At 64.7% G+C, this 108995-nt stretch carries 127 protein-coding genes and 1 tRNA gene (2 of these 128 cut by a window edge); 38 read left to right on the top strand and 90 right to left on the bottom strand.

Annotated elements, in window-relative coordinates; all coding sequences use genetic code 11:
* Positions 1–183, top strand: the 3' end of a protein-coding gene (locus tag ACFFJ6_RS24725) for an acyltransferase family protein (protein ID WP_378392963.1). The gene continues 924 nt to the left of window position 1, outside the view; 183 of the gene's 1107 nt are visible here — the last part of the coding sequence; the start codon falls outside the window, past its left edge; the stop codon is at positions 181–183.
* A gap of 374 nt (positions 184–557) precedes the next feature.
* Positions 558–1118 carry a PAS domain-containing protein gene (locus tag ACFFJ6_RS24720; protein ID WP_378392961.1) on the top strand — a complete coding sequence of 187 codons (561 nt, stop codon included), beginning with the start codon at positions 558–560 and terminating at the stop codon, positions 1116–1118.
* On the opposite strand, the gene ACFFJ6_RS24715 is transcribed toward ACFFJ6_RS24720, so the two are convergent.
* Together ACFFJ6_RS24715 and ACFFJ6_RS24710 are read right to left on the bottom strand one after the other, a co-directional pair.
* Complete coding sequence (locus tag ACFFJ6_RS24715) at positions 1100–1867, bottom strand: Crp/Fnr family transcriptional regulator (RefSeq protein WP_378392959.1); 768 nt, start codon at positions 1865–1867, stop codon at positions 1100–1102. The two genes, ACFFJ6_RS24720 and ACFFJ6_RS24715, sit on opposite strands and share 19 nt — an antisense overlap.
* A gap of 158 nt (positions 1868–2025) precedes the next feature.
* The gene (locus ACFFJ6_RS24710) at positions 2026–2229 is read right to left on the bottom strand and encodes a hypothetical protein (protein ID WP_378392957.1); all 204 of its coding nucleotides are present in this window, start codon (positions 2227–2229) and stop codon (positions 2026–2028) included.
* A gap of 856 nt (positions 2230–3085) precedes the next feature.
* On the opposite strand from ACFFJ6_RS24710, the gene ACFFJ6_RS24705 reads away from it, so the two are divergent.
* The 5 genes from ACFFJ6_RS24705 to ACFFJ6_RS24685 all read left to right on the top strand — a co-directional run bounded on the left by ACFFJ6_RS24705 (position 3086) and on the right by ACFFJ6_RS24685 (position 7852).
* Positions 3086–5356, top strand: a complete 2271-nt coding sequence (locus tag ACFFJ6_RS24705) for a PAS domain S-box protein (RefSeq protein WP_378392955.1) — start codon at positions 3086–3088, stop codon at positions 5354–5356.
* A gap of 68 nt (positions 5357–5424) precedes the next feature.
* Positions 5425–6036, top strand: coding sequence for a PilZ domain-containing protein (locus ACFFJ6_RS24700; RefSeq protein ID WP_378392953.1), 612 nt, complete (start codon positions 5425–5427; stop codon positions 6034–6036).
* Positions 6037–6367: 331 nt separating this feature from the next.
* A complete protein-coding gene (locus ACFFJ6_RS24695; protein WP_378392950.1) occupies positions 6368–6991 on the top strand; it encodes a transglutaminase-like cysteine peptidase in 624 nt (207 codons plus the stop codon).
* Between the two features lie 145 nt (positions 6992–7136).
* A complete protein-coding gene (locus ACFFJ6_RS24690; RefSeq protein ID WP_378392948.1) occupies positions 7137–7586 on the top strand; it encodes a hypothetical protein in 450 nt (149 codons plus the stop codon).
* A complete protein-coding gene (locus ACFFJ6_RS24685; RefSeq protein ID WP_378392946.1) occupies positions 7583–7852 on the top strand; it encodes a hypothetical protein in 270 nt (89 codons plus the stop codon). The genes ACFFJ6_RS24690 and ACFFJ6_RS24685 overlap by 4 nt, the downstream gene beginning before the upstream one ends.
* Positions 7853–7972: 120 nt before the next feature.
* On the opposite strand, the gene ACFFJ6_RS24680 is transcribed toward ACFFJ6_RS24685, so the two are convergent.
* Positions 7973–8932 (bottom strand): lysylphosphatidylglycerol synthase transmembrane domain-containing protein, encoded by a 960-nt coding sequence (locus ACFFJ6_RS24680; RefSeq protein ID WP_378392944.1) that lies wholly within the window; start codon positions 8930–8932, stop codon positions 7973–7975.
* Between the two features lie 543 nt (positions 8933–9475).
* Between ACFFJ6_RS24680 and ACFFJ6_RS24675 the strand changes: the two genes are divergently transcribed.
* From ACFFJ6_RS24675 to ACFFJ6_RS24665, 3 genes are all read left to right on the top strand, one after another.
* Positions 9476–10945, top strand: a complete 1470-nt coding sequence (locus tag ACFFJ6_RS24675; protein ID WP_378392942.1) for a UbiA family prenyltransferase — start codon at positions 9476–9478, stop codon at positions 10943–10945.
* Positions 10946–11124: 179 nt separating this feature from the next.
* Positions 11125–13113 carry a hypothetical protein gene (locus ACFFJ6_RS24670; protein ID WP_378392940.1) on the top strand — a complete coding sequence of 663 codons (1989 nt, stop codon included), beginning with the start codon at positions 11125–11127 and terminating at the stop codon, positions 13111–13113.
* Positions 13114–13346: 233 nt separating this feature from the next.
* Positions 13347–13823: a hypothetical protein gene (locus tag ACFFJ6_RS24665; RefSeq protein ID WP_378392938.1), complete on the top strand. Its 477-nt coding sequence runs from the start codon at positions 13347–13349 to the stop codon at positions 13821–13823.
* Between the two features lie 572 nt (positions 13824–14395).
* Here ACFFJ6_RS24665 and ACFFJ6_RS24660 read toward each other — a convergent pair.
* The 3 genes from ACFFJ6_RS24660 to ACFFJ6_RS24650 are packed head-to-tail and all read right to left on the bottom strand — an operon-like array spanning position 14396 to position 16417.
* Positions 14396–14740 carry a hypothetical protein gene (locus tag ACFFJ6_RS24660; RefSeq protein WP_378392936.1) on the bottom strand — a complete coding sequence of 115 codons (345 nt, stop codon included), beginning with the start codon at positions 14738–14740 and terminating at the stop codon, positions 14396–14398.
* Between the two features lie 17 nt (positions 14741–14757).
* Positions 14758–15378, bottom strand: coding sequence for a hypothetical protein (locus ACFFJ6_RS24655; RefSeq protein ID WP_378392934.1), 621 nt, complete (start codon positions 15376–15378; stop codon positions 14758–14760).
* Between the two features lies 1 nt (position 15379).
* Entirely contained in the window at positions 15380–16417 is a 1038-nt protein-coding gene (locus ACFFJ6_RS24650) for a glycoside hydrolase family 19 protein (RefSeq protein ID WP_378392932.1), read from the bottom strand.
* A 203-nt stretch (positions 16418–16620) separates the two neighbouring features.
* Between ACFFJ6_RS24650 and ACFFJ6_RS24645 the strand changes: the two genes are divergently transcribed.
* Both ACFFJ6_RS24645 and ACFFJ6_RS24640 read left to right on the top strand, forming a co-directional pair.
* Positions 16621–17073, top strand: a complete 453-nt coding sequence (locus tag ACFFJ6_RS24645; RefSeq protein WP_378392930.1) for a hypothetical protein — start codon at positions 16621–16623, stop codon at positions 17071–17073.
* A 22-nt stretch (positions 17074–17095) separates the two neighbouring features.
* A complete protein-coding gene (locus tag ACFFJ6_RS24640) occupies positions 17096–17386 on the top strand; it encodes a hypothetical protein (RefSeq protein ID WP_378392928.1) in 291 nt (96 codons plus the stop codon).
* Positions 17387–17395: 9 nt separating this feature from the next.
* Here ACFFJ6_RS24640 and ACFFJ6_RS24635 read toward each other — a convergent pair whose 3' ends face one another.
* The 47 genes from ACFFJ6_RS24635 to ACFFJ6_RS24405 all read right to left on the bottom strand — a co-directional run bounded on the left by ACFFJ6_RS24635 (position 17396) and on the right by ACFFJ6_RS24405 (position 49281).
* Positions 17396–17584, bottom strand: a complete 189-nt coding sequence (locus ACFFJ6_RS24635; RefSeq protein WP_378392926.1) for a hypothetical protein — start codon at positions 17582–17584, stop codon at positions 17396–17398.
* A 23-nt stretch (positions 17585–17607) separates the two neighbouring features.
* Entirely contained in the window at positions 17608–18798 is a 1191-nt protein-coding gene (locus ACFFJ6_RS24630) for a hypothetical protein (RefSeq protein ID WP_378392924.1), read from the bottom strand.
* Between the two features lie 12 nt (positions 18799–18810).
* Complete coding sequence (locus tag ACFFJ6_RS24625) at positions 18811–19644, bottom strand: hypothetical protein (protein ID WP_378392922.1); 834 nt, start codon at positions 19642–19644, stop codon at positions 18811–18813.
* 1 nt (position 19645) lies between these two features.
* On the bottom strand, positions 19646–19966 hold the full coding sequence (locus tag ACFFJ6_RS24620) for a hypothetical protein (protein ID WP_378392920.1): 321 nt from the start codon (positions 19964–19966) through the stop codon (positions 19646–19648).
* 17 nt (positions 19967–19983) lie between these two features.
* Positions 19984–20427 (bottom strand): hypothetical protein, encoded by a 444-nt coding sequence (locus tag ACFFJ6_RS24615; RefSeq protein WP_378392918.1) that lies wholly within the window; start codon positions 20425–20427, stop codon positions 19984–19986.
* 14 nt (positions 20428–20441) lie between these two features.
* A complete protein-coding gene (locus ACFFJ6_RS24610) occupies positions 20442–21407 on the bottom strand; it encodes a hypothetical protein (RefSeq protein WP_378392916.1) in 966 nt (321 codons plus the stop codon).
* A gap of 35 nt (positions 21408–21442) precedes the next feature.
* Positions 21443–21817 (bottom strand): hypothetical protein, encoded by a 375-nt coding sequence (locus ACFFJ6_RS24605; RefSeq protein ID WP_378392914.1) that lies wholly within the window; start codon positions 21815–21817, stop codon positions 21443–21445.
* Positions 21814–22236 (bottom strand): hypothetical protein, encoded by a 423-nt coding sequence (locus ACFFJ6_RS24600; RefSeq protein ID WP_378392912.1) that lies wholly within the window; start codon positions 22234–22236, stop codon positions 21814–21816. Before ACFFJ6_RS24600 ends, ACFFJ6_RS24605 begins: the two co-directional genes overlap by 4 nt.
* A 3-nt stretch (positions 22237–22239) precedes the next feature.
* Complete coding sequence (locus ACFFJ6_RS24595; RefSeq protein WP_378392910.1) at positions 22240–22680, bottom strand: hypothetical protein; 441 nt, start codon at positions 22678–22680, stop codon at positions 22240–22242.
* Positions 22677–23102, bottom strand: coding sequence for a hypothetical protein (locus tag ACFFJ6_RS24590; RefSeq protein WP_378392908.1), 426 nt, complete (start codon positions 23100–23102; stop codon positions 22677–22679). The genes ACFFJ6_RS24595 and ACFFJ6_RS24590 overlap by 4 nt, the downstream gene beginning before the upstream one ends.
* Positions 23099–23482, bottom strand: a complete 384-nt coding sequence (locus tag ACFFJ6_RS24585; protein WP_378392906.1) for a hypothetical protein — start codon at positions 23480–23482, stop codon at positions 23099–23101. The genes ACFFJ6_RS24590 and ACFFJ6_RS24585 overlap by 4 nt, the downstream gene beginning before the upstream one ends.
* Positions 23479–26985 (bottom strand): host specificity factor TipJ family phage tail protein, encoded by a 3507-nt coding sequence (locus ACFFJ6_RS24580; RefSeq protein WP_378392904.1) that lies wholly within the window; start codon positions 26983–26985, stop codon positions 23479–23481. Before ACFFJ6_RS24580 ends, ACFFJ6_RS24585 begins: the two co-directional genes overlap by 4 nt.
* A gap of 17 nt (positions 26986–27002) precedes the next feature.
* Positions 27003–27224: a hypothetical protein gene (locus ACFFJ6_RS24575; protein ID WP_378392902.1), complete on the bottom strand. Its 222-nt coding sequence runs from the start codon at positions 27222–27224 to the stop codon at positions 27003–27005.
* Positions 27217–27642, bottom strand: a complete 426-nt coding sequence (locus ACFFJ6_RS24570) for a hypothetical protein (protein ID WP_378392900.1) — start codon at positions 27640–27642, stop codon at positions 27217–27219. Before ACFFJ6_RS24570 ends, ACFFJ6_RS24575 begins: the two co-directional genes overlap by 8 nt.
* Positions 27639–28163, bottom strand: coding sequence for a DUF1833 family protein (locus tag ACFFJ6_RS24565; protein WP_378392898.1), 525 nt, complete (start codon positions 28161–28163; stop codon positions 27639–27641). The genes ACFFJ6_RS24570 and ACFFJ6_RS24565 overlap by 4 nt, the downstream gene beginning before the upstream one ends.
* Positions 28163–28534 (bottom strand): hypothetical protein, encoded by a 372-nt coding sequence (locus tag ACFFJ6_RS24560; RefSeq protein ID WP_378392896.1) that lies wholly within the window; start codon positions 28532–28534, stop codon positions 28163–28165. Before ACFFJ6_RS24560 ends, ACFFJ6_RS24565 begins: the two co-directional genes overlap by 1 nt.
* Before the next feature lie 2 nt (positions 28535–28536).
* A complete protein-coding gene (locus tag ACFFJ6_RS24555; RefSeq protein ID WP_378392894.1) occupies positions 28537–30858 on the bottom strand; it encodes a phage tail tape measure C-terminal domain-containing protein in 2322 nt (773 codons plus the stop codon).
* Between the two features lie 175 nt (positions 30859–31033).
* On the bottom strand, positions 31034–31456 hold the full coding sequence (locus ACFFJ6_RS24550; protein WP_378392892.1) for a gene transfer agent family protein: 423 nt from the start codon (positions 31454–31456) through the stop codon (positions 31034–31036).
* Positions 31456–31989 (bottom strand): HK97-gp10 family putative phage morphogenesis protein, encoded by a 534-nt coding sequence (locus ACFFJ6_RS24545; protein ID WP_378392890.1) that lies wholly within the window; start codon positions 31987–31989, stop codon positions 31456–31458. The genes ACFFJ6_RS24550 and ACFFJ6_RS24545 overlap by 1 nt, the downstream gene beginning before the upstream one ends.
* A 4-nt stretch (positions 31990–31993) precedes the next feature.
* Positions 31994–32425: a phage tail tube protein gene (locus ACFFJ6_RS24540; RefSeq protein ID WP_378392888.1), complete on the bottom strand. Its 432-nt coding sequence runs from the start codon at positions 32423–32425 to the stop codon at positions 31994–31996.
* 67 nt (positions 32426–32492) lie between these two features.
* Positions 32493–32897, bottom strand: coding sequence for a DUF3168 domain-containing protein (locus ACFFJ6_RS24535; RefSeq protein WP_378392886.1), 405 nt, complete (start codon positions 32895–32897; stop codon positions 32493–32495).
* A complete protein-coding gene (locus ACFFJ6_RS24530; RefSeq protein WP_378392884.1) occupies positions 32890–33063 on the bottom strand; it encodes a hypothetical protein in 174 nt (57 codons plus the stop codon). Before ACFFJ6_RS24530 ends, ACFFJ6_RS24535 begins: the two co-directional genes overlap by 8 nt.
* Positions 33060–33437 (bottom strand): head-tail adaptor protein, encoded by a 378-nt coding sequence (locus ACFFJ6_RS24525; RefSeq protein ID WP_378392882.1) that lies wholly within the window; start codon positions 33435–33437, stop codon positions 33060–33062. Before ACFFJ6_RS24525 ends, ACFFJ6_RS24530 begins: the two co-directional genes overlap by 4 nt.
* Positions 33438–33446: 9 nt before the next feature.
* The gene (locus ACFFJ6_RS24520; RefSeq protein ID WP_378392880.1) at positions 33447–34097 is read right to left on the bottom strand and encodes a head-tail connector protein; all 651 of its coding nucleotides are present in this window, start codon (positions 34095–34097) and stop codon (positions 33447–33449) included.
* Positions 34098–34109: 12 nt separating this feature from the next.
* The gene (locus tag ACFFJ6_RS24515) at positions 34110–34472 is read right to left on the bottom strand and encodes a hypothetical protein (protein ID WP_378392878.1); all 363 of its coding nucleotides are present in this window, start codon (positions 34470–34472) and stop codon (positions 34110–34112) included.
* A gap of 54 nt (positions 34473–34526) precedes the next feature.
* On the bottom strand, positions 34527–34775 hold the full coding sequence (locus ACFFJ6_RS24510; protein ID WP_378392876.1) for a hypothetical protein: 249 nt from the start codon (positions 34773–34775) through the stop codon (positions 34527–34529).
* An 89-nt stretch (positions 34776–34864) separates the two neighbouring features.
* Positions 34865–36214 (bottom strand): phage major capsid protein, encoded by a 1350-nt coding sequence (locus ACFFJ6_RS24505; protein WP_378392873.1) that lies wholly within the window; start codon positions 36212–36214, stop codon positions 34865–34867.
* Positions 36215–36225: 11 nt separating this feature from the next.
* Entirely contained in the window at positions 36226–36957 is a 732-nt protein-coding gene (locus ACFFJ6_RS24500) for an HK97 family phage prohead protease (RefSeq protein ID WP_378392871.1), read from the bottom strand.
* Positions 36954–38198, bottom strand: a complete 1245-nt coding sequence (locus ACFFJ6_RS24495) for a phage portal protein (protein ID WP_378392869.1) — start codon at positions 38196–38198, stop codon at positions 36954–36956. Before ACFFJ6_RS24495 ends, ACFFJ6_RS24500 begins: the two co-directional genes overlap by 4 nt.
* Before the next feature lie 4 nt (positions 38199–38202).
* The gene (locus tag ACFFJ6_RS24490; protein ID WP_378392867.1) at positions 38203–39939 is read right to left on the bottom strand and encodes a terminase large subunit domain-containing protein; all 1737 of its coding nucleotides are present in this window, start codon (positions 39937–39939) and stop codon (positions 38203–38205) included.
* Complete coding sequence (locus ACFFJ6_RS24485; protein ID WP_378392865.1) at positions 39926–40345, bottom strand: hypothetical protein; 420 nt, start codon at positions 40343–40345, stop codon at positions 39926–39928. The genes ACFFJ6_RS24490 and ACFFJ6_RS24485 overlap by 14 nt, the downstream gene beginning before the upstream one ends.
* 154 nt (positions 40346–40499) lie before the next feature.
* Positions 40500–40778, bottom strand: a complete 279-nt coding sequence (locus tag ACFFJ6_RS24480; protein WP_378392863.1) for an HNH endonuclease — start codon at positions 40776–40778, stop codon at positions 40500–40502.
* Between the two features lie 391 nt (positions 40779–41169).
* Positions 41170–41793 carry a transcription termination/antitermination protein NusG gene (gene nusG, locus ACFFJ6_RS24475; RefSeq protein ID WP_378392861.1) on the bottom strand — a complete coding sequence of 208 codons (624 nt, stop codon included), beginning with the start codon at positions 41791–41793 and terminating at the stop codon, positions 41170–41172.
* Complete coding sequence (locus ACFFJ6_RS24470; RefSeq protein ID WP_378392859.1) at positions 41793–43106, bottom strand: hypothetical protein; 1314 nt, start codon at positions 43104–43106, stop codon at positions 41793–41795. The genes nusG and ACFFJ6_RS24470 overlap by 1 nt, the downstream gene beginning before the upstream one ends.
* Before the next feature lie 61 nt (positions 43107–43167).
* Entirely contained in the window at positions 43168–43377 is a 210-nt protein-coding gene (locus tag ACFFJ6_RS24465) for a cytochrome C (RefSeq protein ID WP_378392857.1), read from the bottom strand.
* Positions 43374–43775 (bottom strand): LexA family transcriptional regulator, encoded by a 402-nt coding sequence (locus tag ACFFJ6_RS24460; RefSeq protein ID WP_378392855.1) that lies wholly within the window; start codon positions 43773–43775, stop codon positions 43374–43376. Before ACFFJ6_RS24460 ends, ACFFJ6_RS24465 begins: the two co-directional genes overlap by 4 nt.
* Positions 43772–44002, bottom strand: coding sequence for a hypothetical protein (locus tag ACFFJ6_RS24455; RefSeq protein WP_378392853.1), 231 nt, complete (start codon positions 44000–44002; stop codon positions 43772–43774). Before ACFFJ6_RS24455 ends, ACFFJ6_RS24460 begins: the two co-directional genes overlap by 4 nt.
* A complete protein-coding gene (locus ACFFJ6_RS24450; protein WP_378392851.1) occupies positions 43999–44181 on the bottom strand; it encodes a hypothetical protein in 183 nt (60 codons plus the stop codon). Before ACFFJ6_RS24450 ends, ACFFJ6_RS24455 begins: the two co-directional genes overlap by 4 nt.
* Before the next feature lies 1 nt (position 44182).
* Positions 44183–44611 (bottom strand): hypothetical protein, encoded by a 429-nt coding sequence (locus ACFFJ6_RS24445; RefSeq protein ID WP_378392849.1) that lies wholly within the window; start codon positions 44609–44611, stop codon positions 44183–44185.
* Complete coding sequence (locus ACFFJ6_RS24440) at positions 44608–44835, bottom strand: hypothetical protein (RefSeq protein WP_378392847.1); 228 nt, start codon at positions 44833–44835, stop codon at positions 44608–44610. The genes ACFFJ6_RS24445 and ACFFJ6_RS24440 overlap by 4 nt, the downstream gene beginning before the upstream one ends.
* 8 nt (positions 44836–44843) lie before the next feature.
* Positions 44844–45674, bottom strand: a complete 831-nt coding sequence (locus tag ACFFJ6_RS24435; RefSeq protein WP_378392845.1) for a DUF2303 family protein — start codon at positions 45672–45674, stop codon at positions 44844–44846.
* Positions 45675–45710: 36 nt separating this feature from the next.
* Complete coding sequence (locus ACFFJ6_RS24430; protein WP_378392844.1) at positions 45711–46043, bottom strand: YfdP family phage-associated protein; 333 nt, start codon at positions 46041–46043, stop codon at positions 45711–45713.
* A gap of 60 nt (positions 46044–46103) precedes the next feature.
* The gene (locus ACFFJ6_RS24425; RefSeq protein ID WP_378392842.1) at positions 46104–46661 is read right to left on the bottom strand and encodes a phosphohydrolase; all 558 of its coding nucleotides are present in this window, start codon (positions 46659–46661) and stop codon (positions 46104–46106) included.
* On the bottom strand, positions 46658–48445 hold the full coding sequence (locus ACFFJ6_RS24420; protein WP_378392840.1) for a ParB N-terminal domain-containing protein: 1788 nt from the start codon (positions 48443–48445) through the stop codon (positions 46658–46660). Before ACFFJ6_RS24420 ends, ACFFJ6_RS24425 begins: the two co-directional genes overlap by 4 nt.
* Positions 48405–48662, bottom strand: a complete 258-nt coding sequence (locus tag ACFFJ6_RS24415) for a hypothetical protein (protein WP_378392838.1) — start codon at positions 48660–48662, stop codon at positions 48405–48407. The genes ACFFJ6_RS24420 and ACFFJ6_RS24415 overlap by 41 nt, the downstream gene beginning before the upstream one ends.
* On the bottom strand, positions 48662–49030 hold the full coding sequence (locus ACFFJ6_RS24410) for a hypothetical protein (protein WP_378392836.1): 369 nt from the start codon (positions 49028–49030) through the stop codon (positions 48662–48664). Before ACFFJ6_RS24410 ends, ACFFJ6_RS24415 begins: the two co-directional genes overlap by 1 nt.
* The gene (locus ACFFJ6_RS24405; protein WP_378392834.1) at positions 49027–49281 is read right to left on the bottom strand and encodes a helix-turn-helix domain-containing protein; all 255 of its coding nucleotides are present in this window, start codon (positions 49279–49281) and stop codon (positions 49027–49029) included. Before ACFFJ6_RS24405 ends, ACFFJ6_RS24410 begins: the two co-directional genes overlap by 4 nt.
* Here ACFFJ6_RS24405 and ACFFJ6_RS24400 point away from each other — a divergent pair.
* The 8 genes from ACFFJ6_RS24400 to ACFFJ6_RS24365 all read left to right on the top strand — a co-directional run bounded on the left by ACFFJ6_RS24400 (position 49280) and on the right by ACFFJ6_RS24365 (position 54233).
* Positions 49280–49978: a LexA family protein gene (locus ACFFJ6_RS24400; RefSeq protein ID WP_378392832.1), complete on the top strand. Its 699-nt coding sequence runs from the start codon at positions 49280–49282 to the stop codon at positions 49976–49978. The two genes, ACFFJ6_RS24405 and ACFFJ6_RS24400, sit on opposite strands and share 2 nt — an antisense overlap.
* A 114-nt stretch (positions 49979–50092) precedes the next feature.
* Entirely contained in the window at positions 50093–50368 is a 276-nt protein-coding gene (locus ACFFJ6_RS24395) for a hypothetical protein (protein ID WP_378392830.1), read from the top strand.
* A 9-nt stretch (positions 50369–50377) separates the two neighbouring features.
* Entirely contained in the window at positions 50378–50560 is a 183-nt protein-coding gene (locus tag ACFFJ6_RS24390; protein ID WP_378392828.1) for a hypothetical protein, read from the top strand.
* Between the two features lie 14 nt (positions 50561–50574).
* A complete protein-coding gene (locus ACFFJ6_RS24385; RefSeq protein ID WP_378392826.1) occupies positions 50575–50943 on the top strand; it encodes a hypothetical protein in 369 nt (122 codons plus the stop codon).
* Positions 50940–51149 (top strand): hypothetical protein, encoded by a 210-nt coding sequence (locus ACFFJ6_RS24380; RefSeq protein ID WP_378392824.1) that lies wholly within the window; start codon positions 50940–50942, stop codon positions 51147–51149. Before ACFFJ6_RS24385 ends, ACFFJ6_RS24380 begins: the two co-directional genes overlap by 4 nt.
* Before the next feature lie 184 nt (positions 51150–51333).
* Complete coding sequence (locus ACFFJ6_RS24375) at positions 51334–52395, top strand: tyrosine-type recombinase/integrase (RefSeq protein WP_378392822.1); 1062 nt, start codon at positions 51334–51336, stop codon at positions 52393–52395.
* 408 nt (positions 52396–52803) lie between these two features.
* Positions 52804–53667, top strand: a complete 864-nt coding sequence (locus ACFFJ6_RS24370; protein ID WP_378392820.1) for a class I SAM-dependent methyltransferase — start codon at positions 52804–52806, stop codon at positions 53665–53667.
* 17 nt (positions 53668–53684) lie between these two features.
* Positions 53685–54233: a class I SAM-dependent methyltransferase gene (locus ACFFJ6_RS24365; RefSeq protein ID WP_378392818.1), complete on the top strand. Its 549-nt coding sequence runs from the start codon at positions 53685–53687 to the stop codon at positions 54231–54233.
* Positions 54234–54304: 71 nt separating this feature from the next.
* On the opposite strand, the gene ACFFJ6_RS24360 is transcribed toward ACFFJ6_RS24365, so the two are convergent.
* Positions 54305–54859 (bottom strand): FMN-dependent NADH-azoreductase, encoded by a 555-nt coding sequence (locus ACFFJ6_RS24360; RefSeq protein WP_378392816.1) that lies wholly within the window; start codon positions 54857–54859, stop codon positions 54305–54307.
* Here ACFFJ6_RS24360 and ACFFJ6_RS24355 point away from each other — a divergent pair.
* Positions 54858–55109 carry a hypothetical protein gene (locus tag ACFFJ6_RS24355; protein ID WP_378392814.1) on the top strand — a complete coding sequence of 84 codons (252 nt, stop codon included), beginning with the start codon at positions 54858–54860 and terminating at the stop codon, positions 55107–55109. The two genes, ACFFJ6_RS24360 and ACFFJ6_RS24355, sit on opposite strands and share 2 nt — an antisense overlap.
* Before the next feature lie 253 nt (positions 55110–55362).
* On the opposite strand, the gene ACFFJ6_RS24350 is transcribed toward ACFFJ6_RS24355, so the two are convergent.
* A complete protein-coding gene (locus ACFFJ6_RS24350; RefSeq protein ID WP_378392812.1) occupies positions 55363–55893 on the bottom strand; it encodes a MarR family winged helix-turn-helix transcriptional regulator in 531 nt (176 codons plus the stop codon).
* Positions 55894–56423: 530 nt separating this feature from the next.
* On the opposite strand from ACFFJ6_RS24350, the gene ACFFJ6_RS24345 reads away from it, so the two are divergent.
* The gene (locus ACFFJ6_RS24345; protein ID WP_378392810.1) at positions 56424–57914 is read left to right on the top strand and encodes a porin; all 1491 of its coding nucleotides are present in this window, start codon (positions 56424–56426) and stop codon (positions 57912–57914) included.
* A gap of 448 nt (positions 57915–58362) precedes the next feature.
* On the opposite strand, the gene ACFFJ6_RS24340 is transcribed toward ACFFJ6_RS24345, so the two are convergent.
* The gene (locus ACFFJ6_RS24340; protein WP_378392808.1) at positions 58363–58749 is read right to left on the bottom strand and encodes a hypothetical protein; all 387 of its coding nucleotides are present in this window, start codon (positions 58747–58749) and stop codon (positions 58363–58365) included.
* A 183-nt stretch (positions 58750–58932) separates the two neighbouring features.
* On the opposite strand from ACFFJ6_RS24340, the gene ACFFJ6_RS24335 reads away from it, so the two are divergent.
* A complete protein-coding gene (locus ACFFJ6_RS24335; protein ID WP_378392806.1) occupies positions 58933–59154 on the top strand; it encodes a hypothetical protein in 222 nt (73 codons plus the stop codon).
* A gap of 14 nt (positions 59155–59168) precedes the next feature.
* On the top strand, positions 59169–59327 hold the full coding sequence (locus tag ACFFJ6_RS24330) for a hypothetical protein (RefSeq protein WP_378392804.1): 159 nt from the start codon (positions 59169–59171) through the stop codon (positions 59325–59327).
* Positions 59328–59384: 57 nt separating this feature from the next.
* Here ACFFJ6_RS24330 and ACFFJ6_RS24325 read toward each other — a convergent pair whose 3' ends face one another.
* Together ACFFJ6_RS24325 and ACFFJ6_RS24320 are read right to left on the bottom strand one after the other, a co-directional pair.
* Complete coding sequence (locus ACFFJ6_RS24325) at positions 59385–59915, bottom strand: gamma carbonic anhydrase family protein (protein ID WP_378392802.1); 531 nt, start codon at positions 59913–59915, stop codon at positions 59385–59387.
* A gap of 58 nt (positions 59916–59973) precedes the next feature.
* On the bottom strand, positions 59974–60312 hold the full coding sequence (locus tag ACFFJ6_RS24320; RefSeq protein ID WP_378392800.1) for a DUF6949 family protein: 339 nt from the start codon (positions 60310–60312) through the stop codon (positions 59974–59976).
* Between the two features lie 186 nt (positions 60313–60498).
* Between ACFFJ6_RS24320 and ACFFJ6_RS24315 the strand changes: the two genes are divergently transcribed.
* Entirely contained in the window at positions 60499–61206 is a 708-nt protein-coding gene (locus ACFFJ6_RS24315) for a hypothetical protein (RefSeq protein WP_378392798.1), read from the top strand.
* 173 nt (positions 61207–61379) lie between these two features.
* Here the strand turns inward: ACFFJ6_RS24315 and ACFFJ6_RS24310 are convergent, their stop codons facing one another.
* The 4 genes from ACFFJ6_RS24310 to ACFFJ6_RS24295 form a co-directional block, all read right to left on the bottom strand.
* Positions 61380–61595 carry a DUF3126 family protein gene (locus ACFFJ6_RS24310; RefSeq protein WP_054165275.1) on the bottom strand — a complete coding sequence of 72 codons (216 nt, stop codon included), beginning with the start codon at positions 61593–61595 and terminating at the stop codon, positions 61380–61382.
* 171 nt (positions 61596–61766) lie between these two features.
* Positions 61767–62594, bottom strand: coding sequence for a serine O-acetyltransferase (cysE, locus tag ACFFJ6_RS24305; RefSeq protein WP_378392796.1), 828 nt, complete (start codon positions 62592–62594; stop codon positions 61767–61769).
* A 210-nt stretch (positions 62595–62804) separates the two neighbouring features.
* The gene (locus ACFFJ6_RS24300; RefSeq protein WP_378392794.1) at positions 62805–63560 is read right to left on the bottom strand and encodes an alpha/beta fold hydrolase; all 756 of its coding nucleotides are present in this window, start codon (positions 63558–63560) and stop codon (positions 62805–62807) included.
* A 256-nt stretch (positions 63561–63816) separates the two neighbouring features.
* Positions 63817–64965, bottom strand: coding sequence for a hypothetical protein (locus ACFFJ6_RS24295; protein ID WP_378392792.1), 1149 nt, complete (start codon positions 64963–64965; stop codon positions 63817–63819).
* Positions 64966–65171: 206 nt separating this feature from the next.
* Between ACFFJ6_RS24295 and ACFFJ6_RS24290 the strand changes: the two genes are divergently transcribed.
* Both ACFFJ6_RS24290 and ACFFJ6_RS24285 read left to right on the top strand, forming a co-directional pair.
* The gene (locus tag ACFFJ6_RS24290; RefSeq protein WP_054165255.1) at positions 65172–65417 is read left to right on the top strand and encodes a zinc-finger domain-containing protein; all 246 of its coding nucleotides are present in this window, start codon (positions 65172–65174) and stop codon (positions 65415–65417) included.
* A 7-nt stretch (positions 65418–65424) separates the two neighbouring features.
* Positions 65425–66639, top strand: coding sequence for an FAD-dependent monooxygenase (locus ACFFJ6_RS24285; protein ID WP_378392789.1), 1215 nt, complete (start codon positions 65425–65427; stop codon positions 66637–66639).
* Positions 66640–66645: 6 nt separating this feature from the next.
* Here ACFFJ6_RS24285 and ACFFJ6_RS24280 read toward each other — a convergent pair whose 3' ends face one another.
* Entirely contained in the window at positions 66646–67038 is a 393-nt protein-coding gene (locus ACFFJ6_RS24280; protein WP_378392787.1) for a twin-arginine translocation pathway signal, read from the bottom strand.
* A gap of 137 nt (positions 67039–67175) precedes the next feature.
* Here ACFFJ6_RS24280 and ACFFJ6_RS24275 point away from each other — a divergent pair, with 137 nt between their 5' ends.
* Positions 67176–67985: an RMD1 family protein gene (locus ACFFJ6_RS24275; RefSeq protein ID WP_378392785.1), complete on the top strand. Its 810-nt coding sequence runs from the start codon at positions 67176–67178 to the stop codon at positions 67983–67985.
* Between the two features lie 52 nt (positions 67986–68037).
* A complete protein-coding gene (locus ACFFJ6_RS24270) occupies positions 68038–68493 on the top strand; it encodes a GNAT family N-acetyltransferase (protein WP_378392783.1) in 456 nt (151 codons plus the stop codon).
* A gap of 7 nt (positions 68494–68500) precedes the next feature.
* Here the strand turns inward: ACFFJ6_RS24270 and ACFFJ6_RS24265 are convergent.
* Positions 68501–68589 (bottom strand) — tRNA-Leu (locus ACFFJ6_RS24265).
* Positions 68590–68996: 407 nt separating this feature from the next.
* Between ACFFJ6_RS24265 and ACFFJ6_RS24260 the strand changes: the two genes are divergently transcribed.
* From ACFFJ6_RS24260 to ACFFJ6_RS24250, 3 genes are all read left to right on the top strand, one after another.
* On the top strand, positions 68997–70169 hold the full coding sequence (locus ACFFJ6_RS24260; RefSeq protein WP_378392781.1) for a M20 aminoacylase family protein: 1173 nt from the start codon (positions 68997–68999) through the stop codon (positions 70167–70169).
* Positions 70162–71577 carry an amidase gene (locus ACFFJ6_RS24255; RefSeq protein WP_378392779.1) on the top strand — a complete coding sequence of 472 codons (1416 nt, stop codon included), beginning with the start codon at positions 70162–70164 and terminating at the stop codon, positions 71575–71577. Before ACFFJ6_RS24260 ends, ACFFJ6_RS24255 begins: the two co-directional genes overlap by 8 nt.
* 132 nt (positions 71578–71709) lie before the next feature.
* Entirely contained in the window at positions 71710–72612 is a 903-nt protein-coding gene (locus ACFFJ6_RS24250) for a crotonase/enoyl-CoA hydratase family protein (protein WP_378392777.1), read from the top strand.
* A gap of 21 nt (positions 72613–72633) precedes the next feature.
* On the opposite strand, the gene ACFFJ6_RS24245 is transcribed toward ACFFJ6_RS24250, so the two are convergent.
* The 8 genes from ACFFJ6_RS24245 to ACFFJ6_RS24210 form a co-directional block, all read right to left on the bottom strand.
* The gene (locus ACFFJ6_RS24245; RefSeq protein ID WP_378392775.1) at positions 72634–73410 is read right to left on the bottom strand and encodes a cyclase family protein; all 777 of its coding nucleotides are present in this window, start codon (positions 73408–73410) and stop codon (positions 72634–72636) included.
* A gap of 85 nt (positions 73411–73495) precedes the next feature.
* The gene (locus tag ACFFJ6_RS24240) at positions 73496–75217 is read right to left on the bottom strand and encodes an AMP-binding protein (RefSeq protein ID WP_378392773.1); all 1722 of its coding nucleotides are present in this window, start codon (positions 75215–75217) and stop codon (positions 73496–73498) included.
* A 161-nt stretch (positions 75218–75378) separates the two neighbouring features.
* The gene (gene mmsB / locus ACFFJ6_RS24235) at positions 75379–76266 is read right to left on the bottom strand and encodes a 3-hydroxyisobutyrate dehydrogenase (RefSeq protein WP_378392770.1); all 888 of its coding nucleotides are present in this window, start codon (positions 76264–76266) and stop codon (positions 75379–75381) included.
* 36 nt (positions 76267–76302) lie between these two features.
* Positions 76303–77376: an enoyl-CoA hydratase/isomerase family protein gene (locus ACFFJ6_RS24230; protein WP_378392768.1), complete on the bottom strand. Its 1074-nt coding sequence runs from the start codon at positions 77374–77376 to the stop codon at positions 76303–76305.
* Positions 77373–78518 carry an isobutyryl-CoA dehydrogenase gene (locus ACFFJ6_RS24225; protein ID WP_378392766.1) on the bottom strand — a complete coding sequence of 382 codons (1146 nt, stop codon included), beginning with the start codon at positions 78516–78518 and terminating at the stop codon, positions 77373–77375. Before ACFFJ6_RS24225 ends, ACFFJ6_RS24230 begins: the two co-directional genes overlap by 4 nt.
* A gap of 12 nt (positions 78519–78530) precedes the next feature.
* Positions 78531–80027 carry a CoA-acylating methylmalonate-semialdehyde dehydrogenase gene (locus ACFFJ6_RS24220; RefSeq protein ID WP_378392764.1) on the bottom strand — a complete coding sequence of 499 codons (1497 nt, stop codon included), beginning with the start codon at positions 80025–80027 and terminating at the stop codon, positions 78531–78533.
* A gap of 162 nt (positions 80028–80189) precedes the next feature.
* Positions 80190–80888 carry a TetR/AcrR family transcriptional regulator gene (locus ACFFJ6_RS24215; protein ID WP_378392762.1) on the bottom strand — a complete coding sequence of 233 codons (699 nt, stop codon included), beginning with the start codon at positions 80886–80888 and terminating at the stop codon, positions 80190–80192.
* Positions 80889–80992: 104 nt separating this feature from the next.
* A complete protein-coding gene (locus tag ACFFJ6_RS24210; RefSeq protein ID WP_378392760.1) occupies positions 80993–81562 on the bottom strand; it encodes a PaaI family thioesterase in 570 nt (189 codons plus the stop codon).
* Between the two features lie 136 nt (positions 81563–81698).
* Here ACFFJ6_RS24210 and ACFFJ6_RS24205 point away from each other — a divergent pair, with 136 nt between their 5' ends.
* Together ACFFJ6_RS24205 and ACFFJ6_RS24200 are read left to right on the top strand one after the other, a co-directional pair.
* Complete coding sequence (locus ACFFJ6_RS24205) at positions 81699–82469, top strand: enoyl-CoA hydratase (RefSeq protein WP_378392758.1); 771 nt, start codon at positions 81699–81701, stop codon at positions 82467–82469.
* Positions 82470–82583: 114 nt separating this feature from the next.
* Positions 82584–83867, top strand: a complete 1284-nt coding sequence (locus ACFFJ6_RS24200) for an MFS transporter (RefSeq protein WP_378392756.1) — start codon at positions 82584–82586, stop codon at positions 83865–83867.
* Positions 83868–83999: 132 nt separating this feature from the next.
* Here the strand turns inward: ACFFJ6_RS24200 and ACFFJ6_RS24195 are convergent, their stop codons facing one another.
* From ACFFJ6_RS24195 to ACFFJ6_RS24175, 5 genes are all read right to left on the bottom strand, one after another.
* Positions 84000–84959 (bottom strand): IclR family transcriptional regulator, encoded by a 960-nt coding sequence (locus tag ACFFJ6_RS24195; RefSeq protein ID WP_378392754.1) that lies wholly within the window; start codon positions 84957–84959, stop codon positions 84000–84002.
* A gap of 441 nt (positions 84960–85400) precedes the next feature.
* Positions 85401–87506, bottom strand: a complete 2106-nt coding sequence (locus ACFFJ6_RS24190; RefSeq protein WP_378392752.1) for an acetate--CoA ligase family protein — start codon at positions 87504–87506, stop codon at positions 85401–85403.
* The gene (locus tag ACFFJ6_RS24185; RefSeq protein ID WP_378392750.1) at positions 87503–87868 is read right to left on the bottom strand and encodes a Zn-ribbon domain-containing OB-fold protein; all 366 of its coding nucleotides are present in this window, start codon (positions 87866–87868) and stop codon (positions 87503–87505) included. The genes ACFFJ6_RS24190 and ACFFJ6_RS24185 overlap by 4 nt, the downstream gene beginning before the upstream one ends.
* Positions 87865–89001: a thiolase family protein gene (locus ACFFJ6_RS24180; protein ID WP_378392748.1), complete on the bottom strand. Its 1137-nt coding sequence runs from the start codon at positions 88999–89001 to the stop codon at positions 87865–87867. Before ACFFJ6_RS24180 ends, ACFFJ6_RS24185 begins: the two co-directional genes overlap by 4 nt.
* 371 nt (positions 89002–89372) lie before the next feature.
* A complete protein-coding gene (locus tag ACFFJ6_RS24175; RefSeq protein ID WP_378392746.1) occupies positions 89373–90581 on the bottom strand; it encodes a CaiB/BaiF CoA transferase family protein in 1209 nt (402 codons plus the stop codon).
* 229 nt (positions 90582–90810) lie between these two features.
* Between ACFFJ6_RS24175 and ACFFJ6_RS24170 the strand changes: the two genes are divergently transcribed.
* Entirely contained in the window at positions 90811–91701 is an 891-nt protein-coding gene (locus ACFFJ6_RS24170; protein WP_378392744.1) for a hotdog family protein, read from the top strand.
* A gap of 159 nt (positions 91702–91860) precedes the next feature.
* On the opposite strand, the gene ACFFJ6_RS24165 is transcribed toward ACFFJ6_RS24170, so the two are convergent.
* The 7 genes from ACFFJ6_RS24165 to ACFFJ6_RS24135 form a co-directional block, all read right to left on the bottom strand.
* Positions 91861–93387 carry an AMP-binding protein gene (locus tag ACFFJ6_RS24165; RefSeq protein WP_378392742.1) on the bottom strand — a complete coding sequence of 509 codons (1527 nt, stop codon included), beginning with the start codon at positions 93385–93387 and terminating at the stop codon, positions 91861–91863.
* Between the two features lie 21 nt (positions 93388–93408).
* A complete protein-coding gene (locus ACFFJ6_RS24160; RefSeq protein WP_378392740.1) occupies positions 93409–94578 on the bottom strand; it encodes an acetyl-CoA acetyltransferase in 1170 nt (389 codons plus the stop codon).
* A gap of 216 nt (positions 94579–94794) precedes the next feature.
* On the bottom strand, positions 94795–95781 hold the full coding sequence (denD, locus tag ACFFJ6_RS24155) for a D-erythronate dehydrogenase (protein ID WP_378392738.1): 987 nt from the start codon (positions 95779–95781) through the stop codon (positions 94795–94797).
* Between the two features lie 173 nt (positions 95782–95954).
* Positions 95955–96878 (bottom strand): carbohydrate ABC transporter permease, encoded by a 924-nt coding sequence (locus ACFFJ6_RS24150; protein WP_378392736.1) that lies wholly within the window; start codon positions 96876–96878, stop codon positions 95955–95957.
* On the bottom strand, positions 96871–97824 hold the full coding sequence (locus ACFFJ6_RS24145; protein WP_378392734.1) for a carbohydrate ABC transporter permease: 954 nt from the start codon (positions 97822–97824) through the stop codon (positions 96871–96873). The genes ACFFJ6_RS24150 and ACFFJ6_RS24145 overlap by 8 nt, the downstream gene beginning before the upstream one ends.
* Positions 97825–98037: 213 nt before the next feature.
* A complete protein-coding gene (locus ACFFJ6_RS24140) occupies positions 98038–99363 on the bottom strand; it encodes an ABC transporter substrate-binding protein (RefSeq protein ID WP_378392732.1) in 1326 nt (441 codons plus the stop codon).
* 94 nt (positions 99364–99457) lie between these two features.
* Positions 99458–100522, bottom strand: coding sequence for an ABC transporter ATP-binding protein (locus tag ACFFJ6_RS24135; RefSeq protein WP_378392730.1), 1065 nt, complete (start codon positions 100520–100522; stop codon positions 99458–99460).
* Between the two features lie 231 nt (positions 100523–100753).
* Here ACFFJ6_RS24135 and ACFFJ6_RS24130 point away from each other — a divergent pair, with 231 nt between their 5' ends.
* The 3 genes from ACFFJ6_RS24130 to ACFFJ6_RS24120 all read left to right on the top strand — a co-directional run bounded on the left by ACFFJ6_RS24130 (position 100754) and on the right by ACFFJ6_RS24120 (position 104371).
* Positions 100754–102562 (top strand): IlvD/Edd family dehydratase, encoded by a 1809-nt coding sequence (locus tag ACFFJ6_RS24130; protein ID WP_378392728.1) that lies wholly within the window; start codon positions 100754–100756, stop codon positions 102560–102562.
* Between the two features lie 186 nt (positions 102563–102748).
* Entirely contained in the window at positions 102749–103483 is a 735-nt protein-coding gene (locus ACFFJ6_RS24125) for an SDR family oxidoreductase (protein ID WP_378392726.1), read from the top strand.
* A 138-nt stretch (positions 103484–103621) separates the two neighbouring features.
* Complete coding sequence (locus tag ACFFJ6_RS24120; RefSeq protein ID WP_378392724.1) at positions 103622–104371, top strand: SDR family NAD(P)-dependent oxidoreductase; 750 nt, start codon at positions 103622–103624, stop codon at positions 104369–104371.
* 20 nt (positions 104372–104391) lie between these two features.
* Here ACFFJ6_RS24120 and ACFFJ6_RS24115 read toward each other — a convergent pair whose 3' ends face one another.
* The 6 genes from ACFFJ6_RS24115 to ACFFJ6_RS24090 form a co-directional block, all read right to left on the bottom strand.
* Positions 104392–105105 (bottom strand): class I SAM-dependent methyltransferase, encoded by a 714-nt coding sequence (locus ACFFJ6_RS24115; protein ID WP_378392722.1) that lies wholly within the window; start codon positions 105103–105105, stop codon positions 104392–104394.
* 51 nt (positions 105106–105156) lie between these two features.
* The gene (locus ACFFJ6_RS24110; RefSeq protein WP_378392720.1) at positions 105157–105951 is read right to left on the bottom strand and encodes a TonB family protein; all 795 of its coding nucleotides are present in this window, start codon (positions 105949–105951) and stop codon (positions 105157–105159) included.
* Positions 105952–106068: 117 nt separating this feature from the next.
* On the bottom strand, positions 106069–106521 hold the full coding sequence (exbD, locus tag ACFFJ6_RS24105; protein ID WP_378392718.1) for a TonB system transport protein ExbD: 453 nt from the start codon (positions 106519–106521) through the stop codon (positions 106069–106071).
* 3 nt (positions 106522–106524) lie between these two features.
* On the bottom strand, positions 106525–107427 hold the full coding sequence (gene exbB, locus ACFFJ6_RS24100) for a tonB-system energizer ExbB (RefSeq protein ID WP_378392716.1): 903 nt from the start codon (positions 107425–107427) through the stop codon (positions 106525–106527).
* On the bottom strand, positions 107424–108113 hold the full coding sequence (locus ACFFJ6_RS24095) for a Fe2+-dependent dioxygenase (protein ID WP_378392714.1): 690 nt from the start codon (positions 108111–108113) through the stop codon (positions 107424–107426). The genes exbB and ACFFJ6_RS24095 overlap by 4 nt, the downstream gene beginning before the upstream one ends.
* Positions 108114–108137: 24 nt before the next feature.
* Positions 108138–108995, bottom strand: partial view of a TonB-dependent receptor gene (locus ACFFJ6_RS24090; protein WP_378393164.1) — the end only. Its footprint extends 1524 nt past the window's final position; only the last 858 of its 2382 coding nucleotides appear in the window; its start codon lies off the right edge, out of view — the gene reads right to left on this strand; it ends in the stop codon at positions 108138–108140.

The raw sequence follows: 108995 nt of genomic DNA, 5'->3' as shown, positions 1-108995 counted from the left end.
GCTGTCATTCTCGCAGTATCTGCAGTGCAGCCAGCACATGGCGCGATCTATTACGTTCTGGCAATTTCGCTGCTGCTGTCGGTCGCGATCAACGCACTGATCTACGATCCGATCGAAACCCATTTCAAACGTCGAGCGAGACGGGATCGAGACCTGCAAAGCGTGGTCGCAGCTCAGACTTAGAAAATGTCGTCATGACGTGAACTCTCGCTGATCGCAGCAACGCGCGCGATGACCGCGACCGCTGGGGCTCAGGCATTGTCCACGCATGATGAGTTGATCATGTCCTTCGTAAGCGTGCGCCAGCCGGCAAGCCCGACCTCTTCGCTTACACATCTCCTGCCCCCGAAACCTGCGGTCCAAGGGACAGACGGCGAGACGTTAACAAACGTAGTTAACTTAACCTTAACGCGACAAAACAGGGGTTAAGACGGCCTCTTCCGGCTTCCGGCATGGACGCTGCAATGCCCCTCCTGCACAACGATCGTGGGGCCGGCGCTGCGCGGATACGGGACAGACCTGTTCCGCCGCGCGCCCGGCGCGGACCAGGAAGAAGTATGAAGCATCCGTCGAGTCGCACGTTCTTCGCGTATTGGGACAGCCAGCGCGGCACCGCGCCAGCACCCGAGCGCAGCGATATCGAACCGAGCGCGGTCCGCGAACTGCTCGGTGACATCTTCGTGCTGTCCTGCGCTGCCGCGGCGGGTTACCCGTTCCGGGTCGCCGGAACCCGGCTGTGCGCCCTGTTCGGCCGCGACATCAAGGGCGAAAGCCTGCCCGGCCTGTTCGCCGTTGACAGCCGCAGCGAATGCCAGGACATCCTGGCGGTGGTGGCCGAAGAATCTCTGCCGCTCGTCGCCGGGCTGACCAGCAGCCAGCGCGGCGGCACCGTGGCCCATCTCGAATTGCTGCTGCTGCCGTTCGCGCCGCGCCTCCACACCCCGCTCAGCCTGACGGGGTCGCTGGCGCTGGTCGGTCCGCGGATCGGAGGCGAGCTCGGCGAGTTGCGGCTTGCCGCATGGCGAACGCTCGGTCGCCCGTCGCAGCGGCTGCGGCCCCGGATCCTGCGCAAATGGGAAGTCGCGCGCGGCCTGATGGTCTATGAAGGGCTGCGCTGAACCACGCTGAAGTCCGGCACCGTCCGCGACATCGGCACCGCCGACGCCCGCAACGGCATCGGCGCCCGGACCGAGCCGTCGGATAGATGGCATTCGCAGGCACGCCGGCTCAAGGCCTCGACGTCGATGATCGCCAGACGGCCGCGGCTGTAGCGGATCACACCCTTCTGCTGCAAAGCGTGGGCGATCAGCGAAATGGTATTGCGCTTCACCCCGAGCATTTGCGCCATCAGATCCTGGCTCAGCATCATCGCGTCGCTGCCGCTCATCGCACGGGATTGCAGCAGCCGACGGCACAGGCGCTGCTCGGCCGAATGCGCCGCGTTACAGGCCGCGGTCTGCTCCGCCTTGACGGCACGCAGCCACAGGTCGCGGGCGATGGCGCTGCGCAGCGCGGAACTCAATTCAACCAGCGTTCGGAAGTGGCCGGCGTCGATCACTGATGCGCTGCCCGGAAACCGCACGATCGCGGCCGACGGCGACGGGGCCTCGTAGAAGGCGGCCCCACTGCCCGCCACGCTATCGCGGCCGATGACGCCGGCCTCGATGGTTTCGCCGCGGCGCAGCCCTTCCATGGTGGAGACGATGCCGCTGTGGGGAAAGATGACCTGCTTGACCGGCTCGCCGGCTTCGATCAGGACCTGGCCGAAATCCATCTCGATCGAACGCAGATGCGGTCGCAGCAGATCGAAGTCCGAGGACGGCAGTCCCGCCAGCAGATCGTTCGGTGATTGGCGACCTGTCACCATGGAACCCACCCGGCAATTGCCGGATGCGGCGAGATCACGCGCTCCGGCAGAGACGTTTCCGACTGCCGCGCGCTGTCACGTTCAAGCTGCGGCCCCAGCAACTAATCATGCCACGGGCCGAAAAAGTCCACTTCGTACAACTACCCGCAAACGGGCGTTTAGAGCGCTTTTGCCAGTCCCTCGGCGTGTGCGGGGGGCGACAGATGACGCAATGGACTCTGGCGCTGGGAACCGTCAGCGGCGTCCTCTGCCACCATGATGCAGCCGATCAGAGCGGTCAGAACGCGCAGTTCCTCGTCCGCATCGGTCGAGGCGGCGGAGGCGTTGCGCAGACATGCAAGGCTGTTGGTCGAGGTTGCCATCGGAGTTCTCCTAAACGGAGTGTGCAATAACGTACTTCGATTGGGGAGGATTGATCTCGCTCAAGCCTCGGCGAAAGCGCTCCCGCGCGGAACCGCTGTCGGCGCTCGATACGATCGGCGGCGCGGAATGGAACCACCCGTTCGACCGTTGCCAGGGCGCGCCGCAGCAAGCAAATACGTTCGCGTTCTCAAATATTTGCAACGGCTCCTGGAGCGATAGCCGAGGTACCAGGACCGTCGCCGGCAGCGCGTCACCGGGCTGTCGGCCGCGAATGCGGATGGGATGAGCGGCAGCTGATCGCGACATCCCGCCACACCCTACTCCCACCGCCCGCAGCTTGCGGCTCCCGCGAATTGCCGTTGGCCAACGCCATCGCGCGAGGGAGAGCATAACGCTCCGCGCTCGCACCACGCAATGAGATCGTGACAAGCCTTCGACGCCAACGCGCGCGCCCGACCGAAGAGAAAAATATGCTGCGAACGCCGCGCCGACGGCACGGTCCTCTTGCGACATCTTTCAAGCCGGAGCGAACTACAAACTAACTCCCGATATGAGGTGCAATCACGCGGCCTGCATCTGCGGTGGATGGGTTCCGATTATTCCGGGTACCGGGCAGACAAACTAGCGCCCCTGTCGAACAGTTGCCGAGGGATGACGATTCTTGTGTCCAGCGTAATTTCGGTTGGAACACATGACGGGGGGACTAATGATACCGCTGTTGCGACTTCCGGTCTTCGGCCCTGTTTTTTTGGTTGATTACTTAGCTCGTTATTTTGCCCGTTCCTTGGCCCGTTCCTTGGCCCGCGCAGCTCACCGCAGGATTGACGCGTCGGCGCGCATCGGCGACCAGCCATGATGATCGAGAACGCAGACGCCTCGCTGCTGCGGGCGGCGTTTCAGGCCGCGCCGGAGGGCATCCTGCTGGTCGATCCACAGCACCGCATCGTGCTGTTCAACCGCGCCTGCGAAAGGCTGTTCGGCTGGCCGGCGCGTGACGCGCTGGGCGAAGACATCGCAACGCTGATACCGGATTGGCCGCTCCGGCCATCCGAAGCCTCCGCCCCCGCGCTGGCGCGCCGTGAGGACGGAACGGCCCTGACCATCGCGCTCTCGACCGCGATCGTCGCGGTCGGCAACGCAGCCTTCGTCGTCGCCACCGCCCGCGAACTCGACGAAACCGAACTGTTGCGCGCCGAGCGCGAAGGGGCCGCGTCAAATTTCCAGCGGCTGGTCGAAGGCGTCAGCGACTACGCGATCTACATGCTCGACGTCGAGGGCCGCGTGGCGAGCTGGAATCGCGGTGCGCAGCGGATCAAGCAATACACGGCCGCCGAGATTCTCGGCCGGCACTTCCGCACCTTCTATCCGCCGGAGGCCTGCGCCGATCTCGAGCCGGAGCGCAATCTCGCCCTGGCGCGCGACCGCGGCCGGTTCGAAACCACCGGCTGGCGACTGCGCAAGGAGGGCACCCGATTCTGGGCGCATGACGTGATCGAACCGCTCCGCGACGCGGGTGGCACGCTGATCGGCTACGCCAAGGTGACCAGCGACATCACCGAACAACGCCGCGCCGAACAGGTGATCCGCGAAGCCGATGCGCGGATCGCGACGCTGATCGAAACCGTCGTCGACGGCGTGATCCTCACCGACCGCCAGGGCGTGATCAAAACCTTCAACCTCGCCTGCCACCGACTGTTCGGCTATGCGGCCGAAGACGTCATCGGCCGTCACATCTCGATGCTGATGCCGGCTGCGAACGCCGAATTGGTGCAATCGTTCTTCCGCTCCAGCCGAGCCAGCGGCGACGACGACCGGCTCGGCAGCGTGCGCGAGATGACCGGCCTGTGCCGCGACGGCCGCACCTTCCCGATGGATCTGTCGATCGGCGAGACCGTGCAGGAAGGCGAGTCGGTGTTCGTCGCGGTGATCCACGACCTGACCGAGCGCAAGCACACCGAGGAGCAACTGGTCCAGGCGCAGAAGATGGAAATCGTCGGACGGCTTTCCGGCGGCATCGCGCACGACTTCAACAATCTGCTGACGGTGATCGTCGGCAACGCCGAGTTTCTCTCCGACCAACTGAAGGCGCGGCAGGATCTGCGCAGCCTCGCCCGCGACATCGGCGACGCCGGTCAACGCGGCGCCGAACTCACCCAGCGGCTACTCGCCTTCAGCCGGCGCCAGACGTTGAAGCCCGTCGAGATCGATTGCAACGAGCTGCTGGAGTCGATGCACAAGCTGCTGCGGCGGACGATGCGCGAGGATATCGCGATCGACACCGAACTCGACGTCGGCCTGCGTGCCGCCTATGCGGACCGCACCCAGCTCGAATCCGCCATCCTCAATCTCGCACTCAATGCCCAGGACGCCATGGTGGGCGGCGGGCGGCTCAGCATTACCACCGCCAACGTCTTGCTCGACGCATCCTATCAGCTCGTCAACAAGGACGTGCGCCCCGGCAACTACGTGCTGGTCGCGGTGACCGACAACGGCTCGGGCATGCCGAAGGACGTGCTCGATCGCGTGTTCGAGCCGTTCTACACTACCAAGGAGGTCGGCAAGGGGTCGGGGCTCGGCCTCAGTATGGTGTACGGCTTCGTCAAGCAGTCGAACGGCCACGTCTCGATCTACAGCGAGCCCGGGCTCGGCACCACCGTGCGGCTCTATCTGCCCGCCGCCGGGAATGGCCGGATCCAACCCGCGCAGACGTCGGATGCGGTGGAGCATCTGGCGTCGCGCGGCGAAGTGCTGCTGATCGTCGAGGACGATCCGTTCGTGCGGTCCTACGCCGTGATGTGCCTGCGCAGCCTCGGCTACACGGTGATCGCCGCGATCGACGGCGCCGAGGCGCTGCAAATCCTCGACGGCGAGACCCATATCGACATCCTGTTCACCGACGTCGTGATGCCCGGCGGGATCAGTGGCTGGGAGCTTGCCGAAACCGCGATGGCGCGACGCAAGGATCTGCGCGTGCTGCTGACGTCGGGCTATGCGCTCGACACCATCGCGGGCCGCAGCCATGGCCGGGCCGACCTGCCGATCCTCACCAAGCCCTACCGCAAGGCGGAACTCGCGCAACGTCTCCGAGACGTGATGGAGGCGCCGCCGAGCGGGACCGACTGCTAACGAGGCGTTAACCCTGAGCACCCTAGGGTTGCAGGGTATCGAACGCCCGGCCGAGCAGCGGAATTTCCGTGTTGTTGCACAAACAGACCATCCAGCCGGCAACGGCCGAACGCCGACGATTCCAGCGGGTGAAGGTGCACCTCCTGGGCCGATACATGCTGCCCGATCGCCGTGAATTCCCCTGCCAGGTGATCAACATGTCGCCCGGCGGCGTGGCCATGCTGGCGCCCGGCATCGGCAATGTCGGCGACCGGGTCGTCGCCTACCTGGATCATATCGGCCGCGTCGAGGGAAAGATCACCCGTATCATCGACAACGGCTTCGCGATGACGGTCGGCGCCACGCCGCGCAAACGCGACAAGCTGGCCGCGCAGCTCACCTGGCTCGCCAACCGCGACATCCTCAACCTGCCGGAAGACCGCCGCCACGACCGTATCGTGCCGCGCAACCCGATCGCGGTGCTGGTCCTCGAGGACGGCACGCGGATGAGCTGCCGGATCATCGATATGTCGCGCTCCGGCGCGGCGATTGCCGCCGAGCAGCGGCCGCCGATAGGCTCTCAAGTTTTCCTCGGCCTGGTCCAGTCGCGCGTGGTGCGCCACCTCGACGACGGCTTCGCGCTCGAGTTCGTTCACGAGCAGCTCGAAGAAACGCTCGAAGATAGCGTTACCGCGCGGTGAACGCCGGCGGCCTGTCCGGCCGCCCTCCCTATCCTTGAACCACCGTCCCAGAACGCTTTGCGCGTCCGTCGGGCCGCGCCTGCGGACGACCGCAATGGTTAACCGCGCCGGATGGCGAAGCAATTAGCAGTGGCGCTGCAATCACTTGTCGCCTGATCGATCGCATTTGAATCAAATCGAATTGCATCAAATTTTACGCAAATTCGATTCAAGTATAAATCGAAGACGCGCTTAGTTTTACTAGTATTCGCGTCGACTTTACTGATTTGATTTAGCGGCCCTGCAAATCGTTTGTGCAAAACATGGTCCCAACAAGAAAACGGGGGCCACAATGTTTGGTAGCAGGGGATTGCGGACGGGACTACTCATCGCCACCACCTTGGTCGCGATGAGCGCGACGGTGCAGGCGGCCGAGAAGGTTCGCTACGCCAGCATCGGTGATACCACCCGCGCGCCGATCGGCTGGGTCGAGTTCTGCGCCGATAATCCGATCGAATGCCGCGGCGGCCGCACGCAGGCGCGCGACATCGTGCTGACGCAGACCGCGTGGCAGGACCTGCTGAAGGTCAATCGCTGGGTCAACGACAACGTCAAGCCGCTGACCGACATGGACCATTGGGGCGTGGTCGAGAAGTGGTCGCTGCCGACCGACGGTTACGGCGATTGCGAAGACTACGTGCTGCTGAAACGCAAGATGCTGGTCGACGCCGGATGGCCGCGCGAGGCGCTGCTGATCACCGTGGTGCGCGACAAGAAGAACGAAGGTCACGCGGTGCTGACGGTGAAGACCGACAAGGGCGAATTCATCCTCGACAATCAGAACGAGGACGTCGTCGCCTGGACCGAGACCGGCTACCGTTTCGTCAAGCGGCAGTCGCAGACCGACGCCAATGAATGGGTCGCGCTCGGCGACAATCGTCCGGCCGTCGCCACCGCCAGCGCGCAGCAGCGCTGAGGCGACGAGCGAGACCGACAGACCAGAGACAGGAGCTTTTTTCGAAAACACGATCCGGTCAAATCCCCACCCCTCCCCGTCCCAGATCGGATCGTGCGCGGCCAGCCTCCCCCAAGGCTGGCCGCAACCTTTTGATAAGTCCGTAATGGCTGATTTTGCCGGGCTTCTGCAGCTCTTGGATGCCTCCATCGTGCCGAACGATCACAGAACCGCGCGGGTCGAGGCGTGGAAAATCCGTGGAAAAGGTTCCCGGCTTGTTCACGGGGCCGACGCAGGCTACAGCACCCGAATGACCGAGCAAACCGCCCTGCTACTTCGCCGGGTTCAACACCCAATGGCGGCCGAAAATTACCGCGTGATTTTGGACGGGATCGAAATCGGATCGATCGGCGTGCAGGTCGGCGTTGACGGCCGGACATTCTGGGCCTGGGGGATCGACACCGTCGTTCCGGTTCGACAGTTCCGAACGCATGGCGAAGCCGTCGATCGCGAAAGCGCGACAGCCAAGTTTCGCCAGGCATGGGACGTCTTTGCGTCGGAACCGGAGCGCCTCCGTGCCTTCATCGAGTGGAAGACGGCGGCTGCCGACCGATGAAGCGCTCGGGCTGGGATGCTGCGTTTGATCCGCCTATCGAGCTGCCGGAGGGTGGCAGCCTTAAGACACTGCGCGACGCCGCCGACTACATTCAGCGGCTGCCGGCCGCCGAGCAGCAGCACGAGAAGGTGCAGACGGCCCTGCATGTCCTTCTACAGGCAGCCGATCACAACGGCCTAATGTGCGTCACCTGCCGACGCTCCCGCCACCTGCATTTCTTGGACGACACCATCCACCGCGATCGCTGCAAGCGTCCGGCGATGTGAGTTGCCATGAACAGCGCGACTGAAGATCGGCTTGATCCGTCGGCTCGATATCCGATCGGGGCGAATCCCAAGCGCTGTGCGCACGCGACAGATTGCATCTAGCGCCCGCCGCTTTCACCGCTAATCCGGCACCCCGGCCGGAGCATGGACTTTCGCCGCCCGATCGGCCTGCAACGCCCATACCAGGCCGCCGACGGCCCCGACCGTGAAGTATACTGCCCCGAACAGCAGCGAAACGTTCACCCCTTCGCTGGCCCCCAAGCCAGCGAACGAGAACGCGAGCCCCATACTGGCCTCGCGCAGGCCCCAACCTGCAATAGAGATTGGAATGACGGCGATGAGCGTCACCGGCGGGATCAACCATAGAAGTTCAACGAAGTCCGCCGGAGCGTTGATCGCCCGTGCAGCACACCAGGCAATCACAACGGCTAGTACGTGAATCAGCACCGAGATAGCTGCGATCACCGGGCCACGCCGACGATTGAACAACACGCGCCCCACGATCAAAGAGCACGCACGGAGGTGTCGCACCACCCAGATTCGGGTGAGGAATTCGAACAGACGCCTATGCACGAGAAGGAAACCGACGCTCGCAACCACTGCCACGAAATCGAGCAACGCTAACCCAAGACGTCCTTCGGCATTATCGATCAGATCGAGAGACCACGGCAACGAAACGAGGATGAAGGCCGCAAGCGCCATCAAGCCGATCGCGCGATCCAGGAACACCGAGTAGGTCGCCGAGCGCCAGCCGGCACCGTCGCCGGCCAGCAACCACATTCGCACTGCGTCGCCGCCCATCGACGACGGTAGCGTCTGGTTGAAGAAGGATCCGATTATATTGTAACGCATCGCCCGCCAAACCGAGAGCGAGGCACCGCAATCACCGCTGATCAAATGCCAGCGCACCGCGCTGACGCCGACCTGGAGCACGGCGATCGCCACCGAAACGGAAAGCCAACCAGCACTAGCGAGGTTGATCCTCCCGCTCAAAGCAGCAAAATTGGTCTCACGTAACGCGAAGTATAGCAGCACCCCCGTTATCAGGATCTTGGCGGCCAGTATCAAAATGCGGCGCATGGGACCGGCAACATCGACAATCTAAGGAAGCGAATTGAGATCAGGTATAGACGCATCAGACCTAGATTGCGCTACTCAATCTGGTGCCCGGTGACACGGCGGCGTCGACCGGAGACCGACCATGTCATCGCTTCTATCTGCCCCTCCACAGCGAAAGAAAATACCTTCTCCACAGAATTGATCATCAACCGACGCACACCCCGGTAACGCTCTATCGATTTACTCACTCGGGAACGGTGCAAAGATACCCATCTTAGAGGCCAACATTGTCTTCTAGCACTGCTAACCCGATCGAGACAATGCGTCGGCGCAAAGCACATTCTTGCTACATACTTTAGACTTTCACACCTGAATTCTGGACGGCGCGGCCTCATGCTTTCCACTCCAGCACGACGATTCGCTGATCGGCTGCTAATACACAGTTTGATTTTCGGTGAGAACTACACGCAACTGGAAACGACTGAGTGACGAGCACACCTCGACATTTGCTTGAGGCCGTACTGCGAGGCCACAAGCGCGCAAAGCTTTGAGCACATTCATATAATGCAAGATCGCATTCAAAATTACCCATTGGCCGTCGATCTCGATCGGACTTTCATCCGGTCCGATCTCCTCCACGAAATGTTTGCCAGCTGCTTCGTACGGTCGCCGGTAAAAGCTTTGATTGCCCTGCTCACGCTCAGAAAAGGCATAGCGGCATTCAAACGAGCATTATTCGATGCACACTCGATCGATTTTGCCGATCTTCCTGTCCGAGAAGACTTCGCAGTCTTTCTGCAAGAACAACTAACGAACGGCCGTGAAATCTGCCTCGTCACTGCGGCCGACCAGCGCGTCGCCGACGCCGTGCGCGCCTCGTACGGCTTATTTAACCGAGCGTTCGGCTCGAACGGTTCGATCAATTTGAAAGGAGCTGCGAAGCTCGCTCTCCTTCAGCACCAATTTCCAGATGGCTTTGCGTACGCGGGAGACAGCGCCGCCGATCTCCAGGTCTGGACAGGATCTCGCGCGGCAATACCCGTCGGCATAAGCGACGACGTGCGCAAGAAGCTGGCCGAGCAAAATTCCTCAATTGAGAGGGAATTTTTTCAGAAGCCCGTCCGGGCAATCGATTGGCTGAGATGCCTGCGGCTTCATCAATGGACGAAGAACTTCTTGATCTTTCTTCCACTTATGCTGAGCCACAGCTTCGACCAGGCATCCTTCGCACTAGCAATGCTCGCGTTTGTGCTGATGGGCATGCTCGCGTCGGGAACCTACATCATAAATGACCTCGCCGACATAAGCGCAGACCGAGCACATGCGACCAAGCGTTTTCGCCCGATCGCGTCGGGAACCATCAGCGCCCTTCATGCGCTTATTGCGTCTCTCGTCTTGATTACCAGCGCCATATGCTTGACGACGTTCATCTCCCCACTGCTGACATTGACGTTTGTATTATACTTGGTTTCGACGCTTGCCTACGCTCTAAAGCTGAAGACGATCGCCTTCCTTGATGTGTTCGTTTTGGGCTGGCTTTACACACTTCGACTTCTAGCTGGCGCCGCCGCCGTCGCGGTCTCCCCGTCGCAATGGCTTTTGATGTTTGCATTCTTCTTCTTTCTTTCGCTTTCGCTGGTTAAGCGGAATGCCGAGATCGTCAAAGCAGCGGAAAAATGGGCGTCTTGCAGCGATCGATCGACTGCAAGGAGAGAAAGTAGGCTGATAAAAGGGCGCGGCTATCGCATCTCGGACGAACCATTGACGCTCGCTTTCGGTGTAGGCACCGGCCTCGCCGCGACCCTCATACTCTCAATGTATGTTGCGCTCGATATGCAGCCCATGGGCGCTTATCACCACCCTGAACTGCTTTTCTGGATCGTCCTCGCCATTCTGCTTTGGCTCATGCGTGTCTGGTTACTCAGCCATCGCGGAGAAATGCACGACGACCCGATCATTTTCGCGATCCGTGATCCAGCTAGCCTGATCCTGGGACTCGTGGTTGCTGCGATATTCGCGAGTGCGACACTTTGAGGGCACTGAGCTACTTGGTCTACGGGGAATATGCGAACCGGATTTCCAACGTCGCCGCTCAAGGGCCACCGCTCTCGCGCTTCTATGTTTGATAATCCGCCTCTTACCCGCGACCTCCCCATCACTACTAGCGTCTTCCACCCCCGCGAATTGCCAAACTCGAGAGAGGAACCGTCGCCGTGCAGGTGCTCACGACTACTCGATTCCCAGCTATGCCGCGATATATGAGGCAAGCTGAAGCTCCAGTTCTGCTCTTGGTGCTAAGCGGTGTCCTGCTGACGTTCGCAATTGTCGTCCCCCCAGCGATCACTGGCGACGGCTGGAACTATTTCGCCATGGCAATGGACATCGCTCATCGGGGCCGGCCAGATCTCTCTCCTGAGACCAGAGCCTACCTTGAAAGTCTCGGATCAACTAATTTCCTTGGAATGGTCACCTGGTCCGAGTCGGGACGCGGATATCATTGGCACTTCTGGTTCTATCCAGCGCTCTGCGCTCCTGCGTTAAAGCTTCTCGAAGCGCTGGGTTCGAACCCGCTACGCTGCTTTCAGCTCACGAACTCGATCATCTGTATTGCCCTGACCATTTTCATCGCAAGGCAATCGCTCACGTCGAGGACGCTCAGAATTTCCGTCTGGTGTATCTTTGCGCTTTCGACAGGGCAGGCTTACCTCCAATGGTCAAGCCCTGAACTATTTTCGGCCGCCTTCATTCTAATGAGTTGCTTTTATTTTGCCTCCGGACGCAACCGAGGCGCAACCCTTTTTGCAATGATCAGCAGCCTTCAGAATCCAACATCAGCGCTACTGGTGATCCCCTACGCTCTGGATTTGGTGTTGAAGACGCCCGGTTTCAAAAGCTCTAAAGCGGACATCATCGAACTCTTCTACAAGCTTACAGGCTTGGCGGCGATTTCGACGATTGCATTGCTGCCGAGCATTTGGAACCTCGCAACTATTGGCGAGCCGAGTGTCATTGTAAGGCGCGCGATCTACACCCCGCTGATGGATGTGGAGCGACTGATTTCATTTCTAATCGATTTCAACCTTGGATTGATCTGGGGTCTTCCAAGCCTGCTGATCCTGATTCCAACGGCTACAATCCTCGCTATTATCAAGCGCCCAAGCAGGATCGATTTGCTGGTTATCGGCTTCTTTCTTGTGATCACGCCCACTCTCGCGCAGGTTAACTGGAATTCGGCCTCGGCGATGATGTCGCGCTATGCAGCGTGGTCGGGGATGATCCTAGTGTTCTGGTCGACCTATAGGATCATGCAAGCAAGGCAGATTGGTACTTTCGTAGCGACAGCCGCTGTCACATTGCAGGCCTTCGCTGCATATCATTACGGCGGTCCACTGGTCCGCCATCAGTTGAGCAGCGTGAGATTCACTCCTTTGGCTGAGTTCTTCCTTGCACACTACCCGCAGCGCTATAATCCCGAGTTGGAGGTCTTTTACGAAAGGTTGTTTGGTTCGGAGGCGTCACGCCCCGCCACGCCATATAAATTCGTAAATTCCGACGGTGCGATTACCAAGATCCTGACACTTAGCACGCGATTGGGCTACGTGGACGAAGATGTCTGCGGCCCCCAGGCGTCGCTGGCTCCTAGGTCAGCGATAAACACGGCCAAAATCCGAGGCCCCTTCATATACATCAACGGCCTTTTCTCTTGCGTTTCAACGGATCGATTGGATTTCTCTCTGGCACAGGGTCAGACGCGAGGCTTGTCGCTTGTGCGGGGGTGGTCGGACTCTGAGCCGACCGGCACATGGACAATCGGGACTCGCGCTACATTGACCATTGATGCTTCACCGGAAATACAGCCGAAAGATCTCGAAATTGAGGGGCTCGGCTTTTTCGGAGGGGTGCATGATCACGTATCGATCGAGATCAAAGTGAACGGGCACATTGCAAGGCGCGCAAGCCTGACCAGCGCGTCCGCCAGCTTTAATGAACGGATCGGAATTCCTGAGCCCGATCGTGATCCAAGCGCTCCAATTGAGATCGAGATCACCATTAGATCACCAGCGATCCCGGCTTCGCTCGGAGTATCGAATGATCCCCGGGAGTTGGGCATCTTCGTGCGACGGGTATCTCTTTATTCCGCACACGGGACGTCGGCGGCGTTAGGGGACATGACGACGGACCGTCTTGGATTGGCTCGTTAGAGCGTGGGGTCTATTTAGTGACGTCCAGCGCTTTGAAGCGATCTTGCCAGGCAGGACGCGGACGGCGACGCAAACAACGTGGGATTGACAAACCAGGTGACGTTGCCGACCGGCTGCGGGGATCGAAGCTGGAGCGAAAATTCAGATCAAAGGTATTATCGCCGGGTGCTGCGTCGCTATTGAACGCTGTATAGTCCGGCCTGCCTCGACTGATCGAATCTGAGACATTGCCAATGAAGAACAAGGGCTCAGCGCCTTACTACTGGCTCAAGACTGACGATTTTACCGGCTGGCGAAACGTCACGAGGAGCGAATTTATCGAAGCTGAGCGCGCCTGCGGGTTCGTTCCAAGGGACATGCACCCTTCATCACCGAGTTGCTCAACGACTCTTGCGACGAGCGGCTTTTGTCGGGATGGCATCTCTGGTGCCCTTACTGTTGACGCTTCCCCGCCTTGTAGCGCGCAATTCAAACAACTGAAGGACCGCACGATGCGCAGCTATTCAATCGAATGGTTCGATCGTTACCCAGACTTTTCACTTTCCTCAGATCCAGCGCGTGGAACTGAAAAGATCGACCTGACCGATCAGGAGTTCGCCGACTTCACACAAATTCAGCAGTCGTATCAGGCTTGGCAGGAGCGTATCTGTGACGCTCTAGGCAAAGACCGCATCGATTCTCTTCGCGCAGCCCGCATGCCAGAGGAATAGTTGTAGGCCACTTTCCTTTCGGGCGCACTGCCGTCGAATCTCGAAGCATTCGTCCCGTCAAAGCAGATAGTCAAGTAATTGTAGCCGCTCAGCCTATACCGACAAAGGCTCTGGAATTTATAGCTTAGCTCAAGAGTCGCTCTCGCAAGATGCTGGGCGAACGATCTTGAAACAACGGCCGCCACCACTATTTAGCCCGTTGCAGACCAAGGGAGGCCATCATGACCAAACTTTTGACTGCACCGATCAACCCTATCTTGTCTGGCTTAACGTAATCGAGACTCGAAAAGGGATAACCACATCCCACGGTGATCGTGCTCAGCAGGCATGAGCTTGGGGGAAATGTGGAGCACCTTCGATTCCAGCTCGGGGTTTTCCGGCCGGAATGGAAGGAGCTGATCCGGCGACGGCCAGACTGCTGAGAGGCCGCTTAGCGCGGCCTCTTTCATTTTGTTGTACGCACTACTCGAACAATCGCTTTGCGCACTTCCATCGTTGAGTACAGCGGCGACCAGGCGCCCTGAGATTAGACACGCTGGACCGATTCCCAGTGGCTGAGATGCCTAGTCGCTTCACTTCGCCACGAAGGCCGCCCTCACCCGGTCCCACAGCGTAAGGACGCCGATCGCGATCCCGAACAGCGCGGCGCCGACGATCCAGGTGACCTTGCCGAGCAGCCGCGACGCGGCAATGAACGAGATGCTGTAGCGCAACAGCTCGATATCCTGCTCCGACGCGCGCTCCAGCCACTCGAGCGTCTCCGGCCTTGCGTTGCGCAGCAGCTCCTTGGCTTGCGGCCGGAGATCGTGCCAATCGTCGGCCGCCTGCCACAGATTGGCGACGCGCTGATCGGTGAGGCCGACCAGGAAGGCGCGTTGCACGTCAGTCAGATTTTCAAAGGGGTGCGGATCGGCCATCGGACTGGTGTGCTTCCCTACTTGCGCTTGCTCGTCACGGCCGCGGCGATTGTCGACGCCACGCCACCGACCGGTTGTCCGGTGATCGCCGTCTGACGTTCGTTGCTGCCGGTCCAGACGTGGACGCCGAGGACGCCGAAGCGAGCCCCCCACCACACCGTCAGCAGCGAGGTCGCTCCGACCAGTTCGTTGATCTTGCCGGCGACGATGCACCACACGATCAGCGCGGCCCAGAACGGGCATTCGATCGCCAGCTCATAGGCCATCCACGTCCGCCAGTGCCCCCACCAGCCGTTCGGCGCCGCCGCCTCGGCGCGGATGCTTTCGTTGACCTGCTCGACCTGCGTCTTTGCGACGTCGGCCTGCACCTCGGCGAGACGGGCCAGATAGGCATACTTGGCCGCGACTTCGGATTCCGCCGCCGACAGCTGCGCCTTGGCGACATCCGGATTCGCCGCGACCGCGTTGCTGACGTCCTCCGGGGTCGCGCCCGGCTTCAAGCCGAGCGCGCCTTTGATTTTCGAGATCGCGAAATCCGACACCGGGCCGGGAATGCCGAGCGCGGTACCCAGGATCGGCAAGCCGAAGTCGATCGCCGTCTGGGCGAGCCACGCATATCGTCCGAGGTCGATCGCCATCTCAGGCCGCCTTTCGGTTGGTGGATTTGCGCTTCGCCGCCGGCTTGGCGGCCGACTTGCGCTTGCGACGGGGCTTGGCGACCGCTGGCATCGGCGGCGCGGCCGCCGAGGCCTGCGTCATCGTCATCGTGCCGGACAGCCCCAGCGAGGCCGCAGGGAGCGCCTCGCTTGCGGCACGACGCTTGCGCCACCACCACCAGCCGAGCGCGCCGGCGGCGACGCCAGCGGCCAGCAACAGCCCGGCGACTGCCCAGACTTCCCAGCCCCAGCCCTGCTGCACGCCGGCGGTCACGGCCGTGGAGACGACGCCGGCCGCGCCACCGGCCACCGCTTCGCGCTTGGTGACAGGCGCCGCCTTGACGTCCGGGATCGCGGCCGCCTGGTCGGATACGACCTGCAGCCGGCGGACGATCGGATCGTTGCCGGCCATCTGCGCCTTGCGATCGGCCATGCCGTTACTGCCGCCGTTCCACGCCTTGACGCAGCCGGCGAAGTCGCCGGCATCGGCATAGCGGTTGAGCCCCTTCCACTGCCAGAACGCCGCGCAGATCTCCGGCTGCAGATCGAGCCGGCTGGCGATCTCGGGATTCATCACCGCCGGCAGGCCGGTGATGCGCTCGAGCGCGGCGTAGCCGTCCCTGCCCGTCCACTGCGGCCCGCCGCGGCCGATATAGCGGGAGCCGTCCGACGTGCCCGGCCGGTTGCCCATCCGGTTGCCGTAAATGTCGTCGATCGCCTTGGCCTGCCAGCCGCGCGCGGCGCCGTATTTCGCGACGACGGCAGCGGCGCTCTTGAAGCGGCTCGGCCAGACCTGGGCCATCCGCGCTGCGGTGTAATTGATGTTCTCGGTCAGGGTCGGAATGGTGAACCCGCCGCACTCGTGCTCGACATTGGCGAGGAAGTAAGCCAGCCGCGTCCGCGTCGCGGTGATGCCGGCCTTGTCGAGTACAGCCTGCTTCGCCGCGAAGGCATCCACCACCTGTTGCGGGGCACGCGGGAAGATCGCCCGCCAGTCGGCGGCCGTGAGTTTGATCGGCATCGCAAAGCTCCGTGTTGCCGAAGGCGCATGCGAAAGCGCCCTCGGGATCGAGGTTGGTAGTCTGGTTGGTCAAGATGATCGGAAGGGCTGCCAGCCCTCGAAAGAGACGCCGACCGGCCGTGCGTAATCGCCAGCCGTCGAAAGAGATCTTTTCAATCCCGCCTTAAGAGGGCAGAACGCCACTTTCACATTAGGGGGTTCGGATGGTTCGGATTGTGGAGATGCGCCCGGTTTTGGGCGTTACGGTCAAGCTTTGGATCGCGGCGCTGGCTGCAAGCGCCCTGGTCGGGTGCTCCAGCTCGCCGGCGGAGCTCGAAGCTTCGACCGCCCCGACTGTGAAGACCTACGCCGAAAACTACCAAGAAATCTACCGCCGCGTCTCCAGCACAGCCAAGCGATGCTTTGCCGGGAACATGGGGGCATACGCGTCGATGGCTGTGGATTCGGAGCTTTACCCTGACCTCGGCTACGGCGACACGACCTTGTCCCTGATCAACATGGGCACCAGGAATTACTACATCTCGGTGAAGGTGGAGAAGCAGGTTCCGAGCGGGGCGCGGCTGACGGTCAGGACCGGCAACACGCTCGCGGCCGAGCGATACAGAACGTACGTGCTGGCTTGGGCGGACGGCGACCAGAGTTGCCCGGCGTTTTAGTCAGCGATCGAAAGGCGAGATCATGACCAAACAAGAGCAGTTTCTATTTCTCGTGCAAACCGCCGTTCTCGCCAATGGGATCAATCTGGCGGCGTCCGACGACACCCGCGAGAAGTATCGCCACGTGTATTCGGCGCCAGGCGTAATGGGATTGATGCTCGACGCTATCGAAGCGAGCGAAAAGATTCCCGAGACTATGACCGCTCACACGGCCGCCGTCGAGTTCAACACGTACATGCTCGACAATTTGAGGCACCAGGAAGAGCATGCGTCGAGTCGGTTTGCGGCAATCCCGCGCTGGTTCGCGAAATGAACCAAGCCCTCATGTGTATTCCGCGATCTCGATCCCCGCTGCCATGATCCCATCGTAGTGCAATAGACCGGGAATTGGTCGAGCTCGCATCACAATGCCGTCGATCGTAAATTCGAACCATGACCCGTCCGGTTCGACGTAGTGGACGTCGGTGGCCTTCGTATAATCCAGGTTGGTGGCCTTCGTAAAATCCAGCATGTCGGCTCTCCTTAACTCACGGATCAGATGAAATAGCTCGCCGTCGCGCGGAAGGTGTACCCGCTGGCCCCAGCATATCCACCGTCGTAGCGCTGAAGCAGCATCTGAGAGTCGACACTCACGCTGAGCCCCCACCCAGTCGCGGCAACCTCGCGGCCGCAGCCGGTCGTACCGACAGCAGGTGCGATCGGTAAACTGCAATAGGTCGCCGTGCCTGCAGATCCGTTCGAAGTGATCACAACGTACACCGCGACCGTCACTAGATTTCCAATAACCTGGTAGAATCCGCTGGCGCTCGCGGCCGCATAAGATCCAGTGAGAGAAAAGACGGTCGGCGTGTACGTCCCATAGAACGCTAACGATCCGCCGATCACCCAAAAATTGGTCCCGTCGCATAGGATCTCGGCAGAACTGCGCGGCGGAAAATACATGGATGCCGCGCCATTGATCTGAGATCCGCTCGGCGCGGTGAATGTCCAGGCACTAGCACCGTTGTTGATGAATACCCGGAATACAGCACCGAGCGTCGTCGCGGGATCGAACGTCAGAGTGTGAGCACCGGACAGGACGAGAAGACCTTCGTAGTCGGAAGCCACGACCTTATAGTCTGCGTTCTTCACTGAAGCGCCGCCGCTTCGAAGACCAATCGCCGTACGAGCCGCCCCCGCGTTCGCTGCAGTGAACAGTGATGAACCGACCGTGGTCGCGCCTGCCGCAGTGCGCGCCGCAGCAGCATCGGCTGCGGTCAACAACGCCGAGCCGACGCTAGTCGCTCCGATCGTGTCGCGAGCATCGGCGGCGTTCATCGCCGTCGCCAGCGCTTGGCCGGTCGTCGTCATGCCAAGGTTGCTACGGGCCTGCGCCTTTTCGCCGGAACTGGCGGACTGCGCGCGGACAAACGAGACCAGATCGTCGTTGATCATCGACGCAAGCGGGGTGCATTCGAGGATCGCGCTGCCGCTGAGATCGAGCGGGTTGTTGCTGTTGGACGAATAGATCACCGTCCGCGCCGCCGTGAGCGCGCCGGCACCGAGCGTCAGATAACCGAGTTCGATACCGTCGCCGTCCTGGATCGTGTAGCCCGGCTGATCTCCAGCGACCGCGCCGGCGGCCGCAAAGCTTCGCCACGTCGCCGGCACGGTCCCGAGGGTGATCTCGCCGGTGCCCGTCGTCGTGATGAGGTGGCGAACGTTGTCAAAGTGTTTGCGGGCCATTTAGAACGTCCTTCAATCCAGAGTGAAGACAGCGACGCGGGCGCGGACCGGAAAGCGTCCAGGGACGATCGCCATTGATGCGGAAGATGGTTTGGCCGTGACGGCGCCGCGCACGGTCGCCGCGCGCGTCGCGATCTGGCCCGATGCCGGGTGAAGCGCCACGCTCGACGCCGTCGAGCCCTGCTGCGTCACGATCAAGCGAGACGGCATGAGTGCGTGGACGGTTTCGGTCAGGTGACCGAAGGCGATGCGGCCGAAAGCGCGCGATCGAAGATTGCGATAGCGGTCACCCGGCACGCCGTTGATCGTGACGTGGAGTTTGCCACCGACGACCGCCAATGCGGCCGGGTTGAAGTTGCCCGGAATTCCGGCCGCAATGCCGCTCCCGGACTTCACCACGATCTGCGCCGAGGCCGGCGTGATGCCGAGGGTCGCGTGCAGCGCGCCGAAGACTCCAACGATATGGCCGGCCGCCGGGTTAACAGCGGTGCTGGCGATCGCAGCGGCGCCTTGATGCGCCATCAGCCCGCTTGCGCTGGACGATAGCAGCGCCTGGACCGTTCCCTCCACGACGCCGAACGAAGCACCGCCCGGCGTGAAAGCGATCTTGAACGATGACCTCTCGCCTCGATGCGCAAAGCTGCCGCTGGCACTCGACGACAGCAACGCTTGAATACTGCCGGCGACGGCAGTGTTCACCGCCGAATTTGGCGTGGCGCCGACAGCGGCGTGCAGCGCTCCGGACGAGACGGCAACGACGCCGGCAGTCGGCGTCACCAAGATCGATGACCCAACCGCTGACCGGCCGAACGCTGCCCGTCCGAATGCGCTGCGCCCGAACGCCATGTTACTTCACCGGCTCGATCGACACGGCTGGCTTGGCCGACGCCGCTGGAATCGGCATGCCTTCGATATCGAGCAACAGCGCATTCAGGACGCTCGCCTCATCCGTCACGGCCTGGCGCTCATCGTTGGCCCGGTCCCGGAAGCCGCGCAGCCGCTCTGCCATCTTCGGATTCGGCTTGCCGGCAGTTTCGCAGGCGGTGAGCTGGCGCGTGAGGTCTGATGCCTTCTCGATCAGATCGAGCCGCCGCTGATTGCATTGCTCCCGCTCGGCGCGAACGATCTCCGCCGCCTGCGCCGCGGGAAGTCCGTCGATCCGCTTCATGATCTCTTCGAGCGGCGTCATGCGAACACTCCCTTGCCCTCGCGGAAGATGCCATCGGTGCCGGGAGTGATGCCGAACTCGGAGCCGTCCGGAATGGTGATCGCCGAGCCGAAGTCGAACCGGCCGACCACCTTGTCGCCGCTCGACGTGTCCGAATAAATCACGATGTAGCGGAACGGCCCGATCGAGCCTGAAGAGGCCACCCACTTGAACTGCGCGGAGGTAAAGCGCCACTTGCCGTCTGCAGACGGCTGCGTCCAGACCACCGAGGTGAGCGTCACGCCGCCAGTCGTGTAACCGTTGCCGTTGGGGATCTGCGCGATATCGGCGAGCACCTCGCTGGCCGCGAGGTCCGGCGCCGTGTTGGTGAGCACCGCCTTGAAGGTGTCGCTCTCCAGATTGATACGGCCGGCGCCTTGATGGCCGATCGCCTTGTAGAATTTGTCGAACTCGACTGCCATGGTGTTGTCCTCGGTTAAGTGAAGATGCGGTCGGTGTAGAGCGTGACGGACAGCCGGGTCAGACCGGCGCAGGATTCGACGACGAGCCTCAGTCCGTCATCGTCGTCGAGCTGCGGCGACCATCCGGTCAGCGTGGCGTCGACATAGTCGCGGGCGTTGGTGAGGTGCGGCTTGGCGCTGCCGCAGATGCTGTCGCCGGCGCCCGGCACACCGTCGGCGAAGGCCTTGCGGCGAATGTCGAGCACCAGAGAGCCAATGCCGTCGGCGCGCATCCGGACGCGGCGGATGATGCTCATCACGCCGACCGGAATGTCGATCGCGGAGCCGGCCGCGATCTCGCTGCCGCCAGCATCGAACACGACGGTCATGCTGGACTGCACCGGGAACGGATAGAACACGGCCCAGTCCGCCGCGCTGCTGCCAGGCTCGACCCCGGTGTTTTCCCGCTTGCTGATCCAGAGCTTGCCGAGATGAGTGAGGACGGTGCGCACGCCGTAGAACGCCTCGGCGTCCCAGCCGTCCACCCAGGACATATTGGCGTAGATGCCGGTGAGCACCCAGGCGCCGTCGACCTTCTCCCACTCCTTGCCGGTGCTCCGCTGGCGCGCCTTCTGCCCGTCCTCGCCAAGCGAAACATCCGGCTCGGTCGCGTCCGCCGGAACGTTGTAGTACGGCTCGGCGTCATTGAGCAGCGCAAGGAGCTTTGAAACGTCCGCCATCGCCTGCCCGCCAGCGAAGCGCAGCGGCGACTTCTGGATGATGACATAGGACGCGTCGGACTGGCTGCCCCAAGGCCATTCCGGAATCGTCAAATGCGTCCCGTCGACGACGTCGACAATCTCGGTGATGTGGCCAGCAACGACCAGGATATCACCGGCCCGCGCAGCGACACCGGACCACACGGTCCCCGTGCCGACCACGGACGTGGCGCCGTTGGCGATCGACACAGTGCCGACCGCATAGCTCGGAAGAGCTGCCATCTATCGTCCTCTTGTGATGCGTCGTGTCGCGCCGGCTAACCGGCGAAGCCCATCGAGGCGCCGTATTTGCCGAGCACGGCCTTGAGATCATCCGGCGTCGAAGCCTGCCGGATCTCGCTCAGCGCCACCTGCCGCCGCGCCTCGCGATCGGCGAGCGTGTCGGGCTTGGTGAGAATGTCGGCCGCCAGCGCCGCGGCCGTCACGCCGCGCAGTGCGGCCTCGTCCTGCAGCGCCTCGGCGGCGGCTGCGTCGCCGTCCGCCACGCGCCGCGCGATCTCGCGCTTGGCCGCATAGGCGGCATCGAGGTGCGCCGAGCCGACCGCCGCCTGGTTGAAGGCACGGTCGATCTTGAGTTTCGCGTCCGCGCGCAGCGCCGGCATCGGGTCGATCGTGAGTGTGAAGACCGTCATTCCACCGCCTCGATCTCGGCCACATATGTCTTGTAAGGCCACAGCTCGATCGCCACCCGATATACACACGGCACCGGGATCGGGATCGCCAGTTCGGTCGCGCCGGGGATGCCCTGATACTGAATCACGCCGCCCGTGGTGATCGTCACCCGGGCCGCCTGCGGCACACCAACGAGCAGCCCCGTCTCGGCGCCGCCAGCCTTGATCCGCGTGCGGACCGCCAGCACCGACAGGCTCGGCCGCTTGCGCAGCAGCCCGGCCGATACATACCAATCGTCGGGCGACAGCAGCATCGCCTGCGGATCGGTCGCGAAGGAATGGCCGAGGTCGCGCAGCTGTTTCTCGTAGCCCTCATCCGGCGCAAAGACCTTGCTGCCCTGGGTGATGCGGCCCGCGTCGTCATGGATGGCGTAGAACATCGGTCACCAGTAGTTCTTCAGGACCGCAAAGTTGATGATCGCCTGATCGAGCGGAATCGACCCCGGATCGTGCACGAAGTTGAGACCCCAGAATTCCTTGCTGGGCGAGATGAAGGCGCCGTAGCCGTCATAGCCGCCGGTGTGAAACGGCGTCTGCAGCTTGCGCACCGCGCCGGACGCCATCGATTGTTTGCCCGCCACCATGAACAGCGGATAGGTCCCCGGCGGCGTCTGTACGACGGGACCCACACTCACCGCCCAGGCCGGCGACCAATTGAAGTTTGTGAGTGACGGAACCGAGACATAGCCTGTGCCCCACAGCCGCAGCGGCTGGATATCCGAATTGAACAGCAGGTCGAAGATGCCAGCGCTGGCTGGGTCCTGCCCGCCGGCGGCGATCTTCAGCCCCGTTCCGCCGCCCTGAAAGATGACGCTGCGGGTCATGTGAACGGCGCGTTGTAGACGGCGTAGCTGGTCGGGCGATCCGCCTCGATCGCCATCCACGCGCCGTTATCAACGATCGTTGCCGTTGCCTTCGTGGTCGGCCGGAAGGTCACGCCCCCATCCTGATTAGTGCCTCGCTTGAGACCCGACGGCGACGGGCGGATCGCGCCCTCGAGGCCGGAGATCGCAACGATGTCGTACATCGGCTCACGGCTGGTGATGATGACGAAGGGCGACCGCGAAAAGCCCAGTCCGATCGCCGCCGAGCCCCCGACCCAGCCGAACAGAACGAGCTGCGAGACTTTGTCGGAGATGTTGAGCCGGAGCTGTTCGTTGCTCGCGTAGTACGCGTTGATGCCCGGCGGCGCGACGAACAGGCCGCAGTCTCCGTTGTAGCGCACCCCCATCAGAATATCGCTCATGGCGCAGGCACCGGAACACGATAGATCGCATACAGCACAGTGATCGGATCGTAGGTCGACATCTCGAACCGGTTGGAAAAGATCGCGGCACCGAGGCCATACTGCGTGTCGCTGACATAATCGTCGTAGACGACATTGCCGGCGAGCCGTCGCACTTCGATGAATGGCGAATAGCCGAGCTCCGGAAATGCCACCGCCACCGGCGTATAATACTGGGCGCTGGTCGCGATGCCGATCTGGTGGATCTTGAGGATATCGCTCCACTCCGAATCGAACGACATCCCCGCGTCAGGCCCGGTCATGGCGTCAAAATTCGGCAGCGACGTGCGCAGCCGCATCGCGCCACCGAGCAGGCCGATTACAGCGCTGCACTCGCTCATCGATAAAACTCGATCCGCGACGCCGCCCAATTGGCAACCATCTTGCCGCTCGGACTCGTCTGGTAGCTGGAGTTGATGTAGTTCAGGTTCGCGATGAAGGCCGTCAGCTCGGCTGTCGCGAGAGCCGACACCGACAGAGTGCCGTTGATCACGGTGTTGCCGTTGATCAGCAGGTTCCATGTCGCCGTGCCGTCGAGCTTGCCAACACCCTGCAGGGTAAAGCCGCCGGTCGATCCGTTGATCGTTCCCACCACGCCGTACTGGACCTTGATGCCGTCGACGCTGGTCTGCACCGTGGAAATGGACGCGCTGTTGGCCCCGACCTGCGTCGACACCGTGGTGATCTGCCCGGCCAGCGCGCTATCTGCCGTCGATCGCGCCGCGGCCTCCTGGGAGATCGACGACGTAACACCATTGAAGGCGGCCGAGACCGTGACCTGATAGGCCGCGAGTGCCTCCTGAGTGCCGACCGCGACCGTGCGGACCTCGGCGATCGCCGCGTTCGCGCCGCCGGCCTGGGCCGCCAGCTCGGCCCGGGTCTGCTTCTTATCCAGCCAGTTGCGCGCCATGTCGTTCGACGCGATCGAGGCGATCAACTGACTGATCTCGTCGCGCGCCTCCTGAAGCTTGTCCAGAGCGGTCGTAACCTGATAGCGCAACCCGTCGACGATCGATTCCAGCGCGACCGCGTTGTTGGCGATCTGGATCGTCGGCGCCGTGAGATTGATGGTCGCATAGGGTCCGCGCGCCGCGGTGCTGATCGCCTGCACGCGCAGTTTGACCGCGGCCAACGCCACCACGACCTCAAACTGATTGGCCTGACCTTCATAGACCTGCTGCCAATGCTCGCCCCCATCGAGGCTGACATCGGCGACGTAGTACAGCGCGCCCTCCGCAGGAAACCAGCTTGCCGTCAGCTTCGGTTCGGCGACGCCCTGGGTGAAGCGGCCGTTGAGGCCGATGATCAGCGGGATCTGCGCATTGCTCGGAAACTGCCCGACAGGCAGCACCGGCGGGTTGCCGATATCCTCGGCGGCCGCATGCACGCGCGGATCGTCGACCACCAGGCTGAGCGTGCAGTGATCACCGTCCGGCACGCCGCCGAGCACGACGCACAGCCGGGACTGATTGTCGGCGGTACCGAGTTCGTAGGACGGCCACTCGGCGCCGTCCGCCCGCGCCAGCACCTCGTCGAGCGTCACCCCCTGCCCCGTCTCGGCCGCTGCCAGACCCGCACCGTCCAGCACCGCAAGCCCGGCATTCGCGCCCTGCACCGCCCGCACAGGCCCGAACAGCATGCCGTTGGGCCGCCGCAGCCGGATGTAGTGATTGCCGCTGTCCGCCCAGGACGGCGCCGGATCGAGCGCCAGCGTCAGGCCGGTCCGACTGGTGACGGCGCCGCCATGGCCATAGGCCATCGGCAGATCGGACTGCACCCGCACCACCGAGCCGAAGGTGATGGCGCGGCCCTCGTATTCGGTGCCGATCTGGACGTTTTCGCGTCGATAGATCGACTGCAGATAGTAGAACGCGGCCTCCCGATAGGCCTGCTCGCGATTGACAATGCCGTCGACGCGCTTGGTCTCCCCGCGCGTCGCGGTGAACAGCTCGTCATCGGGCGGGTACTGCACCTGCGCGGGCAGCCAGGTGTCCTGATCGACATATTCGAGCACGACCGCGTCCGGATCCTCGTCACCGAGCATCTTGAAAGACACCTGCATCGAATCCCGGACGATCTCGCGATCGGTCAGCAGCATCGTCGGCACGTCGCGCCATTCGTCGCGCACCACGCTGACAGTGTCGCCGAGCCAGAAGTGCCGCGAGCGGGCGACCGTCAGGGCCTTGTCGAACGCCTCCGGCACCGCCACGGCCGTGGCGAAGCGATAATCGAATGTGTCGCCACGCACGTCCGCGGCGGCGGCCTGCGCGATGATCGCGTTGTAGTCGATCTTGGATTCCGACAGCTCGGCCCCATAGGTGGCGTTCACCGCCATGTCGAGCTGCGCCCAGAACGGATTGCGGGTCGCCTGGGTGACGAAGGCCGAGCCGGTCCACACCGGCAGCTTGCGGGTCGCCAGCACACCGAAGCGGTAAGAGCCCTGCGTGGTCTTGTTGGCGGGGATGCGGATCGCCACCGTCGAGATGTCGTCGAACGAACTGTCGCCCACCAGGAAAGCGCGCAGGCCTGCCCAGAGCGTGGCGTTGGATCCGTCGGTGCCTGACAGCGCAGCGTCATTGCGGCGCAGCCGGACGATATATCGTCCGGGACCGACCGAGACCTTGACGGTGTCGCGGATCGGGCTTTGCGTCGCGTAGGACTTCTCGACGAAGGCCAGCGGGATATAGGCGCTGATCTGTGCGCCTGCCTCGTTGACGGCCGCGTATTCGGCCGTGAGCGACACCGCGGCGTTGCCGATGCCGCCATCCTCGGCATTGACCGTGAAACAGCCACCCGGCAGCACGTAGTCGATCGCCAGCGCCATTGCCTGGGTGCCGGATGGATTGGCCACATAGCCACCGACCCATGCGCCCGGCGTAGTGCTGGTGGCGTCCTTGTAGCCGCCGCCCTTGGTGCCGCTACCGTCCGGCAGCTGCTGGCCGCTCACCTCGCTCGAGGCGTGCACGTTCCTCGGAAACAGCGCGATGATTTCGCCGGGCTCGTAGAACGCGATCTGCGTGCCGGCGAAGCCGTCGACCAGCCCGCCGCCCGCAGTCCACAGCAGCGTGTCGTCGACATACAGCGCCTCGTAGGACATTGAGCCCATCGACACCGACAGCAGCACGTTGAGGTACTGATCGTTGCCGATGAACTCGCCCCAGGGCGTCGCAGCGAAGTCGGGGAATTCCTTGAGGCGGCCGTACCAGACGGGCAGCGGCTGGCCCAGCCGGGCCGCGTTGCCCTGCGCCAGCACCGAATAGATCTGATCCTGAGTAGCGTTCGGCTTGTTGGTCGCGCCGGCCTTGGGCGCGACCAGCGAATTGACCAACAGCGCGCCGCCGAGACCGATCAGCCCGGTGGCGAGGCCTCCGGCAATCGACGCAGCGGTGCCGGTCAGCCCCATGCCGGCGACCAGCGCCGGCCCCGCCCAGGCCGCGAAGGCAGCGACCGCCACCAGCGCGACGAGACCGATCACCTGCTTGACCGTGCTGCCACCGCCCTGCCCGCCCTGCAGCGGCGCCGAGACGAAGCGCACCTGATCGCGCGCACCGATGCGCCGACGGCGCCAGTCCCGGCGCAGCAGCGGCGCGCCGTTGAGTTCGCAGATGGTCGGCAGCCCCTTGCGGAAACGCCAGCCGCGGCCATCGTGCACCGCCCAGCCGGTCCGCCGCAGGAAGCCCGCGATGCTCTCGCGCGGCCGCGGCACCGCCCTCGCCACCTCGACGCCCGGCATCACCACATGCAGCACCGGCCGGCGCGCACCGGCAGCCCGCCGATTGCGCCGCGCGCGGGAGCGCTCGGCCGCCGGCAGCGCCGTGGGCAGTTTCGGGAGAGGATGAGACATGGCGGGAGAGCGAAGCCTTACAGCGACTTGGAGGTGACGGTCGGCGCGGTGATGACGACCTGATGCGCTGGCGCAGCATCGCCGTAGATCACGTAGTTGCCAGGGATGACGATCTTCTCGGCCGCCTCGATCGCGAGAGCGCGCGACGCGAACGGACCGTAGGCGCTGGGCACAAGCCCGACGACCGTCAGCGAGGCGTTGACGATGAAGCAGGCCGAGGGAATGACGGTGTCAGCCATGGGCGAACTCTCCTACGTGCTCGAAAAACGACAGGTTGAAGTAACCACTCTGGCGTAGCGCCAGCACCGGCTCGCACACGACGCCGAACTTGCCGCAATGGATGACGCGCTGTTCCGTCTTCAGCCAGGTGCCAATGTGGCTTGCGAAGCGCGTATGCGCCATCAACACCAGCGCGCCGTCCTCGGCGATCACGATCCCATTCGTTCCGACGATCTGCGCCCAGAACGATCGCTCCGGGTGGCGGCCGAACTCACGAGACACCCACAGCCGGCTGAATTCTTCCGGCAGATCGACGTCCGGCAGTTCGCGGCCGAACAGTTCACGCTGCACCAGGCGCGTGAACGTCCAGCAATTATGCGAGCGCCAGTCCCAGGCATCGCCGATCACCCGGTTGAGAAAGTCGGAACGCGCCGTCATGGCAGCAGGCTCGGGAATGCCGTGTAGCTGTAGTTCTTGTCGAGCTTCGGAAACCGCTTGTTCTGCAGGTTGCGAACGCGGACCTCCCCGATCAGCTTGGTGCCGGTGAGCGTCACATCCGAGAGCACAAAGGACACCGGCCCATAGGCCGGCTCGCTGCGATCGGAGTCCAGATACTGCCGGTGCGTCACGCCGATGTAGGCGCGATAGCCGAGCGCAGCGCGGATCTTCGGCACCAGCTCGCGCGCCACGTTGTCAATCTCGACCTTGGCGACCGGCGGCTGCCCCTCGCGCTGCTCCGGCCACGGCGCCTTGAACGGACAGGCGATGAACGTGACCATCTGGCCGGCGTTGAGCGGCGCGCCGGCCTCGATGCCGAACTGCATGTCGTCGGCCACATTGGCGACGATATAAGCGGGCTCGCCAAACGAGGGATGATCGAGCTGCACCGTATCGTAGGTACGCTCGTCCGGCGGACAGGACGCCACTGCTTCAAGCCAGGCATCGCTATAGCTCGTCATCAGACACCATAGACCCGCAGGGTCATCATCACGTCGACACGGCGCGTGCCGACCGGCTTGTATTTCGGCGCGCCTTCGGAGAACTGGCACACCTTGGTCTCAAACCCGTCACCGAACCACACCGGCATGCTGAACCGCGCGGTGCCGTTGCCCAGCGTCGTCTTGATCCAGTCACGCAACACCGCGAACTGCGCGCGATCGAGGCGGATCGTCTGGCTCATCGTCCCGACATTGTCGCCAGGCCGCGACCGCAGCCGCACGTTGCCGCCTTCCATCTCGGTCTTGATCGGCGGCCGGATCAGCGTGAGGTCGGAAATCGAATTGAGATCCGGCGCATAGCTGACGCCGGCAGGCCAGGTCGGAAGCGCCATCGTCACGCCCCCATGAACTGGCTGACGCCGAACTGCTTCTGCAGCACGCGACGGCCGGAGCCGGTCGAGAGTGACTGACCGACCGCGTCATCGACCATCCGCCGCAGATCGATTACCGTGCCGCCGCCCGGCGTCTGTTGCGCCTGAACGCTCGCATCGGTGTAGTTGTTGATGACGACACCGCCGCCGCTGCTCAGCCGCGCCACATCGTTTGGCACCACCTGGGCACCGCGCGGCAGGTTGAGCAGCTCCGGACCGTTCTCGCCGACGATCGCCATGCCACCCGGATGATAGTCAGTGCCCGACGCATAGCCCGGCACAGTCGGACCGTAGCCGCCGATGCCATCGGTCGCATTGCTGGCGCTGGAGAACAGGCCGCTGAACAGGTTGGTGCCGCCGCCGAACAGGCCACCCATCGCATTGGCAAGCGGGCCGGTGATCGACTTCTGGATCGCGATCCGCGCCAGATCGGCGATGATCGAATTCGCCATGCTCTTGAAGGCGTCGCCGACCTTCTTGGTCCCCGTCACCACGCCGACGAGGCTGTCGGTCGTGCTGCTGAAGGCGTCCGCGCCGAACTGGTTGAGCTGCTTGGAAAGGTCAGCCGACTCCCGGATGAACGTCGCCATCGGCGTGCGCGATTGTTCGATCTTCTCGGTCGCTCGCGCATAGGCGTCGGCCAGGGCGTCTATCTTCGCCCGCTGCTCGTCAGTTACCACGTTGGCGCCAAGGCCCGCAGCCGCGTTCGCCTGCTTGGCGACGGTCTCCAGCTCGGCGGCGATCTTGGCCCGCGCGCGCGCCGCGGCGGTCATGTCGATCGCATTGGCTTCTGCCTCGAGGCCCGCAACGCGCTTGGCGGCCGCATCGGTCGCGGCGTCGAAACGGTCGCGCTCCTCTTCCTTCGGCTTCTTGATCAGCGTCGGCGCTCCACCCGTGCCACGTGTCGGCGCCGGCGGACCGTATTGTTCCTGATAAGCCGTCCGACGTGCGATCTCCTGCTGCAGATCGTCGCGCGACTTTTCGAGGTTGCTGCGGATGAAGTCCGGCAGATCGCCGCCTCCGGGTTTTCCGCGCGTGACGTTGATGCCCTTCATCACGGAATCGAACCAGCCGATCGCGCCCGTGGCGTTGCCGGCCAGCCGGTCGTTCACTTCCTTGAGCTGGGACTGCAGCTGCTCCAGGCTGGTGCCGCCGATCTTGTTGGCGAATTCCACAGCCTTCGCCATCAGCTCAACGACGTCCGCCCAGTATCCCTTGATGGTCAGGATCACCGATGCGAGCTCGTCCCAGCTCGGCTTCATCGCTCGCGACAGCCGGTCCTCGGACAGCTTGAGCTGATCGTCAACCTCCTTGGCCCGCCGAACCATCGCGTCGGTGAACACGCCGTCACCAGACGCCTTCAACTTGTCCATCGTGGCAAGGATCTCGCTTGCCGATGTCTTGCCCTGCCGGATCTTGTCGACGAACGCAGCGCCGAACATCTTCTCGCCGATATCGAGCGCCTCGAGGCGCTTGCCCGCCTGCTCCAGCTCGACCATCGCGGCCAGCACGGCGCGCACCTTCTGATCCTGCGTGTCGGCGTCACGGAACAGCACGAGGCCGTCCAGCCGCTTGCCGGTCGTCTTCTCCAGCTCCGCATTGTACACACGCAAGGCCAGCTCGATTTCGGTGATGCGCTCGCCGGCGGCTTCCCACTTGCTCACGTCGATCGGCGACTTTTCCTTCGTCGCCGAAAAGGCGTGCGCCAGCGCCTGGTCGAGATCGTCGACCGTGACCTTGAGGCCCCGCGCGACGCCTTCGAACTGCTGCAGGAAGGCGGGACTGACGTTCAGGTTGCCGGCCTTGTCGGCGACCGCAACCATCTCGGTGATCTGGCGGCGCGCCGCGCCAATCGCATCGGCGACCAGAAAGGCGGCGATTGCGATCGGCCCCAGGCGCGCCGCGATCGGCAAGAGCGCCGCAGCAAAGCCCTGCGCGGCCGGAATGCCGACGGCAGCAAACGCCTGAAAGCTGCCCTTGATGGCTGGCGCCGCGAAGGCGTCGGCGACCTTGAGGCTGGCCGCGGTCGACTCCCGCACCGCATCCTGCGTCACGCTCTTGATCAGCGGCTTGACCTGGTTGAACTGGTCGCCGAGGAACTTCGCGGCGCCCTGCACGGCCGGCTTGAACTCCGACGAATTGACCGCGAGCTTCAACTGGCTCTTAGCGAATTCCTTCAGCATGAAGTCGGTCGCAGTCGACGTCAGCGACTTCGCCTTGCCGATGTTCTGTTCGAACCCGGCCATGTCGAGGCCGAGCGGGATACGCAGCGAGGGAGCGGCCATCAGTGCACCATCATGGCGTCGTGCCGTTTGAGCATCGCGTCGAATTCATCCTCGGTCGGCGGATCGACCTGATCGCCGCCGTTGGCGCGGTTGTGGCCGTCCACATAGGCGACCAGCTCCCACAGCGTCTGTTCTTCGGTGACACGCGGCGGCCAGCCGAAGGCGGCGCCGAGCTTTATGATTTCGGAGCGTCGGAGGCGTCCGTCGTCGTGGAAGAGCCGGTTTGCTGGGCCTCCGCCGGCGGCTCTTTTCCCGGGTCGTCATCCTTGCGGCCGACCGGATCGTCCGGCACACCGATCAGCACCGCCTGCACTACGTAGTAGGCAACGAGCTGACAGTGCGCGAGCGGATTGCCGTCGACATGGTTCTTGACCGCAGCCATCGCCTGTTCGGGCGTCTTGCCGCCGCCGATCAGGCCGAGCCGGATCGTCTCGCGGATGTCGTTGAAATAATACGCGCCGCTCTCCAGCCGGGCGGCGATCACGCCAATGCCGGCCTTGCACTTGTCCTCCAGATCGAAGATCAGGCCGACCTTGGCGAGGCAGAACGTATCTTCGCCTCCCGCCCAGACCAGCTGCCGCGTTCCGTTCGCACTCATCAGCTCCACACTCCGTCGACCAGATTGAGTTCCAGCACCGGCGGCGGCAGCGCCGCGACCGGAACGGCTGTTTCGAAGGCCGCCGAGCCAAGGATGCGGCCGACGCTGACACCGAATGCGAGCGAGCCGAAAGACAGGCCACCTTCGCGCGAAGTCAGTTCGCCGACCCTTTGTTCGATCCGCTCGCGGATTGCTGGCATCAGTTCGCGGGCCGTGTTGTAGAAGAACGGCTGCGCCTGCATTTTCGATGTGCCGAACTCGATTGCCAGCGCGTAGTCGTAGTCCTCGCCACTGCCGGAGCGGACTTCCTTCACTGTGCCGTCACCGCCCGCTGCGACCTCGAGATCGAGCTCATTTCGCTTGCGGCGAACCTTAACGGTGCCTGCGAGTGCCCCGCTCTTGCGCGGCGCCCTCTCCTTGATGGCGGCGGCGAGGCCGTCCGCCTCCTCCTTGATCGCCCTGGCCAGCTCGCGCCGATACTTGTACGGCAGCGACGACAGCCAGGACTGCACGTCGTCGTCGGCGCGCGCCATAGGATCAGGGCGCTTCGACCCAGGCCACGGCGCCATCAGCCTTGGCGGCCACCTCGACCTGCACCTTGTTGCCCCGCTGACCGGACAGCTTGAAGCTGGTGAGCACGAAGTTGCCGTTGAAATGGCCCATGGTGCCGAGCCAGATCTGCATGTTCTTGCCCTCGGCGGATTCAAACCAGTCGTTCCAGATATCGAACGATTCACGCGCCATCAGGCCGGAGCCGCTGAAGGTGCACGACAGCGCGCTGACGTCCGTCGACTCCCAGGCCGGCGCTTCGGGATCGGCGCAGTCCGGAATCAGGTTGGTGCTGGTCGCGGCCGAGCGATCGAACGATTTCGTCGTGAGGCCGCAGGGCTCGGCGAAGACTTCCGGCGACGCCCCGTCGCCGACCTTGAGCAGCAGTTGGGTGCCTTTGAGAACCGTCGGCTGTGCCATGGTGGTGTCCTTTCATGAGGCATCGCGCCGCGGCTGCGGCGACTGAGAGTGCGCCGGCGGCGCGGGATCAAAGCGAGGTGAACGAGCCGTGAAACAGGATCGCGGCGTGACTGGTCTTGCCGTCCGGATCGCGCAGGTAGTTGGTGCTCTGGTGATCGAACAGGACGGTGTGGTGATCGCTGACGGCGAGATCCTGATCATCGAGCGCCGCAACGAGCGCCTTGGCGATCCGCTTGCATTCCGGGAAGCCGACGGCCCGCGACCACACGTCGATCTGCGGATAGACCTCGGCGCCGTCGATGCAGCCGGCCCGCATCGGCAGCACCTGACACGGGCCGAGCGACACGTAGGGGAACACCGCATCGGTCGGCACAGCATCGTAGATGCGGCCCGCGATCAGCGCGGATAGCGCCGCGTCAGCCTTCAGGGCCGCCACAAGTGCCGCCTGCAGCTCGTAGCTCGGATCACTCATTGGTGGCCTGCGGCTCAACGACGTAGCCGGCGCCAGCGCCGACAATGGAGCGGACCGCGGCCTCCGGCACCCGGTCGTAGGTTGCGCCGCCGAGATACTGGACGATCACCGGCTTGCGCTTGAACGGGCGATACGAATAGTCCCGCATCATCGTGACGGTTTTCATGGAACGACCGCTGCTCCGGTCTCGCACAGGATCTCGATCCACTGCCGGCCGTCGTCCGGATCGACGATCGAACGGATCGCATAGACGGCACCGCTTCGCACGTCGCGGGCTTGCCAGTCGGGACCGATCTGTTGCGCCTGGGCGCTGTGCCGCACCACCAGCGTGACCGGCTGCCGCCCCGCGAGCCGCGCCGCCGTCACCGCCTCGCCGCCGAACCGCGCCTTGACCTTCGCGGCGACGACGAACTGCTGCTCCCAGCCGGCTTCGACGTTGCCCATGCCATCGTCCGCCGTCACGCGACGATCGAACGCAACGCGGTGCCGCAGCTCCGAGGCCGTGTGGGTCGGGACGAGACCGGATGACGAAGCGACCATGGCGGGCCTTCAGAAACGATAGACGCGGTAGGGCTGCAGCAGCGCATCAATCGCCGCGCGCAACTTGTCCTGACGGTCGGCATCGCCGTCATATGTCATTTCGACGTGCAGTTTGACCGCGACCTTGAAGCCGGCGATCCGCGGGTCATCGGCGGGATAGCCGGCCCAATAGCGGATGCGGACTGCCTGCGGCTGATGAAGCGCCGACGGCCAGACCTGGTCTGGTCTCAGCACCAGGAACGGCCGAGCCGATTCCGGATCGAGGATGCGATACACCGTGTCGGGCAAAGTACGCTCTACACCGGCCGCGTCATCGTATTCGACCGCGACGTCGTAGACGAAGCCGCCGACCTCGCCGAGCAATAGCGGCCCGTTCGGAAGAACGATCTGACCGCCGCAGGCCGGAAAGCAATCGAGCCGCAACTCCAACTCGCGCTCACTAATCGAGCGTCCCAGCCAGCCGAGGTTCGGATCTTCAAACTCGGTAATCGCCGCCTGGATCGCCGCGCCGATCTCGTCGTCGTCGTCACCATGATCGACTCGCAGATGCGCCTTGACCTCGTCGAGCGAGACGACCGTGTCCTGCGGCTGGGTGATAACGACAAGGGGCATCGCGCGCTTTTCCTGAAGCGCGCCCGCGCCAATTGGCGCGGGCGCCATCTGCCGAACGAACTAATCAACGACGATGTGAAAGGTGCCGCTCTTGGCGTTGCCGCCCTGCGCGATCACGATCTTGACGCGGTCGCTGGAGAGCGCGATCTCCTCGGCGACGGCCGCACCACCGGTGGCGTAGAGCAGCGCAGCGCCGACCTGAGAATGGGTCGGCTGGCGCGGCGCTCGGACGGCCGAGGCGTTGACGTTGCTTTCGGTCCACAGGCCGATGCCGGTCGCCTCGCCGGTGATGGCGAAGTCGACGCCGTCGGCGAAGTCAGTCTTGACGTACTCGATCTGGCTGATCTTGCCGGACAGCCGCGGGGTGTAAGCCGTAGCCGTACCATCCGCAGCCGTGGTGACGGTGACCTTGAAACGACGCATAGTTCTCTCCTCAAAATGCGGCGCCGGATGACGCCTGTCGCGGTCGTGATCGGTCTATTTTTCGGTCGTCTGTTTCGACTGCGGCTTGCGCTGCGCCTTGTTGGACGGCTGACGTTCGGCCTTGTTCTGCGGGGCGGGTTCGGCCTTCGAGGCATCGTCAGCGTCGAGCCGGGTGAACTTCTCCGGATGCGCCTTCAGCAGATCGGCGCCGAGCGCATCGTTGATCTCGAAAATCTCACCGGGACGGATCGAGTCCGCCTTCACTGCACTCACTGCAATCTGCTGGTGCGCCTGTAGCTGCATGGCTGCGTTCCTTTGTGGGATACCTCTACCCATTACGCAAAAGGCCCGCCGCTGCCGGCGGGCCTTGCTGTCTCGCGATGCGATCCGGATCAGGTCGCGAGCGCCGCGGCGAACGTGCCCTTGATGAAGGACTCGGTTCGATAGACCGCGAGCGCCAACCGCTCTTCGGCGCGGATGGTGATGAGGTTCTTGCGGAAGTTGTCGCTGTCCTCGGTCGAGATCTCGACGTTGGCGTCTTCCCGATCGAAGATCTGAGCGCCGAGGTTGAAAGCGCCTGTGAGGAAGTTGTCGACCGTCATCGCTTGCGTCTCGACGACCGGAAGGCGCCACAGCCGCGGTTCGGTGCCGCCCTGCGGGTTGGCGAACAGATAGGCGCCGTCATCGGTCTTGGTCAGCTCGATGTCAGCCCAATCCGACGGGTGCATCACAATGCCGTTGGCCGGATACTCGGCCAGGAAGGCCTGCAGGATGGCCAGCCGGATCACATCGATCTTGGTGAGGTTTCCGGCGGCGGTCGGATTGATCGGGGCCGCATACGGCGTTGCCTGGGTGAAGATGCCGTTCAGATCGGTGCCAGTGCCCGCCCCGTTGAGCAGCTGCGTCTCTTCCACATAGGCCAGTCCATAGCGCAAACGGCCGTCGATGTAGGATTGAAGCTGCGGCACGTCGTCGAGGATCTGCTTGGTTGCGAGCACCCAATGCGCGACGGTCGTCACCGCAGTCGTCACGACATCGAACTTGATATCCGACTGCGGCTTTGCGGTGCCGGCGGTTTCGGACACCGTCGCGGCATTGTTGGTGAAACCGGTCTCCTTGACGTACTGGATCGCATTCGACGTGGTGCGGCCAGGCGTCAGCAGGTCACGGATGGTCATCTTACGCTGCGGCGGCGCAATGATGCCGGGCTGACGCTGCGGCACGATCAGATCGCCGGCCGAGCCGTTGGCGTCGGTCGTCAGCGACGAGATGATCGCCTTGACCTGAATGCTCACCCGGCCCTTGCCTCCGGACTTCACAAACGACTTAAACGCCTCGTCGTCGGTGACCTGTTGACCGGTCGACTTGCGCTGTTCGGGATCACCGCCGGCGCGCAGCTGCGCCATCTTCTGCTCGATCTCGGTCACGCGTGCCGAGATCTCGTTGTGCTTGATCAGCACGTCGTCGGCCGCTTTCTTGGTCTCCTCGGTGACCTTGCCGAGGTTCTTCAGCTCGGTCTGCGTGGTCTCGGCCGACTTCTTCACGTCGTCGGAGGCCGTCTTGAGTTGGGTGGCGAGCTCGGTCAGCTGCTTTTCGAGCACGGCGACACCGCCGGCGTCGGCGACCATCATGCCCCAGCCGTGAGCATGGGCGGCAGCGGAGTAATCGAACACGAGCACGGCGCAGACGGCGATCGCCACGATCGCGGCGAAGCCGAGCCAGGGATTGAAGCGCATCTTCATGGTGTGATCCTTCAGGATGATTTGGAGATGGATCGCAACGACGCGATGGCGTCGCTGAGGGTGCCGACAGCGGCCTTGATCGCCTCACCGCCATCGGACTCGCTCCGAATGGCTTTGGCATAACCGACCGAGGCGATCTGGGCGGCCATGCTCTTGGGGACCCCTGCCTCTCGCAGGATGTCCTCAAATTCCTTGATCGACGGCGGTTCGCCGTCGCGCAGCCGGCGGGCGAAATCGCCGAGCGCGGCTTCCGACTTCACGGCGTCGACGCGCGCGCGACGGTTCGCCGGAAACGACACGATCGAAGCCTCGAGCAGATCGAGTTTGATCAGCTTGCGCGGGCCGCCAGCATCGGCCGGCTCAACATCGACCTCGCGATAGCCAATCGACATGCCCTGAATGGCTCCAGCCTTCAGCATGATTAGCGCCTCATCGGCGCGGCGCACGCCCTGCAGCAGCTTGCCTTTGCCGAACAGGCCTTTGCCGTCGTCGCTGAGTTCGTTCCAGACGCCGATTGGTTCGTCCGGATTGTGTTGCCACAGCATCAGCGGATAGGTGCCTTCGCGCGTATGCTTCGCCAGGCTGTCAGCAAATGCACCAGGCATCACGACTTCGTTGTAGCTGTCGCGAACGCCGAACACCGAGGCATAGCCTTCGATCTCGCCGGCATCGCCAGCCGCCTTGACCTTGAAGGCAAAATCCTTGGTGCGCACAGCGTCGCCGGAAGCTTTGGTTTTGATCATGGCACTGGATCTCCGGGAGCCGGCTGCACTGCCTTCGGCGGCATCTTGCCAAGCTGATCGAGCGGAACGAGATTTGACTGCACGGTGAGCACGTCGCCGCCCGGCATCGGCGGCCGATTGTCGAGCGCGCGGCCTTCGTTGCGGGTCAGGTAGCCGTTCTGGCCGAGCGACGAGAGAAGCGCGGCGCGGCCGGCACTATCGGCGCGCAGCAGACCCTCAACATTGAACTCCGCGAAGATACGACTGCGCTCGGCGGGCGGGACAAGCCGCTTCTTGATCGCCTGCTCGATGCGCGTCAGGTAGGGCCGCAGGCCCAGCGTCAGCCAACCGAGCATGATCTGCTCAATACCACTGCCCCACATTGTCTGGCCTTCGGCGGCGTGTCCGATTAGCACCGGCGGCGTGCGCATCCATCGGCAGATTTCCTCGACGCTGAACTTCCAGGACATCAGCATCTCGGCGTCTTTCGGAGGCAGGCTTACGGTCTTGACGTCGAAGCCCATCTCAAGGATGCCGGCATTGGTGGCCTCGCCGCCGATGTACGGATCGATGAACATCTTGCGGAAGTCGCTGCGCTGATCGGCATTCATCTTGGTGCCCGGAGGGGCCGTGAAGAAGATCGACGACTTCATGTTGCTCTTGAAGGTCGCCCCTGCCGAGGCCTCAATCGCTTCAGCGATGCCGAGCGACTGACGAGCGTAGGACACTGGCGAGAGACCGAGGTCGCCCCCGCCAAACCCGCGGATGTGAAAGACGTCGTCCTCAGTCAGGTCGCGGTACACCTTTCCGCGCAGCACGAAGCTGTAGCGCATCACCCCCTGAGGATCGCGGCGAGCATTCATGTCCTGCCACGGGATCGGCGTCAGCGCGACCAACGAGCCGTTCGACCTTTTGTCCTTCAGCGCGTAAGCGTTGCCGCCCTGGCAGAGCGCGACAACGACGCCTTCCCAAAATTCAGCCGCGGTCTGATCCGCGTTCGGGCTTTCGTGCACGATGCCATAGAGCCAGTGGTCGGAGGCCGGCGCCTTGCTGCCGTCCGACTGGCGCGCAAACACGCTGCAGGGCAAGGTCGCGACCGTCTCGGAATGCAGACGAACGCAAGCCCACCATGCCGCGAGTTGCATCGCCCCTTCCGGCCCAACATGCCGGCCGGACCACGACCCTGGCGCACCACGCCGGGAGTTTTCCGGATCCTGCACCTTCAGCGCAGGTTTCTTCCACCATGAGGTGAGCAGACTCATCGCATCAGACCATCACGGCATTGCGGAGGAAGTCGGAAATGTCGACCGGCGCATCGGGATTCCAGCTCATCAGGATTGCCGCCTGCATCAACGCGATGAACGGGTCGATCTTCGCCCGGCCGGAAATCTGCTTGGTGACGATCACATAGTTGCCGAGCGGCTCGATCTTGGCGTTGCCGACGACCCAGTTCATCAAGTCCTGATCGGCATGCCACAGCGTGCCGTCATCGAGCTTAAGCTCCAGGCCGAACAGGCCGGGCTGCAGCGCACGGCCCTGCAGCAGTCGCTTGATCTGCTCGTCGGTGATGCCGGCTTCCTCGAACGCCTCGAACAGCGCGGCGACATTGTTCGGATCGACGCCGGCGGCGTTTTCCTGCGGCAGCAGGCCGGACTCGACGAGCCGACGCAGCAGCTTCACCAATTCAGCCTGGCGCGTTTTGGTGTCGGCCAGCGTCAACGTGCCTTCGGCCTTGAAGTCCTGCAGCCGTGGCGCGATCTCGGGGCGCCGCTCCAGCACCTTCGGATCGGCGAAAGCGTGGCACCACGCCAGCCACTCTCGCGTCTCGCGTTCGCGGCCGATCACCGCGACACCCATCAGGTCGTCGAGGCCGCCGCCGTCGGCGCCGATCGTGATAACCTCGCAGCGCTCCAGCAAGGTATCGAGCGTCAACGTCTCATCGACTGCTTGCGGCCAGAAGTCGGCGCCGGTCCACCCGTCCTGTGAGATGCCGACGCCGACCTCGATATTGAGGTGCTGCGAGACCCAGATCTGCTCGGCTTCCGGATTGACCTTGCCGTTGTTCTCGTAGTCCTCGATCAGACGTTCCGGATCGATCGAGCGGCCGAGGTTCGGCAGCAGCAGCGGCCAGTTCTTCCGATCGCGCCAGAACGTCTTGTCCGGGTGCTTCTTGTCCTCACGCTGCAGCGCTTGCGGATACTCGTAGAGCACCGGCAGCATGATCGGATTGGCGCCGCCCTTACCCTCGCGGATCGCGCGGGCCTTCTTGAGCTCGGTCTTCCAGATTCCGGCCGGCGGCTCGTCCGACTGCGTGGTGATCATCAGCACCTGGCCGCCCTGCATCGTGATGCCGCCACCCCGGATCTGCTGCATCACCGCTGCGGCCTTCGCTTTCTTGCCCAGCTCGTGCACCTCGTCGATGATCGTCAGCACCGGGATTTCACCGACGACGATCTGCGTGTCGAAGCTCTTGACGTTGAGCTGCGTCCCGGTCTTTCGCCGGGTGATGCACTTGTGGTGATCCTGCACCTGGAAGATCTGTGTCAGGCGCTGATCGATGCGGATCATCCCCTGCGCCTGTTCGAAGCAACGCTCCGATACGTTCTGGCTTGGCGCGACGATCAGCATCTGCCGGTTCGGCGCCTCTTCCATGTAGAGCGCCGTGAGCCCGAGCGCGGCCACATAGGTCGTCTTCGAGTTCTTCTTCGGCACCATGCAGAGCAGCTCCCAGACGAGCCGACGCTTGGTGACAGGGTCCTCGCTCGCGAGGAACGCGCAGAGGATGAAGCGGAACCAGTCGCCGCATGCCTCCGACAGCGGCGGGTTGCCCGGAACGTCTGGCAACCGCAGCCGATTGAAGAACGCAAGGGCCTTGGCGGCGCGGGCTTCGTTGAGCGGCACAGTCGGCGCCGGCACCTCGCCGCGCTGAATACGCTCCCACCAATCCGGGCACGCGAACCGCGGCAGCGCAGACGGTGCGGCAATCGCGTCAGTTGATCGCATGTTGTTGCGCGGCCTCGAGCTCCAGCTCGGCCGCGAGATCGGCATCGGCGTCGCGCGCGAGCTGAGCGTCGAGCACCTTCTTGCCAAGGCGGACGCCGGACTGATCGTCGCGCTGCGACTTCTCGGGCTGCGACGACATGCTGCGCTCGGCTTCCATCTGATCGTTGCGATCGAGCAGCCGACCGAACTCCTTCAGCGCGCCGACGTTGCCGGCCTCAGCCAGCTCCCAGGCGATTTCGATGCGGCGAAGTTCCAACCGATCGCGCGCGACGTCGCGCTGACGTAGTTCGAAAAAATAATGCTTACGCAAAGTCGGCGGCGTGACCCCAAGTGCGGCCGCGATCCGCGGCGGCGCCCAGCCGAGCGCCAGCAACATGCTGACTCTGTTGCGGGTTCTGACCGTCACGACATGTTCCGGCCGCCCGCGCTTCTTCGGGCAGTCGACCCACTCATTGCCGAAGAGGTCAAAATTAGCGGTCACGACAAAAAAATCTCCGAATGTGGCCCAAGCCGGTCCGGTGCCCGGGCGGCTCTGGACTTTTGACCCACCCCCGGGGCCGCTAGTACCAGACGCCGCGGGTGTGCAGGCTGGCCTGCTCTTCGCGCTGCTTCTTGCTGTCGTGGCAGGGCTTGCGCATCGTCTGCAGGTTGGTCTCGTCCCAGAACAGACGCGCATCGCCGCGGTGCGGCTTACGATGATCGCACACGAGTTGCGACGTATCGGCCTCGACTACACCGCAGCCGCACTGGCAGGTGAACAGATCGCGGATGAAGGTCTGCGTCCGCAGCTGCTGCCAGCGAGCCGTCTTGTACCAGGCCTTCCAAGGCAGCGAGCCCATCGCGCCTCGCCTTGCAGCGAGCCGCTCGCCGGGTCACGGCGAGCGGCTCTTCACAATCAACGCAGTCACTGGAGGTCGCGGCAGCCGCCTCGGCGCGAAGGGTGAACGCCCCGGAAGCGGTACCGCTGACCTGTGCAGAAACGAAAAGCCCGCCGCATCGGGCGACGATGCAGCGGGCGAAGTCACAGAAGGGAACGTCCAAGCAAGACTGCGCCAGCGCGTGGCGCCGCCGCACATCCTATGAACGACAAAGCCCGGCACTTGGCCGGGCTGCTGTAGCTCTTGATTGCCTGCGGCCACGCCGCCCAATGACATCTCTGGGGATGCTTGAAGCGGTTCACCGCACCGCCGTCGACAACCTTGGGCCGGGCTCCCGCTGAGCGGGACGGGCTTACGTTCGTTCGATCTGGTGCGCTGCCACGGTGATCTCGGTCTTGCGCCCCATCGCGTCGATTTCAACGACGATTCGCCCTTGCAGCGCAAGCCTGACAACGACACCTGCTCCCCATCGCGCCTCGACGTCGTCGACAAAGCGAACCTTCTCCCCAGCCTTGAACGTCTTGGCTGGCAAGCCAGGAGCCGGCGGCGTGTTGAGGCCGGCTTCGATCAGCTTGATGATCCGCACATCGGCGTCACCGATCCACAGCGGCTCGCCGTTATGCGAGCGGATCGGACCGAAAGCGCCGAGGATACCATCCGCCATGGGCAGCGGGCTGGCATGGTCGCTCTGTCGCAGCTGGACGAACACACACCCGGCGATGATCCCGACCCGACGATGGCATAGCGCGCGCCGACCGTTCGAAACAACCCGCGACGGCTTCATCACCTGATAGTTCGGCCAGAACGCACGGAAGCCACGTCGCCGGTAGCTATCGACGACGTCGAGTTCCTTCCATGACCGCACCGCCAGCAGGTAGTACGGCAGCAGTTGAAACTCCCCGCTCCTGGGCAGCTCTTCCGCCTTCGCTACCAACGCCTGCACATCGCTTTCGATCGGCCGAACTGCCATGTTCATCACCCTCTCCCGCCTTCGTCCGCCAACCCCTGTTCATCGTCCGCGCCGCCGGCGGCCCATGTGCCGTCGACACGTGGCGGCCAAGGCCGCGGCATGCGGATGCCTTGCCGTCCAGCGTCGTCGCGTTCATTCGGAAGCCCGGCTCCGGTCCAATCCCGGAACCGCCGCTGCCAAGCCGCGTATTCGGCAGAGCCCTGCGGATAGAACCCCCACAACCAGACCCGTCGCGGCGTTGCCTCGCCGGCTTCATCGGACGTTTGCAGCCGCCAAGCGCGCTGATCGACATGCTCGGCCATCGCCAGCAAGTCGGCACCGATCGGCTTCCGCGCCCGATAGCCGCGCTTGCCGCCATCGCCGGCCCTGATCAGCGGCTGCGCCACGTTCGTTCGCCGGTAGAGCCAGCGGATGACGCGATCTTCGGCGCTGCCCTCGACGATCCACGGCAGATCGCTCTCGGCAGCTCGCGCAGGTGCGTCAGGCGCACGCGCCGCGAAGCCCGGCCAAGCGCCGCGATCCCGCAGAAATAGATGCGCACTCAACACATTCGGCGGCTTCTTCTGACCCTTCCGCCAGGCGACATAGCCCCGCGCAGCCTGACGTGCGAGCAGCCGGTCCGCGTCGGACAGAGCCACCCATTCGTTCATCGCAAGCTGGTGCCGCACGATCGGCTCCGCCCAATCGGCCTCGAAATCCTTCCAACCGTCAGGCTCAGCCTGCGACACACTCCCCCCGGAGGGGGGCTGGGGGGAAGGTTCAGGTTCAGGTTCAGAGATTAGGCCCTCGCTCGAGTCGGAGGGCTGGCCGAGGGCTAACCGAGTCCTAACCGAGGGCTGGACGTCAGATGATACCTCATTCAGCCCTTGCTGGTGGCGAGGGCTAACTACGCCCTCATCGGCCGGATCACAGCCTTCGGCTGCGTCGTCGTCATCCGCCGGCAGATCGCCCCGCGCGCGCGCTTCGATCAGATCGACGTCGGCATCGAGCTGCATCCGGATATCGTCGGTCGTGCGCTTGCCGCGCCCCTCGGTGTTCGCGCGCCCCTTGTCGTCGAGGAATCGCGGCAGCCTGATGATGGCGCCGATTTCCTCGAGGAAGGCGAGCCGCTTGCGCACCGTGTCGGGCGAGAGGTCCGTGTCTTCTGCGAGCGTGCCGATGCCGGCGATGCAGGAGCCCTCGTCGTTGCTGTACAGGGCGATCGCGCGCAGCAGCGACTTGGCGTGCGGATTGCCGAGCCGAAGATTGCGAGCCCAGGCATGCGCCTCATCGGAAGCGAAGCGCCGGCGCCGTCCCGTCTTGGTCGTGGTGGTGGTCATTGTTAGTCCGATTGCCGGAAGGTGTCGGGAGACGCAGAACGCAACGAACAGATTGACGCCGCTACACGGCGGGGGCCGGAACTGGCTCGCACACGGGTGTTCCCGCAGAGCGAATCTGCTCCCCGTCGCGCCAGAACTCTTGCCAGTGGATGTCGCGCGGCCCTTCGCTTTCATGGCGCGTCACCTTGACGATGCCGCAGCCGTTGAGGCATTCGCGCTCGGTCTTGAACGGCGGAAAGCGCTTTGGTTCACCCCAGCGATGGCGCGTCATGACACCGACCTCGCTGCCCCCTTCAGCTGATCGAGGTGCAGCACGATGGCGTCGGCAACAACATTGGCGACCCGCTCCCCATGAGCCGCGCAGAACGCCGCGACCTCGCGAGAGACGAACTCAGGGAGAACGACCGCAACTGGATTGCACCGATCACCAAATCCAGCGAGCGGCCCGTGCGGCGCGCTCGCCACTAGTTCGCCTCGCTCAACAAGAGCATCGATCAATCTGACGGCGTTGTTCTTGGCGCAGCCCAGCTCTCTCGCAACCTCACTGCGCGACGGCATCCGCCCATGTTCGCCGCACAGCTTAGTCACCGCCTCCAGCGCCAGCGATTGTCGCTCAGTCAGCCCCATGCCTCGCGCCGCCTCGTCTCCGATGATGAGATCATCGCTCACGCCGCCATCCTCCCCTCATCAGCCCGCGCCGCTACGGGCCCAGCGCTGGTCAGAAGTTCGACCAGCCAGAATTTGTCGAGTTTGCGGAAATCGACGGAGGCGATGTTGTCGATCACGAAGGCGCGGACGGCGCGCCGATGGATCGACCATTCGTCGCCGCCCTGCGCTGCCGTGCGTGGGTCGACGATGCACCACGCCCAGGGCTGGCGGATCGAAAGAGCCTTCATTGCTCCTGCTCCCGTTTGATATCGGACAGGATGGCGAGAGCCACGAAATTGATCGGCCAGGAAAGACCGTTCTGGATCGCGGAATGCCACGGTCGGTCCAGCCGATAGACTAGCGAACCCCACAAGAACGCCACGACGAGGTAGCAACTCAGAAATCCACCCCAGAACGATCCCTTCATCTCAGGCCTCCCCTTCATTCGTCACCGGCGGCTCGGTCGTGAGCACGCGCGCCACGATCGCCTCGGCGCTCATCCGATCAAACGCCCCGCCGGCGGCGGCGCGATCGAGGCGGTTAATCCATGCCGCCGGAAGGCGCAGGATCGGAATCTGGTCATCGCCGGGACGGCGACCAGGTCGCCAGCCGACAACCACGTCGTCGCGCCACGGACTTTCCGGATCGCGCAGTTCGGTCAGCAAGCGGTTGATCACTTCGGCCGCTTTGAAAGCCGGCGGCCGCTCTCGCTCGTCGTCGATTGACGTGCTCTCCAGGGTCGCGCGCACCGATGGACGGCTATCTGCCTCCTTTGGAAGATGCAGCAACGCGTTGAGCCGATCCGATGGTCCCGGCGCGTAGCGCGGTCTGCAGAGCACAGTCAGGAGCGAGGTCACGTCAGCCCCACCTCTCGACGCGCGCGGGAAAACTCGTTGTCATAGACACGGCCACCTTCGCAGCTGGCGCCGAGATCCGCTTTGCAGCGGTCTTCCATCGTCTGCCGCGTCGCGCCGCACCGCGTGCAGATGATCCGGCTGCCAAGGCGCTCCCGCACGAGCGCAATCGCGCGCTCCATCAGTTCGCGTCGGCAGTTCGGAGTCTGGCGGTGCGGCGTGAGCATGGCGGGCCTCAGCCGATCTTGCCGAAGATCACATCGACGCCGGTGCGCTCGACGACCGACGTGACGATCTGGCGGAACGCCGCCTGCCGAACGTGCTCGGCCCGGTGCAGCTTGATGCCGAGCCAAAGCTTGCCTTCGTCGAGCCGCCAGCGCAGGAACGCGCGGATCTCGGTCGGCGGCTCGCCGAAATACACCGGCAGGTGCAGCACGAACTGCGTCGGCAATTCGAGGCCGCCGCGGGTGCGCGCCTCGGTCTCATCCGAGAATTCGAAATTCTCGTTGTCGCTGGAGGTCCGCACCGCCTTGATGAAGTTGACTTGCCGGCGCGCCTGCAGGTCGCGCACCGCCTCCAAGAGATCGGCCGCCGGCGGCGCGCTGATGTCCGGATTGTTCTCTTCGATGAAGCGCGCGAAATCGAGCTGCTGCTGCAGCTTGCCGTCGAGCTCCCGCCAGATCTTCCATTCCTCGGAAAACGGCAGCGCCAGCGTGCCGCGATGCTTCACCAGGGACGGCTCATCCTTGCCGTGATAGTCGATCGCCGCCACGATCCTGCTCGCCTCGATATCGGCGAACATCAGCGAGGCCTCGCCCTTGAAGCGCTCGACATAGGCAACCAGCGCGTCGACGTTCTGCAGCGTCACGGCCTGATCGATGATCTTCGGCTGCAGCACCGGAACGGAATTGTCCGGCGTGACCTCGACATAATCGTAACCTGCCGGATGAAGCAGGAAGACCTGACCATCATCGGTCTTGATGATGCTCGGCACGCCCTGCGCGCGGACGGCGAGATCGGCAATCGTCGCCGCCTCGCCAGTGGTGTTGATCGGTTCCTTGGCCATCAAACAATCTCTCTCTACGGGTTGAAATGAACGCGGTTACTGCTGCGCGGCCGCGACGCGGTCCGCATCAGCCGCGTCGCGGAAGCGCATTTCGGTCTGCGTCGGGTCGCTGCGGTGCAGGTTGCCGGCGCTGTCGGAGAAGAAGACCGCATCGGGCAGATCGACCTCCGGGATCTTCGACTTGACTTCGATTTGCAGCGTCTTCTCGCTGCCGCCGTCCTTGGCCGGCTTGACCTTGATCACCAGCGTCAGCACGCCGGCCTTGCGGGTTTCGTCGACGGCCTGGATCAACTCGGCTAGCCGCTCGCTCGCGAGGTCGACCGCGCGCCCCTTGCGATACTCACGCAGAACGTCCGTAATGGGTCTCATCAGTTCTCTCCTGATCATGCTGCGCGGCTGGACAGCGCGGCCGCACGTCGCGCCACGCGATTACTTTGAGATTGGCTTGGTGAGCTGATCGAAGGCGTGCAGGAATTGCTGCTCCGCCTCGACGGGCGACCAGCAGTGCAGTCGCACTCCAAGCGGCCGACCGATGTAGGACCACGGCTTATGCGACGGAGCGAGGTTCTGCGCGACTTCGTCGCCCAGTATCGCTTTGTCGATCTCGCGCACCGCCGCGAACTCGTCGGGCGTTACGCCGAAGGTCTTTCCGATAACCGCAAGGATCGCATCCTCGGCTTCCGCGTAGCCGTTCAGCATCAGCTTCAGCGGTCTCGGTACATCGACCATGTAGGCTTCAGCGGCATCGTGCAGCAGCGCGGCCAGGCGGTAGGGCGGCGGTGCCACCTCCGAAAGAAGCACTGAGTGCTCCGCGACGGAGTAGAAGCGAATGCAGTGGCCGCCATAGCGACACTGCAGAGAAAGCGCATGCGCGATCGTCTGAATCTCGACGTCTTCCGATCGCGGATCGAGCGGCCAGAACGGCCGGCCGGAGTATGTTTGAAGCCAGTCACCAAGACGGTGATCGGAGGACGCTAGCTGACTCATGCGCAGGCCTTTGCGGTTGCCAGCGCGACATCGTTGCGCCGGCGTTTCAGGAAGGACGGAATGTCGAGTGGGTCGGGCCGCGCCACGACGAAGTGATTGCAGCAGGCGCAGGCGATGGGCGACGGATCGAAAGCGGCCCCGGACTCGGGGTAGCCACGCGGCGCTCGTTGGAGCGCCCGATCGATCGCCTCATCGAATTTTGCGTCGGAGTCCTCGGCAGCCGGCACGCTCTTTTGAGCCGGCGCATCGACCGCCTTCGGTCCATTCGGCCGAAACGCCTTAGTCACCGGATGCGTGGTGAACCGCTCGGCATCGTCCGGGCGCGACAACGCTTCTCGCTGACCGGGCGGAATCCACACGAACTCCGTCGTCTTGCGGGCGCTGTTCTTCAGCCAGACGATCCACAGATACGCGGTCGCCGTGTCGCCTTCTGGCTCCCATCGCCCTTTGTGCAGCGGCACCCGCTCGGCGAACTGCGCGATGATCGCCGGCGGATACGGCTGGAACACCCGCTCAAAGCGGCCGACGGTTTCGAGCCATTGCAGCCGCAGGAACATCGCGACTCCGACCTGCGCGAATTGCAGTGCGCGCAGCACGAATGCCTCGGCGTTGGCGCCGAACGGCGGATTGGTGATGATCCAGTCGTCGAACCCCGGCACGATATCGCCGAGGAAGTTCGCCGTGTGGCCATAGCCGTGCGGATGAATGTCCGACGCCGTGACTTCCTTGAAGTAGTCACACAGCACTTCCGCCATGTGACCTTCGCCGCAGGCCGGCTCCCAGGCCGTTTGCGCATGCAGCGAGGCCGCGTGCCCGCTCCGCTTCAGCACCACTTCGACAAGTGCGCGGGTCGCCCAGGGCGGAGTCGGGAAGTAGTCGAGACCGTCGTCGGGCTCTTGGCGCGAGGCCATGATGGACCGGCTACCCGACGGCAGCTTGGCCACGGCCTCGCGTTGCTCATCGTCTGGAAGCCGGGCGATCTTCTCTGCGGCCGACACCGCGAGCTGACCTTGCTCCACGGCGTGCTGAAGCTCTTCGACGCCGTCATTGATCACAGCGCGGGCACGCTCAACGCTGCGCTCACTGACGTTCACCATGGCTGCCGCCGCCCGGGCGGAAATTCCGCCAATTGGCGGAATATGCTCAGGCGCCGGGTCGAACGGCTTTGCCTTGTCGTCGTCGCGCGAATCCGCTTTCGGCCGGCCAACGCCGAGATTGGCGAGCCGCGCCGCTACGATCGCGCGCTGGCTTTCGTCGAGATGGCGCCGCCGCAGGTTCTTCGACAACACCCACTTGAGCGGATCGCCATCAACCGACGGATTGAAGGTCACGAACCACGGCGCCGGCGGAGTCAGCAGCTCCGCATCGAGCGCCTCGCCGGCCCGATGTCCCCAGCCCTCGCCCAGCACCTCGCCGCCGTCGCACAGCTCGAGCAGCGCATCGTAGCGATTGCGTCCGTCGAGGATCTGGCCGTCGAGCAGCACGATCTTTTCGCGGATGCCATTGTCGCGAATGTCGTCGCGCAGTTCGTCGCGCGCCTGCCCCTCGATCATCGGGAACAGATCGGCAAAGCGGTGCCCCGCGAGGCATTTCATGCCCGCACCTCTGCGATCCGATCGCCGATCGCAGCGCCGATTAGCTCGCAGCACGTCGACAGCACGGCGAGGCCGAGCACGAGGATAACGAAGGCGAAAACCGGGTGAACGACGGACAACACATCGAAAATGGCATCGGCGGCGGTCATCACACGCCTCCCCGCTCTGCGCGCTGCAGCCGCTCGACATCGAACCGCGCCAGCTGATCGCGCGAGAAGCCCGGGCATTCGCCGTAAGGCTCCGCATGCGGATCGACGGCCGGATCGTCGGCGCGGCGCTGCGGCGGGGACGCGCGCAGCAGCGTGGCGATGCCGAGACCAACCGCCACAACGAGCAGCAGGCCGGCGATGACTGCCTTGAGCGCGTCAATCGAGACAGCCGGTAAAAAATCGGGAGCGGCGGTCATCACACGCCCTCGCCGTCTTCAAAGTCGAGTTCGAGCCGGCGGATCGCCTTGCGGACGGCGCGGACGCGTGGGTCCGTGGCATCATCCGGGATCAGGCCGAGGATGGTCGGAATGATCAGCTCGGTCCCGAACAGCGCCTCGTACATTGCCGCATTGGGCAACCGATTTCCGGCCAGCGTTTTTTCGCAGATCGACAGCGACTGATCGGTCAAATAGTGCAGCTTTGCTGCGGACTTACGTTCCCCAAGGGCGGCCCGCACCCGACGCATGACGGGCGATAAAACTTCCGTCTCGGAAGGTTTTTGTTGCCCCTCGGGGCAACGCGCCGATTTGACCGCGGCGCGCGGCTTTGCTGACTTCGCGCTCATGAAGCGACCTGTTCGGTTGAGGAAGGAAGAGCATCAGCGGCGGTTTCGACACCGGGACGATGGCCGACACCGGCCCAATCGTTCGGGGTCACGAGGCCGCCGGTCAGATTGAAGATCGCCGCCATTTCCGCCGTACCGGGCTCGCGCTCGCCTGTGCGGTAACGGCGCACGGTTTCGCTCGACCAGCCCGCCCGACGGGCAAACTCGGCATTGGTGGTGTTGGCGTAAATGATCCAGTCGGCAAACCTCATGAGCCGAAGCAACACCAAAACGGTGTTGATTCGCAAGCCTTCCAACACCGTTTCGGTGTTTGAAGCCCACACCAATTTGGTTGATCTCGTTCGGATGGCTCCAAAGGGCAAATATCCGAACGGCCTCGCCGACATCATCAAGGCGAGAGGCATCAGCCAGGCCAAGCTGGCGGAGGCGATCGGCACGTCGCAGCAGCAGATCGGGAAGCTGGTCAACGGCGAACGCGAAATGACGGCGCTCTGGGCAGAGAAGCTGGCGCCGGCCCTGCGGGCATCACCGGAACAATTGGTGTTCCCCGGACTTCGGCGGTTCCGCGCGCCGTTGGTATCCTGGGTGAGCGCCGGTCAGCTGGCTGCCCAGGAGGGCGTGAAGCGAACCGACGTCAAGAAATACGTGATGCTTGCCGATCTACCGAAAGGCGACTGGATCGTGCTTGAGGTCCAGGGAGATTCGATGGACCGGGTTGCGCCAGACGGATCGTATATCTGCGTCAATCTGGCGGATCGCCGTCCGCACAACGAAAAATTCTTCGTATTTTGCACCGAAGAGGGCGACGCCACCTTCAAGCGCTTCAGGGCCGGCAATCCGCCGCGCCTTCAACCATTCTCGACCAACCCCGACCACGAAACCCTCCCCATGACGGAAGGAATGCTCGTGGTCGGCAGGGTTGGGAGGGTCATTCATGATTTGGACTAGAAGGCGCTCCGCAACACCAGATTCATGAGATAACCCCATATCGGTGTCGGACGAGTTGACCCCACACCAATTTGGTGTAGGTTTGTTTCCCGTGAAACATCACGGGAGATTTCCATGCGACGCCCCCCTCGCCCCGGTGCCAGCCGGCCATCCCAGCCCTACGCTGCCGTTTCCGAGCTGATCGACAGCGCCCTCGCCCCGGCCCGCGCCGGGCTCAAGGGCCCCGCCGCCATCAAGCGGCTGGCCGACGACATGCGCCAGGCCAGCCAGCGCGAAGGCGGCATCACCCGCGACGAGCTCGAGCTACTCGGCTGGACCGGCGCCCAGCTCGACGCCCACGCTGCCGAAGCACGCGAGCGCGCGCAGTCGCTGTCCGTCTTGACGGCTTAGGGGGCTGTGATGACCCCGCAGCTTCGCGCGACGATCGAACTCGCAATCTGGCAGGCGAACCGCCGCCTGCCGCCTGATCAGCGCCTGACCATCGTCGATGCGGAAGCGCTCGACATCGCCCCGACCGACGACGACAAGGCGTATCTTCGCACGCTCGACGCCGTCGGCTCGGCGATGCGCGAAGCGGCGTAGCGGGGACGCCGGCAATGCCCTGCACCCGCTGGACCAATCGCGAACTGTCGATGCTGGACAGTCTCGCCCCGGCAGACGCGAGCGACGCCGACCTCATCGCCGCGCTGCCCCGGCACACGGTGAAGGCGATCAAGTCCCGCATGGCCGCACGCGGCCTGCGGCGGCCGTCGACCACCAAGTTTTCGCCGAAAGAGCGTCAGCGCCAGCGCATGGCGCAGGCCGGCAGCTACCTCGCCAAACGCGTTGCGCAGTTCGGCCCCGCTGCCCTCACGCGCGCCGCCGGGCGGGTCGCCGAGAACGTCGTCGGAGCCGCGACACTGGAATGCCTGATCGCGGCCTCGGCAGCGATCCATGCGCGCCTGCGAGCGGAGGACGCGTCATGAACTGGAATCCCGACAGCGCCCTACCGCCGGAGATCGAGGCCGGCGGTCGCGTCTGCGGCAACTGCCACGCCAACCCCGTCGCGCAGCCGCGCGGCCGCCTCTGCCCGTCGTGCCATGCCGAGGCGCTGCAGCGGAAGGCGATCCAGAACAAGGCCGCCGTTCAGCGCCAGCGGCGGCACGATCGGAAAGCGGCGACAACGCGATGACGCACCTTCTCGACCTGGTTGAAGCCGCTGGCGTGCTGCGCAAATCCAAGCGCTGGCTGCAGGATTGGCTGGCCAAACACCCGGTAGACGCGCACGGGCGGCCTTTCTACAGTCAGGTCGGGCGAACCAAGCTGTTCCGCGAGAACGACATCGCCCGCATCCTCGACGCCACGATGGTCGCGCCATGCCCCTCAAGCTCGTCCCGCCCCGTAAAGGCAAGAGCCCGAACTACACGATCCGCGGAACGTACCTCGGCGTCAGTGTGGACCGAAGCGCAAGAACTGCTCGGAAGGCCGTTGCCGAACAGCAGCGCAAGCTCCTCGAGGGCCGCATCGAACGTGGTGAATTTCCAGAAAAGCCGGCCGTCGGCCTAGGCGAAACGTTCATCGCCGCGGCCGTCTCCTACATGCGGGGCGGCGGCGAGCGCGAGAACCTCGGCAGATTGATCAGCTATTTCGGAGAGACGCCGATCGCCGAGATCGGACAGGCCGAGATCGACGCCGCAGCGCTCGCGCTCTACCCCACGGCCACGCCTGCTACGCGCAACCGCAAGGTCTACACGCCGGTATCGGCGGTGCTGCATCGCGCCGGTCGCGACATCCAGATCAAGCGGCCCAAGGGGGCGAAAGGCCGGATCGTCACCGACTTCCTCAGCGTCGACGACGCCTTCGCAATCATCGATGCGGCGGACCGCGACGATCGCGCGTTCGGGATGCTGCTTCGCTTCCTGCTTTACACTGGCTGCCGCATCAGCGAGGCGATGGCGCTGCGCTGGGAGCAAGTCGACTTCGATCTCGGCGTCGCCTACATCGCCACCAGCAAGAACGACGATCCACGCACGGTACTGCTGCAGGCCGAATTGCGCGAGGAAATGCGCACGTTCGCTGGAGACAGGAGAACCGGTCAGGTATTTCCCTTCCGCCGCGGCGGCGGCCTGAAAGATCGTCTGACCCGCGCCAAGCTTCACGTGTGCGGAATCGTGCCAAAGCCCAGGCACGGCAAGGAGACGAAGGCCGATCGCCGGATACCACCGCATCGGCTGTCGTGGGTTGGCTTCCACACGTTCTGTCACACCTGGGCGACTTGGATGCGCCGCTATGGCCGAGCGGACGTGCAAGGCCTCGTGGCGACGGGCCGTTGGCGAGACCCGCGATCGGCAGCGCGGTACGCGCACGTGGCTGCTCGCGAGGAATGGGGTCGGGTCGATAGCCTGCCCAAGCCGCGTGTAAAATCCGTGGAAAGCTGACCTCTCACTACGTAAGTATTTGATTTGTCTCAGCGCCGCAAAGCCTCCCCCAAGGCTGGCCGCAACCTTTTTGGGGGGACCTACTGAAAGTGCCGAGCGGCGCGATGACGGGCGTGTTGTCGACTGCGCCGACTTTCGCCGCGCCGCTCTGCGCTGGGTCGGAACCCGAGGCGCGCGCCGCATGCCCGATCGAGCATGCGGACAACACGTCAGGCGAGAAGACACCCCCACACGATCTCAGCTCCACACGTCGCCGCCCCGCGACGGGGTAAAATAGAACCGTCCGCGCCTTCTTCACGGTTTTTCGGTATGCGGCAGAACGGGACCATCTCAACCGGGAGGGTATCAGACTGGGTTGAACCTTCAACTTCGGGGTGCAATAACACCATCCTTAATGGAGGTATTTTGATGCACAACCTGATCACCCCGGAGGGGATCGACCAGGCCTACCAGGCCGTTCTCGGAAGGCCTGCCGACGAAGGCGGAAGGGCCCACTTCCAAGCCGTAACCAAGCCCTACCAACTGACGGTCGGTCGCTTGATGCACATTCTCGCACAAAGCGAAGAATTCCGATCGCGCCCAGCAGATGAACAACGGATTGCCCTGGAGACGATCGCCAAGGCGGCGCATCCGGCCGAGGCCGTGCATTGGTTTCACTCCATCACCCTGCCGGACGGGTACGTCACCAACGGCATGCAGAAACAAGAAGCGGTCGACGCCGTATTTCGGCATCCCGTCAAAGGCCGCAGCGTTCTCGATATCGGGGCTTGGGACGGCTTCTACTCGTTCGGTGCTGAACAGCGCGGCGCGGCCGACGTGCTGTCCACGGACTGGTTCTGCTGGGGTGGTCCGGGCTGGGGCACGAAGGCAGGCTTCGACTTTGCAAAGTCGGCGCTGAAGTCGAGGGTCCGCGAATGTGAGGCCGACCTGTTCTCGCTCGACCCGGCGATTCACGGCACCTTCGACACAGTTCTCTTTCTCGGGGTCCTCTACCATCTGGTCGACCCGCTCGGCGGGCTCCGCAAAGCAGCGGCGATGTCCCGCGACCATATTATCGTGCTGACCCACACGTGGAATAACGAGATCGACAAGCCGTTGATGGAATATGCATTCAATCTGAACGGAGACGACACGACGTTCTGGTACCAGAACATTGCTTGCGTGAAAGCGATGTTGTCGGATCTCGGATTCAAGCGCTTCGACATCCTTGATGCGCCTCCCGGCCCCGAGAACGGTCAGCCGCGTCACGTCATCCACGCGCGGCGAAACTGACCACAGGAGACGCTCCTGTGATCATTCCAGAAACAGGCATCCCCTATCCGGGCCCCGATTTCCGAAAGAGCAACAATCGTCTTCGGGACGATGAATATCACCGCATCGGCAGCAGCTTCGCCGCCGCGGTCGCGGGATCGGTTGAACGGTTCGACGGCCGCGATCGAAGTGAGTTCAAAACGATCGTCGACTGGGGCTGCGGAGCGGGCCGGGTGACCCGCTATCTTCCAAGCCTTTTCCCGACGGCTTACATCATTGGCGTCGACACAGATGCCGCCGCGATTCAGTGGGCAGAGGATGAGATCCCGCTTATTGACTTCCATGTCTATGAGCATCCGCCGATGCCAGTCGCGGGTGGAATGACAGATCTGTTAGTCAGCCATGTCCCGTTGATCGAACAGGTTTCGTGCATGTACGATTTTGACAGGGTCATGAAGCACGGCGGTCTCCTCGTGCTGACGATGGAACCGGACGCCATCTCCGCCTGGCAGAGGGGATTCGATCTGCTGGACGTAACTGCCGGTTCTGCCGAGAACTACTCCACCGCGGTCCTGCGAGCTCGGTGATACACGTTCCCGTCACTGGAACATCCGGGGACAGCACGGCGCGGAGGCCATGAGGCCGCCGCGCCGGATGTTCAGGCGGCCAGCGCGCCGGTTGCCGCGAGGGCATTGTTGAGTGCCCGCTCCCGCTGCTCCGGCCCCATGCCGATGCCCTCGGCGTGGATGAAGGTGATGTCGGTGATGCCAAGGAAACCGAAAAAGGTCTGCAGATAGCGGTCCTGCAGTTCATAGCCGGAGACCGGCGAGTCAGGGCCATAGAAGCCGCCACGCGTGGACGCGACGATCACCTTGCGGCCACCCGCAAGTCCGGCGGGGCCATTGGCGCCATATTGAAACGTCTTGCCCGCGATCGCGATGCGGTCGAGCCAGGCCTTCAGGTTGGTCGGCACGGTGAAGTTGTACATCGGCGCACCGATTACCACGACATCGGCGGACAGAAATTCGTCGACAATCGTGTGGTCGGCGAGATCGGCTAGCGTCAGATGCGGCAGCGGATCGGCGCCGAGGTCGCGATACTTGACCACAGCACCGAGGCGATCGGCGGAAAGCTTGGCAACGACTGCAGCCGAGATCTTCTTGCTGACGCTGTTCTCGCCGGCGACGCTGCTATCGAGGTGGAGGATCTTCATGGTGGCCTCTGGTTTAGACGTTACGAAGAAACTCCAGATAACCGAGCCAAAATCCCTCACAAGAAGGCACATTCGTGAGCTTCACACACACGGAAGTAACCCCGGCATCGTTGATGTGCCCGGGATTGAAGGCGATCGCTTCGGTCCTGATAGCGCGCAAGGCCCGGACGTCAGCATTTGTCTGCGGTGGCTGGGCGAGACGTGGGGCACGCTGATGGTGGCGACGCCCGCCGACGACCTGCGCCGCTAATCGCAATAGCGTCGTGCAACCGAGCCGATTTCACAGCGGATGCTGCCCCGACCTTCCGGGGCCTTGAACGCGACGGCTTGGTCAGCAGACGGCACAGCAGATCCGCTGCACGCTCTCTTGAAAGGGAGATGAAGGCTCGCCACCGAACTGCCGCCAGCGCGCCACGATCGCGCGGCCCTGGCCCCCTTCATGTCGCGGCCTCGATATCCAAGAACTTCGGAAAAAGCGCGATCCGCAGGAGCGCGGGCGGGACTTAGTCTTCCGCCACCCGCTGCATCGCGACCTTGGTGCGGCGTTTGAGGATTTCGAGCTTGGCTTTGACGTCGTTCAGCGCTGCGGCGTCGAAATCGCTGAAGATGTAGGCGTGCAGCGCCTCCCAGCGCGGCGTCAGCGCAGCGATCTTCTGCTGCGCCGCCTCCGACAGCGACATCAGTACGACCCGCGCGTCGGTCGTCGAGGTCACGCGATGGATCAGGCCGAGACGCTCGAGGATCTTGGTCTGGGTGGTCACGAAGGTCGAGACGGCGTGGATCTTGTCTGAGACCTCGCCGACCGAGACGCCGTTGCCCTTGTCGAGATCGCTGATCGCCATCAGGATCAGCCATTGCGAGCCGCTGATGCCGAACAGCTTGGCCCACGATCGCCGGATATCTTCGAGATTGTTGCTGATCGAAACGAAGTCCCAGATCACCTGATACGACAGGCAATGATCAGCGCGCCCGATTTCGGCGCCGAGGCTAGCCTCGAGCGGCTCGATCTTGTGCGCGTTGTGCCGACTCGGCATTCCCAGAACCTCCGATCGTCCGTTTCCCCAGCGTCGTCCGAGCTTCGATTCGGCCCTGTTAGAGAAGGGCAGAATGTTTTTTGATAAGATATTCTCCGAGCCCGATGCCGACCAAAGTATTACCTTTGTGCTTAACAATGTAGCGCCTAAACCCGCTTCACGCCACCGTCACAGATAAGGACTGTGCTGAATCTGCTTCAGATTCAGCAAATTATGCCAAAGCCGGGAATAACCCGAGTTGTTTTCAGCGTACGAAGCGGGAACTTTAACCGTGACAGAATCGTGACACACTGTTGCCTATTGGCCACAAGTTCCCTGAATGAAGATAGGTATCTTTGTTTGGTCCTTCCAATAGCTAACTTTGTTATGTATCGAGTCTGAGACCGACGGAGGGGGGCACCTCGAAGTCGTCCCCGCCCGACGAGCGGCCCGCGATAGCCGGCGCTCCGAAGGTGGTTCGCGGGTGAAGCCGTGTGGCCGATACTTGAAGCCAACGGTGTTGCCCAAACGGCAAAACTTGGAGGTTTCAAATGAATTTCGTGAAAGGCCTGATGCTGGGCAGCACGGCCGCTCTGATGGTGACGGCTGCGCAAGCCGCCGACCTTCCGCTCAAGGCCAAGGCGGTGGAATACGTCAAGGTCTGCTCGCTCTACGGCGCAGGCTTCTACTACATCCCGGGCACCGACACCTGCATCAAGCTCGGTGGCTTCACCCGCGCCGAAGTCGCGGTCAATGCCTCGGGCATGACCGAAACTCCGGCCTGGAACGGCGCCGCCGGCCAGGGCAACCGCCTGTCGAACAACACCATCTTCCGTTCGCGTCAGGACATCAACATCGACACCCGCACCGCGACCGAATACGGCGTCGTGCGCACCTACTTCGACTCGGTGTTCACCTGGACCAGCGGCGGCTCGTCGTCGACCGTTGCCGGCGGTGAGCTCGGCGTCTACTTCGCCTTCGTGCAGTTCGCCGGCTTCACCTTCGGTAAGGCGGTGTCGCAGTTCTCGACGCCGTGGAACGGCTCGCCCGGCAACATCACGTCGAACCTGCTCGGCGGCGACGACACCTCGACCGGTATCAACCAGGTTGCCTACACCGCCGAATTCGGCAACGGGATCTCGGGCTCGATCTCGCTCGAAGATCAGAGCGGCTATCGCCAGGCTCAGGGCGTCTCCAGCCTCGTCAACGTGACCGGCCTCGGCAGCGCCAGCACCGCCAACAACGGCACGACCTGGCTGTCGGGCGCGGCCGCGGGCACCAACTACGTTGCCGGCACGCAGATCCCGGACATCGTCGGCAAGATCCGCGTCGACCAGGCCTGGGGCCTCTTCCAGGTGTCGGCCGCGGCTCACCAGAACCGCGCCAGCTACTATAACCCGTCGCTGGAAACCACCGGTCATCCGGACGACAAGTGGGGCTACGCGGTGCTCGCCGCCCTGTCGCTCAAGAACCTGCCGACCGGCCCCGGCGACAGCCTCAACCTCGACGCGACCTATGCTGACGGTGCGATCCGCTACGTGATCGGCGGCACCAGCCCGAACAACTTCGCGATGTACGGCAACGGCGCGATCGGTGCCTACCAGACCATCGCGATCGGCTCGGCCATCGACGGCGTGTTCACCAACGGCGGCGGCATCGAGACCACCAAGGCCTGGGGCATCCGTGGTGCGTTCAACCACAACTGGAACCCCTACTGGGCGACCTCGATCTTCGGTGCCTACACCTCGGTCGACTTCGGCAGCACCGGCGGCGCGCTCTACACCCAGGGTCTCCGCAACGCTGTAGGCGGCACCTTCACGGGCAACCCGAACTTCAACATTGCTCAGATCGGTACCCGCACCGCGTGGACCCCGGTCAAGAACCTGACGTTCTCGGGCGAAGTCATCTACACCCGGATCGATCAGAACTACACCGGCACCACCGGCACGGTGAACCCGGGCGCGACCAAGCCGACCGCGGTCTACCAGTTCAAGGACCAGGACACCTGGACCGGCGCCGTCCGCGTCCAGCGCACTTTCTAAACAACGACGAAAGGATCCATGTAAACCTCCAGGAACCTCCGGCGATGCCCCGCCGGAGGTTTTCCTGTTTAAGGGGGTGCATGGCTTCAACGCTCTTGCGCGTCACGACACTTCGCTGGCGACAGATGGTCGTGGGCACCAGCGACACCAACGGACGCGTCCGAGCAACGGACGCGATTCCCGCTGCAGGCTTTTACGCATGAGAAGGGCCCGGGTACGGCCGCGACCGCGGGGGACGCGGGGCTCATAGCGGCCACTGCCCCCCACTCACTCAGGTCGCTTTGCGCAATCGCCGGGAGAGCGTGAGAGCCCGCAGATCCGGGACTGAGCTAATCGGATTGCGGCGCGATCGAAGCCCGCTCCGGTTCTGGAGCTCGTCAGAACCGGAGCCAGAGGCTGGCCAGTCGCGCGGCTTCGGTCGCCGTAGCACCCGCCTTCGTCAGCACGCTCAGTAACAGACTTCCACGCGCCGCCAGCGCCAGCCGTAGGACGTCCAGACACGCTGCCGCTGCAGATAGCAGCCGTCATCGTAATAGGACGCGGCCGGATAGCTGTAACCGTAGCCGCTGTAGTAGGCCGGGTAGCCGTAGCCATAGCCGCCCCATGCGTACGGCGCCGCGAGGCCGAGGCCGATGCCAACGCCCACTGCGCCCCACCCCGGACCGCGCCAGCCACCGCCGCGCCAGCCGCCATGCCAACCTCCGCCGTGCCAGCCTCCACCATGCCAGCCGCCGCCATGCCAGCCGCCGAAGCCGCCCCGCGCTGAAGCCGCAGTCGGTGCCGCCAATGCGGCCAGCGCTGCCACCGAGAACGCAACGATCGCCTTCCTCATCATCTTCCAACTCCATTCCGCACGATCCCCGCCCCGCTCGCGAGCATGCGCCCTCCTGCCGCAGTTTGTTCGGCAATCCGCGCTTTCGCCGTTTCAAATCTGCGCGACTGGGCGCAGCACTGCGGCCACCGCGCGCGTCGCGGAACGAATGACGCCGGCGAGCGCTTGTGATTGCGGGAGAGCCCTATGCGCAAGCTGATCGGATTCGACGAGTACACCTTCGACAAGCTCACGCAGCTCGGCCGCGACCGCATGGCCACGCTGCAGGAGCTTGCCGACGAGGCTTTCGCCGATCTTCTGAAGAAGCACGGCATACCGATCGACCTGCAGGATGCGCTGAAGAAGAGCGCACGGGCGGCCAAACCGTCAAAGCGCGCGGCAGCCGACCGGCACCGCGGCAAGCACTGAAAGGACCACCAACGATGGCAGACGATCCGTTTGAACTCGGCGCGCGCGCAGCACGCGAGAACATCCCCGCTGAGGCCAATCCATTTGCCGAAGGCACCGAGGACTACGCGCTGTGGGCCGCGGGTCACGAGCGGATCGCCACGGCCGTCGAGGCGAACGAATCTGAAGGCTGATCGGCGGCGCTTTTCGTCCTTCTCGGCGCTGCCGTAAACCGGCAGCGCCGTACTACGTCAGCCGATCTTCTTCAGGCCCTTGGCGTAACGCTGGCCATTGGCCACATAAAAACCCGCGCCCATCAGCATCGCCTTGACCTGCTCGGGCGTCAGCGTCCGCGCGACCTTGGCGGGCGCGCCGAGGATCAGCGAGTTCTCCGGAAACGATTTGCCTTCGGTGATCACCGCACCGGCGCCGACCACGCACCCGCTCGCCAGCTTGGCGCCGTTCATCACGATCGAGCCCATGCCGACCAACACGTTGTCGGCAATACTGCAGCCGTGCAAAATGACGTTGTGGCCGATCGTGCAGTTCTTGCCGATGGTCAGCGGAAAACCGGGATCGGTGTGGCAGGTCGAGCCGTCCTGGACGTTGGAGCCCTCGCCGACGTCGATCCACTCGTTGTCGCCGCGCAGCACCGCGCCGAACCAGACGCTGGCCGACGGATGCAGCCGCACCTTGCCGATCACCGACGCGGTGTCGGCGATGAAGTAGTTTCCATCCTGCGGAAGATCAGGCTTGTTGCCGTCCAGCTCGTAGATCGCCATCTCGGTCTCCTGTTGCCCGACCAGTCATGGCAACGCGAACCGCCGAGGGCAAATGTTTTCAGGTGATGACGCCGACCGCGTGCAGCCCCATCAGCAGCACCGTGCCGGACATCATGCTCCAGGTGCCGGCCAGCACGGTCGCCAGCATGACGAATTCCGCGCGGCGACGCGGCCTCTCCGGGATACGGGGCCCGAGCAGCGTGTTGCGCATGATGATGAAGGGCGCGGCGAACATCAGGAACGGGATCGCCGCGAAGCTCTGCGCCACCACCCCCTGCTGGAGCAGGCCGAACCCCGCCGGCCGCCGCACCATCGCCTGATAGCCACTGGCGAGCGCGCCCGCGACGGCGAACCCGATCAGCAACGAGAACAGATTGTTGAATGCTTCAGGCGACATCGGCAACGGCCCCGCTCCGGCAACTCTCCAGCCGGACTGGTGTCGCAAAAAGCCGGGCGGATCGCCATCGCATCGTTAAGTTTGGGTTAACGCGGGCGTGCGAGGGATAGCACGCGTGCGCCGCGACAGCGCCGTCGCCGCGGCGCAAAGCCGTGTGGTCCGGTCGGTCTTCGGGTTCAGTCTGCAATGAGTTCGGTTTCGTCAGCGTCCGTTCGCCCTGCCCGTCCCGGTGGCCGGCGCGGCTATCGTATGCCGGTCGCGATCGGCAGCACGATCTCGCTCCTCTCGATCCTGGCCGTGGCCTACCTGCTGTGGCCGACCTGGCGGGCGCAACCGGTGGGCGATCCCGACCGCACGCCGGTGAGCATCGGCGACACCCTGTTCAACGTGCCCACCAAGGCATTCCGGGTGAAGTTCCAGCGCCATTCGGGACCGCAGGAGCGCGTCGATCTCAACTTCGTCTATCCGTCGCTGGCGCCGCCGGAGAAGCCGAAACGGGCGACCCCGGACGACGTCGAGGAGTTTCATCCGATCGATCGCATCTTCGTCTCGATCGCCGCCCATCACGATGCGCTGGCGCCGGAGACGCGGCTGCGGACGATCTATCCGCGCTATCTGGCGCCGTCGTCGCAGCAGCTCGACGACGGGCTGACCGTCCGGCCGTTCGTCGAAGGATCGCCATACAGCGCCGAGGACCTGATCACTGCGGGAGAGCCGCAACTCGCGGCGCGCTGCACCCGGGACCGGCAGACGCCCGGCATGTGCATCAGCGAACGCCGCATCGACGGCGCCGACCTCACCTTCCGGTTTCCCCGGCAGTGGCTGAAGGACTGGCGCGACGTCGCCACCGCGATCGACCGCCTCACCGCGCAACTCCACGCCGTGCGCGGGTAGCAGTGCGTGCGCGCTCGTCATTGCGAGCGAAGCGAAGCAATCCAGCACCAAGCACCGAGTTGGATTGCTTCGTCGCTTCGCTCCTCGCAATGACGGAGTTCAGCAGCTTATGCGCTGCTCGCGCCCGCTAGCCAATCGCCTGCTCACAAGTCGACTGCGAACGCGCGCCGATCTCACACGTCGGCGAGATCGTCTTCCAGGATCGCCATCTGGAACTGGAACGAGCGATCGTCGTCCTCGTCGTCGACGAACAGCACGCCGACGAATTCCTCGCCGATATACACTTCGGCGGAATCGTCCTTCTTGGGCCGCGGCACCACGCGGATTTTCGGATTGCCGAACACCTTCTTGAGATAGGCATCGAGCTTTCTGACTTCCTGAACGTCCACGGTGATCTCCAATCTAGAACAATGGCTTCCGGAGCGACGCGGGCCGGATCATCCGCCCGGCGATCGCTGCAAACAAGGCCGCCGTCAGTACGTTTTCGAGCCGCGCGCCGCAACCCCTCGCGACGAGTTGCGAACCGCATTCGCGGCGATGTTCACGGGCAATTCCGACGGTCACAAACCGATCGCGTTGAGCATCTGATCCATGGTGCGCGACGGTTCGGCGCAGCCCGCCTCGCCCACCACCTTGGCCGGCACGCCGGCGACGGTCATGTTGTGCGGCACCGTCTTCAGCACCACCGAACCGGCGGCGATGCGCGCGCAGTGCCCGACTTCGATATTGCCGAGGATCTTTGCGCCGGCGCCGATCATCACGCCGCGGCGGATCTTCGGGTGGCGGTCCTCGTGCTCCTTGCCGGTGCCGCCGAGCGTCACGCCGTGCAGGATCGAGACATCGTCCTCGATCACCGCGGTCTCACCGACGACGAGGCCGGTCGCATGGTCGAGGAAGATGCCGCGGCCGATCTTCGCGGCCGGGTTGATATCGGTCTGGAACACCGCCGAGGCGCGGCTCTGCAGATACAGCGCGAAATCCTTGCGCCCGCGCAGATGCAGCCAGTGCCCCAGTCGATGCGTCTGGATGGCGTGGAAGCCCTTGTAGTACAGAAGCGGATCGATGAAGCGCGAAGTCGCCGGATCGCGATCGAAGATCGCCACCATGTCGGCGCGGAACGCGTTGCCGATATCGGGCTGGTCGCGCAGCGCTTCCTCGAAGGTCTGGCGGATCAGATCGCCGGACAGCGCCGAGTGATCGAGGCGCTCTGCCACGCGATGCACCACCGCGTCTTCGAGCCGGTCGTGATGCAGCACGCTGGCATAGATGAAGGAGGCGAGCTCCGGCTCGCGGCGAACGATATCCTCAGCTTCGCTGCGGACCCGCTCCCAGATCGGATCGAGCGTCGTCAGCGTTGCAGTCTGCGGATTGACCTGATGCATCACCATGCCGGCTCTCTCGATCTCGTCTGTCGGTCACTATAGCACGCCGGGGCCGGGCCTGTCGCGGCGGCTGAAGCCGACCGGCGGAACGCACCACCGCCCTGCTAAGCCGTTGATCTACGGGAATATTCGCGGAACGCCGGGCGATCACCCCGCCAAAGTTGCAGATCTTGAAGTGGGGAGCGCCGCGGCGACTTCAACTCGGGCCGCCCGGCGTCACGGTCGGCTCTGCAGAAAACGCACCACGCCTTCCTTGTAAACGCGGTCGCCGACCGCGCGCATGTGGTCGCGGCGCGGAATGTCGAGCACCTCGGAGCCGGGAATGATGCCGCTGAGTTCGTGCGCCGACCCGGCGACATCGTCGTCGGTGCCGACCGCAATCAGCACCGGCACCGCGATCGCCGCCGCATCCTCCCGGCTCATCAGTCCGCGCGACCCGCGCATGCACGCCGCCAGCGCGGCGTGATCGGACCGGGTCTGATCGGCGAAGGCGCGGAACGTCCGACCGACCGGATCGGTGACGTCGTCGAGCGACGGCGCCAGCAGGGCCTGCGCGACGTTCTCGCCGGGACGCCCTTCGTTACTCAACAGCCCCATGCCAAGGCCGCCGAGCACGACCGAGCGCACGCGCTGCGGCATGCGCAGCGCCAGATTGGCGCTGATCCGCGCGCCCATCGAATAGCCCATCAGATCGGCACGCGGAATCGACAGATGATCCATCAGCGCAGCGACGTCGTCCGCCATCTTGGCGAGTTGGTAGTCGGCCGGATCGTACAGCTTGGCAGACTCGCCATGGCCGCGATTGTCGAGCGCGACGACGCGGCGGCCCGCTCGCTTCAACTCCGACAGCCAGGACGGATACACCCAGTTGACGTTTTTGTTGGACGCGAAGCCGTGGACCAGCACGATCGGCTCACCCTCGCCGTCGTCGAGATACGCGATGTCGATTCCGCCGTGATCGAAGCTCGGCATGAAGTGTCCGGATGTTGTGAGCGGGAGGGGTGTTAGTTGATGAAGATCGAAACGACGAACTCAGGCGAGACGACAGGACGTGGCGACCGTCGGGTGAGAACTTGACGCCGCCGCCGATTCACGGCGAGCCGACGGCGAAACAATCCGGAACCACGCAAGGTGCATCGGGGACAATGGATTGCTTCGTCGCTTCGCCCGTCGCAATGACGATTGTGAGGCAAACAGCGCATTTTTTCCGCTCGAAGCCGTGATCTCGCTAGACGGGCGCAGCAAGGCCGCCCGTAGAGGCGGCAGCTTGAGCGCGTTTGGCTTCGGCGAGCAGGCGTCGGACGCGGCGAGCCTTGCCGCGGTCGATCCAGCTCTGCGTCATGCGCTCGACGCCGGATTTCAGCGAGGTGACGAGGCCGAACAGCGTCACCAGCGCGCCGAAGATCCACCAGGCGAAATTCCACGCGCCGGTCGTGAGCAGCAGTGCGCCGCGACCGAGGATCTTGAGGAAGGCGCGGGTCTGGCTGCCTTTCGACTCGGCCAGCCGCGCCGCGCGGGCGACGTCCTTGGGGCCCTCGGCGATCTTCAGCGTATCGAGCGCGCCGCGCGTGCCGGCCTTCTCGCCGACCCTGCCGACATCCTTGGCGAGCCGCATCAGCCCGCCTGCCTTTTCGGTCCGAAACGCGGCCTTCACGGCCGTCACCGTCTTGTCGGGTCGAACGGTGGTTCCATCCGCCACGGCCCGGCGCAGCGCCGGCGCATCGACCACCTCACGCGCCGAACGGCTGGCCCAGCTCGCCAGCCCCTCGCCGAGCCGTCCGACCTTGCGGGCGTCCTTGACTATCGTCAGCCCGGCGCGCACCGGCCCCGCGCCTCCGACCGTGACGTAAGTGGCGGCGGTGATCGCAATTCCGGCCGCCGCGAGACCGAGCACCAGCCGGTCGGCCTCGGCGCCGGTCGCCAGATTACTTCCCTCGCGAACCACGTCGCGGATGTCGCCAAAGACGAACAGATCGCCCGCCACCGTACCGGACAGGCTGGCCCCATCCTCGGCCTTGCCGGTGATCAGTCCGGTGGCGAACCGCGTCGCGACGCCGGTTGCAGATCGCTCGACCGCAACCGCGTCGGCGACGCGGTGCTTGAGGTCGTCGGGCAACGCGATGTTCCGCGTCGTGGCAAGCTGCACCAGACTATCCGCCAACTCCGGGTCATGGGCATCCATCGCTTCGCCGATATGCCGTGCGATGAGGCCCGGGTCCCGCTGCAAAGCTGCCGAGAGTTGCAGTTCCGACAGTTGCGCTGGATCGTCCTGCGCGGCAAGAAGCGCCGCAGCTTGTTGGGCATGCGGCCACGTCAGCACCAGCGCAACCGCGCAGAGTGCGATGCCGGCCTTCGCAATGCCCAGCTTCAGACGCATATCAACCAACCCTCACGTGTCAGATGTGGGGGCGTCACACCTCGGACACAACCGATCCGACGAAAGAAGGGCTTCTCCAACATCATGCGATTGTGTCGAATTTCCACGGGCAAAGCCTGTCGAGGCGCTCTAGGAATCATGCCGCGACGCCGGTATGGTGCGCTGCACCGTGATGTGCCCTCTCCGTCGCGAGCAAAGGTGAGCTGATGTCCGACCACGTGGTTCCACATTTCCAGAACGATGCCGGTGTTGCCATGATCGAGATCGGCTCGAAGGAATTCATGTGCGTCGGCGCGAACCCGCCGTTCGACCATCCGCATGTGTTTCTCGACCTCGGCAACGACAACGAGATCATCTGCCCGTACTGCTCGACGCTGTATCGCTACGCCCCGGATCTCGCCCCCGGCCAGGCTCGGCCGCCGGAATGCGTCCTGAAGGACAAGGTCGCCTGATCGCGCCGTGACGGCGGCCCGCACCATCGTCGTTGCAGGTGCGGGAATCGGTGGACTGACGGCTTCGCTCGCGTTCGCCGCGAAGGGCTTTCGGGTCATCGTGCTGGAAAAGGCCGAGCGGCTGGCGGAAGCCGGCGCCGGTCTGCAAATCTCCCCGAATGCCAGCCGTGTGCTGGTCGATCTCGGACTGGCCGACCGGCTGGCGCCGCGGGCAATCGCGCCCGATGCCGTGTCGGTGATGAGCGCCCGCACCGGCCGCGCCTTGCTGCGGCTGCCGCTTGGTGAACAGGCTGCGGCGCGCGCCGGCGCGCCGTATTGGGTGCTTCACCGCGCCGATCTGCAGGCCGCGTTACGGGCGCAGGCCGAAGCCACTCCGGCCATCGAGCTGCGGCTCGGTTGTGTCGTGGAAGACTACGTCAGCCATACGCATGGCATCACTGTCGGCCACCGCCGCCACGGCGCACGCGGCGATACGCAGGCCTTGGCGCTGATCGGAGCCGACGGAATCTGGTCGGCGGTGCGCAGCCAGTTATTTCCGAGCAGCGCGCCTCACTTCAGCGGGCTGATCGCCTGGCGCGGCACGGTCGATGCCGCAGCGCTGCCGCAACGCGAGCCACTGCGCGGCGTGCAACTCTGGATGGGCCCCGGCGCTCACCTCGTGGTCTATCCGATCTCCGGCGGACGCCTCGTCAACCTTGTGGCGATCGTGCCGGACGACTGGCAGCGCGAAGGCTGGAGCGCGCCCGGTGAGCCGCATGAAATCCAGAGCCGTTTCGCCGCAGCCGGCTGGGCTCCGGCGGCACGGCTGCTGGTCGAGGCCGTCGACAGCTGGAAACGCTGGGCGCTGTTCGCGATGCCCGATGGCGGTGCCTGGACCGCCGGCGCAACCGCCCTGCTCGGCGACGCGGCGCACGGCATGCTGCCGTTCGCGGCGCAGGGCGCCGCCATGGCGATCGAGGATGCGGCCGTGCTGGCGCAGTGCCTCGGCGACAGCCATGGCCCCGGCACGTCAGGCGATCCGCTGTCAGTGCCCGCGTCGCTGCAGCGCTACGCCCAGGCACGGCGCGCACGCGTGTCGCGTGTGCAGCGGCTGGCGCGCCAGAACGGCAAGATCTATCACCTCACCGGAGCGATGGCGCTGGCCCGCGACCTCGCGATGCAGGCGCTCGGCGCCGAACGGCTGATGGGCCGGCAGAGCTGGATCTACGACTGGCGGATTTGAAGCGCGCTATCGTCTGGCGCGCGGAGGCTTGGCACCGGGAGCCGCCACGGTCGGCGGAGCCGCTTCGGTGCATTTGTTGTCGCGCCAGGTCTGTTCGGCGAGCCGCGACTGCGCCTTCACATTGATGTAGTCGTTGCGATACGCGACCTCGGACACAACCGAACCAGCGACGCCCGTTTCCGCCTTGCGCATCAGCCCGTCGAGATCGGCCAGCCGCGCATCGAGGCTCTTCCGTTCGGCGGCGAGTTGCTCGCAGTTGTACAGGTCGTAGCGCGCCGGATCGACGAATGCCTGCGACATCGCGCTGTCGCCGATCGCCGCGCAGCCGGACAGCCCAGCGCCGGCCAGCAGACCGGCACCGACGAGCGCGAAACGAGGAAGCCTGAAAGAAATCGTCATGGGCCGCGTCTATAGACAGAAATGAGGCGTTCGTAAAATCAGGCCCGCATGTCCGCAGTGTGGCCGACGCTGCCTTGGCGGCCCCCGGACGCAGCGATAGGGTCCGGCGCGACACACAGCCCAACAGGATCGACGCGATGCCGACTCCCCCGACCTTTCCGGCCGACGCTTTTGCCGCCAAGGCAAACGCGCACGCGCTCTATGTCGGTGACCGCATCAACACGTCCGGTTTCGAAGAACAGGCCCTGTCGTCGGTGCCGCTCGCGGTGCGCGCGGGCGCCGGCATCGCGGTGCTGTTCCGCTACGGCGTGGTGGTGCTGATCGGGCTGAGTGCCGATGAAGAAGCGGCGTTCCTGCAGCGGCTGAAGCCGCGCATCGGCGGTGCTTTCAACAACATCGACGACGAAACGGCGGCGTTCCAGCTGGATGGCGACGATCAGGTCGCGGCCGGCGGGCCGATTCAGCTGCGGCAGATGTCGCTGGAGCGCCTGCTGATCATCGCCGACGTGCTGGCCAAGAGCGTCGTGCTTGCGCATGACGAGCGAGAGGTCGCCAGGGTTTTCGAAGTGATCGAGCCGTTCGCCCGCGAGCTTGCCGATCACGGCCACACCCGCCGCAGCCGCCCCGCGATGATGAAGCTGATCGGCAATGCGCTGCTGGTGCAGCACCGCGTCTCCGGCCGCGTCGCCATTACCGAGAAGCCGGACGCGCTGTGGGAACGCCCCGACCTCGAGCGGCTTTACGCACGCCTCGAAGACGAATACGAGCTGAAAGAGCGCGTCGACACGCTGAACCGCAAACTCGCGGTCGTCGCCGAGACCGCCTCCACCCTCGCCGACATCATCGACACCCGCCGCGCGCTGCGGCTCGAGCTGATCGTCGTGGTGCTGATTGCAATCGAGGTCGTGGTCGCCTTCGTGCAGATCGCGATGGGCCGCGGACATTGAGCCGGGAGGTTTCGACGCCGCGTTGCTGTCGTACGCCAGGAAAGACGGTCCAATGTCCGAACTGATCCGACGAGGCACCGCCGCCGACGTCGACGCCATCTCCGACCTGACGATGCGCGCCTACCAGAAATGGCTCGCGCTGATCGGCTACGAGCCGCTGCCGATGCTTGCCGACTACGCAGTCGCGGTGCAGGAACATCGCTTCGATCTGCTGGAAGTCGACGGCGCGCCGGCCGCGCTGATCGAGACCGAACTCCGCGCCGACGACGTGCTGATCGTCAACGTCGCGGTGTCGCCGGACGCGCAGAAGCGCGGCTATGGCCGCCGCTTGCTCACCGTGGCCGAACAGATCGCGACCGAGGCCGTTCGCACGACACTGCGCCTCTACACCAACGAGCGCTTCGAAAAAAACATCCGCCTCTACGCCTCCCTCGGCTACGCGGAGGAGCGATTGGAAACCCGTGCGAACGGAGCCCGCGTGGTGCACATGGTGAAGCGGATCGCGTAGTTGCCGTTGGTGCGGGCGGCCGGGCTCGAACCGGCACAGACCTCTCGGTCCGAGGGATTTTAAGTCCCTTGCGTCTACCAATTTCGCCACGCCCGCATCGGCGCGCTCGGGTTGCGATGCGGGCAGCGACGGGAGAGTGCGGAGCACCGCAACGTTCCTGAATGCCGATGCCGCACTGCATCACGCCCGAAGGCCTGCCCCGGCGCGCGGCCTTGCCATGCCCGATTCCGCGCCAGAGCGCCGCATTCATAGTCGAGCGCGGGGCACAACGCAAAGCGGGTTGCGGCGGCGGAGTGGCTGCGCCGGCCGCGCGCTTTGACATCACCCCCGACTTTCGAGTGAGATGACCGCCGGTGCCTGCATGCTCCGAGTGCGGCGGCTGGGGTGGCGTCATCGGCCTCACCGGACCGCCCTGCTCGGCCGCGCATCGTTGCCCGATCTTTGCATGCAGTGCGCCGACATTCGTCCCGCCTCAACCTGCGACCGCAAGGGTGATCCTCCACATGCCGACCATCGACCGTATCGACGCTTTCGCCGACGAGCTGACCGCGATCCGCCGCGATCTGCACATGCACCCGGAGATCGGCTTCGAGGAAGTCCGCACCTCCAACATCGTTGCCGAGAAGCTCGACGCCTGGGGCATCGAGGTGTTTCGCGGGCTCGGCGGCACCGGCGTGGTCGGCGTGCTGAAGGGCAAGGGTGACGGCAAGCGCCGCATCGGCCTGCGCGCCGACATGGACGCGCTGCCGATGGAAGAGCACACCAATCTGGCGTGGCGCTCGACCATTCCGGGCCGCTTCCACGGCTGCGGCCATGACGGCCACACCACCATGCTGCTCGGCACCGCGCGCTATCTCGCCGAGACGCGCAATTTCGACGGCACCGTGCATTTCATCTTCCAGCCCGCCGAAGAAGGCCTCGGCGGCGCGCGGGCGATGCTGAGGGACGGCCTGTTCCAGAAGTTCCCCTGCGACGAACTCTACGGCCTGCACAATGCGCCCGACCTCGCCCATGGCGAAATCGCGATCCTGCCCGGCCCGGCGATGGCCGGCGCCGACTTCTTCGACATCGTGATCTCCGGCTACGGCGCTCATGGCGCGATGCCGGAGCGCTCCAAGGATCCGGTTGTGATCGCGATGACGCTCGGCCAGGCGCTGCAGACCATCGTCAGCCGCAACGTCGACCCGCTGCATTCGGCAGTGCTGTCGATCACGCAATTCCATTCCGGTTCGGCCTACAACGTGATCCCCGGCGAAGCGCGGCTCGCCGGCACGGTGCGCTGCTTCTCCGACGACATCCGCAAGCTGGTGCGCGAACGCATGAGGGCGCTCGCCGCCGGCATCGCGGCGGCGTTCGACGTCGAGATCAGCGTCGACATCCGCGACATTTTCAGCGTGCTGGTGAACCAGCAGGAGCAGAGCGACGTCGTCGCCGAGGTGGCGCGCGGCGTGGTCGGCGACGCCAACGTCAAGCTGCGCGAGCAGCCGAAAATGGGCAGCGAGGATTTCGCCGACATGCTGCAGGCGATCCCCGGTGCGTATTTCTGGGTCGGCCACGACGGCGACGTGCCGGTGCACAATCCCGGCTACGTGCTCGACGACAAGATCTTGCCGATCGGTGCCAGCATGTTCGCGCGGATTGTCGAAACGCGCCTGCCGGTGGCCGCCAATGTCTGACGGCCTGTCCAGCAAGACGATGACGCTGAACGACCTCTCTGCCACCGAACTGCTCGCCGGTTACTACAGCAAGCAGTTCTCTCCGTCCGAAGTGATGGACGAGGTAATCGCGCAGGCGGAGCGCTGGGAGCCGCACCTCAACGCGCTATATGCGTTCGATCCCGACGGCGCGCGACGCGCGGCGCGGGCCTCGACCGAACGCTGGCAGAAGGGCGAGCCGCAGGGCCTGCTCGACGGCGTGCCGGTGACGATCAAGGAGAACGTGGCGACGCAGGGCACGCCGGTGCCACTCGGCGTGCCGATCACCGCACTGACGCCGGCTGCCGTCGATGCCCCACCCGCGGCGCGGCTGCGCGAGGCCGGCGGCATTCTCTGGAGCAAGACGACGATGCCGGATTTCGGCATGCTGTCTTCGGGCCTGTCGAGCTTCCACGGCGTCACCCGCAATCCGTGGGACGTGTCGCAGAACACCGGCGGCTCGTCCGCCGGCGCGGGCGCGGCTGGCGCGGCCGGCTACGGGCCGCTGCATCTCGGCACGGATATCGGCGGCTCGGTGCGGCTGCCGGCGAACTGGTGCGGCATCTTTGCGCTGAAGCCGTCGCTCGGCCGCGTGCCGATCGATCCGCCCTATGTCGGCCGCTGCGCCGGGCCGATGACGCGCACGGTGGATGATTCCGCCCTGATGATGAGCGTGCTGTCGCAGCCCGACCCGCGCGACGGCATGAGCCTGCCGCCGCAGGGCATCGCGTGGAGCGAGCTCGATATCGATCTGCGCGGCAAGAAAATCGGCCTGCTCACTGATCTCGGATTCGGCATGCCGCTGGAGGACGACGTCCGCCGCGTTGTCACCGAGGCTGCGCGGACCCTCGAAACGCAGGGCGCGATCGTCGAAGAGGTGCAGCTCGGCTTCACCCGCGAGATGATGGACGGGCTCGACGCGTTCTGGCGGGCGCGGATGTGGGACGATGTCAGCAAGCTCAGCGAAGAGCAGCGCGCGCAGGTGCTGCCCTACATCGTGCGGTGGGCGGAGGGCGGCGCGACCTTGTCCGGCGTCGACGTGGTACGCGGCTTCAACCAGACCATGGCGGTGCGGGCGATGGGCGCGACGCTGTTCGCGAATATCGACTATCTGATCTCACCGGTCGCGCCGGTGGTCAGCTTCGCCGCCGACTTGCCCTCGCCGCTCGACGATCCTGATATTCCGTTCGATCACATCCTCTATACCGTTCCGTGGAATATGGCGGAGAATCCCGCCGCCTCGATCAACGGCGGCTATAGCTCGAAGGGATTTCCGATCGGCGTGCAGATCGTCGGCCGTCGCTATGACGATCTCGGCGTGCTGCGGATCGCAAAAGCCTTCGAAGGCCTGCGCGGCGCGCAGAAGCCGTGGCCGACGCCGCCGCGATGAACGGCCACGCTTGACCTGGGCACCACCCAGCAACTAACCATCGTCATTCCGGGGATGCGCGCAAAAGTGCGTATCCCGGAATGACGCGCCGCGAGGCACCAACAAGAACAACAACGGGCGAAGGAAACACCCATGGCAGAACATTCGGCCTACGAGACCATCAAATACGAGGTCGCCGATCAAATCCTCACCATCACGCTGAACCGGCCGGACAAGCTGAACTCGTTCACGCCGACGATGCAGCACGAGCTGATCGAGGCGTTCGACAAAGCCGATGCCGACGACAACGTGCGCGCCATCATCGTCACCGGCGAAGGCCGCGCGTTCTGCGCCGGCGCGGATCTCTCCTCCGGCGCCGACACGTTCGATCGCGATGCGCGCCGCGGTCCGGTGCGGCGCAATGCAGATGGCTCGACCGACTACAGCGACCCGCAAGTCCGCGACGGCGGCGGTCAGGTGACGTTGCGCATCTTCAAGTGTCTCAAGCCGGTGATCGCCGCCGTGAACGGCCCCGCGGTCGGCATCGGCGTCACCATGCAGCTGGCGATGGACATCCGCATCGCATCGGACGCCGCGCGGTTCGGCTTCGTGTTCTCGCAGCGGGGCATCGTACCCGAAGCCGCGTCGAGCTGGTTCCTGCCGCGCATCGTCGGCATCGCCCAGGCTTTGGAGTGGTGCTACACCGGCCGCGTGTTCCCGGCGCAGGAAGCGCTGGAGGGCAAGCTCGTCAGCCGCGTCGTGCCGGCCGACCAACTGCTTGAGACCGCGCGCACGCTCGCCAAGGAGATCGCCGCCAAGACCGCGCCGGTGTCGGTGGCGCTGATCCGGCAGATGATGTGGCGGATGATGGGCGCCGACGATCCGATGGAAGCCCACAAGATCGACAGCCGCGGCATCTACGAACGCGGCCGCTCCGACGACGTCAAGGAAGGCGTCAGCTCGTTCCTGGAAAAGCGCCCGGCGCAGTTCAAGAACAAGGTCACCGCCGACATGCCGCCCTACTTCCCGTGGTGGGACGAGCGCGAATACAAGTAAGCGCGGGCGCCGAACCGGCGCTCACTCGCTCAAGATCGCGACGGCGCGCGTCCAGCCTGCGGACGCGCGCTCGATCTTCACCGGGAAGCACGACACCATGAAGCCGGTCGCGGGCAACAGCTCGAGATTGTGCAGCTTCTCGAGGTGGCAATAGCCGATGTGCCGACCGGCCTTGTGGCCTTCCCAGATCAGGCTGGCGTCCTTGGTCTCGGCGTAGCGCTGCGCCGTGAAGACGAACGGCGCGTCCCAGCTCCACGCATCGGTACCGGTGAGGCGGACGCCGCGCTCGAGCAGATACATCGTCGCCTCATAGCCGACGCCACAGCCGGAGTTGACGTAGTCGGGCCGCCCGAATTTCGCGCCGGCGCTGGTGTTCACCACCACAATCTCGAGCGGCGACAGCGTGTGCCCAATCCGCGCAAGCTCGGTCTCGACGTCCTTGGCGGTGACGACATAACCGTCCGGCAGATGCCGGAAGTCGAGCTTCACGCCCGGCTGCAGGCACCAGTCGAGCGGCACCTCGTCGATCTTCGGCGACCGTTCGCCGCGATTCATCGTCGGGTGGAAATGCCAGGGCGCGTCGAGGTGTGTGCCGTTGTGCGTCGACAGCGACACCTGCTCGACCGCCCAGCCCTGCCCATCCGGCAGATCCTCCGCCTTCAGGCCGGGGAAGAACTGCAGCATGCGCGGCAGCCCCTGCTGGTGATCGATGTACTCAATGGTCGGATGATTGCCCGGCGGATCGGCGGGAACGTCGTTCTGCAGCGGCACGGAGATGTCGATCAGTTTCCTCGCCATCGCGTTCCTCCTCGATGTATGAAGCCGCAGACATGCTGCCGCTGCCGGTCGTCACTTAATATCAAGCGGCAGCGGCAAGGCCTTGCTAAGCATCCTTCGCGGGCGCGGCTTTCAGCTCCGGGAAATCCTCTTCGCGAAACTCGACACCGCGCAGGGCGTCGGCCTGATCGTGCTCGTGCTCGATGCGGCGGAGATGGACGCGGCGGATCTTGCCGGAGATCGTCTTCGGCAGTTCGCTGACGATCTCCAGCTTGCGGATGCGCTTGAACGGCGCCAGCCGGCCTTGCATGTGCTTGAAGATCGACAACGCGGTGTCGCGCGAGCGCTCGGCGTTCGCGGTGAGCAGCACATAGGCTTTCGGAATGGCCAGCTTGATCGGATCCGGGCTCGGCACCACCGCGGCTTCGGCCACGAGATCGTGCTCCAGCAGCACGCTCTCCAATTCGAACGGCGAGATCCGGTAGTCCGAGGACTTGAAAACGTCGTCCGTACGGCCGACGAATGTGAGATAGCCATCCTCGTCGGCGAAGGCGACGTCGCCGGAGCGGTACACGTCGCCGTCGGCGCCCGCGAGCTTGCCGCCCTCGCCCTGATAGCCTTGCATCAGGCCGGCGGGCCGCGCATCGCCGAGCGCCAGCGTGATCTCGCCTTCGGTCGCGGGATGGCCGTCGGCATCGGTGATCTTGACGACATAGCCGGGCAACGGCCGGCCCATCGAGCCGATCTTCACCGCTTGCCCCGGCGAGTTGCCGACCATCGCGGTGGTTTCGGTCTGACCGTAGCCATCGCGGATGGTGAGGCCCCAGGCGGCTTTGACCTGATCGATCACTTCCGGATTGAGCGGCTCGCCCGCGCCGCAGACCTCGCGCAGGGCGACTTTGTAGTCCGCGAGCTTCTCCTGGATGAACATTCGCCACACCGTCGGCGGCGCGCAAAGTGTGGTGACGCCGCAGCGACCGATGGTGGCGAGCAGGCTCTTGGCGTCGAACCGCGGCTGATTGACGACGAACACCGTCGCGCCGGCATTCCATGGCGCGAAGAAGCAGCTCCAGGCGTGCTTGGCCCAGCCCGGCGAGGAAATGTTGAGATGCACGTCGCCCGGCTGCAGCCCGAGCCAGAACATCGTCGACAGCGCGCCAACCGGATAGGAACGTTGGCTGTGCCGCACCAGCTTCGGCTTCGCCGTGGTGCCGGAGGTGAAGTACAGCAGCATCGGATCGTCGGCCTGGGTCGGACCGTCCGGCACGAACGCATCGGAATGCTGCGCCGTCTCGTCGTAGGCATGCCAGCCGCCTTGCGCGTCGCCGACCACGATGCGGAGCAGATCGTCGCCGCCGAGGCCGGCAAACTTGGCGACTTGATCCGGCGCAGCGACCACTGCCTTGGCGCGACCGCGGTCCAGCCGATCGCGCAATTCCTCCGGCGTCAGCAGCGTCGTCGCCGGAATGGTGACGAGGCCGAGCTTGATCGCCGCCAGCATCGTCTCCCACAGCGGCACGACATTGCCGAGCAGCAGCAGCAGATGATCGCCGCGCTTCAGGCCTTTGGCGCGCAGATAGTTGGCGACCTGGTTGGAGCGTTTCGACAACTGCGCAAAGGTCGGCTTGACCTCGCTGCCGCTGGCGCCGTCGACAATCCACAGCGCCGCGCGGTCGCGGCTGTCCGGGTTGCTGGCGAGCTCGGCATCGAACCAGTCGAGCGCCCAGTTGAACGGCAGCGGATCCGGCCAGCGAAAGCTGGCGACGGCTTTGTCGTAGTCGGTGCGGTATTGGAGCAGAAAGGCACGGGCTTGCTGGAATGTCGTCATGGCGCCCTCGTCAATCGTCACACTGAGCAACTACAAAGAAGACGTCATCCTGAGGAGCCCGGCGCAGCCGGGCGTCTCGAAGGATGGTCCGCAGGCAGGCCCGCATCCTTCGAGGCTCGCTACGCTCGCACCTCAGGATGACGGCGCCGAACTGCGGGCAACTACTTCCTGCCCTGCTCGCGCAGGTAGTTGATGATGCCCGAGAAGTCGGTGCCGCCGTGGCCGGCCTGTTCGAACGCCGCGTAGAGTTCGGCGGCGTGGGAGCCGAGCGGAGTGGCGGCGCCGGACGATCTGGCGGCTTCCTGCGAGAGGTTGAGGTCCTTCAGCATCAGCGCAGCGGCAAAGCCGGGCTTGTAGCCGTTGTTGGCCGGCGACGTCGGCACCGGGCCCGGGACCGGGCAATAGGTCGTCAGCGACCAGCACTGCCCCGACGAGGTCGAGGCGACGTCGAACAGCGCCTGATGCGACAGGCCGAGCTTTTCGGCGAGCGTGAACGCCTCGCCGACCGCGATCATCGAGATGCCGAGGATCATGTTGTTGCAGATCTTCGCCGCCTGCCCGGCGCCGGCGCCGCCGCAATGCACGATCTTCTTGCCCATCTGTTCGAGCACGGGCTTGGCCGCGGCGAACGCCGCCTCGCTTCCGCCAGCCATGAAAGTGAGCGTCGCCGCCTTGGCGCCGCCGGTGCCGCCCGACACGGGCGCATCTACGGAAGCGACGCCATGCTTGGCGGCCAGCGCGTGCGCCTGCACGGCGCTCTCGACGTCGATGGTCGAGCAATCAATGATCAGCGAGCCCTTCGCCGCGTGCGGCAGGATCTCATTCCAGACCGCAAGCACGTGCTTGCCGGCCGGCAGCATGGTGACGATCACGTCAGCGCCCTTCACCGCGTCGATTGCGGTCGGCGCGGTGGCGACGCCCTCGGCCTTGACGGCGTCGCACGATGCCGCGGCGAGATCGAAGCCGGTAACCTGCTGTCCGGCCTTCGCCAGATTGACGGCCATCGGGCCGCCCATGTTGCCGAGACCGATGAATGCGATGGCCGTCATGTTCGTCCCCCTTGGTCCCTTGATGATCCGGTTTCTTCAGCCCGGAAATTTCAGTTCGTCGGCGCCGCGATCGACAAAATAGCGCGCCACGATGTCCGGCGTCACCTCCGCGATCGTCGCGGGCCGCCATTTCGGCTGCCGGTCCTTGTCGATGACCGCAGCGCGCACGCCCTCGACGAAATCGTAGCTGGCGAACACTTCAAGCGCGGCGCGATATTCATGCACCAGGCACTCCTGCAGCGACGCCGCATGGCGCGCCATCCGCAGCAGCTTCAGCGTCACCTTGAGGCTGGTCGGCGACTTGATCCGCAGCGTCTTCAGCGCTGCCTGCGCGAACTCCGAGCTGTCATGCTCGAGTGCCGCGACGATGTCGTCGATGCTGTCCTTGCCGAACGCCGCATCGATCTGCGCCTGATGCTGCTGCGCCGGGCCCGGATCGGGCGGCAGGCTGAAACGCGCGATGATGTCGCGGACCTGCGCGGCGCTGGCGCCGGCGGGCGCAGCGGTCAGCGCCTCGCGCAGATCCGGCCACGCCACGCTGGGCACGAAGTTGTCGGCAAACTTCGCGTGGATCGCGTCGGCGCCGTTCATGATCTCGCCGGTCAGCCCGAAATACGTGCCGATCTCACCGGGCGCGCGCGTCAGCAGCCAAGTGCCGCCGACGTCGGGGAAAAAGCCGATGCCGACCTCCGGCATCGCGATCTTGGTCTTCTCGGTGACGATGCGATGGCTGCCATGGCCGGCGATGCCGACGCCGCCGCCCATCACCAGACCGTCCATGAAGGCGACATACGGCTTCGGATAGGCCGCGATGCGCGCATTCATGATGTATTCTTCGCGCCAGAACACCTTGCCGAGATCGCCGCCCTCGCGCGCGCTGTGATACAGGCCGACGATATCGCCGCCGGCGCACAGGCCACGTTCGCCCGCGCCTTCCACCAGGATTACTGAAATTTGCGGATCGGCCGCAAAGGCGATCAGCGCGCGGTCGAATTCGCGCGTCATCTCCAGCGTCAGCGCATTGATGGCCTTCGGCCTGTTGAGGCGGATGACGCCGGCCGCGCTCTCGCGCCGGACGATCAGATCGGGTTCGGTCACTGGTGCGTTCATCGTGCGCCCTCGATCAGCTTGCGCGCCACGATCAGCCGCATGATCTCGTTGGTGCCTTCGAGAATCTGATGCACGCGAAGATCGCGCACCAGCTTCTCGACGCCGTATTCGGCCAGATAGCCGTAGCCGCCATGCAGCTGCAGCGCCGCGTTGGCGACGGCAAAGCCGGTGTCCGTGCCGAACCGCTTGGCCATCGCGCACAGCTTGGTGGCGTCAGGGTCCTTGCGGTCGAGCGCGGCGGCCGCACGCCATAGGAAAGTACGCGCGGCTTCGAGTTCGGTCGCCATGTCGGCGAGCTTGAACTGCAGCGCCTGGAATTCGTCGAGCCGCTTGCCGAACGCCTTGCGCTCCTTGACGTAGTCCAGCGCCTTGTCGAGCGCCGTCTGTGCGCCGCCGAGCGAGCATGCGGCAATGTTGAGGCGGCCGCCGTCGAGGCCGGCCATCGCGATCTTGAAGCCGATCCCCTCGTCGCCGAGCCGGTTGGCGACCGGCACGCGAGCGTTCTCGAAGATCACCGCGCGGGTCGGCTGGGCATTCCACCCCATCTTGCGCTCGTTGGCACCGAACGACAGGCCCGGCGTGTCCTTGTCGACCACCAGTGTCGAGATGCCGCCCGGGCCGTCACCGCCGGTACGCACCATCACCACGTAGAGATCGTTGGCGCCGGCACCGGAGATGAACTGCTTCTGGCCGTTGAGGACATAGTGATCGCCATCGCGCACCGCGCGGGTGCGCAGCGCGGCCGCGTCGGAGCCGGAGCCGGGCTCGGTGAGGCAGTAGCTGGCGACAAGCTCCATGCTGCACAGCTTCGGCAGCCACTGCTGCCGCTGCGCCTCGGAGCCAAAGCTGTCGATCATCCACGCCGCCATGTTGTGGATGGAGATGAAGGCCGACACCGCCGGACAGCCGGTCGCCAGCGCCTCGAAGATCAGCGCCGCGTCGAACCGCGTCATGGCGCTGCCGCCGACGTCGTCGCGGATATAGATGCCGCCGATGCCGAGCGCCGCCGCCTCGCGGATCACGTCCAGCGGCAGGTGCTTGTCTTCATCCCATTGCAGCGCATGCGGCGCGATCTTCTCGGCCGCGAAGTCGCGCGCCATGTCACGAATGGCGCGCTGATCCTCGTTCAGGTCGAACTGCATGGCAGCCGACGCTTACTTCATCAGCGGAATCGAGAACTCCGCGCCCTCCTTGACGCCCGAGGGCCAGCGCGACGTGACGGTCTTGGTCTTGGTGTAGAACCGCACCGAGTCCGGGCCGTGCTGGTTGAGATCGCCGAAGCCGGACTTCTTCCAGCCGCCGAAGGTGTAGTATGCGATCGGCACCGGGATCGGCACGTTGATGCCGACCATGCCGACATTGACCTTGGCGGCGAAGTCGCGCGCCGCATCGCCGTCGCGGGTGAAGATCGCGACGCCGTTGCCGTAGTCGTGGTCGGACGGCAGCGCCAGCGCTTCGGCATAGTCGTGGGCGCGGACGACGCTCAGCACCGGACCAAAGATCTCTTCCTTGTAGATCCGCATGTCCTTGGTGACATTGTCGAACAGACAGCCGCCCATGTAGAAGCCGTTCTCGTAGCCCTGCATCTTGAAGCCGCGGCCGTCGACCGCCAGCGTCGCGCCTTCCTGGACGCCGATCTCGACGTAGTTCTTGACGCGCTCCAGCGCTTCCTTCGTCACCAGCGGGCCGTAATCGGCGGTCGGATCGGTCGACGGACCGATCTTCAGGCTCTCAACCCGCGGGATCAGCTTTTCCATCAGCTTGTCGGCAGTCGCCTTGCCGACCGGCACCGCAACCGAGATCGCCATGCAGCGCTCGCCGGCCGAGCCATAGCCGGCGCCGATCAGCGCGTCGACGGTCTGATCGATATCGGCGTCAGGCATGATGATGGCGTGGTTCTTGGCGCCGCCGAAGCACTGCGCCCGCTTGCCGGTCTGCGCCGCGCGCTCGTAGATGTACTGCGCGATCGGCGAGGAGCCGACGAAGCCCACCGCCTTGATATCCGGATCGTCAAGAATGGCGTCGACCGACTCCTTGTCGCCGTTGACGACGTTGAGGATGCCCGGCGGCAGCCCGGCTTCGAGCATCAGCGCCGCCAGCGCCATCGGCACACCGGGGTCACGCTCCGACGGCTTGAGGATGAAGGCGTTGCCGCAGGCGATGGCCGGCGCGAACTTCCACATCGGGATCATCGCCGGGAAGTTGAACGGCGTGATGCCGGCCACGACGCCGAGCGGCTGACGCATCGAATAGATGTCGATGCCGGGGCCCGCGCCCTCGGTGTATTCGCCCTTCATCAGGTGCGGAATGCCGCAGGCGAATTCGGCGACTTCGAGGCCACGCTGGATGTCGCCCTTGGCGTCCGGAATGGTCTTGCCGTGTTCACGGGCGAGCAGCTCGGCGAGCTTGTCGTAGTCGCGCTGCACCAGTTCGAGGAACTTCATCAGCACGCGAGCGCGGCGCTGCGGGTTGGTTGCGCCCCATTCGGGCTGCGCGGCCTTGGCGTTCTCGACGGCAGCGCGCAGCTCGGCTTTGGTGGCGAGAGCGACCTTCGCCTTGACCTCGCCGGTCATCGGCTCGAACACGTCGGCGAACCGTCCCGACTTGCCCTCGACTTCCTTGCCGCCGATGAAGTGCCCGATCGTGCGCATCCATTCCTCCTGAAGGGTGTTTTCTGTCCCCCTTGAACAGCCTTTTTGGAGCTTTGGGAAGAGCCTGCGCGCGGGCGAGCCACGCCAAAATGACGACACAGCGGCAAGCGGCATAACGCCACCGCCGACACCGCGGGCGCTCAGGCAAGTTGCGATCGCGCGTCAGTCCTGTGCGGCGGGCCTGGACCTCGGCCTGACCGCGCCGGCGGATTTCGCGGCGGCCTTGTCCGGCGATTTTGCCGCGGATCGTCCCGCTCCGCTCCGTTTCGCCGGGGGCTTCGCCGCATCGGCTCTGCCGAGTACGGCCTCGCGGCCTGCCTGCAGAATCGTGTCCGACAGTTCCCCAGTGCCAGCGATGCGGGCCAGCAGCAGCGTGCCCATGAGAGTGGCGAGCGTCGCCATCGCCTGCTTGCGCGCCGTTTTGGGGGGGGCTTCGACATATTCGGACGCGATCGCGTCGATCATCTCGTCGAGCTTGGCGGCGAAGGCTTTGCGGGTCTTCGGACTCTCGCGGGCGATCTCGGCGCCGAGCGCCGGCACGGCGCAGCCGCGCCCCGGATCGTCGCGATGGGTCGCCGACAGATAATTATCGACGATCAACGCCAGTCGCTGCTCGCGCGGCGTATCGGCCGCCAACTTGCGCCAGCGATCAGTGGAGCGATCCATCGCATACGCGAAGGCTTCGATCAGCAATTGTTCGCGCGAGGCGAAATGCGCGTAGAAGCCGCCGTGGGTCAGGCCGGCTTCCTTCATCAGGTCGGCGACGCCGACGCCGTGCGCGCCCTTCTCGCGTAGCCGCACCGACGCCTTCTGCACAATGCGGGCGTGGGTTTCGAGTTTGTGTTCCTTGGAATAGCGCATCTGCGCTCCGTGCCGTGTCTCGGATGATAGATACCCGGAACAATATATGTCCGGGATCATATTATGCCATCGAACGTCGCGCTCCGCTGCAAGTTTCGACGCCCTCAGGACTCTCGCGGAGGTGCCCGGTCCGGCGACGGCCCGTCGCCGATCATTGCGAAGGTCGCGGTGGCGTGCACCGCCAGCTTGCCGGCGCCGTCATACACGAAGCCTTCGGTATAACTGGATTGCCGACCGAGCTTCACCACCCGTCCTTCCGCACTGATCGTGCCGGAACGCACCGAAAGCGGGCGGAGATAGGTCAGCTTCAGGTCCATAGTGACCGAGCCCTTCCCGGCGGGCAGCTCGGTCGAAATTGCACACCCCATGGCCGTGTCGAGCAGCGCCGCGGCCACTGCGCCGTGCAGCAGACCAACGGTGTTCTCCAGGCTTTGCTCGGGGTCGAGCTGCATCACGATCCGGCCCGGCTCAACCTCGGCCATTCGGAAACCGATCAGGCGCGCCAACGGCGGCGGCGGCAGACGGCCGTCGCGGATCGCATACATCACCTCGATGCCCGGCATCGCCATGCTGGCCCGCGCGACCGGGCCGGGCTCCTGCCAGTCGACCGTGCGGCTGCGCCGCCGCGACGGGGCAAACAATTCGAGGGATCCCGGCTCGTCCAGCAGGCTCATCGCACGCTCCTTTTACATGATGTATATCATATTACGATCAGCGGTGCGCCGACAAGGGCTCCCGAGCGACGCTTGACAGGCCGTCCCGATTACCGGCCATGATGGCGCACGTCCTGCCCCTGTTTGCGAGTCCTCCATGCAGATGCTGAACTCCCATTGCGGCCTCGACCGCGACTCCCGCGGCGTTGCCACGCTGACGATCTGCAACGCCGGTCCGCTCAACATCCTCAACACGACCGTGATCGACGCGGTCCGCGAAGGACTGCAGCAGCTTGCCGCCGACGACACGCTCCGCGTCCTGATTATCGCCGGGCAGAGCGGGCGCAGCATGATCGGCGGGGCCGACATCAAGGAAATGGCGAGGCTCGATCAGGCGTCCGCCGAGCGCTTCATCACCGGCCTCGGCAACCTTTGCGAAACCGTCCGCACTGTGCCCTGCCCGGTGATCGCCCGCATTCCGGGCTGGTGCCTCGGCGGCGGGCTGGAATTTGCAGCCGCCTGCGACTTCCGCATCGCCACCGACGACGCGAAGTTTGCAATGCCCGAGGTGCGCGTCGGCATTCCCTCGGTGATTCATGCCGCGCTGCTGCCGCGGCTGATCGGATGGAGCCGCACCCGCAGGCTGCTGATGACGGCCGACACCATCGATGCACCGACGGCGCTGGCCTGGGGACTGATCGACAAGATCGCGCCGCCAGCGGAGCTCGACGCCGCAATCGAAGGCCTCGTCTCATCCCTGCTCGCCTGCGGCCCGCAGGCGTTGCGGTCCCAGAAGGCGCTGCTCGCCGCGTGGCACGACATGCCGCTCGGCGAGGCGGTGGCGCACTCGGTCGGCGTCTTCGGGCAGGCCTATCTCACCGGCGAACCGCAGCGGCTGATGGGCGAGTTTCTCGACCGCAAACGCTGACAATCACGGCATATTGCGCCGCGGCAGCTTGCAAACGCCGGGGCATTTTATATGATCACCATCATACCACCAAGCGCGATGCCGCCCGGCGCTCGCCGCATCAGGAAACGCCGCATGATCTCGACCTGGCTCTCCTCCGCCCTCGCCCGCCGCGATATCCATTACGGCTGGGTGATGGTCGCCGTGACATTCCTCACCGCGCTGGTCTCTGCCGGTGCGGTCGGCGCGCCGGGCGTGTTCATCGTTCCGCTGCAACAGGAATTCGGCTGGACCACCGCGGAGATCTCCTCGGCACTGTCGATCCGCTTCATCCTGTTCGGCCTGATGGCGCCGTTCGCCGCCGCGCTGATGAACCGTTACGGACTGCGCAACGTCACGATCGCCGGGCAAGTGATCATCGCGCTGAGCCTGATCGGCTCGGTCGCGATGACGCAGGTCTGGCAGCTTGTCGTGCTGTGGGGCGTCGCGGTCGGCATCGGCACCGGCCTCACCGCGATGGTGCTCGGCGCCACGGTCGCGGCGCGCTGGTTCAACCATCGCCGCGGCCTCGTGGTCGGCATCCTCACCGCCAGCGTCGCGACCGGGCAGCTCGTGTTCCTGCCGATGCTGGCGGCGCTCACCGAGCGTTTCGGCTGGCGCATCGCCTTGTTGCTGCTCTGCGCCGGGCTCGGCGTGGCAGCCCTGGGCGTGATGTTGATGATGCGCGATCGGCCGAGCGATGTCGGGCTGCGGCCGTTCGGCGACACCGGCAGCGAGCCGCTGCCGCCGCCTCCCCCGACCAACGCCCCGATCATGGCGGCCGCCCTCGGCGCGCTGCGCGACGCGGCGAAGACGCGCGTGTTCTGGATCCTGTTCGCGACCTTCTTCATCTGCGGTGCATCGACCAACGGACTGATCCAGGTTCACCTGATCCCGCTGTGCGCCGATTTCGGCATTCCGCAGGTGCAGGCTGCGGGCCTGCTCGCCGCGATGGGCATCTTCGATTTCGTCGGCACCATCCTGTCTGGCTGGCTGTCCGACCGCTACGACAATCGCTGGCTGCTGTTCTGGTACTACGGGCTGCGCGGTCTCTCGCTGCTGTTCCTGCCCTACAGCGACTTCACGTTCTACGGGCTGTCGCTGTTCGCGGTGTTCTACGGCCTCGACTGGATCGCGACTGTGCCGCCCACGGTGCGGCTGACTGCGCAGAAATTCGGCGCGGAGCGCGCCGGTCTGGTGTTCGGCTGGATTTTTGCCGGCCACCAGCTCGGCGCCGCCACCGCGTCGTTTGGCGCCGGCCTGTCCCGCACCGTGCTGCTGAGCTATCTGCCGGCGTTCTTCGCGGCGGGCGTGCTCTGCATCATCGCGGCGGCGATCGTGCTGACGATCGCCAAGCACCCGCGCCCGGCGGCCGCGTAGTTACCTCGCGTAAAAAGATCCCCGAGCAGCGTTGCTGCTCAGGGATTGGTTTTGCTTCTGGGTTATTGGTCAGCCACGCGAACGGCTCGTGTTGAAAGAAAGCTGCCGGCGCGGACGCCGGCTTGCCCCCAATCAGCCCGGCACGTGGCCCTGCCGGCGACGCACGTCGGACATCGCCAGGCTATGCGTGGGCGCCGGGCGGCGCGCCGCCTGCAAGCTCTTGCTGCTGTCCGGGCGAGCCCGCTTCGCCGAGCCCTGGCCGACAGCGACCAGTCCGCTCTCGGCGTTCTGAACCAGCGTGTCGATCACGTCCTTCAAGCGCAGCAGCACCGGCGCGACCTCGTCGTGGATCCGCTGCTCGTCATACATCGCGCCCAGCAGGCCGATATTCAGCACAACATGGGTCTGATACTGCGGCGACCACATCGGCACCGCGATGCCGTTGACGTGCGGGCTGAACGCCCCGCAGGAGATCACATAGCCGCGCTCGCGCAGCATCGTCCGGCTAGCCTCGAGACGCTCGCGCAGCAGCGGCGCCTGCTCAGGCTCATCGCGCTCGATCTCGGTCAGGAACGCGTTGGCAGCCTCGGGCTCCAGCGCCGCGAGGTAAGCGTGACCGCCGGCGCTGCGCGACATCGCGATGCGGCTGCCGGTGGTCGAATGAAGACCGAGCGTATGCGCCGCGCGGGCATATTCGAAGTACACGAGGTGGAAGCGATCCGGGATCAGGAAACCCACCGTGCCGGGGATCTGATCGGCGACTTCCTGCAGGCGCGTGCGGATCAGGTTGCGGAGTTGCAGCCCGCGCATCATCGCGGTGCTCATCGCGACCGCGCTGGGTCCGATCCGGTACTTCTGATCGCGCGGCAGATAGACGAGCTGTCCCATCCGCGTCAGCGTGTGGGTCAGCCGCGACACCGTCGAGCGCGGCAGCCCGCAGCGGTTGGAAATTTCGAGGTTGCCGAGCCGCGTATCCGCGCCTTCGAAGCAGCGCAGCACGTCGAACGCGCGCGACACCACCTGAATCACATCGCCTTCACCGGCGATATCACCCTGTCCTCGTTTGCAAAGTCGCTCCGAGCGTCGTCCCATTTTCTTCTTCTCGCTTGGTTCTTGGTGCCCAATGCGTCGTGCGGAAGCGTTCACAACCGAACGACGCACATTTCTTATTTCGCTGTGCGGAACATTATTCCACTTGGTGACAACGCTACATCACGCTCGCGGTGTCCACAACACCAACACGTCGGCATTGCAGCCCTGCGCGCGACTACTCGGCACAAGATTTTCCCCGATTACCGCCAATGCACGCCCGAAAGCACGCGAGCGATCCGGATTTGCTATCCTGGATTGAGACCAGTTACCGGCCGGTCGCGATCATCTGCGGTTTTGATTGCGGCTTAGCTGCAAATCGCAAGACGCTCGAAACCTCACGTACTCATCGGGGCCCGCGTCCGCGACGATTCGCAGCGAGGGCGTGTGGACGATGACCACCAGCCGAATGCATCGGCGACCTAATGCCGCATGAAGTTCCGATTAGGCGCCGTGAAAGACCACCGCATCGACGACGACGCATCCCTCGCCGGCACTTCCCAGCATCACCGGATTGAGATCGATACTCACCACGCCCGCGGACTCGTCGCGCATGATCTCACCAACGCGAACGACAGCCTCGACGAATGCGTCGACATCCATCGGCGGCTCGCCATGCGCCCCTGCGAACAACGGAGCAATTCGCAGCCCTTTCAGCGCATCATGAACGTCGGCAGCCGCGAACGGCGGCAACAGCAGTTTGGTATCGCGAAACACTTCGACATACTTGCCGCCGTCGCCGATGACGACGACCGGACCGAATACCGGATCGCGATGCGCGCCGATCATCATCTCGCGGCGGCCGCCGGCCATCGCGGCGACGATCACGCCATCGAAGCGCGCGCCGGCCTTGGCGATGATCTGCTCCATCTCAGTGTAGATAGCACCGGTCGCATCGGCCGAGGTCACGCCGAGCCGGACGAGACCGAGCTCGGATTTGTGCGCGATGTCGGCCGAACAGCCCTTCACCACAACCGGGCCATCGATCAGAGTGAAGGCCGCAACCGCTTCGCTCCGCGACAGGCAGAGACGATGCGGCACCACCGGAACGCCGCGCGACGACAGCAGCGCCAGACTGTCGGCTTCGTTGAGCATCAACGTTTCCGCGCGCGGCGTGATCAGCGCCTCACTCGGCGGCCGCGTCGCCCGCCGCGAACGAGCCCTGAACATCAGCTCATGGTGCGCCAGGAACTGATGCAGCGCGCTGACTGCCTCGACCTCGGTCGGAAACACCGACGTGCCATTGGCAGCGAAGACCTGCGCGACGCTGGGCTGCGTCGCTGCCACCACCACCGGCTTGCCGGTCTGCTCGGCGAACGCCGCCGTGTCGCGCGAGAACGCCGGGACGTCGTAGCCGGGCCCGGCCACAGGAACACCGATCAGGAAAGCGTCGGCGGCCGGGTCTTTGGCGATCACCGGCAGAATGTCGCCGAACAGCGCACTGTTGGAGAGCAGCGCCGCGGTGAGGTCGATCGGATTGGTCGTGGTCGCAAAGCCCGGCAGAATGCTCTTCAGCTTGGCATCGGTCTCGGACGCGAGCTTCGCCATCGGCATACCGACCTGCGTGGCCGCGTCGGCAGTCAGCACGCACACCGCGCCTGAGTTACTGATCGCCACCAGCCGCCGCCCCTGCGGCTTCCAGCCCTTCAGATACAGCTCGGTGGCTTCGACGAGGCCGCGCATGTCCGGCGCGCGCCAGATGCCGTGGTGCTCGAAGAACGCATCGACCACGCGATCCTCATTGGCGAGCGCGCCCGTGTGCGATTGCGCCGCCGCCTTGCCGGCTTCAGTTCGGCCCGACTTCAGCGCGATGATCGGCAGATCGCGATCCAGCGCGATCGCCGCCAGCTCCTCGAGATAGGCCTTGTCCGGGATGCTCTCGAGATAGAGCAGCATCAGCTTCACTTCCGGGTCTTCGGCAACCGCGCAGGCGAGCTCGCCGACGGTGATGTCGGAGTCATTGCCGGTGGCGTGGGTATGACGTACCGCGATGCCCCTCTGGCGCAGGAAACCGACCGGCACGGTCGACAGCGCGCCGGACTGGCTCAGCATCGCGACGTGGCCCTTGGCGTTAGCCGCAGCGGGCTCCATCTCGACGAACATCGTCGAGAACGACGCGATCGCGCCCGTGCCGAAATTGGCCAGGCCCTGAGAGTTCGGGCCGACGATGCGCATGCCGGCTTTGCGCGCCGCCTCGACCATGCGGCGCTCCTTGGCCTTGCCGGCGATCTGGTCGACTTCACCGAAGCCCGACGCCATCACCACGGCGACCTTCACACCTGCGGCGGCACAGTCCTCCACCGCGGCGATCGCGTTGTCGCCCGCCACCGCGACGATCACCATCTCGGGCGCCTCCGGCAGATCCTGCAGCGACGCGTAGCTCTTGTGGCCCTGAATTTCCGGGCGCGTGGGATTGATCGGGTAGATCTTGCCCTTGAAGCCGAACTTGCCGAGGAAGTGCACCGGCCGGCCGCCGACCTTGTTGGGATTATCCGAGGCGCCGATAATGGCGATCGACTTCGGATCGAGGGCGGCGCGCAGACGGCTCATGCAGAAGTCCTTTCGAAATACGGAACGAGACGGCCGGTGAAGCGCGCGTACCGCGCCGTCACCCGGTCGCCGATGACGAGGTCGTTGGCGCCATGCGCCATCATGCGGAATCCCTCGGCGGTATCGACCAGAACGATCTTGAACGGCACGTACTCGCGCGCTTCGGCGGTCGCAGCGCGGTGCACCAGCGTCGCGGCATACACGGTGCCCTCGCCGCTGGCGCGCAGGGTGGCCAGATCATTGCTGCCGCAAGCTGCGCAAAAGTCGCGGCGGAAGTATTGCACGGCACCGCAGCCGGTACAGCGCTGATAGCTGATGGACTCCTCGCCCGCGGTCCAGTCGGTCGTCGCCGGCTCGCTCATCGCTCGCGCTCCAGAACCATGCTGACGTGCGACGACAACACGCCGCCGTCGCCGTGCAGCAGCGCCAGCGAGGCGTCGCGCACCTGCCGATCGCCGGCGCGGCCGGTCATCTGCAGGTGGGTTTCGACCAGATGCGCCATCGCGCCCCCGACGCCGCAGTGGCCGTAACTGAGCAGCCCGCCATGGGTGTTGAGCGGCATCGCGCCGGATTTCGAAAAGTATCCGTCGCGCGCCCGTGCTGCCGCCTCGCCGCGCGGCGCAAGGCCGAGGTCTTCCAGCAGCATCAGCAGCGTGATGGTGAAGCTGTCGTAGACCGCCGCATACTTCACGTCGGCGACTGCAACGCCGCTCGCCGCCTTGGCGCGCGCGATCGACTGCTCGGCACCGGATGGACCATCCGCCGGCATCGCGGTGACATGCTGATGCGTATGCGCCTGACCGCAGCCGCGCACCTTGACGCGATGCGCCGTGGTCGGCCCGCGGCTGATCACCAGCGCGGCGCCGCCGTCCGACACCGGACAGCAATCGAGCAGCTTCAGCGGCGACGCGATCATCTTCGACGCCATCACCTCGGCGATGCTGATCGGCTCGCGAAACTGCGCGCCCGGATGGGTCACCGCATGGGCGCGCATCAGCACGGCCAATTCGGCGAGATCCTCCTCGGTGACGCCGTGGTCATGCATGTAGCGCGAAGCGACCAGCCCGTAATAGGCCGGAATGGTCGGCCCGAGCGGCACTTCGTAGAGCGGATGCCCCACCTGCGCCAACGCTTGCACCGAGGCGTCGCGGCTCTGTCCGCTGAGCCTGTTCTCGCCGCCAACGACCAGAATATTCTTCGCGGCGCCGCTCTCGACGAGCTGATGCGCCAGCATCGCCATGGCCATGCCGGTGGCGCCGCCGACCTGCACGGCGTGGCAGTAGCTCGGCCGGATGCCGAAATGCTCGGCGAACACCGTCGCCAGCATGATGTGCGGCATCGTGGTCGAATAGCCGCACAGCAGCCCGTCGATGTCGCCGCGTGTCAGCTCGGCGTCCGCAATCGCCGCCTCCGCCGCGTCGCGCATCAGGCTGAGCGTGGTCGAACCGTCGATCTTGCCGAACCGCGTCAGGCCGACGCCGGTGATGTAGCTCATCGGATGAGCTCCCGCTTCGGCGCTCGCGAGAGAGCACAGACTATCAACGTCATTCCGGGACGCGCCTCTTGGCGCGGGCCCGGTATCCATACTCCAGGACGGTGGTTATGGATTCCAGGCTCGCCACTCCGCGGCGCCCCAGAATGACGAACGAGAGGCTGATGCCCATAGAGGTGATGAACACCGCGCCGAGCACAGCGCGCTCCCCTCCCCCTTGCGAGGAGGAGTTGGGGGTGGGGGGCCGCGGGCGCTGAGCCTGTAGCAAGAGCCCTCAACCCACCCCTCTCCCGCAAGCGGGAGAGGGAGAAGAGGCGCCGTGCTACAAATTGCTCGAAGCGATTGGAGTTGTCACCAGCGCGCATCGTACCCGCTCACGCTTTCCCTGCCACCGGCATCTTCAGCGCCCCGCATCCCACCAGCTCCGCGATATCGCTGGCACTATAGCCCGCCTCGCGTAGCACCTCCGCGCCCTGCTCGCCGAGACGCGGCGCGAAGCGCTGGCGTTCGACCTTGGTGTCCGACCAGGTCGCCGAGACTTTCATGTCCCGGATCGGACCTTCGGTCGGATGCGAGACGACGGGAAAGAAATCAGTCGCGACCAGATGCGGGTCGTCGAGGATGCTTTCGAGATCGTGCATCCGCATCGCCGGCACGTCGGCGGCGTCGAGCAGCGCCGTCCATTCGTCCGTCGTGCGCGTCAGGAAGATCCTCGCCAGCTCGGCATAGACCACGTCGATGTTGACGGCGCGGCGGGCGAAGCTGGTGTAGCGCTCGTCGGCAAGCAGATCGTCGCGGCCGACCGCACGCAGGAAGCTCAGCCACTGCTTGTCGTTGTAGACCATCGCGCAGATGTAGCCGTCGGCGGTCTGGTAAGGCCGCCGGTCCGGCGACAGATGCCGCGCATAGCCGCCGCGATCGAGCGGCGGATCGTACGTCAGTCCACCCATGTGATCGCCCATGACAAAACTGGCCATCGTCTCGAACATCGGGATGTCGAGACGTTGGCCCTTGCCGGTGCGATCGCGGTGAACCAGCGAGGCGCAGATCGCGCCGACCGCGGTGAGCCCGACGATGCGGTCGACCAGCGCATTCGGCACGTAGCGCGGCGTGCCGTCGCCGACCCGCGCGTTGAGAGCCGGCAGCGCTGTGGCCCCTTGAATGAGATCGTCGTAGGCCGGCTTCGCCGCGTAGGGACCATCCTGGCCGAAGCCGAACACGCCGGCATAGATCAGCCGAGGATTGATCGGCGCGACATCGTCATAGCCAAGCCGCAGCCGCGCCATCGCCTGCGGCCGGACGTTGTAAACCAGCACGTCCGCTCCCGCGATCAGCCGGAGCGCGGCATCACGACCTGACGCGTGTTTGAGATCGAGACAGATGCTGCGCTTGTTGCGGTTGGCGTTGAGAAACACCGGCCCCATGCCGGGGTGGCGCGTTGGGCCGATCTGCCGCGTCACGTCGCCTTCGGGCGACTCGATCTTGATCACGTCGGCGCCGTAATCGCCGAGCATCTGGGTGGCGTAAGGCCCCATCAGCACCGACGTCATGTCGACGATCTTCACGCCTGCAAGTGGCCCCATCGACGCTCCCGTCCGCGGCGCTCTCGGCGGCGCCCATCGTTCCCCTGTAGCGTGGCGGGATCGCGAAGATCAAGCATGGCTCCGACATGGGGCTCTGCCGTCACGGCAGGCGCAGCGATGTTCCGCGCGACGGAATCGTTGCGCAGGCTCATTGACCGCATGTCGGCGGAACGCTCCACTGCCCGCAAACGCGCAACCCCACGATCTTGAAACGGGGCGATGACCGCCGATGACGACGCATCATAAGACCTATGTGAAGCGCCCATCACTGCCGGCGATGGGGCTCGGCGCACTATGGCCGTCAGCCGGATGGAATGGCCACGAGGGCTTCCCGACCTTCAGCTTCATCTGGCGTGACTATCAGATCAGCCAGGAATTGCTGCGCGTCCTGCAACGGCTCGCCGGCCGCGACGACGACGCCACCACCGAACGGCTGCTGCTGCTCGCGCCACACGTCACCGGCTTCCGCCTGACTCTGGCAATGCTGATGCATCCGGATTGGCCGCTGCCGATCTGGCAGGCGCTGCAGCTCCGGAACCGGCTGATCCGCAATGGCGCCGTCAAGGTCGCCTACCCGTCCGATCTGATCGTGCGGGCGATCGCCTGGCGCGTGCACGACAAAGGCATCGAACTCGATGTCCATGCCCAGCTCCTGCAGGACGACGACTGCCCGTGGGAAAGCATCACCACGTTCTACTATCGCGACCGCTTCGGGCCGCTGTTTGCGCACGGTGCAGCCGAAGGCGCGGCGTTCGCGTCGCCGACGGTCGACGCAGCGCTGCAGCCGGTCGCACACTGGCGCGTCCACGGCGGTGAGCGGCTGCGCTGGGCGCGGCTGACCGGCGACTGCAATCCGCTACACCAGCTCGACGCCTATGCGCGCCGCGCCGGTTTCGCCGCCGCCTCGACCCATCCGCAGCGGATCGCCGCGGAATGCCTCGGCCACCTCACTCCGACCCAGGCCCCGCAGCAGCTCGACCTTTGGCTCAAAGGCCCGGTCTACTACGACCGCTCCGTGACGCTGCGGCAGGCGCACGCGGCCGATGGCGACACTTTCGCGCTGTGGGTCGATGGCGACGAACGGCCGGCTATGGTCGGGCGGCTGACGGGAGCGGTTTGAGTTACGTCCGCCTCCTCGGCGGCTGCGCTTTACTAAGCCATTCACCCGTCATGCCCGGCCGTGTCCCGGGCATCCACGTCTTTGCAGTCGCAGCGGTTCGAAGACGTGGATGGCCGCGACGAGCCCGGCCATGACGGACCGATCGGAAGCTCTGCCGAATTACTTCACCATCTTGCGCAGCTCGGTCTTCAGCACCTTGCCGTAATTGTTCTTCGGCAACGCGTCCAAATACACGTAGCGCTTCGGGCGTTTGAAGCGGGCGATGACGCTCTGGCAATGCGCGTCGAGCGCGGCGTCGTCGGCCGCGGCGCCTTCGGCCAGCACGACGCAGGCGACGACGTTCTCGCCCCATTCCGGATCTGCGACGCCGATCGCAGAGACTTCGCGCACGGCCGGATGCGTCAGAAGCGCCTCTTCGACTTCGCGCGGATAGATGTTGGTGCCGCCGGAGATGATCACATCTTTGGACCGATCCGACAGCGTCAGAAAGCCATCATCGTCGAGCCGGCCGACGTCGCCGGTGCGCAGCCAGCCGTCATTGAGCGTCTCGGCATTGGCGGCCGGATTGTCCCAATAGCCGAGCATCACGGTGGCGCCCTTGACCTCGATCTCGCCGGTCTCGCCGGCCGGCAATTCCTTGCCATCGGCGCCCGTGATGCGCACCGACACCACGCTCTGCGCGGTGCCGACGGAGGCCAACCGGTCGAGATAGCGAGGATGGCTGGTGTCCGCGTGGCGCTCCCGCTTCAGCGAGGTGATCGTCATCGGCGACTCGCCCTGGCCGTAGATCTGCACGAAGCGCTGCCCCATCACGCTGAGCGCTTCGCGAATGTCGGCCAAATACATCGGGCCGCCGCCATAAACGATCGTGCGCAGGCCCTCGCCGTTCTCGCCGCGGCGTTTGGCGGCCTCGACCAGACGCTTGACCATGGTCGGCGCCGCGAACATCGCGACGTTGCCGAGCTGCTTGCCGAGATCGAGCACCTCGTCCGGATCGAAGCCGCCGGATTGCGGCACGACGTGGCGCGCGCCGAAGCGGACATGGATCATGTTGTAGAGCCCGGCGCCGTGCGAGATCGGTGCGGCGTAGAGCGCGGCATCATCCGGCGTCACCGCATCGACGTCGGCGAGGTAGCACAGCGACATCGCCACCAAATTGCCGTGGCTGAGCATCACGCCTTTCGGCCGCCCGGTGGTGCCGGAGGTGTAGAACAGCCAGGCGAGGTCATTGTTCTCGCGTGCGACCGGCACTTTGGCGCCCTCGCCGCTGCGCGCGCGATCGTAACCATCGCTGTCGATCGCCAGCGTCGCCATGGCGCGCGGCAGATCGCACGACGCCTCGTTGAACGTGTCAGCCGTGTCGTCGCAGATCAGCGCCAGCTTGGCTTGCGCGTTGCTGCAGATCCACGCCGCTTCCTTGCCGTGCAGCTTGGCGTTGATCGGAATCGCGACGGCACCGGCCCACCAGATGCCGTACAGCGCTTCGAGATAGGCCGTGCAATTGTGTGCGAACAGCGCGACGCGGTCGCCGGGCGCAATGCCGTAGTCGCGCGCCAGCGTCCCCGCGAACGAGGCCGCCCGCGCCGCGAACGTCGCGTAGTCGGCGTCGATCCGCGTGCCGGTGAGCAGCGCGGGCGCGCTCGGCCGAAGCCGGGCGCCGGCGGCGAGCCAGTTTGCGAGGTTCATCCGCGCGTCCCGCCCGGGTGCTTACTTCGCCGGCTCGAGCACCGAGACGAAGTTGGCGACCGCGGCGCCGCCCATGTTGAAAATGCCGCCGAGCTTGGCGTCCTTGATCTGCATCCCCTCCGGCGCCTGGCCGAGCAGCTGCATCGCCGTCAGCACGTGCATCGACACGCCGGTGGCGCCGATCGGATGGCCCTTGGCCTTGAGGCCGCCGGACGGATTGATCGGCAGCTTGCCGTCCTTCTGGGTCCAGCCTTCCTTGATGGCGCGCGCCCCCTGCCCCTTCGGCGTCAGCCCCATCGCTTCGTATTCGATCAGCTCGGCGATGGTGAAGCAGTCGTGCGTCTCGACGAAGGAAAGATCGTCGAGCGTAACGCCGGCGTCAGCGAGCGCACGCTGCCAAGCCACGGTGCAGCCTTCGAACTGGAGGATGTCGCGCTTGGACATCGGCAGGAAGTCCTGCGCATGGGCGCGGGCGCGGATGTTGACCGCCTTGCCCATCGCCTTGGCGTTCTCGGCCGAGGTCAGCACCAGCGCCGCGGCGCCGTCGGAGACCAGCGAGCAATCGGTGCGCTTCAACGGACCGGCGACGAACGGGTTCTTCTCGCCCTCGGCGCGGCAGAACTCGAAGCCGAAATCCTTGCGCATCTGCGCATAGGGATTGGACACGCCGTTGTGGTGGTTCTTGGCGGCGATCATCGCCAGCGCGTCGGACTGGTCGCCGTATTTCTGGAAATACTTCTGCGCGATGATGCCGAACACGCCGGCGAAGCCCGCGGGCGTCTCGCCGTCTTCCGGCAGATACGAGGCACGCAGCAGGTTCTTGCCGATCTCCGGACCCGGCGTCCGCGTCATCTGCTCGACGCCGACCACCAGCACCACCTTGGCGGCGCCCGACTCGATGGCCCGGATGCCCTGATGGACGGCGGCGGAACCGGTGGCGCAGGCGTTCTCGACGCGCGTGGCCGGCTTGAAGCGCAGCGCCGGATCGGCTTGCAGCACCAGGGAGGCCGTGAAGTCCTGCGGCGAGAAGCCGGCATTGAAATGCCCAAGCACGATTTCGTCGACATCCGACGCCGCAATGCCGGCATCGGCGATCGCCTCATTGGCGACGCGGACGATCATGCTCTCGACGGTCTCGGCGTCGAACTTGCCGAACGGCATATGAGCCCATCCGACGATGCTGGCGGTCATGGCGTTTCTCCTCGATCAGGTTGCTGTTTGGCGCGGAATATAGGACGGCCGTCAGCCAAAAGCATCCCCCGCCGCCGTGCACACCGGGTATTCGCCTCGGAATGACCGCCGCCTCCTCCCGTCATTGCGAGCCGAAAGCGAAGCAATCCACCTCCGTGCACTGCGCTGGATTGCTTCGTCGCTGCGCTCCCCGCAATGACGGCGGCGCAGACGTGCTCAGGCGACGAAGTTGCCGCCGAGTTCGTCCTCGATGTGGATGCGGATGATGTCGTCGAAAGTCCTCTCAGCCGTGGTGAAGCCGAGGCTGAGCGCGCGGTCTGTCGAGAAATTGCGCGGCCAGCCGGAGACGATGCCGATAATCGTCGGATCGGGTTCGCGCCTGATGCGATCGACCACCCCCTTGCCGGCGACGCGCTCCAGCGCGGCGATCTGCTCGCCGACGGTGGCAGCGAGCCCCGGCATCGACAGGTTGCGGCGCGGTCCCATCGCCGCCGTGTCCATCGTGCCGGCGTGAATCAGGAAGCCGACGGCGGAGCGTGGCGAGGCGTGCCAGTGCATCACATCGTCGCCGACGGGCAGCACCGCCTCGTGGCCGCTGAGCGGCTCGCGGATGATGTTGGAGAAGAAGCCGGAGGCGGCCTTGTTCGGCTTGCCGGGGCGGACGCAGATCGTCGGCAGGCGGATGCCGATGCCGTCGAGAAAGCCCTTGCGCGTGTAGTCGGCGATCAGCAATTCGCAGATCGCCTTCTGCGTGCCGTAGCTGGTCAGCGGCGTCGACAGGAATTCGTCGCCGATTTTGTCCGGGAACGGCGCGCCGAACACCGCGATCGACGAGGTGAACACCAGCCGCGGCATGTAGCTGTCGCCCTCGGCACGGATCGCGTCGATCAGGTGCTTGGTGCCGTCGAGATTGATGCGGTAGCCCTTGTCGAAATCCGCCTCGGCTTCGCCCGAGACGATGGCCGCGAGGTGAAAGATGACGTCCGGTCGATGCGCCACCAGCGCGGCTGCCTGCCCCGGCTCGGCGAGATCGCTGGTCACCACCGACATCGCAATCGAGGCATGCGGCGGCCGCGCCGGCGCAACGACGTCCTGGAGCGTCATCCGCGTGATGTCGCGGTTTCCGAGACGGCCATCGGCGAGCAGCCGATCGGTGAGTTTGCGCCCGACCATGCCGGCGGCGCCGAGGATGAGAATGTGCAAGGTGATCCCCTATCTTTTGTCATTCCGGGATGGACGTGAGGCGGCGCAGCCGGCTCGCGGCCAGGCCCGGAATCCATACTCCCCGCAGTGGTTATGGATTCCGGGCTCGCGCTTCGCGCGCCCCGGAATGACGAACTTGGATGTAGTTGGAAGTCAAGTGGCGATGATGACGTCTATTCCTTCACCGCCCCAGTCATCGCCGACACATAGTGCTCGACGAAGAACGCGTAGAGGATCACCAGCGGCAGCGAGCCGACCAGGGCGCCGGCCATCAGCGAGCCCCATTTGTAGATGTCGCCGTCGACGAACTCGTTGACGATCGCGACTGGCACGGTTTTGTTTGGCGTCGATTGCAGGAAAGTTAGCGCGTAGATGAATTCGTTCCAGCACAGCGTGAACGAGAAGATGAACGCCGAGATCAGCCCCGGCACCGCCAGCGGCACGATGATCTTAGTGAGGATCTGCCAACGCGAGGCGCCATCGATCAGCGCGCATTCCTCGAGCTCGAACGGGATGGTCTTGAAGTAGCCCATCAGCAGCCAGGTCGAGAACGGGATCAGCAGCGTTGGATACACCAGGATCAGCGACAGCGGCGAGTCGAACAGGCCGTAGGCCTGGATCACCGAGGCCAGCGGAATGAACAGGATCGACGGCGGCACCAGATAGGCCAGAAAGATCGCGCCGCCGACGCTGTCGGCGCCGCGGAAGCGCAGCCGTACGATCGCATAGGCGGCGAGCACGCTGGCGAAGATCGACAGCACCGTCGAGGCGGCGGCGACGTACATCGTGTTCCACAGCCAGCGCGGATATTGGGTCTCGAACAGCAGTTTGGAGATGTGTTTCAGCGTCGGCTTGACCACCCAGAACGGGTTGTAGGTCTCCATGTCGATGAGCTGCTCGTCGGGTTTGATCGACGTCAGCGCCATCCAGTAGAACGGGAACAGCAGGATCACGATGATGATCGCGAGCGGCAGATACAGCGTCCCCAGCCGTCGCGGCAGCGACTCCAGGTAGCTCATGCCCTCGCTGTCGTCGTCCTTGGCGACGGTCGCAGCCTTGACGGCGAGGCGCGGATCGGAGGCGGTGGTCTCAGTCATTATCCGATCCTTGCTGCCACTTGCGGCGCTGCATGCCGAACCAGGAGATGGCGATCGCCGCGAGCAGGAACGGGATCATCGCGGTGGCGATCGCGGCGCCCTCGCCGAGCCGGCCCGACAGAATGCCGCGCTGATAGCTCAGAGTCGCCATCAGATGCGTGGCATTGACCGGGCCGCCGCGGGTCAGCGCCCAGATCAGTTGGAAGTCGGTGAAGGTGAACAGCACCGAGAACGTCATCACCACTGCGATGATCGGCGTCAGCAGCGGATAGGTGATATAGCGGAAACGCTGCCAGCTGGTGGCGCCGTCCAGCGTCGCGGCCTCGTACAGCGACGGCGACACCGTCTGCAGCCCGGCCAGCAGCGTGATCGCCACGAACGGCACGCCGCGCCAGATATTGGCGAAGATCACCGAGGCGCGGGCCCAGGTCGTGTCGCCGAGGAAGTTGATGTTGTGGTCGATCAGCCCGAGCTTGATCAGCGACCACGAGATGATCGAGAACTGCGAGTCGTAGATCCACCAGAACGCAATCGCCGACAGCACCGTCGGCACGATGAACGGCACGAGCACCGCGGCGCGGATGATCGCCTTGAACGGCATGTGGCGGTTGAGCAGCAGCGCGAGATACAGACCGACCGCGAATTTGATGGCGCTGGCGACGGCCGTGTACAGGATGGTGTTGAACACCGACAGCCAGAAGATGCTGTCGTCCCACAGCCATTGATAGTTTTCGACGCCGACGAACACACCGTCGCGCCCGATCCGCGCGTCGGTGAAGCTCATCCACACGCCAAGGAACAGCGGATAGGCGAGGAACAGGATCAGGAACGCAGCCGCCGGCATCATGAACCACAGCGCGACGAAATTGCGGTTGGTCTTGAGCCGCTGCCAGGCGGAGGGGCCTGAGCTCGCTCGGATGGCCGCCGATGTATCGAGGGTGCTCATTCAAACTCCATCGCCGATCGCAGCCGTTACTTTCGGCCTCCTCTTTCGTCATTCCGGGACGCGCCTCTTGGCGTGGGCCCGGAATCCATACTCCCGGCGGTGGTTATGGATTCGGGGCTCGCGCTGCGCGCGACCCGGAATGACAAAAGAGAGGCAGTCATCTCGGTCTAAGCGGGAGGCCGACGAGTACGCCGGCCTCCCGGTCTCAACACCTCACGACCTGAAGATCCGCTTCGCGGCGCGTTCGGCACTGCTCATCGCGGTCTTCACGTCTTCGCGGCCGGTGCAGTAGTTGGCGAACATGTCGACGACGACGAAGTCGGCGATCGCCGCCGCCGCGTTCTCGCCCATTTGGCCGAGGCCGGCCGGCGACATCGCGGTCTTGGCGACGTCGCGATACGGCGTGTTCTTCGGATCGGCGGTCCACATCGGGTTCTTCTCGTAGTCGTTGAGGAACGGCGACAGATAGCCCTGCGCCGCCTCGACCCACGGATTGAACTGCTCCGGCTCCATCATGAAGGCGGTAAACGCCTTGCACGTCTGCGGGAACTTGGTGAAGTTGAAGATCAGGATCGGGAAGCCAAGATGCAGTTCGCGGCTCTTGCCGTCGGTGCCGACCGGCAGATGCGCGTGGTTCATGTCCTCGGCGATCTGCTTGTTCTCCTTCTTCGCCGTGACATAGACCGAGATGCCGTTGACCGTGAGATAGAGCTGGCCCGCCAGGAACGCCTTGTTGTTCGAGGCGTCGTTCCACGACGCGGTGCCGGGGATGAAGTTGTCGTACAGGCCCTTGACGTATTCCAGCGACTTGGCGGTCTCCGGCGAGTTGATGACGACCTTGTTGTCCTTGTCGATAAGGTTGCCGCCGTGCGACCACAGAGCCCAGTACAGCCAGGTGTTGGCGTCGCCCGAGGCGTGGCCGAGCGCCATGCCGGCCGGCGTGCCGTTCTTGTTGAGGCCCTTCACCAGATCGGCGAAGCCGCCGAGGTCCTTCGGAAACTCCTTGTGGCCGGCCTTCTCGGCGGCCGCGACGCGGTAATTGATCAGCGCGCCGGTCGCCGCGACCGGGATGCCGATCCACTTGCCGTTGTACATGCCGTAGGTCTTGCCGGAGTCGGCCCAGCCGCCGCACTTCTTGGCGAGATAATCGGCGACGTCGGTGACGTCGGTGCACTTGCTCGGAAACAGGAACGGCAGCGAATACAGGCCCCATACCATGTCGAGCCCCTGCCCGGTGTTGGCGGCGACCGAGGCCTTCGGCTGGATGTCGTCGTAGGATTCGTTGGAAACGTTGATGGTGACGTTGTTGGCCTTCTGGAACGCATCCACGATCTTCATGAAGGCGGCGTCTTCGGCTTCGACGAAGCGCTTCCAGCGCAGCAGATTGATCTTGGCGCCCGGCTCCGGCTTCCACGGCGACGCCTGCGCCCACGCTTTCGCATACCCCAGCAATTGATCGGCGGACATCGTCGCCGCCGCGGCGAGCATCGTCGCACCACCCTTCAGCAACGAGCGTCGATCGAATCCGAAATCAGTCATCGTTCGTTAACTCCCTCTGTCTTGCTTGATTGGTATTGATTGGGTCGGCTTCGAAAGTCGGACTCTTGCTGGCCCGCTCGTTCGGCCGAGGACATCACAGGCGCTGGCCGGTCTCCTTGTCGAACAGATGCGCCACCTGCGGCCGCGGCCGTAGATGGATGACGTCGCCGGGCTGGACCTGGTGACGCTCGCGGAACACCGCGATCAGCTCCTGCGTGCCGACGCGCGCGACGATCTGGGTCTCCGACCCGGTCGGCTCGACCACCACCACCTCGGCCTCGATGCCGCTGTCGGCGAAGTCCAGATGTTCAGGGCGAATGCCGTAGGTGATCGGGCGGCCGTTGCTGTTCGCCGGCGCCGCAGTGATCGGCAGCCGCGCGCCGTTCGCCGTCTCGACCCAGGGCTGACCGCCATTGACCTTGAGCGTGCCGTCGAGAAAATTCATCGCCGGCGAGCCAATGAAGCCGGCGACAAACTTGTTGGCCGGACTGTCGTACAGATCGAGCGGCGCGCCCATCTGCTCGACGATGCCGTCCTGCATCACCACGATCTTGTCGGCCATGGTCATGGCCTCGATCTGGTCGTGGGTGACATACACGGTCGTGGTCTTCAGCCGCTGATGCAGTTCCTTGATCTCGGTGCGCATCGCAACGCGCAGCTTGGCGTCGAGATTGGACAGCGGCTCGTCAAACAGAAACACCTGCGGATCGCGCACGATCGCGCGCCCCATCGCGACGCGCTGGCGCTGGCCGCCGGAGAGCTGACGCGGAAAGCGGTCGAGCAGCTTGCGGAGATCGAGAATGTCGGCGGCCCGGTTGACCTTGTCGTCGATGGTCTTCTGATCGGCGCCGCGCAGCTTCAGCGAAAAGCCCATGTTCTGGGCCACCGTCATATGCGGGTATAGCGCGTAGTTCTGGAACACCATTGCGATGTCGCGCTCTTTCGGCTGCACATCGTTGACGACGCGATCGCCGATCGAGATCGTTCCGGAAGTGATTTTTTCCAGGCCCGCGAGCATCCGCAGCAGAGTGGACTTGCCACACCCGGATGGGCCGACAAGCACGACGAACGCGCCATCCTCGATCGGAACCGTCACGCCGTGCAGGACTTCGAATCCGCCAAATGATTTACGCACGTCGTGAATCTGCACCGACGCCATACAGAACCTCCCGGGATCGGCCTTTGAGGTGCGGTCGTTGCCGCTGGCCTGATCTTGTTGGTGCTACCTATAGCAGAACTTCACGGAGCTGTCGCGCCGTGAAATTCCACCGGCTCTCAGCATCACCGCCAATTGCGTAGCTGCCGGCGCCGTGTCACCATGCGCCCCCGCCGATGACTCACAAGACGCTCAAGACGCCTGCTCAACGGCGTGTGCAGTGCGGGAGAAACAATGAACAAGGTCACTTCCGGGATCGCCCGGCGTAAACTCCGCTCCAGCGAATGGTTCAACGATCCTCATAACCCGGCGATGACCGCGCTCTATCTCGAGCGCTATCTCAATTACGGGCTGACCCGCGGCGAGCTGCAGTCCGGCAAGCCGATCATTGGTATCGCACAGACCGGCAACGACCTGTCGCCGTGCAACCGTCATCACCTGGAACTGGCGCAGCGCGTGCGTGAAGGCATCCGCGCCGCCGGCGGCATCGCGATGGAATTCCCGGTGCATCCGATCCAGGAAACCGGCAAGCGGCCGACCGCGGCGCTCGATCGCAACCTCGCTTATCTCGGTCTCGTCGAAGTGCTGTTCAGCTATCCGCTCGACGGCGTGGTGCTGACCACCGGTTGCGACAAGACCACGCCGGCCTGTCTGATGGCGGCCGCCACCGTGAACATCCCGGCTATCGTGCTGTCGGGCGGGCCGATGCTCAACGGCTGGCACAATGGCGAGCGCACCGGCTCGGGAACGGTGGTGTGGAAATCGCGCGAACGCCTCGCCGCCGGCGAGATCGACTACGATGAATTCATGGAGGCGGTCGCCTCCTCGGCGCCCTCGGTCGGCCATTGCAACACGATGGGCACCGCCTCGACGATGAACTCGCTGGCCGAAGCGCTCGGCATGTCGCTGCCGGGTTGTGCGGCCATTCCGGCGCCCTATCGCGAGCGTGGCCAGATCGCCTACGCGACCGGGCTGCGCGCAGTGGAGATGGTCTGGGAGGATCTCAAGCCGTCCGACATCCTGACGCGCCAGGCATTCGAGAACGCCATCGTGGTGAATTCGGCGATCGGCGGCTCCACCAACGCACCGATCCATCTCAACGCGCTGGCCCGCCATGTCGGCGTCGAGCTCAGCATCGACGACTGGCAGAGCGTCGGTCACAGCATCCCGCTGCTGGTCAATCTGCAGCCGGCCGGCGTCTATCTCGGCGAGGAATATCACCGCGCCGGTGGTGTACCGACGGTGGTGCGCGAGCTGATGGCGCACGGCAAGATCCACGAGGACGCGCTCACCGTCAACGGACGCAACATTGGCGACAATTGCCGCGCGGCGCCCGCGCCCGACGGCGACGTCATCAAGACCTATGACGGGCCGCTGGTGCAAGACGCCGGCTTCCTGGTGCTGCGCGGCAATCTGTTCGACTCCGCCATCATGAAGACCAGCGTGATCAGCCTCGAATTCCGCGAGCGCTATCTGTCAACGCCGGGCGATCTCAACGCTTTCGAGGGCCGCGCGATCGTGTTCGAGGGGCCGGAGGATTATCACCACCGGATCGACGATCCCGCTTTGAACATCGACGAGCACTGCATCCTGTTCGTGCGCGGCACCGGGCCGATCGGCTATCCGGGCGGCGCGGAAGTCGTAAACATGCAGCCGCCTGCAGCGCTGATCAAACGCGGCATCCTCTCGCTGCCCTGCATCGGCGACGGCCGCCAGTCCGGCACCTCGGGCTCGCCGTCGATCCTGAACGCGACGCCGGAAGCCGCGGCCAATGGCGGGCTCGCGTTGCTGAAGACCGGCGATCGCGTCCGCATCGACCTCAACAAAGGCAGCGCCGATATTCTGATTTCGGACGCCGAGCTGAAGCAGCGCCGCGCCGATCTCGAAGCGGCCGGCGGCTTCGCTTATCCGAAGCACCAGACGCCATGGCAGGAGCTGTATCGTTCGACGGTCGGCCAGCAGGCCACCGGCGCCTGCATTGAATTCGCCACGCGCTATCGCGATATTGCGGGCACCGTCGGCGTGGCGCGGCATAATCATTGATAACGTTATTCCGGGGCGCGCGAAGCGCAAGCCCGGAATCCATAACCACCGCCCTGATTGCTTAGGCACCGCGGCCGTGACAACTAACTATCACAGGGGTTAAGGATTCCGGGCCTGCGCCTGCGGCGCATCCCGGAATGACAAACTCTCAGGCTGCGCAACGACGCAAACGACAATGGGGGAAAGATGTCCGACCGGCTCAAAGGCAAGCGTGCATTCGTCACCGCGGCTGCGGCGGGGATCGGGCGTGCCAGCGTAATCGCGTTCGCGCGCGAAGGCGCCGACGTCTTCGCCACCGATATCGACGAGGCCGGCCTCTCGTCCTTGGCAGATCACGGCGTCACGCGTACCGCGAGGCTGGACGTCCGCGACACCGCAGCGGTCGACGCAATGGCTCAGGAGATTGGCACCATCGACATCCTACTCAATGCCGCCGGCTTCGTGCATCATGGCACCGTGCTGGACTGCTCGGACAGCGATTGGGACTTCTCGTTCGATCTCAACGTCAAGTCGATGCACCGCACGATCCGCGCTTTCCTGCCCGGCATGCTGGAGACCGGGCGCGGCTCGATCGTCAACATCTCCTCGGCCGCCGGCGTCTATAAGGCCGCTCCGAACCGTTACGTCTACGGCGCCACCAAGGCCGCGGTCGCCGCGCTCACCCGCGCGGTCGCGGCGGACTTCATCACCCGAGGCATCCGTTGCAATGCGATCTGCCCCGGCACGATCGAGACCCCGTCGATGCTCGGCCGCGCCGCGGCACTCGGGCCGCAGGGGCGCGACATGTTCGTGTCCCGCCAACCGATGGGCCGCCTCGGCAACGCCGAGGAGATCGCCGCCCTCGCCGTCTATCTCGCCAGCGACGAAAGCGCCTTCACCACCGGCGTCGCACATATCATCGACGGCGGCTGGACTTTGTAGGGCTCCTGCAATGACAGAGACCCGTCATTGCGAGGAGCGAAGCGACGAAGCAATCCAGCTCAGTGCAGTGCGCCCTGGACTGCTTCGCTTCGCTCGCAATGACGAACCTACTCAATCGGCTCAGGGGACAAAGCGCAGATGAACACCATCGATCTCAACCATCGCTGCGCGGTCGTCACCGGCGGCGCACAGGGATTCGGGCGGGCAATCGCGGAGAGGTTCGTGGCTTCCGGCGCGCGGGTCGCGATCTGGGATCACGACATCGCCTTCGCCGAGAAGACCGCAAAGGAAATCGGCGGCGACGTCGTGACTGCGTATCAGGTCGATGTCACCGATCCCACAGCGGTCGATCACGCGCGCGACGCGACGCTCGCCGCATTCGGCAAGATCGACATCCTGGTCAACAACGCCGGCATCGCAGGCGTCAACAAGACCGTGTGGGACACCGACTACGAGGAATGGCGCAAGGTGCTGCGGATCAATCTCGACGGCCCGTTCATCTGCTGCAAGTCGATCGTGCCGGCGATGATCGCCCACAAATACGGCCGCATCGTCAACATCGCGTCGATCGCCGGCAAGGAAGGCAACCCCAACGCCGCTCACTACTCCGCGTCGAAGGCGGGGCTGATCGCATTGACGAAATCACTCGGCAAGGAGCTCGCGTCCTACGACATCACCGTCAACGCGGTGACGCCGGCAGCGGCAAGGACTGCGATCTTCGACCAGATGACGCAGCAGCATATCGATTTCATGCTGTCGAAGATCCCGAAAGGCCGCTTCGTGCTGGTCGAGGAACTCGCCGCCATGGTGGCATGGCTGGCGTCGGAGGATTGCTCGTTTTCCACCGGCGCCGTATTCGATATTTCGGGCGGACGCGCGACTTACTGAGCGCTCGGGCCGGCCTGATTTCAGCCGAGCGGCTTGCGCCATTCCATGATCAAGAACCACGGCGCGCGCCGATAACGACTCACGGTGTCCGGATCGCCGCCATGAGGCAGCGGCTCGGAGAAATGCACGAGCTGCAGGCCGTTCTCGAGCAGCACCGACATGTAGGTGCTCAGCGGCCGATGCCAATTGCGGATGCGGATCCCGCGCCATGACACCCAGTCGGCGCGCTCCGTCATGTAGTTGTCGATCCGAAGCTGAAGCTTGCCGTCGGCGTCGCGTGTCCAACCATCCGGCTGCGAGGCGGTCATGAAGCTGTTGAGGTTGGCGATCAACAAAGCTCCGCCCGGTCTCAGCACACGGGTCATCTCCGCGATCGCCGCGGCGACGTCCGGGATATCGATCAGCGTGAGATAGCTGACGACCAGGTCGAACGAGCAATCTGGAAAAGCCAGCGCCTCGGCCCGACCCATCCGGTAGTCGCCGCCAGGATCGAGATGTTGCGCGCGCTCGATCAGCGCCTGCGTCGGATCGATCCCGATTGCGGCGATATCCAAGCTCCGCAGCTTGCGGCAGAACCGGCCCTCCCCGCACCCGACGTCGAGGGCACGCTGGAAGCCGCCCGCGCTCACCCGCGCCAGCATCGGGGCATCGAGAACGAACCGTCGCCCGAAATCGCCTTCATCGGCCATATCGGCGATCCACGCCGCCGCCGATTGATCCCATCCGTCAGCCATACGAGAGCCCGCCACCAAGTCGTGGACGCCGATCGATCAGTCGGGCTGTACTCAGCCCTTCCCTTTCGTCCGGAAGATCACCGGCAGGCTGAAGGTCAGGCCTTCGTCGGCGATCAGCGGCGGGGGCGCGGGGACGGGGTCGGCGCGCTTCACCATGTCGAGCGCGGCCTGATCGAACGCCGCATCGCCGGAGCCTTCGACAATCCGCGTCGACAGCACGTGGCCGACCCGGTCGAGCTCGAAGCTGACGACGATCTTGACGTTCTTCTGCGGCGCATCCTTCGGATAACGCTTGTGCTTATCCAGATAAGCAACCAGTTCCTTCTGCCAGGTGGCGCGGATGCGCTGCGCCGCCTGGCCGACGCCCTGGGCCGGGGCCACGGAGCGCGGGCCCTCCTTGGCGGTTTCGTTGCTCGGCATCGCGGTGGCTTCGGCGGCAACCGACTCGGTCGAAGCCTGCTGCTGCACCACGGCCTTTTCTTTCTGCTCCTCGTCCGGCTTCTTGGCTTCCTGCTCGGTCACGACGCGATCGGCCTCTTCGGTCTGCTGCGGCGTATCCTTCGGCAGATCGCTTTCCTTGACCTCAGCCTTCTGTTCGTTGAGCGCCGGCGATGCCGCCGACGCGTCGGTGTCCGGTCCGGGCGGCAGATCGCTGGCTTCGTGCTTCGGCGACATCATCTCGACGCCGACCTCGATCGCCGGCGAGCCCAGCGCATCGTCGTCGAGATCATCGGCACGACTGGCAAGCGCCAGCGCAGCGCCGCCGGCGTGCAGCCCGACAGCGACGACGCCGGCGATCAGCCAGAGCGTGCGCGAAGGCTTGCGTGAGAAATCGAACTCGTTCATTCGCTCAACAATCGTTTGGCGTCCGCTTTCACGGAGCTGCCTTACCATGCGAAGCCGCCGGAGCGGCCTCCCGTTGCGCACCTGCGGCGCCAAGCCGCAAATCGCGTCGTAACGCTGCTACTGAGCGGCGGCGGGCGTAGCCCCTGGTACCGCTTCGAGCGCCACCAGCTTGATCTTGGCATAGCCGCCGGCGCGCAGCATCTCGAGCACATCCATCAGCTCGCCATACGGCACCGCACGGTCGGCGCGCAGAAAGATGAAGTTGTCCTTGCTCATGTCCGGCATCGAATTCAGCGTCTGCACCAGATCGACGCGCTTGACCTGGTTCTCGCCGATCGCCACCGCGAGGTCGGACTTGATGCTCACATAAGTCGGCTTGTCCGGGCGCTTCTGCGGAGTCGCCGTCGATGTCGGCAGGCTGACCGGCAGATCCACCGTCGACAGCGGCGCCGCCACCATGAAGATGATCAGCAGCACCAGAATGACGTCGATGAACGGCGTGACGTTGATCTCGTGGGTCTCGTCGAAATCGTCGTCGAGACCGTCGGAATCGTTGAGCGAGACGGCCATGCCCTACTCCGCCGCGCGGACGTGACGACCGCCGCCATGGCTGCGGTCGAGATCGCGCGACAGCAGCCGGAGTGCCGCGCCCGAGGCGCGCGCGACCATCTCGAGATAGACCTTAATCTCACGCGAGAAGTGATTGTAGATGATCACCGCCGGAATCGCCGCCACCAGGCCAATCGCGGTAGCGAGCAGCGCTTCGGCGATGCCGGGCGCCACCACCGCGAGGTTGGTGGTCTGCGATTTCGAAATGCCGATGAAGCTGTTCATGATGCCCCACACCGTGCCGAACAGGCCGATGAAGGGTGCCGTCGCGCCGATGGTGGCGAGGAAACCCATGCCGTGGCGCATGTGCCGGGACTCGGCGCGGACGATCTCGCTGAAGCTCGACGCCGCACGTTCCTTGATGCCGTCATCGCTCGTCAGCCCGGCCGACAGCCGCGCTTCGTGCAGCGCCGCACTCAGCAGCATCGACAGCGGACTGGTCTTGTCGCCGAGCGCAAGCTGGGCTTCGGACATCGAGCGCGCTTCGGCGACTTGCTTCAAAGCCGAGCGCAGCCGCCAGCGTGCGCGACCGAGTTCGATCTTCTTGGCGATGAAGATCGTCCAGGTGATCACCGACGCCAGCGCGAGGCCGACCATCACGGCCTTCACCACGATATCGGCCTGCAGGAACATCGACCAGGGCGACAGCTCCGCGAGCCCTGGCGTCACGCTGCCGTTCGGCGTCGAGCCGGAGGTCGGCAGCGCCTGGGTCGACCCCGTGGTCTCCGGCGCAGCGGTGGCCGGCTGCGTCGCCGGCGCCGACATCGCCGGAGCGGACGGCTGCTGCGCAAAGACCGGCGCGACAGGCGCCGCAAGTGACAGCGACAGCAACGCCGCGGTGATCAATCGGATTTTCGACAGTTTCATACTTCGGCCCAGTAGCGGATGAGGTTGTGATAGATACCGGTCAATTTGACCGTTTCAGGGTCATCGCGTCCCAGCCGCTCGACCAGGGCCTGAATGGCGCCGTCGAGATCGTAGATCATGCTGCGCGCATGGGCATCACGTACCATGCTCTGCAGCCAGAAAAAAGACGCGACCCGGGCGCCGCGGGTCACCGGAGTGACCATGTGCAGGCTGGTCGAGGGATAGAGCACGCAGTCTCCCGCGGGCAATTTGACTTCGTGCGACCCATAGGTGTCCTCCACCACGAGTTCGCCGCCGTCATATTCGTCCGGCTCGGCCAAAAACAACGTGACCGACAGATCAGTGCGAATGCGCAGGCCGGTGAGTGGGTCGCCGCGCACCGCGTTGTCGACGTGGATGCCGAAATGGTGATTGCCCGCCGCGGCGTAGCGATTGAACAACGGCGGAAAGATCTGCAGCGGCACCGCTGCAGACACGAACTTCGGATTGGCGGTCAGCGCCGAGATGATGCGACGGCCGAGCGCACGCGCCAGCTCGCTGTCGGGCGGAAGCTGCTCGTTGCGCTTGACCATGGCCGACTGTGCGCCGGCGGTGGAGCGGCCATCCTCCCAGTCTGCGGCGTCCATGAGGCGACGGAACTCCGCCACCTCAGGCTTCGACAGAACTTCGGGAATACAAACCAGCATGGCAACTCCAGTTCAGGCGGCGCGTCAGAGCGCGCCGCGCAGCGTGAGCCAGACCGAACGGCCCGGCGCGATGAACACGAACGGCGAGTTGCTACGATAGAACGCGTCGTAATAGGTCGTGTTGAAGATGTTGTTGACCGAGAGCTTCGCGGTCATGTGCTTGTCGACCTTGAATTCGACGAAGCTGTCGAACCGCCAGTGCTCCGGCAGCACGTTGCCGTTGATGGCGCCGAACGTGCCGCCGTAGATCTTCGAGGCGTACACGGCCTGCCCGCCGACTTCCCAATGGTCGTCGAACTTGTACTTGGTAAGCAGGTTGAACGACTGGTGTGCGATGTTGGCGAGCTTGGCGCCGACCTGGGTCGGATCGACCGACTGCAGCACCTCGCTCTCCATCAGCACCAGCCCGCCGAACACGCTCCAGCGCTCGGTGATCTTGCCGGCGGCTTCGAGATCGATGCCGCGCACGCGATAGACGCCGGTGGCCAGGATGTTGTTGCCGACCGTTTCTCGGGCGTTCGACTTCTCGGTCTGGAACAGCGAGCCGGTCAGCAGCAGATGCCGGTCGAACAACTCCCATTTGGTACCGACTTCGACGGCCTTGTTCTGCTCGGGCGACAGCGCCTGGAACGTCGTATTGTTGACGACGAGGCCGCCATAGGCGGTGCCCGAGGCGTCGAGCTCGGCGCCGACCGGATTGGTCGAGGTCGCATAGGCCGCATACAAGCTGGCATAGGGCAGCGGCTTCACCACCGCGCCGAGATTGTAGTTCCACATCCCGGACTGCACGCCGGTCGTCGTCGTCGCGGTGTGGCCGTTGATGTTGTAGTCGTCGTAGCGCAGCCCGCCGTTGAGGATGACGACATCGTTCCAGTTCGCCGT

The sequence above is a fragment of the Rhodopseudomonas telluris genome (assembly GCF_042432815.1).
GTDB lineage: Bacteria > Pseudomonadota > Alphaproteobacteria > Rhizobiales > Xanthobacteraceae > Rhodopseudomonas > Rhodopseudomonas telluris.
This window is presented reverse-complemented; position numbering and strand designations above follow the sequence as displayed.

Bases quoted from the DNA above. Each gene is read 5' to 3' on its own strand.
- ACFFJ6_RS24335 (WP_378392806.1), top strand. From the start codon at position 58,933: ATGCGCAAGCTGATCGGATTCGACGAGTACACCTTCGACAAGCTCACG.
- ACFFJ6_RS24490 (WP_378392867.1), bottom strand. From the start codon at position 39,939: ATGCGATCAACTGACGCGATTGCCGCACCGTCTGCGCTGCCGCGGTTC.
- ACFFJ6_RS24540 (WP_378392888.1), bottom strand. From the start codon at position 32,425: ATGGCACAGCCGACGGTTCTCAAAGGCACCCAACTGCTGCTCAAGGTC.
- ACFFJ6_RS24515 (WP_378392878.1), bottom strand. From the start codon at position 34,472: ATGCGTCGTTTCAAGGTCACCGTCACCACGGCTGCGGATGGTACGGCT.
- ACFFJ6_RS24110 (WP_378392720.1), bottom strand. From the start codon at position 105,951: ATGAACGAGTTCGATTTCTCACGCAAGCCTTCGCGCACGCTCTGGCTG.
- ACFFJ6_RS24655 (WP_378392934.1), bottom strand. From the start codon at position 15,378: ATGGCGATCGACCTCGGACGATATGCGTGGCTCGCCCAGACGGCGATC.
- ACFFJ6_RS24175 (WP_378392746.1), bottom strand. From the start codon at position 90,581: ATGGGGCCACTTGCAGGCGTGAAGATCGTCGACATGACGTCGGTGCTG.
- exbB (WP_378392716.1), bottom strand. From the start codon at position 107,427: ATGAAACTGTCGAAAATCCGATTGATCACCGCGGCGTTGCTGTCGCTG.
- ACFFJ6_RS24170 (WP_378392744.1), top strand. From the start codon at position 90,811: ATGACGACGCATCATAAGACCTATGTGAAGCGCCCATCACTGCCGGCG.
- mmsB (WP_378392770.1), bottom strand. From the start codon at position 76,266: ATGACGGCCATCGCATTCATCGGTCTCGGCAACATGGGCGGCCCGATG.
- ACFFJ6_RS24260 (WP_378392781.1), top strand. From the start codon at position 68,997: ATGCCGACCATCGACCGTATCGACGCTTTCGCCGACGAGCTGACCGCG.
- ACFFJ6_RS24480 (WP_378392863.1), bottom strand. From the start codon at position 40,778: ATGGGCTCGCTGCCTTGGAAGGCCTGGTACAAGACGGCTCGCTGGCAG.
- ACFFJ6_RS24685 (WP_378392946.1), top strand. From the start codon at position 7,583: ATGAAGCGCTCGGGCTGGGATGCTGCGTTTGATCCGCCTATCGAGCTG.
- ACFFJ6_RS24660 (WP_378392936.1), bottom strand. From the start codon at position 14,740: ATGGCCGATCCGCACCCCTTTGAAAATCTGACTGACGTGCAACGCGCC.
- nusG (WP_378392861.1), bottom strand. From the start codon at position 41,793: ATGAACATGGCAGTTCGGCCGATCGAAAGCGATGTGCAGGCGTTGGTA.
- ACFFJ6_RS24525 (WP_378392882.1), bottom strand. From the start codon at position 33,437: ATGGTCGCTTCGTCATCCGGTCTCGTCCCGACCCACACGGCCTCGGAG.
- ACFFJ6_RS24455 (WP_378392853.1), bottom strand. From the start codon at position 44,002: ATGAAGGCTCTTTCGATCCGCCAGCCCTGGGCGTGGTGCATCGTCGAC.
- ACFFJ6_RS24255 (WP_378392779.1), top strand. From the start codon at position 70,162: ATGTCTGACGGCCTGTCCAGCAAGACGATGACGCTGAACGACCTCTCT.
- ACFFJ6_RS24160 (WP_378392740.1), bottom strand. From the start codon at position 94,578: ATGACCGCCAGCATCGTCGGATGGGCTCATATGCCGTTCGGCAAGTTC.
- cysE (WP_378392796.1), bottom strand. From the start codon at position 62,594: ATGGTGATGCATCAGGTCAATCCGCAGACTGCAACGCTGACGACGCTC.
- ACFFJ6_RS24395 (WP_378392830.1), top strand. From the start codon at position 50,093: ATGCGACGCCCCCCTCGCCCCGGTGCCAGCCGGCCATCCCAGCCCTAC.
- ACFFJ6_RS24640 (WP_378392928.1), top strand. From the start codon at position 17,096: ATGACCAAACAAGAGCAGTTTCTATTTCTCGTGCAAACCGCCGTTCTC.
- ACFFJ6_RS24375 (WP_378392822.1), top strand. From the start codon at position 51,334: ATGCCCCTCAAGCTCGTCCCGCCCCGTAAAGGCAAGAGCCCGAACTAC.
- ACFFJ6_RS24665 (WP_378392938.1), top strand. From the start codon at position 13,347: ATGAAGAACAAGGGCTCAGCGCCTTACTACTGGCTCAAGACTGACGAT.
- ACFFJ6_RS24410 (WP_378392836.1), bottom strand. From the start codon at position 49,030: ATGAGCGCGAAGTCAGCAAAGCCGCGCGCCGCGGTCAAATCGGCGCGT.
- ACFFJ6_RS24650 (WP_378392932.1), bottom strand. From the start codon at position 16,417: ATGCCGATCAAACTCACGGCCGCCGACTGGCGGGCGATCTTCCCGCGT.
- ACFFJ6_RS24580 (WP_378392904.1), bottom strand. From the start codon at position 26,985: ATGTCTCATCCTCTCCCGAAACTGCCCACGGCGCTGCCGGCGGCCGAG.
- ACFFJ6_RS24145 (WP_378392734.1), bottom strand. From the start codon at position 97,824: ATGAGCACCCTCGATACATCGGCGGCCATCCGAGCGAGCTCAGGCCCC.
- ACFFJ6_RS24615 (WP_378392918.1), bottom strand. From the start codon at position 20,427: ATGGCAGTCGAGTTCGACAAATTCTACAAGGCGATCGGCCATCAAGGC.
- ACFFJ6_RS24340 (WP_378392808.1), bottom strand. From the start codon at position 58,749: ATGATGAGGAAGGCGATCGTTGCGTTCTCGGTGGCAGCGCTGGCCGCA.
- ACFFJ6_RS24565 (WP_378392898.1), bottom strand. From the start codon at position 28,163: ATGACGAGCTATAGCGATGCCTGGCTTGAAGCAGTGGCGTCCTGTCCG.
- ACFFJ6_RS24315 (WP_378392798.1), top strand. From the start codon at position 60,499: ATGAGTTCGGTTTCGTCAGCGTCCGTTCGCCCTGCCCGTCCCGGTGGC.
- ACFFJ6_RS24225 (WP_378392766.1), bottom strand. From the start codon at position 78,518: ATGCAGTTCGACCTGAACGAGGATCAGCGCGCCATTCGTGACATGGCG.
- ACFFJ6_RS24330 (WP_378392804.1), top strand. From the start codon at position 59,169: ATGGCAGACGATCCGTTTGAACTCGGCGCGCGCGCAGCACGCGAGAAC.
- ACFFJ6_RS24675 (WP_378392942.1), top strand. From the start codon at position 9,476: ATGCAAGATCGCATTCAAAATTACCCATTGGCCGTCGATCTCGATCGG.
- ACFFJ6_RS24440 (WP_378392847.1), bottom strand. From the start codon at position 44,835: ATGCTCACGCCGCACCGCCAGACTCCGAACTGCCGACGCGAACTGATG.
- ACFFJ6_RS24140 (WP_378392732.1), bottom strand. From the start codon at position 99,363: ATGACTGATTTCGGATTCGATCGACGCTCGTTGCTGAAGGGTGGTGCG.
- ACFFJ6_RS24390 (WP_378392828.1), top strand. From the start codon at position 50,378: ATGACCCCGCAGCTTCGCGCGACGATCGAACTCGCAATCTGGCAGGCG.
- ACFFJ6_RS24115 (WP_378392722.1), bottom strand. From the start codon at position 105,105: ATGGCTGACGGATGGGATCAATCGGCGGCGGCGTGGATCGCCGATATG.
- ACFFJ6_RS24610 (WP_378392916.1), bottom strand. From the start codon at position 21,407: ATGGCAGCTCTTCCGAGCTATGCGGTCGGCACTGTGTCGATCGCCAAC.
- ACFFJ6_RS24575 (WP_378392902.1), bottom strand. From the start codon at position 27,224: ATGGCTGACACCGTCATTCCCTCGGCCTGCTTCATCGTCAACGCCTCG.
- ACFFJ6_RS24545 (WP_378392890.1), bottom strand. From the start codon at position 31,989: ATGGCGCGCGCCGACGACGACGTGCAGTCCTGGCTGTCGTCGCTGCCG.
- ACFFJ6_RS24205 (WP_378392758.1), top strand. From the start codon at position 81,699: ATGCAGATGCTGAACTCCCATTGCGGCCTCGACCGCGACTCCCGCGGC.
- ACFFJ6_RS24185 (WP_378392750.1), bottom strand. From the start codon at position 87,868: ATGAGCGAGCCGGCGACGACCGACTGGACCGCGGGCGAGGAGTCCATC.
- ACFFJ6_RS24125 (WP_378392726.1), top strand. From the start codon at position 102,749: ATGTCCGACCGGCTCAAAGGCAAGCGTGCATTCGTCACCGCGGCTGCG.
- ACFFJ6_RS24290 (WP_054165255.1), top strand. From the start codon at position 65,172: ATGTCCGACCACGTGGTTCCACATTTCCAGAACGATGCCGGTGTTGCC.
- ACFFJ6_RS24180 (WP_378392748.1), bottom strand. From the start codon at position 89,001: ATGAGCTACATCACCGGCGTCGGCCTGACGCGGTTCGGCAAGATCGAC.
- ACFFJ6_RS24605 (WP_378392914.1), bottom strand. From the start codon at position 21,817: ATGACGGTCTTCACACTCACGATCGACCCGATGCCGGCGCTGCGCGCG.
- ACFFJ6_RS24560 (WP_378392896.1), bottom strand. From the start codon at position 28,534: ATGGCGCTTCCGACCTGGCCTGCCGGCGTCAGCTATGCGCCGGATCTC.
- ACFFJ6_RS24275 (WP_378392785.1), top strand. From the start codon at position 67,176: ATGCCGACTCCCCCGACCTTTCCGGCCGACGCTTTTGCCGCCAAGGCA.
- ACFFJ6_RS24210 (WP_378392760.1), bottom strand. From the start codon at position 81,562: ATGAGCCTGCTGGACGAGCCGGGATCCCTCGAATTGTTTGCCCCGTCG.
- ACFFJ6_RS24690 (WP_378392948.1), top strand. From the start codon at position 7,137: ATGGCTGATTTTGCCGGGCTTCTGCAGCTCTTGGATGCCTCCATCGTG.
- ACFFJ6_RS24300 (WP_378392794.1), bottom strand. From the start codon at position 63,560: ATGCCGAGCTTCGATCACGGCGGAATCGACATCGCGTATCTCGACGAC.
- ACFFJ6_RS24295 (WP_378392792.1), bottom strand. From the start codon at position 64,965: ATGCGTCTGAAGCTGGGCATTGCGAAGGCCGGCATCGCACTCTGCGCG.
- ACFFJ6_RS24710 (WP_378392957.1), bottom strand. From the start codon at position 2,229: ATGGCAACCTCGACCAACAGCCTTGCATGTCTGCGCAACGCCTCCGCC.
- ACFFJ6_RS24270 (WP_378392783.1), top strand. From the start codon at position 68,038: ATGTCCGAACTGATCCGACGAGGCACCGCCGCCGACGTCGACGCCATC.
- ACFFJ6_RS24420 (WP_378392840.1), bottom strand. From the start codon at position 48,445: ATGTCGAGCGGCTGCAGCGCGCAGAGCGGGGAGGCGTGTGATGACCGC.
- ACFFJ6_RS24320 (WP_378392800.1), bottom strand. From the start codon at position 60,312: ATGTCGCCTGAAGCATTCAACAATCTGTTCTCGTTGCTGATCGGGTTC.
- ACFFJ6_RS24240 (WP_378392773.1), bottom strand. From the start codon at position 75,217: ATGACGACATTCCAGCAAGCCCGTGCCTTTCTGCTCCAATACCGCACC.
- ACFFJ6_RS24500 (WP_378392871.1), bottom strand. From the start codon at position 36,957: ATGATCAAAACCAAAGCTTCCGGCGACGCTGTGCGCACCAAGGATTTT.
- ACFFJ6_RS24230 (WP_378392768.1), bottom strand. From the start codon at position 77,376: ATGAACGCACCAGTGACCGAACCCGATCTGATCGTCCGGCGCGAGAGC.
- ACFFJ6_RS24595 (WP_378392910.1), bottom strand. From the start codon at position 22,680: ATGACCCGCAGCGTCATCTTTCAGGGCGGCGGAACGGGGCTGAAGATC.
- ACFFJ6_RS24530 (WP_378392884.1), bottom strand. From the start codon at position 33,063: ATGAAAACCGTCACGATGATGCGGGACTATTCGTATCGCCCGTTCAAG.
- ACFFJ6_RS24585 (WP_378392906.1), bottom strand. From the start codon at position 23,482: ATGAGCGAGTGCAGCGCTGTAATCGGCCTGCTCGGTGGCGCGATGCGG.
- ACFFJ6_RS24705 (WP_378392955.1), top strand. From the start codon at position 3,086: ATGATCGAGAACGCAGACGCCTCGCTGCTGCGGGCGGCGTTTCAGGCC.
- ACFFJ6_RS24130 (WP_378392728.1), top strand. From the start codon at position 100,754: ATGAACAAGGTCACTTCCGGGATCGCCCGGCGTAAACTCCGCTCCAGC.
- ACFFJ6_RS24470 (WP_378392859.1), bottom strand. From the start codon at position 43,106: ATGACCACCACCACGACCAAGACGGGACGGCGCCGGCGCTTCGCTTCC.
- ACFFJ6_RS24385 (WP_378392826.1), top strand. From the start codon at position 50,575: ATGCCCTGCACCCGCTGGACCAATCGCGAACTGTCGATGCTGGACAGT.
- ACFFJ6_RS24150 (WP_378392736.1), bottom strand. From the start codon at position 96,878: ATGACTGAGACCACCGCCTCCGATCCGCGCCTCGCCGTCAAGGCTGCG.
- ACFFJ6_RS24135 (WP_378392730.1), bottom strand. From the start codon at position 100,522: ATGGCGTCGGTGCAGATTCACGACGTGCGTAAATCATTTGGCGGATTC.
- ACFFJ6_RS24400 (WP_378392832.1), top strand. From the start codon at position 49,280: ATGAGCCGAAGCAACACCAAAACGGTGTTGATTCGCAAGCCTTCCAAC.
- ACFFJ6_RS24195 (WP_378392754.1), bottom strand. From the start codon at position 84,959: ATGGGACGACGCTCGGAGCGACTTTGCAAACGAGGACAGGGTGATATC.
- ACFFJ6_RS24165 (WP_378392742.1), bottom strand. From the start codon at position 93,387: ATGAACCTCGCAAACTGGCTCGCCGCCGGCGCCCGGCTTCGGCCGAGC.
- ACFFJ6_RS24715 (WP_378392959.1), bottom strand. From the start codon at position 1,867: ATGGTGACAGGTCGCCAATCACCGAACGATCTGCTGGCGGGACTGCCG.
- ACFFJ6_RS24350 (WP_378392812.1), bottom strand. From the start codon at position 55,893: ATGCCGAGTCGGCACAACGCGCACAAGATCGAGCCGCTCGAGGCTAGC.
- ACFFJ6_RS24450 (WP_378392851.1), bottom strand. From the start codon at position 44,181: ATGAAGGGATCGTTCTGGGGTGGATTTCTGAGTTGCTACCTCGTCGTG.
- ACFFJ6_RS24095 (WP_378392714.1), bottom strand. From the start codon at position 108,113: ATGCTGGTTTGTATTCCCGAAGTTCTGTCGAAGCCTGAGGTGGCGGAG.
- ACFFJ6_RS24630 (WP_378392924.1), bottom strand. From the start codon at position 18,798: ATGGCCCGCAAACACTTTGACAACGTTCGCCACCTCATCACGACGACG.
- ACFFJ6_RS24550 (WP_378392892.1), bottom strand. From the start codon at position 31,456: ATGAGTGCGAACGGAACGCGGCAGCTGGTCTGGGCGGGAGGCGAAGAT.
- ACFFJ6_RS24505 (WP_378392873.1), bottom strand. From the start codon at position 36,214: ATGAAGATGCGCTTCAATCCCTGGCTCGGCTTCGCCGCGATCGTGGCG.
- ACFFJ6_RS24495 (WP_378392869.1), bottom strand. From the start codon at position 38,198: ATGAGTCTGCTCACCTCATGGTGGAAGAAACCTGCGCTGAAGGTGCAG.
- ACFFJ6_RS24520 (WP_378392880.1), bottom strand. From the start codon at position 34,097: ATGGCGCCCGCGCCAATTGGCGCGGGCGCGCTTCAGGAAAAGCGCGCG.
- ACFFJ6_RS24435 (WP_378392845.1), bottom strand. From the start codon at position 45,674: ATGGCCAAGGAACCGATCAACACCACTGGCGAGGCGGCGACGATTGCC.
- ACFFJ6_RS24245 (WP_378392775.1), bottom strand. From the start codon at position 73,410: ATGGCGAGGAAACTGATCGACATCTCCGTGCCGCTGCAGAACGACGTT.
- exbD (WP_378392718.1), bottom strand. From the start codon at position 106,521: ATGGCCGTCTCGCTCAACGATTCCGACGGTCTCGACGACGATTTCGAC.
- ACFFJ6_RS24200 (WP_378392756.1), top strand. From the start codon at position 82,584: ATGATCTCGACCTGGCTCTCCTCCGCCCTCGCCCGCCGCGATATCCAT.
- ACFFJ6_RS24325 (WP_378392802.1), bottom strand. From the start codon at position 59,915: ATGGCGATCTACGAGCTGGACGGCAACAAGCCTGATCTTCCGCAGGAT.
- ACFFJ6_RS24370 (WP_378392820.1), top strand. From the start codon at position 52,804: ATGCACAACCTGATCACCCCGGAGGGGATCGACCAGGCCTACCAGGCC.
- ACFFJ6_RS24645 (WP_378392930.1), top strand. From the start codon at position 16,621: ATGGTTCGGATTGTGGAGATGCGCCCGGTTTTGGGCGTTACGGTCAAG.
- ACFFJ6_RS24590 (WP_378392908.1), bottom strand. From the start codon at position 23,102: ATGAGCGATATTCTGATGGGGGTGCGCTACAACGGAGACTGCGGCCTG.
- ACFFJ6_RS24120 (WP_378392724.1), top strand. From the start codon at position 103,622: ATGAACACCATCGATCTCAACCATCGCTGCGCGGTCGTCACCGGCGGC.
- ACFFJ6_RS24430 (WP_378392844.1), bottom strand. From the start codon at position 46,043: ATGAGACCCATTACGGACGTTCTGCGTGAGTATCGCAAGGGGCGCGCG.
- ACFFJ6_RS24220 (WP_378392764.1), bottom strand. From the start codon at position 80,027: ATGCGCACGATCGGGCACTTCATCGGCGGCAAGGAAGTCGAGGGCAAG.
- ACFFJ6_RS24215 (WP_378392762.1), bottom strand. From the start codon at position 80,888: ATGCGCTATTCCAAGGAACACAAACTCGAAACCCACGCCCGCATTGTG.
- ACFFJ6_RS24635 (WP_378392926.1), bottom strand. From the start codon at position 17,584: ATGCTGGATTTTACGAAGGCCACCAACCTGGATTATACGAAGGCCACC.
- ACFFJ6_RS24355 (WP_378392814.1), top strand. From the start codon at position 54,858: ATGGTGGCCTCTGGTTTAGACGTTACGAAGAAACTCCAGATAACCGAG.
- ACFFJ6_RS24625 (WP_378392922.1), bottom strand. From the start codon at position 19,644: ATGGCGTTCGGGCGCAGCGCATTCGGACGGGCAGCGTTCGGCCGGTCA.
- ACFFJ6_RS24415 (WP_378392838.1), bottom strand. From the start codon at position 48,662: ATGACCGCCGCTCCCGATTTTTTACCGGCTGTCTCGATTGACGCGCTC.
- ACFFJ6_RS24620 (WP_378392920.1), bottom strand. From the start codon at position 19,966: ATGAAGCGGATCGACGGACTTCCCGCGGCGCAGGCGGCGGAGATCGTT.
- ACFFJ6_RS24680 (WP_378392944.1), bottom strand. From the start codon at position 8,932: ATGCGCCGCATTTTGATACTGGCCGCCAAGATCCTGATAACGGGGGTG.
- ACFFJ6_RS24695 (WP_378392950.1), top strand. From the start codon at position 6,368: ATGTTTGGTAGCAGGGGATTGCGGACGGGACTACTCATCGCCACCACC.
- ACFFJ6_RS24250 (WP_378392777.1), top strand. From the start codon at position 71,710: ATGGCAGAACATTCGGCCTACGAGACCATCAAATACGAGGTCGCCGAT.
- ACFFJ6_RS24510 (WP_378392876.1), bottom strand. From the start codon at position 34,775: ATGCAGCTACAGGCGCACCAGCAGATTGCAGTGAGTGCAGTGAAGGCG.
- ACFFJ6_RS24535 (WP_378392886.1), bottom strand. From the start codon at position 32,897: ATGAGTGATCCGAGCTACGAGCTGCAGGCGGCACTTGTGGCGGCCCTG.
- ACFFJ6_RS24465 (WP_378392857.1), bottom strand. From the start codon at position 43,377: ATGACGCGCCATCGCTGGGGTGAACCAAAGCGCTTTCCGCCGTTCAAG.
- ACFFJ6_RS24555 (WP_378392894.1), bottom strand. From the start codon at position 30,858: ATGGCCGCTCCCTCGCTGCGTATCCCGCTCGGCCTCGACATGGCCGGG.
- ACFFJ6_RS24600 (WP_378392912.1), bottom strand. From the start codon at position 22,236: ATGTTCTACGCCATCCATGACGACGCGGGCCGCATCACCCAGGGCAGC.
- ACFFJ6_RS24380 (WP_378392824.1), top strand. From the start codon at position 50,940: ATGAACTGGAATCCCGACAGCGCCCTACCGCCGGAGATCGAGGCCGGC.
- ACFFJ6_RS24425 (WP_378392842.1), bottom strand. From the start codon at position 46,661: ATGAGTCAGCTAGCGTCCTCCGATCACCGTCTTGGTGACTGGCTTCAA.
- ACFFJ6_RS24720 (WP_378392961.1), top strand. From the start codon at position 558: ATGAAGCATCCGTCGAGTCGCACGTTCTTCGCGTATTGGGACAGCCAG.
- ACFFJ6_RS24570 (WP_378392900.1), bottom strand. From the start codon at position 27,642: ATGACGGCGCGTTCCGACTTTCTCAACCGGGTGATCGGCGATGCCTGG.
- ACFFJ6_RS24360 (WP_378392816.1), bottom strand. From the start codon at position 54,859: ATGAAGATCCTCCACCTCGATAGCAGCGTCGCCGGCGAGAACAGCGTC.
- ACFFJ6_RS24280 (WP_378392787.1), bottom strand. From the start codon at position 67,038: ATGACGATTTCTTTCAGGCTTCCTCGTTTCGCGCTCGTCGGTGCCGGT.
- ACFFJ6_RS24345 (WP_378392810.1), top strand. From the start codon at position 56,424: ATGAATTTCGTGAAAGGCCTGATGCTGGGCAGCACGGCCGCTCTGATG.
- ACFFJ6_RS24405 (WP_378392834.1), bottom strand. From the start codon at position 49,281: ATGAGGTTTGCCGACTGGATCATTTACGCCAACACCACCAATGCCGAG.
- ACFFJ6_RS24190 (WP_378392752.1), bottom strand. From the start codon at position 87,506: ATGAGCCGTCTGCGCGCCGCCCTCGATCCGAAGTCGATCGCCATTATC.